At 35.2% G+C, this 115343-nt stretch carries 100 protein-coding genes, 4 tRNA genes and 1 pseudogene (2 of these 105 only partly in view); 51 read left to right on the forward strand and 54 right to left on the reverse strand.

The features are described from left to right. The 18 genes from ACMDB5_RS04820 to aspS all read right to left on the reverse strand — a co-directional run. Positions 1-147, reverse strand: partial view of a Y-family DNA polymerase gene (locus tag ACMDB5_RS04820; RefSeq protein WP_413999884.1) — the 5' portion only. It extends 1128 nt beyond the left edge of the window; only the first 147 of its 1275 coding nucleotides appear in the window; its start codon is at positions 145-147; its stop codon lies off the left edge, out of view. 186 nt (positions 148-333) lie between these two features. Continuing rightward, positions 334-1050 (reverse strand): DsbA family protein, encoded by a 717-nt coding sequence (locus tag ACMDB5_RS04825; protein WP_413999885.1) that lies wholly within the window; start codon positions 1048-1050, stop codon positions 334-336. Between the two features lie 194 nt (positions 1051-1244). After that, positions 1245-2615, reverse strand: a complete 1371-nt coding sequence (locus ACMDB5_RS04830; RefSeq protein ID WP_413999886.1) for an NADH-quinone oxidoreductase subunit N — start codon at positions 2613-2615, stop codon at positions 1245-1247. Between the two features lie 12 nt (positions 2616-2627). Further along, positions 2628-4070 (reverse strand): complex I subunit 4 family protein, encoded by a 1443-nt coding sequence (locus ACMDB5_RS04835; RefSeq protein ID WP_413999887.1) that lies wholly within the window; start codon positions 4068-4070, stop codon positions 2628-2630. Between the two features lie 9 nt (positions 4071-4079). Then, positions 4080-5963, reverse strand: coding sequence for an NADH-quinone oxidoreductase subunit L (gene nuoL, locus ACMDB5_RS04840; protein ID WP_413999888.1), 1884 nt, complete (start codon positions 5961-5963; stop codon positions 4080-4082). Positions 5964-5969: 6 nt separating this feature from the next. Beyond that, a complete protein-coding gene (gene nuoK, locus ACMDB5_RS04845; RefSeq protein WP_074723985.1) occupies positions 5970-6290 on the reverse strand; it encodes an NADH-quinone oxidoreductase subunit NuoK in 321 nt (106 codons plus the stop codon). Position 6291: 1 nt separating this feature from the next. Further along, on the reverse strand, positions 6292-6804 hold the full coding sequence (locus tag ACMDB5_RS04850; RefSeq protein WP_413999889.1) for an NADH-quinone oxidoreductase subunit J: 513 nt from the start codon (positions 6802-6804) through the stop codon (positions 6292-6294). After that, positions 6804-7349 carry a NuoI/complex I 23 kDa subunit family protein gene (locus ACMDB5_RS04855; protein WP_413999890.1) on the reverse strand — a complete coding sequence of 182 codons (546 nt, stop codon included), beginning with the start codon at positions 7347-7349 and terminating at the stop codon, positions 6804-6806. The genes ACMDB5_RS04850 and ACMDB5_RS04855 overlap by 1 nt, the downstream gene beginning before the upstream one ends. 134 nt (positions 7350-7483) lie before the next feature. Beyond that, positions 7484-8536, reverse strand: coding sequence for an NADH-quinone oxidoreductase subunit NuoH (gene nuoH, locus ACMDB5_RS04860; RefSeq protein ID WP_413999891.1), 1053 nt, complete (start codon positions 8534-8536; stop codon positions 7484-7486). Between the two features lie 3 nt (positions 8537-8539). Continuing rightward, positions 8540-9583, reverse strand: coding sequence for a 2Fe-2S iron-sulfur cluster-binding protein (locus ACMDB5_RS04865; RefSeq protein ID WP_413999892.1), 1044 nt, complete (start codon positions 9581-9583; stop codon positions 8540-8542). A gap of 60 nt (positions 9584-9643) precedes the next feature. Continuing rightward, positions 9644-11011 (reverse strand): NADH-quinone oxidoreductase subunit NuoF, encoded by a 1368-nt coding sequence (gene nuoF, locus ACMDB5_RS04870; RefSeq protein WP_413999893.1) that lies wholly within the window; start codon positions 11009-11011, stop codon positions 9644-9646. A 1-nt stretch (position 11012) separates the two neighbouring features. Continuing rightward, positions 11013-11543, reverse strand: coding sequence for an NADH-quinone oxidoreductase subunit NuoE (gene nuoE, locus ACMDB5_RS04875; protein ID WP_413999894.1), 531 nt, complete (start codon positions 11541-11543; stop codon positions 11013-11015). A gap of 3 nt (positions 11544-11546) precedes the next feature. Continuing rightward, complete coding sequence (locus tag ACMDB5_RS04880) at positions 11547-12785, reverse strand: NADH-quinone oxidoreductase subunit D (protein WP_413999895.1); 1239 nt, start codon at positions 12783-12785, stop codon at positions 11547-11549. 32 nt (positions 12786-12817) lie between these two features. Beyond that, positions 12818-13339 carry an NADH-quinone oxidoreductase subunit C gene (locus tag ACMDB5_RS04885; protein WP_413999896.1) on the reverse strand — a complete coding sequence of 174 codons (522 nt, stop codon included), beginning with the start codon at positions 13337-13339 and terminating at the stop codon, positions 12818-12820. Between the two features lie 4 nt (positions 13340-13343). Next, the gene (locus tag ACMDB5_RS04890) at positions 13344-13892 is read right to left on the reverse strand and encodes an NADH-quinone oxidoreductase subunit B (RefSeq protein ID WP_413999897.1); all 549 of its coding nucleotides are present in this window, start codon (positions 13890-13892) and stop codon (positions 13344-13346) included. Between the two features lie 72 nt (positions 13893-13964). Further along, positions 13965-14330 (reverse strand): NADH-quinone oxidoreductase subunit A, encoded by a 366-nt coding sequence (locus tag ACMDB5_RS04895; protein ID WP_413999898.1) that lies wholly within the window; start codon positions 14328-14330, stop codon positions 13965-13967. Positions 14331-14571: 241 nt separating this feature from the next. Beyond that, entirely contained in the window at positions 14572-14766 is a 195-nt protein-coding gene (locus ACMDB5_RS04900; RefSeq protein ID WP_007137066.1) for a cold-shock protein, read from the reverse strand. Positions 14767-14877: 111 nt separating this feature from the next. Then, entirely contained in the window at positions 14878-16629 is a 1752-nt protein-coding gene (aspS, locus tag ACMDB5_RS04905; RefSeq protein ID WP_413999899.1) for an aspartate--tRNA ligase, read from the reverse strand. A 147-nt stretch (positions 16630-16776) separates the two neighbouring features. On the opposite strand from aspS, the gene ACMDB5_RS04910 reads away from it, so the two are divergent. Both ACMDB5_RS04910 and ACMDB5_RS04915 read left to right on the forward strand, forming a co-directional pair. Next, complete coding sequence (locus tag ACMDB5_RS04910; RefSeq protein ID WP_413999900.1) at positions 16777-17781, forward strand: TlpA family protein disulfide reductase; 1005 nt, start codon at positions 16777-16779, stop codon at positions 17779-17781. Between the two features lie 208 nt (positions 17782-17989). Continuing rightward, entirely contained in the window at positions 17990-18988 is a 999-nt protein-coding gene (locus ACMDB5_RS04915) for a GntR family transcriptional regulator (protein WP_413999901.1), read from the forward strand. 55 nt (positions 18989-19043) lie between these two features. On the opposite strand, the gene ACMDB5_RS04920 is transcribed toward ACMDB5_RS04915, so the two are convergent. From ACMDB5_RS04920 to ACMDB5_RS04940, 5 genes are read right to left on the reverse strand one after another with little or no spacing between them, the layout of a single operon-like run. Then, positions 19044-22214: an efflux RND transporter permease subunit gene (locus tag ACMDB5_RS04920; protein WP_413999902.1), complete on the reverse strand. Its 3171-nt coding sequence runs from the start codon at positions 22212-22214 to the stop codon at positions 19044-19046. A 27-nt stretch (positions 22215-22241) separates the two neighbouring features. After that, positions 22242-23303, reverse strand: coding sequence for an efflux RND transporter periplasmic adaptor subunit (locus tag ACMDB5_RS04925; RefSeq protein ID WP_413999903.1), 1062 nt, complete (start codon positions 23301-23303; stop codon positions 22242-22244). Between the two features lie 18 nt (positions 23304-23321). Then, positions 23322-24659, reverse strand: a complete 1338-nt coding sequence (locus tag ACMDB5_RS04930) for a TolC family protein (RefSeq protein WP_413999904.1) — start codon at positions 24657-24659, stop codon at positions 23322-23324. 3 nt (positions 24660-24662) lie between these two features. Beyond that, positions 24663-25259 carry a TetR/AcrR family transcriptional regulator gene (locus ACMDB5_RS04935; RefSeq protein WP_413999905.1) on the reverse strand — a complete coding sequence of 199 codons (597 nt, stop codon included), beginning with the start codon at positions 25257-25259 and terminating at the stop codon, positions 24663-24665. 22 nt (positions 25260-25281) lie between these two features. Continuing rightward, positions 25282-25803 (reverse strand): YceI family protein, encoded by a 522-nt coding sequence (locus tag ACMDB5_RS04940; RefSeq protein WP_413999906.1) that lies wholly within the window; start codon positions 25801-25803, stop codon positions 25282-25284. A gap of 190 nt (positions 25804-25993) precedes the next feature. On the opposite strand from ACMDB5_RS04940, the gene ACMDB5_RS04945 reads away from it, so the two are divergent. Together ACMDB5_RS04945 and ACMDB5_RS04950 are read left to right on the forward strand one after the other, a co-directional pair. Further along, positions 25994-26968, forward strand: a complete 975-nt coding sequence (locus ACMDB5_RS04945; protein ID WP_413999907.1) for a polyprenyl synthetase family protein — start codon at positions 25994-25996, stop codon at positions 26966-26968. Positions 26969-27067: 99 nt separating this feature from the next. Further along, positions 27068-27421, forward strand: a complete 354-nt coding sequence (locus tag ACMDB5_RS04950; RefSeq protein WP_413999908.1) for a hypothetical protein — start codon at positions 27068-27070, stop codon at positions 27419-27421. A 66-nt stretch (positions 27422-27487) separates the two neighbouring features. On the opposite strand, the gene ACMDB5_RS04955 is transcribed toward ACMDB5_RS04950, so the two are convergent. Further along, a complete protein-coding gene (locus ACMDB5_RS04955; RefSeq protein ID WP_413999909.1) occupies positions 27488-28030 on the reverse strand; it encodes a hypothetical protein in 543 nt (180 codons plus the stop codon). A gap of 117 nt (positions 28031-28147) precedes the next feature. On the opposite strand from ACMDB5_RS04955, the gene ACMDB5_RS04960 reads away from it, so the two are divergent. Both ACMDB5_RS04960 and odhB read left to right on the forward strand, forming a co-directional pair. Continuing rightward, on the forward strand, positions 28148-30925 hold the full coding sequence (locus tag ACMDB5_RS04960) for a 2-oxoglutarate dehydrogenase E1 component (RefSeq protein ID WP_413999910.1): 2778 nt from the start codon (positions 28148-28150) through the stop codon (positions 30923-30925). 96 nt (positions 30926-31021) lie between these two features. Beyond that, a complete protein-coding gene (odhB, locus tag ACMDB5_RS04965) occupies positions 31022-32242 on the forward strand; it encodes a 2-oxoglutarate dehydrogenase complex dihydrolipoyllysine-residue succinyltransferase (protein ID WP_413999911.1) in 1221 nt (406 codons plus the stop codon). Between the two features lie 57 nt (positions 32243-32299). Here odhB and ACMDB5_RS04970 read toward each other — a convergent pair whose 3' ends face one another. Further along, complete coding sequence (locus ACMDB5_RS04970; protein ID WP_413999912.1) at positions 32300-32740, reverse strand: retropepsin-like aspartic protease; 441 nt, start codon at positions 32738-32740, stop codon at positions 32300-32302. A gap of 195 nt (positions 32741-32935) precedes the next feature. Between ACMDB5_RS04970 and ACMDB5_RS04975 the strand changes: the two genes are divergently transcribed. The 6 genes from ACMDB5_RS04975 (at position 32936) to ACMDB5_RS05000 (ending at position 37486) form a co-directional block, all read left to right on the forward strand. After that, positions 32936-33703: a TatD family hydrolase gene (locus ACMDB5_RS04975; protein ID WP_413999913.1), complete on the forward strand. Its 768-nt coding sequence runs from the start codon at positions 32936-32938 to the stop codon at positions 33701-33703. A gap of 60 nt (positions 33704-33763) precedes the next feature. Next, positions 33764-34906, forward strand: a complete 1143-nt coding sequence (locus ACMDB5_RS04980; RefSeq protein WP_413999914.1) for a 1-acyl-sn-glycerol-3-phosphate acyltransferase — start codon at positions 33764-33766, stop codon at positions 34904-34906. Further along, complete coding sequence (locus ACMDB5_RS04985; RefSeq protein WP_413999915.1) at positions 34890-35918, forward strand: asparaginase; 1029 nt, start codon at positions 34890-34892, stop codon at positions 35916-35918. The genes ACMDB5_RS04980 and ACMDB5_RS04985 overlap by 17 nt, the downstream gene beginning before the upstream one ends. Positions 35919-35979: 61 nt before the next feature. After that, positions 35980-36066 (forward strand) — tRNA-Ser (locus ACMDB5_RS04990). Positions 36067-36371: 305 nt separating this feature from the next. Continuing rightward, the gene (locus ACMDB5_RS04995; RefSeq protein ID WP_413999916.1) at positions 36372-36500 is read left to right on the forward strand and encodes a hypothetical protein; all 129 of its coding nucleotides are present in this window, start codon (positions 36372-36374) and stop codon (positions 36498-36500) included. 233 nt (positions 36501-36733) lie between these two features. Beyond that, a complete protein-coding gene (locus ACMDB5_RS05000; RefSeq protein WP_413999917.1) occupies positions 36734-37486 on the forward strand; it encodes a porin family protein in 753 nt (250 codons plus the stop codon). Here the strand turns inward: ACMDB5_RS05000 and ACMDB5_RS05005 are convergent. Beyond that, on the reverse strand, positions 37481-38086 hold the full coding sequence (locus ACMDB5_RS05005) for a hypothetical protein (RefSeq protein ID WP_413999918.1): 606 nt from the start codon (positions 38084-38086) through the stop codon (positions 37481-37483). The genes ACMDB5_RS05000 and ACMDB5_RS05005 overlap by 6 nt on opposite strands. A 250-nt stretch (positions 38087-38336) precedes the next feature. Here ACMDB5_RS05005 and ACMDB5_RS05010 point away from each other — a divergent pair, with 250 nt between their 5' ends. The 6 genes from ACMDB5_RS05010 (at position 38337) to ACMDB5_RS05035 (ending at position 47563) form a co-directional block, all read left to right on the forward strand. Beyond that, positions 38337-40781: a bifunctional UDP-N-acetylmuramoyl-tripeptide:D-alanyl-D-alanine ligase/alanine racemase gene (locus ACMDB5_RS05010; protein ID WP_413999919.1), complete on the forward strand. Its 2445-nt coding sequence runs from the start codon at positions 38337-38339 to the stop codon at positions 40779-40781. Between the two features lie 87 nt (positions 40782-40868). Next, positions 40869-41282: a large conductance mechanosensitive channel protein MscL gene (gene mscL / locus ACMDB5_RS05015; RefSeq protein WP_413999920.1), complete on the forward strand. Its 414-nt coding sequence runs from the start codon at positions 40869-40871 to the stop codon at positions 41280-41282. Between the two features lie 161 nt (positions 41283-41443). Continuing rightward, positions 41444-42433: an aspartate-semialdehyde dehydrogenase gene (locus tag ACMDB5_RS05020; RefSeq protein ID WP_413999921.1), complete on the forward strand. Its 990-nt coding sequence runs from the start codon at positions 41444-41446 to the stop codon at positions 42431-42433. A gap of 100 nt (positions 42434-42533) precedes the next feature. Further along, positions 42534-42884: a hypothetical protein gene (locus ACMDB5_RS05025; protein ID WP_413999922.1), complete on the forward strand. Its 351-nt coding sequence runs from the start codon at positions 42534-42536 to the stop codon at positions 42882-42884. Positions 42885-43109: 225 nt separating this feature from the next. Next, positions 43110-45350, forward strand: coding sequence for a TonB-dependent receptor (locus ACMDB5_RS05030; RefSeq protein WP_413999923.1), 2241 nt, complete (start codon positions 43110-43112; stop codon positions 45348-45350). A gap of 101 nt (positions 45351-45451) precedes the next feature. Beyond that, positions 45452-47563: a prolyl oligopeptidase family serine peptidase gene (locus ACMDB5_RS05035; protein WP_413999924.1), complete on the forward strand. Its 2112-nt coding sequence runs from the start codon at positions 45452-45454 to the stop codon at positions 47561-47563. Between the two features lie 177 nt (positions 47564-47740). On the opposite strand, the gene ACMDB5_RS05040 is transcribed toward ACMDB5_RS05035, so the two are convergent. Further along, positions 47741-49327, reverse strand: coding sequence for a L,D-transpeptidase family protein (locus ACMDB5_RS05040; RefSeq protein WP_413999925.1), 1587 nt, complete (start codon positions 49325-49327; stop codon positions 47741-47743). 59 nt (positions 49328-49386) lie between these two features. After that, positions 49387-50994 carry a L,D-transpeptidase family protein gene (locus ACMDB5_RS05045; RefSeq protein WP_413999926.1) on the reverse strand — a complete coding sequence of 536 codons (1608 nt, stop codon included), beginning with the start codon at positions 50992-50994 and terminating at the stop codon, positions 49387-49389. 183 nt (positions 50995-51177) lie between these two features. Between ACMDB5_RS05045 and ACMDB5_RS05050 the strand changes: the two genes are divergently transcribed. The 4 genes from ACMDB5_RS05050 (at position 51178) to ACMDB5_RS05065 (ending at position 53470) form a co-directional block, all read left to right on the forward strand. Then, complete coding sequence (locus ACMDB5_RS05050; RefSeq protein ID WP_413999927.1) at positions 51178-51684, forward strand: nuclear transport factor 2 family protein; 507 nt, start codon at positions 51178-51180, stop codon at positions 51682-51684. Between the two features lie 72 nt (positions 51685-51756). After that, entirely contained in the window at positions 51757-52434 is a 678-nt protein-coding gene (trmB, locus tag ACMDB5_RS05055) for a tRNA (guanosine(46)-N7)-methyltransferase TrmB (protein ID WP_413999928.1), read from the forward strand. Between the two features lie 47 nt (positions 52435-52481). Beyond that, a complete protein-coding gene (locus ACMDB5_RS05060) occupies positions 52482-53117 on the forward strand; it encodes a LysE family transporter (RefSeq protein WP_413999929.1) in 636 nt (211 codons plus the stop codon). Between the two features lie 23 nt (positions 53118-53140). Continuing rightward, positions 53141-53470 (forward strand): MGMT family protein, encoded by a 330-nt coding sequence (locus ACMDB5_RS05065; RefSeq protein WP_413999930.1) that lies wholly within the window; start codon positions 53141-53143, stop codon positions 53468-53470. 26 nt (positions 53471-53496) lie between these two features. Here ACMDB5_RS05065 and ACMDB5_RS05070 read toward each other — a convergent pair whose 3' ends face one another. Further along, positions 53497-54825 (reverse strand): sensor histidine kinase, encoded by a 1329-nt coding sequence (locus ACMDB5_RS05070; protein WP_413999931.1) that lies wholly within the window; start codon positions 54823-54825, stop codon positions 53497-53499. Further along, positions 54818-56167, reverse strand: a complete 1350-nt coding sequence (locus ACMDB5_RS05075) for a sigma-54-dependent transcriptional regulator (RefSeq protein WP_414000361.1) — start codon at positions 56165-56167, stop codon at positions 54818-54820. Before ACMDB5_RS05075 ends, ACMDB5_RS05070 begins: the two co-directional genes overlap by 8 nt. 156 nt (positions 56168-56323) lie before the next feature. Here ACMDB5_RS05075 and ACMDB5_RS05080 point away from each other — a divergent pair, with 156 nt between their 5' ends. The 7 genes from ACMDB5_RS05080 (at position 56324) to ACMDB5_RS05110 (ending at position 63766) form a co-directional block, all read left to right on the forward strand. After that, entirely contained in the window at positions 56324-57562 is a 1239-nt protein-coding gene (locus ACMDB5_RS05080; RefSeq protein ID WP_413999932.1) for an efflux RND transporter periplasmic adaptor subunit, read from the forward strand. A gap of 53 nt (positions 57563-57615) precedes the next feature. Beyond that, positions 57616-58323 (forward strand): ABC transporter ATP-binding protein, encoded by a 708-nt coding sequence (locus tag ACMDB5_RS05085; RefSeq protein ID WP_413999933.1) that lies wholly within the window; start codon positions 57616-57618, stop codon positions 58321-58323. A gap of 18 nt (positions 58324-58341) precedes the next feature. Then, entirely contained in the window at positions 58342-59094 is a 753-nt protein-coding gene (locus ACMDB5_RS05090; protein ID WP_413999934.1) for a head GIN domain-containing protein, read from the forward strand. Between the two features lie 4 nt (positions 59095-59098). Further along, a complete protein-coding gene (locus ACMDB5_RS05095; RefSeq protein ID WP_413999935.1) occupies positions 59099-61516 on the forward strand; it encodes an ABC transporter permease in 2418 nt (805 codons plus the stop codon). 229 nt (positions 61517-61745) lie between these two features. Then, positions 61746-62885, forward strand: a complete 1140-nt coding sequence (locus ACMDB5_RS05100; protein WP_413999936.1) for a P-loop NTPase — start codon at positions 61746-61748, stop codon at positions 62883-62885. A 94-nt stretch (positions 62886-62979) separates the two neighbouring features. After that, positions 62980-63219, forward strand: a complete 240-nt coding sequence (locus ACMDB5_RS05105; RefSeq protein WP_413999937.1) for a NifU family protein — start codon at positions 62980-62982, stop codon at positions 63217-63219. A gap of 229 nt (positions 63220-63448) precedes the next feature. Beyond that, the gene (locus ACMDB5_RS05110) at positions 63449-63766 is read left to right on the forward strand and encodes a ferredoxin (protein WP_413999938.1); all 318 of its coding nucleotides are present in this window, start codon (positions 63449-63451) and stop codon (positions 63764-63766) included. A 30-nt stretch (positions 63767-63796) separates the two neighbouring features. On the opposite strand, the gene ACMDB5_RS05115 is transcribed toward ACMDB5_RS05110, so the two are convergent. The 5 genes from ACMDB5_RS05115 to ACMDB5_RS05135 all read right to left on the reverse strand — a co-directional run bounded on the left by ACMDB5_RS05115 (position 63797) and on the right by ACMDB5_RS05135 (position 67966). Next, positions 63797-64582, reverse strand: coding sequence for a DUF3050 domain-containing protein (locus ACMDB5_RS05115; protein WP_413999939.1), 786 nt, complete (start codon positions 64580-64582; stop codon positions 63797-63799). A gap of 90 nt (positions 64583-64672) precedes the next feature. After that, positions 64673-65851, reverse strand: coding sequence for an acyl-CoA dehydrogenase family protein (locus tag ACMDB5_RS05120; protein WP_413999940.1), 1179 nt, complete (start codon positions 65849-65851; stop codon positions 64673-64675). A 250-nt stretch (positions 65852-66101) separates the two neighbouring features. Further along, the gene (locus tag ACMDB5_RS05125; protein ID WP_413999941.1) at positions 66102-66809 is read right to left on the reverse strand and encodes a tRNA1(Val) (adenine(37)-N6)-methyltransferase; all 708 of its coding nucleotides are present in this window, start codon (positions 66807-66809) and stop codon (positions 66102-66104) included. A 76-nt stretch (positions 66810-66885) separates the two neighbouring features. Next, complete coding sequence (gene rimM / locus ACMDB5_RS05130; RefSeq protein WP_413999942.1) at positions 66886-67410, reverse strand: ribosome maturation factor RimM; 525 nt, start codon at positions 67408-67410, stop codon at positions 66886-66888. A gap of 13 nt (positions 67411-67423) precedes the next feature. Further along, the gene (locus tag ACMDB5_RS05135) at positions 67424-67966 is read right to left on the reverse strand and encodes a 30S ribosomal protein S16 (protein WP_413999943.1); all 543 of its coding nucleotides are present in this window, start codon (positions 67964-67966) and stop codon (positions 67424-67426) included. A gap of 300 nt (positions 67967-68266) precedes the next feature. Here ACMDB5_RS05135 and ACMDB5_RS05140 point away from each other — a divergent pair, with 300 nt between their 5' ends. Both ACMDB5_RS05140 and ACMDB5_RS05145 read left to right on the forward strand, forming a co-directional pair. Beyond that, complete coding sequence (locus ACMDB5_RS05140; RefSeq protein WP_413999944.1) at positions 68267-68494, forward strand: DUF6252 family protein; 228 nt, start codon at positions 68267-68269, stop codon at positions 68492-68494. A 212-nt stretch (positions 68495-68706) separates the two neighbouring features. Further along, on the forward strand, positions 68707-69060 hold the full coding sequence (locus ACMDB5_RS05145) for an RNA recognition motif domain-containing protein (RefSeq protein WP_413999945.1): 354 nt from the start codon (positions 68707-68709) through the stop codon (positions 69058-69060). A 142-nt stretch (positions 69061-69202) separates the two neighbouring features. Here the strand turns inward: ACMDB5_RS05145 and leuB are convergent, their stop codons facing one another. From leuB to leuC, 4 genes are all read right to left on the reverse strand, one after another. Continuing rightward, complete coding sequence (gene leuB / locus ACMDB5_RS05150; RefSeq protein ID WP_413999946.1) at positions 69203-70264, reverse strand: 3-isopropylmalate dehydrogenase; 1062 nt, start codon at positions 70262-70264, stop codon at positions 69203-69205. A gap of 29 nt (positions 70265-70293) precedes the next feature. After that, positions 70294-71817: an alpha-isopropylmalate synthase regulatory domain-containing protein gene (locus ACMDB5_RS05155; protein ID WP_413999947.1), complete on the reverse strand. Its 1524-nt coding sequence runs from the start codon at positions 71815-71817 to the stop codon at positions 70294-70296. 138 nt (positions 71818-71955) lie between these two features. Next, positions 71956-72552: a 3-isopropylmalate dehydratase small subunit gene (gene leuD, locus ACMDB5_RS05160; RefSeq protein ID WP_413999948.1), complete on the reverse strand. Its 597-nt coding sequence runs from the start codon at positions 72550-72552 to the stop codon at positions 71956-71958. 148 nt (positions 72553-72700) lie between these two features. After that, positions 72701-74095: a 3-isopropylmalate dehydratase large subunit gene (gene leuC, locus ACMDB5_RS05165; RefSeq protein WP_413999949.1), complete on the reverse strand. Its 1395-nt coding sequence runs from the start codon at positions 74093-74095 to the stop codon at positions 72701-72703. Positions 74096-74741: 646 nt separating this feature from the next. Between leuC and dnaE the strand changes: the two genes are divergently transcribed. The 7 genes from dnaE to ACMDB5_RS05200 all read left to right on the forward strand — a co-directional run bounded on the left by dnaE (position 74742) and on the right by ACMDB5_RS05200 (position 85039). Beyond that, a complete protein-coding gene (dnaE, locus tag ACMDB5_RS05170; protein ID WP_413999950.1) occupies positions 74742-79277 on the forward strand; it encodes a DNA polymerase III subunit alpha in 4536 nt (1511 codons plus the stop codon). 170 nt (positions 79278-79447) lie between these two features. Further along, on the forward strand, positions 79448-80359 hold the full coding sequence (locus ACMDB5_RS05175) for an outer membrane beta-barrel protein (RefSeq protein WP_413999951.1): 912 nt from the start codon (positions 79448-79450) through the stop codon (positions 80357-80359). 276 nt (positions 80360-80635) lie between these two features. Beyond that, positions 80636-80953, forward strand: a complete 318-nt coding sequence (gene trxA, locus ACMDB5_RS05180) for a thioredoxin (protein ID WP_413999952.1) — start codon at positions 80636-80638, stop codon at positions 80951-80953. An 82-nt stretch (positions 80954-81035) separates the two neighbouring features. Then, a complete protein-coding gene (locus ACMDB5_RS05185) occupies positions 81036-83606 on the forward strand; it encodes a M1 family metallopeptidase (RefSeq protein WP_413999953.1) in 2571 nt (856 codons plus the stop codon). Further along, positions 83603-84544 (forward strand): DUF58 domain-containing protein, encoded by a 942-nt coding sequence (locus tag ACMDB5_RS05190; RefSeq protein ID WP_413999954.1) that lies wholly within the window; start codon positions 83603-83605, stop codon positions 84542-84544. The genes ACMDB5_RS05185 and ACMDB5_RS05190 overlap by 4 nt, the downstream gene beginning before the upstream one ends. An 86-nt stretch (positions 84545-84630) precedes the next feature. Beyond that, positions 84631-84704 (forward strand) — tRNA-Asp (locus tag ACMDB5_RS05195). A 261-nt stretch (positions 84705-84965) separates the two neighbouring features. After that, a tRNA-Asp gene (locus ACMDB5_RS05200) sits at positions 84966-85039 on the forward strand. Between the two features lie 60 nt (positions 85040-85099). Here the strand turns inward: ACMDB5_RS05200 and ACMDB5_RS05205 are convergent. Further along, positions 85100-85600: a DUF456 domain-containing protein gene (locus ACMDB5_RS05205; protein WP_413999955.1), complete on the reverse strand. Its 501-nt coding sequence runs from the start codon at positions 85598-85600 to the stop codon at positions 85100-85102. A gap of 114 nt (positions 85601-85714) precedes the next feature. On the opposite strand from ACMDB5_RS05205, the gene ACMDB5_RS05210 reads away from it, so the two are divergent. Next, positions 85715-86191 (forward strand): hypothetical protein, encoded by a 477-nt coding sequence (locus ACMDB5_RS05210; RefSeq protein WP_413999956.1) that lies wholly within the window; start codon positions 85715-85717, stop codon positions 86189-86191. A gap of 142 nt (positions 86192-86333) precedes the next feature. Here ACMDB5_RS05210 and ACMDB5_RS05215 read toward each other — a convergent pair whose 3' ends face one another. Next, complete coding sequence (locus ACMDB5_RS05215; RefSeq protein WP_413999957.1) at positions 86334-87431, reverse strand: glycosyltransferase family 2 protein; 1098 nt, start codon at positions 87429-87431, stop codon at positions 86334-86336. Beyond that, on the reverse strand, positions 87428-88372 hold the full coding sequence (locus ACMDB5_RS05220) for a hypothetical protein (RefSeq protein WP_413999958.1): 945 nt from the start codon (positions 88370-88372) through the stop codon (positions 87428-87430). Before ACMDB5_RS05220 ends, ACMDB5_RS05215 begins: the two co-directional genes overlap by 4 nt. A gap of 23 nt (positions 88373-88395) precedes the next feature. Here ACMDB5_RS05220 and ruvC point away from each other — a divergent pair, with 23 nt between their 5' ends. From ruvC to ACMDB5_RS05255, 7 genes and pseudogenes are all read left to right on the forward strand, one after another. Then, complete coding sequence (gene ruvC / locus ACMDB5_RS05225) at positions 88396-88950, forward strand: crossover junction endodeoxyribonuclease RuvC (RefSeq protein WP_413999959.1); 555 nt, start codon at positions 88396-88398, stop codon at positions 88948-88950. 106 nt (positions 88951-89056) lie between these two features. Next, positions 89057-89308 (forward strand): annotated as a pseudogene (locus ACMDB5_RS05230) (four helix bundle protein); the annotation flags it as partial. An 82-nt stretch (positions 89309-89390) separates the two neighbouring features. Further along, positions 89391-90524: a radical SAM family heme chaperone HemW gene (gene hemW, locus ACMDB5_RS05235; protein WP_413999960.1), complete on the forward strand. Its 1134-nt coding sequence runs from the start codon at positions 89391-89393 to the stop codon at positions 90522-90524. Between the two features lie 89 nt (positions 90525-90613). Continuing rightward, complete coding sequence (locus ACMDB5_RS05240; RefSeq protein WP_413999961.1) at positions 90614-91378, forward strand: cyclase family protein; 765 nt, start codon at positions 90614-90616, stop codon at positions 91376-91378. Then, entirely contained in the window at positions 91372-91773 is a 402-nt protein-coding gene (locus ACMDB5_RS05245; RefSeq protein WP_413999962.1) for a GNAT family N-acetyltransferase, read from the forward strand. Before ACMDB5_RS05240 ends, ACMDB5_RS05245 begins: the two co-directional genes overlap by 7 nt. After that, entirely contained in the window at positions 91770-92135 is a 366-nt protein-coding gene (locus tag ACMDB5_RS05250; RefSeq protein ID WP_413999963.1) for an MmcQ/YjbR family DNA-binding protein, read from the forward strand. Before ACMDB5_RS05245 ends, ACMDB5_RS05250 begins: the two co-directional genes overlap by 4 nt. 70 nt (positions 92136-92205) lie before the next feature. After that, positions 92206-92916 (forward strand): PH domain-containing protein, encoded by a 711-nt coding sequence (locus tag ACMDB5_RS05255; protein ID WP_413999964.1) that lies wholly within the window; start codon positions 92206-92208, stop codon positions 92914-92916. Between the two features lie 82 nt (positions 92917-92998). Here the strand turns inward: ACMDB5_RS05255 and ACMDB5_RS05260 are convergent, their stop codons facing one another. Together ACMDB5_RS05260 and ACMDB5_RS05265 are read right to left on the reverse strand one after the other, a co-directional pair. Continuing rightward, complete coding sequence (locus ACMDB5_RS05260) at positions 92999-94399, reverse strand: hypothetical protein (protein WP_413999965.1); 1401 nt, start codon at positions 94397-94399, stop codon at positions 92999-93001. 18 nt (positions 94400-94417) lie between these two features. After that, the gene (locus tag ACMDB5_RS05265; RefSeq protein ID WP_413999966.1) at positions 94418-96673 is read right to left on the reverse strand and encodes a TonB-dependent receptor plug domain-containing protein; all 2256 of its coding nucleotides are present in this window, start codon (positions 96671-96673) and stop codon (positions 94418-94420) included. Between the two features lie 140 nt (positions 96674-96813). On the opposite strand from ACMDB5_RS05265, the gene ACMDB5_RS05270 reads away from it, so the two are divergent. Both ACMDB5_RS05270 and ACMDB5_RS05275 read left to right on the forward strand, forming a co-directional pair. After that, on the forward strand, positions 96814-97872 hold the full coding sequence (locus ACMDB5_RS05270; protein ID WP_413999967.1) for a helix-turn-helix domain-containing protein: 1059 nt from the start codon (positions 96814-96816) through the stop codon (positions 97870-97872). Between the two features lie 269 nt (positions 97873-98141). Then, positions 98142-100442 (forward strand): aminotransferase class III-fold pyridoxal phosphate-dependent enzyme, encoded by a 2301-nt coding sequence (locus ACMDB5_RS05275; RefSeq protein ID WP_413999968.1) that lies wholly within the window; start codon positions 98142-98144, stop codon positions 100440-100442. A 151-nt stretch (positions 100443-100593) separates the two neighbouring features. Here the strand turns inward: ACMDB5_RS05275 and ACMDB5_RS05280 are convergent, their stop codons facing one another. The 3 genes from ACMDB5_RS05280 to ACMDB5_RS05290 form a co-directional block, all read right to left on the reverse strand. Continuing rightward, the gene (locus ACMDB5_RS05280; RefSeq protein ID WP_413999969.1) at positions 100594-101694 is read right to left on the reverse strand and encodes a DUF4407 domain-containing protein; all 1101 of its coding nucleotides are present in this window, start codon (positions 101692-101694) and stop codon (positions 100594-100596) included. Positions 101695-101845: 151 nt separating this feature from the next. Continuing rightward, positions 101846-103447, reverse strand: coding sequence for a phosphoenolpyruvate carboxykinase (ATP) (gene pckA, locus ACMDB5_RS05285; protein ID WP_413999970.1), 1602 nt, complete (start codon positions 103445-103447; stop codon positions 101846-101848). Positions 103448-103525: 78 nt separating this feature from the next. After that, on the reverse strand, positions 103526-103912 hold the full coding sequence (locus ACMDB5_RS05290; protein ID WP_413999971.1) for a DUF423 domain-containing protein: 387 nt from the start codon (positions 103910-103912) through the stop codon (positions 103526-103528). A 154-nt stretch (positions 103913-104066) separates the two neighbouring features. Here ACMDB5_RS05290 and ACMDB5_RS05295 point away from each other — a divergent pair, with 154 nt between their 5' ends. Beyond that, positions 104067-105437 (forward strand): saccharopine dehydrogenase family protein, encoded by a 1371-nt coding sequence (locus ACMDB5_RS05295; protein WP_413999972.1) that lies wholly within the window; start codon positions 104067-104069, stop codon positions 105435-105437. Between the two features lie 60 nt (positions 105438-105497). On the opposite strand, the gene ACMDB5_RS05300 is transcribed toward ACMDB5_RS05295, so the two are convergent. The 6 genes from ACMDB5_RS05300 to ACMDB5_RS05325 all read right to left on the reverse strand — a co-directional run bounded on the left by ACMDB5_RS05300 (position 105498) and on the right by ACMDB5_RS05325 (position 111284). Next, complete coding sequence (locus tag ACMDB5_RS05300) at positions 105498-106964, reverse strand: M56 family metallopeptidase (RefSeq protein WP_413999973.1); 1467 nt, start codon at positions 106962-106964, stop codon at positions 105498-105500. Beyond that, positions 106961-107335: a BlaI/MecI/CopY family transcriptional regulator gene (locus ACMDB5_RS05305; protein WP_413999974.1), complete on the reverse strand. Its 375-nt coding sequence runs from the start codon at positions 107333-107335 to the stop codon at positions 106961-106963. Before ACMDB5_RS05305 ends, ACMDB5_RS05300 begins: the two co-directional genes overlap by 4 nt. Before the next feature lie 9 nt (positions 107336-107344). Then, complete coding sequence (locus ACMDB5_RS05310) at positions 107345-107770, reverse strand: hypothetical protein (RefSeq protein ID WP_413999975.1); 426 nt, start codon at positions 107768-107770, stop codon at positions 107345-107347. Positions 107771-108112: 342 nt separating this feature from the next. Further along, positions 108113-109180, reverse strand: coding sequence for an energy transducer TonB (locus ACMDB5_RS05315; protein WP_413999976.1), 1068 nt, complete (start codon positions 109178-109180; stop codon positions 108113-108115). Then, entirely contained in the window at positions 109177-109701 is a 525-nt protein-coding gene (locus ACMDB5_RS05320) for an RNA polymerase sigma factor (RefSeq protein ID WP_413999977.1), read from the reverse strand. The genes ACMDB5_RS05315 and ACMDB5_RS05320 overlap by 4 nt, the downstream gene beginning before the upstream one ends. Before the next feature lie 194 nt (positions 109702-109895). Continuing rightward, a complete protein-coding gene (locus ACMDB5_RS05325) occupies positions 109896-111284 on the reverse strand; it encodes a dipeptidase (RefSeq protein WP_413999978.1) in 1389 nt (462 codons plus the stop codon). 111 nt (positions 111285-111395) lie between these two features. Here ACMDB5_RS05325 and ACMDB5_RS05330 point away from each other — a divergent pair. After that, positions 111396-111477 (forward strand) — tRNA-Leu (locus tag ACMDB5_RS05330). Positions 111478-111554: 77 nt separating this feature from the next. Here ACMDB5_RS05330 and ACMDB5_RS05335 read toward each other — a convergent pair. After that, on the reverse strand, positions 111555-113321 hold the full coding sequence (locus tag ACMDB5_RS05335) for a DUF885 domain-containing protein (RefSeq protein ID WP_413999979.1): 1767 nt from the start codon (positions 113319-113321) through the stop codon (positions 111555-111557). Between the two features lie 207 nt (positions 113322-113528). Here ACMDB5_RS05335 and ACMDB5_RS05340 point away from each other — a divergent pair, with 207 nt between their 5' ends. Continuing rightward, positions 113529-115343, forward strand: partial view of a M3 family metallopeptidase gene (locus tag ACMDB5_RS05340; protein WP_413999980.1) — the 5' portion only. Its footprint extends 333 nt past the window's final position; 1815 of the gene's 2148 nt are visible here — the first part of the coding sequence; the start codon lies at positions 113529-113531; its stop codon lies off the right edge, out of view.

The raw sequence follows: 115343 nt of genomic DNA on the forward strand, positions 1-115343 counted from the left end.
AATTCCAACGGCTTTGGCTTCTTCACTTCTTGAAATTACGCAACCATCATTATTGGATAAGATGGCAACGGCTTTTGCGTTGAATTCCGGTTGGAAAACACGTTCGCAAGAGGCATAAAAATTATTGCAATCGACTAAAGCATACATAGTACAAAATTACTCAATAAGCTTTTATGGTTTTTGGAATAATAGCTGTTTTTTGGAATTGTTGATAAGTAGTTTTTTGTGGAGCAAGTTTAGAATTAGGATCTGTTTTTATTTGTTGAAGAAAAAAAATCCCTTTGACGAAGTTTCAAATTTTGTCAAAGGGATATTATAAAAAGTTTTTTTGTTTTAATTACAACCATTAATGTCACAACTACCTTCTGTAGGAGTGTTCAATAAGGTTATTTTTGAATCAAATTGTCCTTCTTCCCATACTTTTTCTAGAGTTTTTACAAAAGTTTCAACATGTTGAGCGCCAGAAACAGCATATTTATTGTCTAAAACAAAAAATGGTACGCCTTGAACACCTATGTTTTGTGCCATTGCAATGTCTTGTTTTACGTTTGCCGCATAAGCATCGGATTGTAATACTTTATCGACGGCAGTAGCTTCAAGTCCAGCTTGGATTCCTAGTTGTTTTAAGGTTTCGTAATCGTCTATGTTTTTTCCTTCAGTTAAATAAGCTTTAAACAATAGTTCTTTTAGTTCATTTCCCAAGTGATTTTCTTTGGCCAAATGCAACAAACGATGTGCATTAAAAGAATTGGCCATAATGGCTTTTTCAAAATGAAAATCCAAGCCTGAGTTTTTGGCATTTTGGGTCATGTTGTCCATCATTTCTTGTGCCCATTCTTTGTCTTTTCCATATTTTTCTGCCAGATGTTCCGTAAGATTCTCGTCTTTTGAAGCAATAAAATTAGGGTCCAATTGAAAACTCTTCCATTCAATTTCAACGGCATCTGCGTGTTCAAATTGTGTTAATGCGGTTTCGATTCTCCTTTTTCCTATATAGCAATACGGACACATGATATCGGACCAGATTTGTACTTTTAATTTATTTTCCATCTTTATATATTTTTGATAAGATTTCTTTATTTGTATATACAAATGTAATAAAAAGCTTTTAGAATAGGTTTTGGTTTATGTTTTTATTGGGAATTTAAATTTGCGGTTTTGTAATAGATCTAATAAAAAAACCATCAAGTCCCGATTGCTATCGGGACTTGATGGTTTTTTGTATTTTATGAAACAGTGGTTTTTTATGCCAATAAATCCAATACGAATGATGGAAATAAACCAAGGGCGATATTTAGAACAATAGCTATAACGGCAACTGCATAAATAGTAATTGGAGTCCCAGCTCTTTCTTCGTTTGGCTCTTTGGTATACATTGCCAGAATCAGTTTAAAGTAGTATCCTACGCTTATAATAGAATTGATTACAGCAACGATCACTAAAGCGATATAACCTGCCTGAATCGTTTGATTGAATAAAAATAATTTGGCAAAGAAACCCGAAAAAATTGGAATACCTGCCATAGACAACAAACCAGCAGTTAGTATTGCTGCCAATAGCGGGTTGGTTTTTCCTAATCCGTGGAAATTGGTGATATCTTCATTTTCGGTGTTTTTGCAAACATATAGAATCACGCTAAAAACGGCGATTCCTGCCAATGCATAAGCCGAAGTGTAATATAATAATGTTCCAGCGGCATTTGTAGTGCTTAGCAATGTCATTAACATAAAACCGGCATGCGAAATCCCTGAGAAAGCCAACATACGTTTCACATTCACTTGGCGTAATGCCATGATATTACCTACCGTCATAGAAGCCATAGAAATAATGACAATGACTAATTGGAAAGAAGGCGAAAGATCGGCATTCATTACAGTCAGCAATTTGAATAAAGTAGCGATGGCCACAACTTTTGCCAAAGTACTCATCAAAGCAGTCGTCAATGATGGTGAACCTTGATAAACATCCGGAGCCCAAAAGTGGAAAGGAACAGCGGCGATTTTGAAAAACATTCCAATGGCAACTAAAATAATTCCAATTGGGAACCAAACTGGCAATTCCGCAGAACGGGATAATTCACTGATTTCAGTAACATCAAAGCTTCCCATGGCTCCGTATATTAAACAGATACCAAACAAAATAATTCCAGAGGCAAAAGATCCCATTAGGAAGTATTTTAGTCCCGCTTCGTTACTTTTTATGCTTAGTCTGTTGCTTGACGCCAAAACGTATAATGCAATAGATAAAATTTCGATCCCTAAGAAGAACATTGCTAAGTTTCCAAAAGAAACCATGGCAACTGCTCCAGCCAATAAAAATATTTTTATGGCAATGAAATCAGATATTTTCCCGGGTTGATTTTCATAAAACTTATGGCTCAAAGTAACCAAGAAAATCGTTAATATGATAAACAATGCAGAGAATGTTGTAGAAAATTTACTCACAATAATCATATTGTTGTAGTAGGCTGCAGGAGAATTAAATTCGGATATATTCAATCCAAGCACGGCCAATAATCCAATAACTGTTACTGGAATAATCGCTTTTCTGGCATCGAAAATTTCAAATAAAAGGCATAAAACACCTAATCCTATTATAGCTATTAATGTATTCATTTTTTTATTTGACTAGTTAATTCTATTAATATGAGTTAAAATATTTTCCAAACTTGGTGTGATTAAGTCTGTTATTGGTTTTGGATACATTCCAAAGAAGAAAAGAACGGCAACAATAAGTACCAAAGTGATTCCTTCTTTAGCTGTGATATCTGCAAATGATTTTATGTTGGTTTCGCCAAGCATTACTTGTTGGTACATTTTCAACATGTAATAAGCGCCTAAGATAATGGTTGTTCCTCCTAAAAAGGCAAACCATATATTGATTAGAGAAAGGCCATACAATACGGTAAACTCTCCAACAAAGTTAAAAGTGGTAGGAAGAGATACAGAAGCTAAGACCAAAATCAAAAATAATGAGGCGAATTTTGGTGATTGGCTACGAATACCACCCATATCGGCAATAGTTCTGGTTTCATATCTTCTGAAAATGATTTCAGCAATGAAAAACAATCCAACAATTACAAAACCGTGCGCGATCATTTGTAAAACCGCACCACGTAATCCGTCAATGGTAAGTGTATAGGTTCCTGCGGCAATTAGTCCAACGTGGGCTAATGAAGAGTAAGCCAGTAATTTTTTCAAATCTTTTTGTCTCAAGGCTACAATTGAACCGTAGATTACTCCGGCAATTCCAAGACTGATGAAGATTGTCATGTATTCTTTTGCCGCTAGCGGAGCAATAGGCAGTTGCCAACGGATAACGCTGTACAATCCCATTTTTAACATAATTCCTGAAAGAAGCATTGTTCCCGCAGTAGGTGCTTTTTGGTAAACGCTGGCTTGCCAAGTATGAAAAGGAATAAGTGGAATTTTGATAGCATAGGCCAAGAAAAAAGCCAGGAAGATCCATAATTGCTCAGTCGCCGATAAATTTAATTTGTATAAATCTTCTAATAAAAAGCTTCCTGCTTGTTGGTACAAATAAACAAAAGCAACAAGCATGAATAAAGATCCTGCAAGGGTATAGATAAAGAATTTTACCACAGCTTTTTTGCGTTCCTCGGTATCACCATTACCCCAAATCAAAGCAATGAAGTAAATAGGAATTAATGACAATTCCCAGAAAATGTAATATAAAAGACCATCAGCTGCCAAGAAAGTTCCCGCCATGGCAAAAGCCATAAACAAGATCAGACTATAGAAGGCTTTAGAATTTTTATAGTCATTTCCAAAGGATGAAAATATGATTATTGGAGTCAAAGCCGTTGTCAGCAATAGCATGGCTATAGATAAACCGTCTGCTTTTAAAGCAAATGCAATATTAGGTTGGTTAATCCATTGGCTTATAAAGCTAATGTTTTCTCCAGCATTAAAATGGTTTAACAATACTATAGAACATCCTAAAGCAGATAGTCCAAAGAATAAAGCCACTTTTGAAGCCAGTTTGTCACCGGCAAGATAAGTTGCAAATGCACCAACAAAAAGTATTATTAATAGTAGTGATACGTTCATGGTATAAAATTATTGAGCTAAAAATAAATAGGTTACAATGGCGCAAAGCCCTAAAACAAAAGCAAAAAGATAAAAACCGATACTTCCGCTTTGTAATTTTCTTCCTTGAAACGCTATTTCGTTGGTTACTTTTCCTAATCCGAAAACCGCAGAGGACAAAGTAGTTTCTACATTATCTCTAAAAAATCTTGACAGGCTGTTTGTTGATTTTACAAATAAATAGTCATAGATTTCATCTACATAATATTTGTTGTAAAGTACTTTTGCAAAACCAGTAATTTGAGAATCTTCAGTAGGAACTTGGTTTTGTTTGATGTATTTTGCATAAGCAATTGCGATTCCTATTATTCCGCCAATTACAGCAACTGCCATCAATGCATATTCGGTTGTTCCAAAATGATGTGCCTCGTTTGCTGTTTTTGTAAATAAAGGAGCAAGATAGCCATTTAACCAGCTGTTGGTTGGTAAACTAATCAATCCACCTATTGTAGCTAAGATTGCCAAAACAATTAAAGGGAAAGTAATCAAAGAAGGACTTTCGTGTAAATGACTCTTTTGTTCGGCTGTGCCTCTAAATTCTTTGAAGAAAGTAAGATATAATAATCGGAACATATAGAATGCCGTCATAAGCGAAGCCAATGAAGCAATAAACCATAATACTTTGTTGTGTTCAAAAGCGACTAACAAGATTTCATCTTTCGAGAAAAATCCTGAGAATGGAGGGATTCCTGAAATTGCTAATGAAGAGATTAAGAAAGTGATAAAGGTAATTCCCATTACTTTTTTCAATCCACCCATTTTACGCATGTCTTGTTCCCCGTGCAAAGCATGAATAACCGAACCAGAACCCAAGAACAAACAAGCTTTGAAGAATGCATGTGTGATTACGTGGAAAACGGCTACTTCATAAGCACCTAAACCTAAAGCCAAGAACATTAATCCCAGTTGTGAAACGGTTGAATAAGCCAATACTTTTTTGATGTCGGTTTGTACCAATGCAATTGTTGCGGCTACCAAAGCAGTAACTGAACCCACAATGGCGATGATGTTTTGAACATCTGGAGCTAGATCAAATAAGAAATTTAATCTTGTGATCATAAAAATACCTGCGGTAACCATTGTTGCAGCGTGTATCAATGCCGAAACCGGTGTTGGACCCGCCATTGCATCCGGCAACCATGTATATAATGGAATTTGTGCTGATTTTCCACAAGCGCCAATAAATAAAGCAAAAGCTGCTGCCGAGATCCAGTACATGTTTAAATCTGTAGCACCTGCGATAGCTGTTTTTAAACTAGCATAATCTAAAGTCGAGAATAAAGAACCGATGATGAATATTCCGATCAACAATCCTAAATCCCCAATTCTATTCATGATAAAAGCTTTTTTAGCCGCATCATTGAAATCTTGGTTTTTATGCCAAAACCCGATAAGTAGGTAAGAACAAAGTCCAACGCCTTCCCATCCGATGAATAATACCAATAAGTTGCTTCCAATTACCAAAGCAATCATGAAGAAGATAAACAAATTCAAATAAGCAAAAAACTTGTGCATGTTCTCGTCATCATGCATGTAGCTGATGGAGTATAGGTGAATCAATGAACCAATCCCGGTTACAAAAAGCAACCATAAAATTGACAATTGATCTAAAAGAAAACCAAAATCTACCTTGAAATTACTGATTTGGATCCAATCAAATAATTGAATGCTGATTGGTTGTTGAGTTTGATTTATTTGAAGAAAAAAGAAAATACTAACTACAAAAGAAACCACAACAGCAAATGTTCCGATTATCCCGGAAGCCGACTTTCCGATATTTTTCCCAAAGAAAATATTAAATAAAAATCCTAAAAAAGGAGCTAATAATAAGAGTAAAGCTAAATTCGTATTCATTATAGTTTATCCTTTTAAGTTTTTTAAATTATTGATATCAATCGAACCTAAATTTCTAAATATCGAAACTAGAATAGCCAGACCTACGGCAACCTCGGCAGCAGCTACAGCCATTGAGAAAAACACGAAAATTTGCCCTTGTGCATCTTGGTGATAGGTAGAGAATGCAACAAACAAAAGATTGACTGCATTTAACATAATTTCGATTGACATAAATACGATGATAGCATTTCGTCTGTATAAAACTCCAAAAACCCCAATACAAAAAAGTATCGTAGAAAGGAAAATATAGTTTTCGATGCCTATTTCATTTAAAATATTATTCATGTTATTTCTCTTTTTTTTCTTTTTTAGACAATAGAACTGTTCCTATCATTGCCACTAAAAGCAGAATAGATGCAAATTCAAAAGGTACCATATATTCGTTCAACAGCACATGACCCAAAACTTTTATAGATTGGTAATCTTCTCCTGTGGATAGATATTCGCCAATAATTGGTTTAGAGTTGATGAAAACTAGAATTAAAACCACGCAAATCAAACAAAAAGAGACAATAGCTCCTAGTCGAGTAATTCTAGGTTTGTGTACTTCGTTTTCCTTGTTTAGGTTCATCAACATGATGGTAAACAAAAACAAAATCATAATTGCTCCCGAGTATACAATAATATGAACAATTGCCAAGAACTGGGAATTCAATAATAAGTAATGACCTGCAATTGAGAAAAAGCAAATTACAAGATAAAGAGCACTGTGAATTGGGTTTCTGCTAAAGATCGACAAAAAGGCCGTTGACAAAGTGATGGCAGCTAAAACACAAAATATAATAAGTATCGTTGACATTAGTTAGCGTTTTTAAGTTGAGCATTTTTCATTGCGATATCCAAAGGCATAACTAATCTGTCTTTTCCAAAAATAAAATCTTCTCTATCATAACTAGAAGGAACCAAGACTTTTGAAGTGGTTAAATAAATAGCGTCTTTAGGACAAGCTTCTTCACATAGTCCGCAGAAAATACAACGCAACATATTAATTTCGTATATAGAAGCGTATTTTTCCTCACGGTATAGCATTTTTTCCTCAGGTTTACGTTCAGCCGCTTTCATTGTAATGGCTTCGGCAGGACAAGACAATGCACATAAACCACAAGCAGTACAGTTTTCTCTACCTAATTCATCACGTTTCAATTGGTGTTGACCTCTATAAACAGGACTCATTTCACGAACCTGTTCAGGATATTGAATGGTAACTTTTCTGGAGAATAAATGTTTTAATGTTATCATCAAACCTTTGACAATCGCAACAAGGTACATTCTTTCCCAAAAGCTCATCTCTTTATTAGAGACTAGCTTTTTTCTTCCCGATAAGGATATGCTTTCTATTGACATTTTTTTTATTTTTATTTTTAGCTAATCCTGCTATTCGTTTCAATCTTTTATCCTGAACTTGTTTCAGGATCCTGAAACAAGTTCAGGATAAAAGGATTTCCACTGCTATCAGGGCTAGAGCTAATCTGTTCTAATTAAAATCCTAAGAATACAGCTATTTCAGCTCTCAAAATTACGATTCCGGTAATAATGATATTGATGATTGATAACGGAATTAAAATTCTCCATCCTAAATGCATCAATTGGTCGTATCTAAATCTTGGAATTGTCCATCTTACCCACATATAGAAGAAAATGAACCCACATATTTTTACAAATAATACGACAATTCCTATTAGGTTGGCAATATTTACTCCCCAGTTTTCTACTGCCCAACTCATTCCAGGATAATTGTATCCTCCAAAGAATAAAATAGCAAGAATAGCAGATGAAATAAACATGTTTGCATATTCAGCAAATAAATAGAATCCCATTTTCATCGATGAATATTCCAAATGGTATCCTCCAATTAATTCGGTTTCACATTCCGCTAAATCAAACGGCGTTCTGTTGGTCTCTGCAAAGGCACAAACCAAGAAAATCAAGAAAGAAAGAGGTTGGTAAAACACATTCCAGTTCATTCCTGATTGTTGCAATGAAATTTCTCTAAGACTTAAGGTACCGGTCATCATTAATAAGGCTATTAATGAAAGTCCCATCGCTACTTCGTATGAAATCATTTGCGAAGCGGCACGTACCGCTCCCATCAATGAGAATTTATTGTTAGATGCCCATCCACCAATCATGATTCCGTAAACACCTATTGATAGGATTCCAATAATGTATAACAAGGCAATATCAATGTCAGTGGCTTGTAAGATGATATCTCTGCCAAAAAGATGAAATTTATCTCCCCAAGGAATAACGGCACTGGTCATCAAAGCCGTACTCATGGCAATTGCAGGACCTACGAAAAATAAAAATCGATTAGGAGTATCTGGCTCAAATTCTTCTTTAGAGAATAATTTTAACCCATCGGCAAGTGGTTGTAAAACACCTCCTTTTCCGGCTCTGTTTGGACCGATACGGTCTTGAATCCATGCAGCAACTTTTCTTTCAGCAAGAGTAGAATACATTGCCATAAGCATCGTAATGGCAAAAACTACTAGTATGATTATACTTTTTTCTATAATGATTGTACTATCCATTTCTTAAAGATTACCATGTTTAAAATCGTCTCCTTCTTCTTTCTTCAATGGGATAGCAGACATACTTATTTTCTTGCGGTCTTGCTCTCTTCCTTTAAGAATTCCTTCTTCGGTAGCTATATGAACTGTTTCTAGTTCTTGAGTATAATTGTTTTGGTTGATAACCGAATCTTTATCAAATTCTCTTGGTCCTTCAATAACCCAATGGGAAGGGTCTTTGTGGTCAAAACGACAACCATTACAGATGAATTCTTCCACTTCATGGTAGATATCTTTTCTTCCGGTAACTCTTTGTATTTCGTCACCAAACATCCAAAGTGTTGTTTTTCCACAACATTTGTCACAATCTCTGTGTGCATCGAAAGGCTTGTTGAACCAAACTCTGGATTTGAAACGGAAGGTTTTGTCGGTCAATGCACCTACAGGGCAAACATCGATCATGTTTCCAGAAAATTCATTGTCGATTGCTTTAGAAATACAAGTCGAAATATTAGAATGATCTCCTCTGTCCATTACACCGTGTACACGATTGTCTGTCAATTGATCGGCAACTTGTACGCATCGTTGGCATAAAATACAACGATTCATATGCAATTGAATATTTGGACCAATATCTTCTGGTTCAAAAGTTCTTTTTTCTTCTATGAAACGGCTTTTTGCTTTACCATGTTCAAAACTTAAATCCTGTAAATCACATTCACCAGCTTGGTCACAAATAGGACAGTCTAGTGGGTGGTTGATCAATAAAAATTCAGTTACTGATTCTCTGGCTTCTTTTACTCTGTCAGAAGATTTGCTGTTTACTTCCATGCCGTCCATACATCCTGTTACACAAGAAGCCATTAGTTTTGGCATTGGTCTTGGATCTGCTTCACTTCCTTTGGCAACTTCCACTAAACAGCAACGGCATTTTCCGCCGCTACCTTTTAATTTAGAATAGTAGCACATCGCTGGTGGAACGGATTCCCCGCCTATCATACGTGCTGCTTGCAGAATGGTTGTCCCTGGTTCTACTTCAATCGCTTGACCGTCTATTGTTACTTTCATTTTATTTATGCCTTAATGTCAAATGTTTTACAACGTTTAACTTTTTAACTTTCGACTAAATTATACTATTACTTTAGAAACTAAATGCTTTACTTTTTCAAAAGGTTCCGCAACAAAATGGTCTCTGTTTTTTATTCTTTCTGGGAAACGAACATGGTATTCAAATTCGTCTCTAAAATGACGGATAGCTGCTGCTACTGGCCATGAAGCCGCATCACCTAATGGGCAGATAGTGTTTCCTTCAATTTTACTCTGAATACTCCAAAGCAAATCGATATCTTCTTCACGACCTTGTCCGTTTTCGATACGCCACAATACTTTTTCTAACCAACCCGTACCTTCACGACATGGAGTACATTGTCCGCAACTTTCGTGGTGGTAAAAACGGGCAAAATTCCAAGTATTACGTACAATACAAGCTGTATCATCGTAAACTATAAAACCTCCCGAACCTAACATCGATCCTGTTGCAAATCCACCGTCGCTCAAAGATTCGTAAGACATCAAACGGTCTTCTCCGTTAGCGGTTTTGTATATTAAATCAGCAGGTAAAATTGGCACTGATGATCCTCCTGGCACTAATGCTTTCAAGGGTCTGTCAGAACTCATTCCGCCTAAATATTCATCTGAATTCATGAATTCGTAAACACTTAAACCTAATTCGATTTCATAAACTCCTGGGTTTTTGATATTTCCTGAAGCCGAAATTAATTTGGTTCCCGTAGATCTTCCGATTCCGATTTTTGCATAATCATCTCCAGAATTATTAATAATCCACGGCACTGTAGCAATAGTTTCTACATTGTTAACCACAGTAGGATTTGCCCAAAGTCCAGAAACCGCAGGGAATGGCGGTTTGATACGAGGGTTTCCTCTTTTTCCTTCCAATGATTCAATAAGTGCGGTTTCTTCACCACAGATGTAAGCACCGGCACCACAATGAACATAAAGTTCTAAATCGTATCCTGTACCTAGTATGTTTTTTCCTAACCAACCCGCAGCTTTTGCTTCGGCAATGGCTCTTTCCAGAATTTTATAAACCCACATATATTCTCCACGAATGTAGATATAAGAAAGGTTTGCACCCAATGCAAAACTCGAAGTAATCATTCCTTCAATCAATAAATGAGGAATAAATTCCATCAAATAGCGATCTTTAAATGTTCCCGGTTCAGATTCATCGGCATTACAAACTAAATGTCTTGGTTTTCCTGATTTTTTATCAATAAAACTCCATTTCATTCCGGCAGGGAATCCAGCACCACCACGACCACGAAGTCCTGATGTTTTAACTTGCTCAACAACTTCGTCAGGAGTCATTGTTTTCATCGCTTTTTCTACCGAAGCATAACCACCGTTTTGGCGATATACTTCATAGGTTTTGATTCCAGGAATGTTTATTTTGTCTAATAATATTTTTTTTGACATCTTATTTATCGTGTAATATTATTTTATTATCTCGGCAATCAGCAATTAACTGATCGATTTTTTCTTTGGTAAGATGCTCTTTGTAAAAATCACCCAATTGCATCATTGGGGCATAGCCACAAGCTCCTAAGCATTCTACTCCTTTTACTTCAAAAAGACCGTCTGGAGTTGTTTCTCCAATTTTTACACCTAGTTTTTCGCAGGTATAGTCCATCAAATCTTCGGTTCCGTTTAGGCAACATGGCGAAGTTTGACAAAATTCAAACATATATTTCCCGACAGGTTTTTGATTGTACATGGAATAAAAGGAAACCACTTCATAAACTTCAATAGGCAATATCTGAAGAATTTCGGCTACTTTGTCCATCAATTCAACACTCATCCAATTATCGTGAGCGTCCTGAACTTCATGCAAAACCGGCAATAAAGCCGATTTTCTTTTGTCTGCGGGATAATGACTTATCAATTCATTGATGCGGTTCATCAATGTATCAGTCATGTTTATTTCTTGTTTGTAATGGGTACATTTCATAATTTATGCGTCTAATTCTCCAGCAATTACGTTTAAACTTGACAATATAACAATAGCGTCAGATAACAATGATCCTTTTATCATTTCAGGGTAAGCTTGGTAATAAATAAAACAAGGTCTTCTAAAATGGAGTCTGTAAGGAGTACGGCTTCCGTCAGTTACTAAGTAAAAACCAAGTTCACCGTTACCGCCTTCTACTGCGTGATATATTTCTGCAACTGGAACAGGAACTTCTCCCATTACAATTTTGAAATGATATATTAAAGATTCCATGCTGGTGTAAACATCTTCTTTTGGAGGCAAATAGTAATCAGGAACTTCAGCGTGATATTCATTTCCTTCCGGCATTTTGTCCAATGCTTGGCGAATGATTTTCAAACTTTCCCAAACTTCGGCATTACGTACGCAAAAACGATCGTAAGTATCACCTGATTTTCCAACAGGAATTATAAAATCAAAATCTTCGTATGAGCTGTATGGATGTGCTACACGCACATCATAATCAACGCCTGACGCACGCAAGTTTGGTCCTGTAAATCCGTAAGACATTGCTTGTTCAGCAGATATTGGTCCAACGTCTACCGTTCTGTCAATAAAAATTCTATTTCTTTCGAATAAATTTTCAAATTCTTTCCAAGCTGCTGGAAATTCCTCTAAAAAAAGATCTAATTTTCTAAATGCTTCTGGTGACCAGTCTCTTTCGAAACCACCAATTCTTCCCATATTCGTTGTTAAACGAGCTCCACAAATTTCTTCGTAGATTTCATATATTTTTTCTCTGAATTGAAAAACGTATAGGAAACCGGTATAAGCACCCGTATCTACACCTAGAATAGAGTTACAGATAATGTGATCTGCTATTCTGGCCAATTCCATCACAATAACCCTTAAATATTGGGCACGTTTTGGTACTTCAATATCCAATAATTTTTCTAAAGTCATCCACCATCCCATATTGTTGATAGGAGAGGAGCAATAGTTCATTCGGTCTGTAAGTGGAGTAATTTGGTAAAAAGGACGATTTTCAGCGATCTTTTCAAAAGCACGGTGGATGTAACCAATGGTTGGTTCCGCTTCTAAAATTCGTTCCCCATCCATCAACAAGATATTTTGAAAAATACCATGTGTAGCTGGGTGAGTAGGACCTAAATTCAGGATAGATAGCTCGCTTCCATCTTCATTTAGCTTCTCTTTTATTATTTTAGCATATCGATGCTCTGGTGGTAATAATAGTTCTGACATTTATAGAATGTGAAAAATTATAGAATGTGTTTTTAGCAATTGTCTATTGTTCTACCGAAAAAACGGTCATCTTTATCGGTTCTTCCGCCATCTTCCATAGGGAACTCTTTACGCATTGGGAAAGAGATCATTTCATCCATGTTCAGGATGCGTTTCAATTGTGGATGACCTATAAAATCTACACCGTAAAAATCAAACGTTTCTCTTTCCATCCAATTCGAACTCAAGAAAATATTTGATATTGTTTTTATTTCTGGTTTTTCACCATTAATATAGGTTTTGATTTTTATACGTTTGTTTTCGTACCAATTGTGTAAATGATAAACAATTGCAAACTGTTTGTCAACTTCATTATCAGGATAATGAATTCCACATAAATCAGTTAAAAAGTGAAAACGTAATATAGGGTCGTTTTTCAAGAATAGAATTACGGCTTTGTTTTTATCAGCCTCAATTTCAAAGGAAAAAATATCTTTTTGCTGTTGAAAATTGAAAACGCTTTCGCCAAAGGTTTCCGTTAATTTATCTTGAATATCTGTATTTTCTAATGCCATCTCGTTATTTGATATTATAAGAAGCCAATAATTCTTGGTACTCAGGAGAACTTCTTCTTCTTACAGATTCAGTCTTAACTAATTCTTGTAATTTCATTACTCCGTCTACGATTTGCTCAGGTCTTGGCGGACATCCAGGAACGTAAACATCAACTGGTATTACTTTGTCAATTCCTTGAAGAACAGAATAAGTATCAAAAATTCCACCTGAAGTGGCGCAAGCGCCTACGGCAATAACCCAACGAGGCTCAGACATTTGTTCGTATACTTGACGTAAAATAGGTGCCATTTTTTTAGAAATGGTCCCCATTACCATAAGCATATCTGCTTGACGAGGAGAGAAACTCACACGCTCAGAACCAAATCGTGCTAAATCGTAATGTGAGGCCATCGTTGCCATAAATTCAATACCGCAACATGAGGTTGCAAAAGGTAATGGCCAAAGTGAATTGGCACGAGCTAAACCTACAACATCATTTAGTTTTGTTGCAAAGAATCCTTCGCCAACAACACCTTCTGGCGGCTCAACCATTTTTATATCTGAATTACTCATTTGTATTGTTATTTTGAATTTTGAATTGTAAATTTTGAATGTTCAAATAATTTATAATTTAAAATAAATTTATTATTCCCACTCTAAAGCCTTCTTTTTGATGATGTAGAAGAAGCCAACCAATAGCAAAGACATAAAAATCACCATTTTGACCATGCCTTCCATACCTAATTCTTTAAAATTAACAGCCCAAGGATAAAGAAAGATTACCTCAATATCAAACAAAACGAATAGTATTGCAACAAGGAAATATTTTACAGAAAAAGGGATGCGTGCATTTCCTACGGATTCGATACCACACTCAAAGTTTTTTTCTTTAATTTTTGAAGATCTTTTAGGACCTAATTTTCCAGAAACAATGATTGTTCCTACGACAAATCCAACAGCTAATAAAAACTGTATTAAAATAGGGATATAATTTAATTGATCAGATTGCATAATTATCTTTTTTAGCACTAAAACAAGCCACAAAGATAGGTTTCAAGGAATTAAAACACAAGTCTAATCAAGAAATTAGTTGTTGTCAAAATAGGATTACTTCTTAATTTTTAATGATTATAAATAAGAAATTTTATTTTGGGTTTTCTTATAAGAATTTTCGTTGTGGACAAAAAAAAACGTTCCGAAATGAATCGGAACGTTTTAAACATTCGTAGGCAAAAAAAAATATTTTTTATGCTTAGATAACTGCTACTTTCGCAGCAACTTTTCCTTTTCTTCCTTCTTCTTCTTCATAGCTAACTCTGTCACCTTCGCGTAATTCTTCCGCGTTGATTCCTGATGCATGAACAAAAATGTCTTTTCCTGTTTCTTCGTCTGTAATGAATCCGTAACCTTTAGATTCATTGAAAAATTTAACTGTACCTGTACGCATTGTAGTAGTAATAATAATTTATAATGAGGCAAATGTAATCTTTAATATAATACGAACGCTAAAATTATAATATTTTTTTGCAAAAATATTGATATTCAGTGTTTTCAGCCTTTAAAGTGTGTCTAGTTTTATGTGTAACTCTTTTAACTGAGATGCGTCAATTGTTGAAGGTGCATCGATCATAACATCTCTTCCTGAATTGTTTTTTGGGAATGCAATAAAGTCACGAATGGTTTCTTGCCCGCCTAAAATAGCTACTAATCGATCTAGTCCAAATGCTAATCCACCGTGCGGCGGCGCTCCAAATTGGAAGGCATCCATCAAGAATCCGAATTGTGCTTTGGCTTCTTCTTCTGTAAATCCTAAATATTTGAACATCAGTTGTTGGGTTGCTTTGTCGTGGATACGAATAGAACCTCCTCCAATTTCATTTCCGTTCAAAACCATATCATAAGCATTGGCACGAACTTTCCCCGGATCGGTTTCTAGTAAGTGTATGTCTTCTGGTTTTGGAGAAGTGAAAGGATGGTGCATGGCGTGGTAACGACCACTTTCTTCGTCAAATTCCAATAATGGGAAGTCAACAACCCAAAGTGGAGCAAATTCAGCTGGTTTTCTCAATCCTAAACGACTAGCTAATTCCATACGAAGTGCCGAAAGTTGTGTGCGTGTTTTATCGGCTGGACCAGAAAGTACAAAAATCATATCGCCAGGTTTTGCTCCTGTAATTTTTGCCCATTGTCCTAAATCGTCTTGGTCGTAAAATTTATCTACAGATGATTTGTAAGTTCCATCGTCATTGCATTTTGCATACACCATTCCAGATGCACCAACTTGCGGACGCTTAACCCAGTCAATCAATCCGTCAATTTCTTTACGAGTATAATTTCCTGCTTCTGGAACTGCAATACCAACAACTAATTCGGCAGCATTAAATACAGGGAATTCTTTATGTTGTGCAAATTCGTTCAATTCGCCAAATTCCATTCCGAAACGGATGTCTGGTTTGTCGTTTCCGTATGTTTTCATTGCATAGTCGTAGGTAATTCTTGGGAATTTATCTACATCAATGCCTTTAATTTCTTTCAATAAATGTCTTGTCAATCCTTCAAAAACATTCAAAATGTCTTCTTGTTCAACAAATGCCATTTCGCAGTCAATTTGAGTAAACTCAGGCTGACGGTCTGCACGTAAATCTTCGTCACGGAAACATTTTACGATTTGGAAATATTTATCCATTCCGCCAACCATTAATAATTGTTTGAAAGTTTGTGGTGATTGTGGTAAAGCATAAAATTGTCCTTCGTTCATACGACTTGGTACAACGAAATCTCTCGCTCCTTCTGGAGTCGATTTGATTAAATAAGGAGTTTCAACTTCACAGAAATCTAAATCAGATAAATATTTACGAACTTCCATTGCCACTTTGTGACGGAAAAGTAAACTGTTTTTTACCGGATTACGACGAATATCTAAATAACGATATTTCATTCGGATGTCTTCTCCACCGTCAGTTTCGTCTTCAATGGTAAACGGAGGTGTTAAAGCTGCGTTTAGGATAGTTAATTCTGTAACTAAAATTTCGATTTCACCGGTTGGAATATTTTTGTTTTTGGCTTCACGCTCAATAACAGTTCCTTTTACCTGAATTACAAATTCTCTACCCAGCGTTTTTGCTAGTTCAAAAACAGTTTTATCGGTACGACTTTCGTCGAAAATAAGTTGTGTAATTCCGTAGCGGTCGCGTAAATCAACCCAATTCATAAATCCTTTATCGCGTGATTTTTGAACCCAACCCGCTAGTGTAACTTCGGTATTAATATTTGTGGCGTTCAATTCGCCACAATTATGACTTCTATACATGATCAAAATTTTAAGCTACAAAAGTAGCTACAAAAATTAAATTAATCCCGAAAACGGACAAACTTCAATAAATTAATTTTTTGTTAATTTTTATTTTCACGTCAGATTATTAATTTAGTTTTGATTAACATTAAAAACTTAAACTCTATGAGAAAATTACTTTTTATCGCATTAGCATTTGTTAGTGCCATTAGTGCGATAGGACAAACCAAAGCGACTTTAACTTTTAAAGCCGAAATTGCCAACAGAAATACTGATGCCATTAGTTTTCTGAATAGAAATGATGGTAAGGAAATTAAAAAGATTTTAGTTGGAAAAGATGGAGTTTTTAAAGATTCTTTCGCTATTGAGGAAGGTTTTTATATGTTATTTGATGGGAAAGAATATACTCAATTGTTTCTTAAAAACGGTTATGATTTAAAACTTAAAATGGATGCTCAGAAATTTGATGAATCAATTGTCTATGCGGGAAAAGGAGCTTTAGAGAATAATCTATTGGCACAAAATGCAATTGAAGAAGCAAAGTATGACTATGATACGCTTTTAGCTTCAACCGAAGAAGGTTTTGCAAAGCTTATCGCTGAGAAAAAAACAGCTGATTTGTTAAAATTAGAGAATGCAAAATTAGATCCTAATTTTGTGGCTTTGCGAAAAAAGAGTATTGATAATTCTTTGGCTGGATTGGCTAAGTATCATCAAGAAGGTTTGAAAACAAATAAAATGAATGGTTCTCTTTCTCCATCTTTTGATTACGATAATTACAAAGGTGGAAAAACGAAATTAGAAGATTTTAGAGGGAAATATGTTTATATTGATATGTGGGCAACTTGGTGTGGTCCTTGTCGTAACGAAATTCCTTTTTTGAAGAAATTAGAAGAAAAATACCATCAAAAAAACATTGTGTTCGTTAGTATTTCTATCGATCAATTGAAAGATGTTGAAAAATGGAAAAAATTTGTTAAAGAGAAAGAATTAGGCGGAGTTCAGCTTTTTGCTGATAATGACTGGAATTCACAATTTGTTAAAGACTATAATATCGGTGGAATTCCTAGATTTATTTTGATAGATCCAAACGGAAAAATTGTCAAAGCCGATGCGCCTAGACCTTCTAGCGCAAGTATTGAAGCAGAGTTTGATGCTCTTTTGAATTAGAATATTTTTTTAAAAGACAGGAAACACCAATGTGAAAGCATTGGTGTTTTTTTGTGATATATTCAAAAGTGATTTCTTTGTTGCAAAATACGATTTGTGCTTTTTTTTAATATTATTTATATATAATGTGAAATTTTAAACCAATTTTTTTTTAAAATATACCAGTACCTACCAGTTTTTTGTAACTTGCCCAAAAAAACATCGGTTCATGAAAATTATTTCAATCCAAAATAATCTCGGTTTACCTAAATACAGGCAAATAGTTTTATCAATTGAAAAAGCAATTGAAAAAGGAATTTTAATAAAAGGAGAGCGACTTCCATCAATAAACAAAGTATGTTTAGAGTTCTCATTGTCGCGTGATACCGTTTTGCAAGCTTACGAAGAATTAAAAAAAAGAGGTATAATCTATGCTATTCTGGGCAAGGGTTATTACATAAAGAGTACAGAGGTAACGATAAAACAAAAAATATTTTTATTGTTTGACGAATTGAATATTTTTAAGGAAGATATCTATAATTCGTTTTTGAAAAGTATTGGTGATGATGTTCAGGTTGATATTTTCTTTCATCATTTCAATAATGAAATGTTTCGAAAGCTGATCAATGAAAGTAATGGGAATTATACTAAATATATAATAATGCCTACTAATTTAACGGGAGCGGCATTAGCAATAAAAGCTTTGCCACCCAAAGAGGTATTTATACTGGATCAAACTAATCCTGACTTGAAATCGTATCCGGCGGTTTATCAAAATCACCGAAAAGATATTTATGATGCTTTATTGAAGGGAAAATCGAGGCTGGATAAATTCAAAAAACTAATCATTATTTTTCCGGGATTTAGAGAACCTCTAGGAATGAAAGAAGGTTTTGAAAATTTCTGTAAGGATTTTTCTTTTGAGTATGAGGTAATCACAAAGTTTGCTAATCGCGAAATTGAAGTTGGCGAAACGTATGTTATTCCAAATGACCGAGATTTAGTAGCGGTTATCGAAAAGTCAAAAGTGCAGAACTTGAAGTTGGGGACTGACTATGGTATTGTTTCTTATAATGAAACTGCCTTGAAAAAAGTGGTAGAAAACGGTATTACGACCATTTCGACGGATTTTGAGGCTATGGGGGAAATTTTGGCACAAATGGTTTTAAAAGGAAAAAAAGAACAAATAGAAAACAAGTGTTCTTTGATTATTAGGAATTCTTTGTAAATAAAAAACCCTGTTCAATTTAATGAACAGGGTTTTTTGCTTAATTTTTTAATTCTTAAACACTATGTTTTGGTGTAAAACCATCATCGCTTAATTCTTGGTGAACATAATTTTCAACCATTAATCCTTCATAATCTACTTTTTCATCTTTTCCAAAACGTTTAAGGATACTTTCGAAGATCGCGTAAACTACTGGTACGATAATTAAAGTAAGGAATAACGATGAAATCAATCCTCCAATAATTACCCAAGCCAATCCGTTGTTCATTTCGGCTGCAGCTCCTTTTGCTAGAGCAATTGGCACCATACCAAATACCATCGCAATTGTCGTCATCAAAATAGGTCGAAGACGGGCGTGGTTTGCCTGGATTAATGCATTATAAGTGCTTTCTCCAGCGTCTTTTCGGTGGTTCGCAAAATCGACTAGCAAAATCGCATTCTTACATACCAGACCAATTAACATAATGATACCTAGGATGGTAAAGATGTTTAATGAATTGTTTGTTAAGGCTAAAGCAATTAAGGCTCCGATAAACGATAGCGGAATGGAGAACAATACCACAAACGGCATCACAAAGCTGTTGTAAAGCGCTACCATCACTAAGTAAACTAAGATAATCGCAGCTAACATCGCAACTCCCAAGGTTCCAAAACCTTCGGTTTGGTTTTCCATATCACCACCCCAAACATAATTTACACCAGCTGGACGTTCCATTTTTGAGAATACCGCTTCCCAATCGGCAGCTACAGTACCTGTTGGGCGACCTACAGTTTGTGCTTCAATCGTTACGGCAGTACTTTTATCTCTTCTTTCTAGCATACTTGGTCCTGAACTTTCTGTAATAGCAGCAAATTGACCTAATTTGATTTGTTGTCCTGCATTGTTGATGAAGATAATTTCTTTTACATCGTTTATGTTCGAGCGATTGAATTCATCGTAACGAATGTTGATATCGTATTCGTATTCTCCTGCACGGAATTTCCCATCAGTGTTTCCGCTAAAAGCAGTTTGCATAGTCATACCAACAGTTTGTAATGATAATCCTAAAGCAGCCATTTTATCACGGTCTACCTGAACTTTAATCTCAGGATTTCCTGCTTCTGAAGTTAATTTCACTCCTGAAGAACCACTGATTTTACGTAACTCAGTTGCCGCTTTTTCAGCAAATCCCATAACGTCGTCTAGGTTAGATCCCGTAACAGTTAATGAAATTGGTGCTTTTTCAGCTCCCATTAATCCCATTGGAACGGTTTTAATTTTTGCACCTACTAATACGTTTTCTAATTGCTTTTTAATTCTAGCAGCATAAACGAATGAGTTGTCTTCACGTTGGTCTTTTTCTACTAATTTAACATGAATCTCAGACTTATAAGCAGTAGATTGAGAAGCTCCCATTCCTTCACTTGTCTGTCCAACCGTAGTAATCATGTCTACGATAGATTTGTCTTTACGCAAATAGTTTTCTGCTTTTTGCGTCATAAAGTTAGTTTGTTCAATTGAAGCATCTTTTGGCAATTCAATTTGAACTAAGAATTCTCCTTTATCCGTTTTTGCGAAGAATTCCCCTCCAATAAATCCGCCGCCAACTAATGCAAACGAACCAAAAAAGGCAACTAGAATAATAGCTAAAGTTGTTTTCTTATATTTCAATGACCATTTTAAAATATCGGTCACTTTGTGAGTGAAAATATCCAATCCTTGTTCGAAACCTAAAATAATTCTTCCAAATAATGTTTTGTTTGTAACATGTTCCAGTTTACCATATCTTGAGAATAACCATGGTACGATTGTAAACGAAGCTAACAATGATAATAAGGTAGCAATAATTACGGTAACACAGAACTGTGTAATAATGTTAGAAACCAATCCGGTACTCATTGCGATAGGTAAAAATACTACCACAATAACTAAGGTAATCGCTACTACGGTAAATCCAATTTCAGAAGCACCATCATAGGCTGCACGTACTTTGTTTTTACCCATTTCCATGTGGCGGTGAATGTTTTCTAATACCACAATGGCATCATCCACAAGAATACCAACCACTAACGAAAGACCTAATAAACTCATTAAGTTTAAGGTATAGCCCATTAATGAAATTCCGATGAAAGTAGCAATTAACGATACCGGAATAGAAACCATTACGATTAACGCATTACGGAAACTGTGTAGGAAAAACAACATTACAAAGGCTACCAGTAAAATAGCGATGAATAAATCGTGTATTACCGCATCAGCAGCAGCTAGTGTAAATAAACTTGAATCGTTGGCAACGCTTAATTTTAAACCGCTTTTTGCATAATCTTTTTCAATTTGAGCAATCTTTAAATTCGTTTGCTTACTTACTTCTACAGCATTCGCATCTGATTGTTTTACAATTTGAAGAATGATAGAGCTTTCTTGATTAATACGAGAAATTTTGTCTACTTCTTTTTGTGAATCTTGTACATCAGCGATATCAGACAAACGAATTTGAATTCCATTTGCAGATGAAATAACTAAGTTACGTAATTCCTGAACATCTTTGTATTTTCCTGATAAACGAATCAGTGTACTGTTTGCTCTTGTTTTGATGTTTCCTGTTGGGAAATCAAGATTAGAAGATAGAACGGCTTGTTGCACTTCAGGAACAGAAAGCCCGTATCCCTTTAATTTATCAGCATCTAGGCTTACTTGAATTTCTCTCTCTTGTCCACCCACAAGGTTTACTTGGGCCACTCCTTTTACACGGGATAAAATAGGTTGAATTTTTTTGTCCAAAAGGTCATAAAATTCGGTTTCATCCATTTTAGCTGTTGCACCAATAGTCATAATTGGCAAATCACTCAAAGAGAATTTGCTCAATGAGGGCGGATCAACATCTTCAGGTAAATCTTTTAGAACGGCGTTGATTTTTCGTTGGGCATCGTTAAGTGAGTAATCGGCGTCGGCATCGGCAGTAAGTGTTATCATTACTACAGATAAACTTTCGTACGACTTTGATTCAATTTTCTTAACGTTTTCTAATGTAGAAACGGCGTCTTCTAATTTTTTGGTTACGGTATTTTCAACCTCACCAGGAGAAGCTCCAGGATATACGGTAGCTATTGTTACTACGTTAATCTCAAATTTTGGGATTAATTCGTAACTTAATTGATTGTAACTGAACAGACCTCCTAGTGTTAGTATGATAAATAACACTATTATGATGGAAGGTCGTTTTATGGATATATCGACTAATTTCATAGTTAATTTTTATATTTTATGTTGTAATTATTTAACTACGTTAACTTTAGCAGTGTCAGTTAGGTTGATTTGTCCGCTAATAACAACAATATCTCCGTTATCTAAACCGTCTAAAACTTCTACTCTATCACCAAAAATACGCCCGGCAACAATTTTTTTCAATGTAGCGATACTGTCTTTTACCACAAAAATCTGGTTGCTGCTCACGCTTCCTACGAAAGCGCTTCTTGAAACAGTTTTAATTGCACCTTGATTGCTTTTTGCAGCTGAAAAAGTGGCTGTTCCGTACATTCCGGCTTTAATCTCATTATTTGGATTGTTTGCGATTTCAATTTCGATTGGGAAATTTAATGAAGCATCTGCTTTTGGAGCGATGAACGTAATTTTTCCGCTGAAATCTTTATCAGGATACACACTTGCTTTTACGTTTACAGTAGATCCTATTTTCAAATTAGCAATTTGACTTTCACTTACGGTTACTTTCAATTTTAATTTAGAAACATTCACTAATTCGAATAATTGAGTTCCTGCACTAACAACAGAACCTGGCTCGATGAATTTTTTATTTACAATTCCATTGATAGATGATTTGATCGTAGCATCTCCTATAGCTATTTTAGCTTGTTGCATTCTCGCCTTTGCGTTAGATAAGTTTAATTTGGCGTTGTCTACTTGTTGTTTAGTAACACCACCAGTTAGGTACGCATTTTCAAAACGTTGCAAATCGGCCAATGCCGTTTGATAGCCTGCATTTGTATTTTGAACATCTACATTTAATTTATCTCCTTTGATAATTGCCAAAGTTTGTCCAATTCTAACAGTACTTCCTTCTTCAACTAATACACTAGAAACTCTACCGGCATTTTCTGCTGAAAAATTCAATTCTTGTGATGGGATAAAATTTCCGTTTGCTACAAAGTTTAAATCTACATCTTCTGTTGTCACGGTATCGATACGTACCGATACGGCGCTATTTTTTTCGGCTACAATAGCAGTCTCAGCAGCATTTTTCTTTTTGTTATTTATTAATGTAAATACTGATAAGCCAACGAGAGCAAGTCCAATTACGATATATGTTATTTTTTTCATTTTAATGTGTAGAGTTATTTATTTGATTAAGTTTTTAAGTTCTCCTTTTGATTTGATTAATTGAATTTCTGCTAGTTTGTAATCTAATATTGCAGAGGTATAATTGTTTTGTGCTTCTGTCAATGAGTTTTCCGCATCTAATAAATCCGTTAAAGAAGCCAGTCCTTGCAAGTAATTGTTTCTAGTGTTTTCTAATACTTCTTTAGCTAACTGTGCATTCTCTTTTTGATTGTTAATAGTGATTAAACTATTGTCAATCTGAGTTTTTGCATTAGCGAAAGCCAAATCAAGACCTAATTTTGTATCGTCGATGTCTTCTTTTATGGTTCTTAAATCAATGTCGGCTTGTCTTACTTTGGCACGAGTTCCAAATCCAGTAAAAATGGGCACTTTTAAATTCAAACCAATTGAAGAGAAATCAGACCAATACACACCGTCGGCTGGTTTTGCGCCAAGGGGCATTTTTGGGCCCTGACCAATGTAATTGTATCCTGCACTCAATGATAATGTTGGGTAATAGCTAGCTTCAACAGCCTTTTTTTGATAACTCAAAAGTTGTTCTTGTTTTTTCAAAAGCAAATATTCTGTTCTGTTTGCTGTATTTGGAATTTCTGATAACGACTGGGGACTTACTTCAAATGCAGTTTGTGGAATCTCAATTTGAGTTTCTATTGGCATTCCCATGTAAAATTTCAATGCGTTTTCTTGAATTTGTACTGCATTCAAAACTTGTTGACGTTGAGTATTGATGTTTGAAATCTTTACTAAAATTCGATCCAAATCAATTTTTTTAGCTAAACCATTATCAAATTGACCTTTAATGATGTCTCTTACTTTAGTTGTGTTTTTATACGTACTGTCAATAACTGTAAGCTTTTGTCTTTGCACATAAACCTGATAGTAATTATTTGACACACGCTCAATTACTTGCTCTTCCGTTAATTGTTCGTTTATTTGGTAAAACTCTCTAGTTGATTTTGCCGCTTTCAAACCGGTAAAAACCGTTTGGTCGAATAGCGCTTGTGTCAAAGAAACACCTGCTACTGAACTCCACTTTTGACCAAAAGCAGCCTGAATAGTTGTACCTGGAGCACCAAATCCTGCGCCATCAATAACAGTGGTTTGTATTACAGGGTTGTAAGTTAAGCTACCATTGGCAGAAATTTGTGGTAAGGCTCTAGAGCGTACTTCCTGAATTTGGTATTCACTGTTCTCTACTTTCAGTTTTGCTTTTTTAGCATCAGCTTTGTTTTCTAAAGCGAAGTTGATGGCCTCTTTTAGCGTAAGCGATTTGACTTCTTGCGCATTAGTGGCAAGTGCAAATGTTAGGGTTAATAATATGATGATTTTCTTCATTGTTTATGTAATTGGATTAAGTAAGTTTTTTTCTAATTCGGCAATTCCCTTTTCGGTAGCCATTGCTCTGGTGTGGTATTCTAATGCACCATATTCAAGGTTATATGCTTCTCTTTCTGAATGTGTGTTTTCGTTAATGCTGAAAATTAAGTAATAATAAAACTTTACATAGGCGTCAATATCTAATGCTTCTCTGTATAAACCTTGTGTAATTCCTTTTTCGATGTTCAGTCTAAAACAATATTCACATTCTTCAACTTGAAACTTTAAGGCACTTTTGTAAACTTCGGGATAATGTTTTTTTAGTTGATAAATGGGTGATGTTTCGGATGATTTAAACATGTCGTCAAACATGCGTCTGATTTGAAAGTTTTCTTCAATGGCATTGTAGTTTTTTGAGGTTACTTCCTCTATAAGTTGGCGTACCTCTTTGTGAATGATTTGAACACTTTCCTCGACTAATAATTCTTTATTGGCAAAATATTTATAAATCGTTTTTTTAGAAATGCACATTTCACCTGCAATATCATCCATTGTAATACTTTTGAAACCCAGTTTCAAAAACATGTCCTTTGCTTGTGATATTATTTTTTCTTTCATTTTATTGAATTATTTTTTCTATTTAAGCACTGAATTCTAAATTAGCAACAAGTTTAATGTCTTGCCCCATTGCTAAACCACCTGATTGATTGTATGAATTTAATGTTAGGCCAAAATCTTTACGATTTATGCTTCCGGTTATCTCAAAAGCCGCTTTTGTGCTTCCGTTATAGGTTTCAATTCCTATTAGCTCTGCATCAAGCTCTACCACTTTAGTGATATTTTTGACAGTCAAATTTCCTTTTAAAAAGTTGATGTTCTTATTTACTTTTTGAAATGAAATAGATTTGAAACTGATAATTGGATACTCGTTTGTGTCAAAAAAATCATTTAATTTCAAATGAGAATCGACCTGATCTAATTTTGTATCCTTATTGTTTATGTCTAGATCAAATGTAATGCTGGCATTTTGCAGTTCATTATTTTGAATATCTAAGTAGCCGTCAAATTTGTTTTTTGTTCCGGCTAAGTAGGCAATTATGGAATGTCTAATTTTAATTAGAGCATCCGATTGGCTTGAATCAATTGTCCATTTTGTTGTCATAATTAATTAGAATTATTTATTTGATTTCACGTTAAAGTAAAAAGTAATGTTAAATTTTCGACTGCAAATGTAGTGTGGAAACTTTGGAAACAGAAATAGTTTCCAAAGTATTTGCTTTTTTTTAACATTTGATTTAGCAACCTAGTTTGTAATCAGGAGTGAATGCTGTAAATTAGCCGAAAATTATTTTATGCACGTCATTAGTCAGTATCGGGATTTTTTCTTAACTTATTTAGGGAATCAGTCAATCAATAAAGAACCTAGGAATTTATATGAACCTATTGAATATATAGTAGGTTTAGGAGGAAAACGAATGAGGCCCATTTTAACCTTGATGGCTTCGGAGGTTTTTAATACTGATTATAAAAAAGCACTTCCTGCGGCTATGGCTGTAGAGGTTTTTCATAATTTTTCATTAGTTCATGACGATATTATGGATGATGCTCCTTTGCGTCGCGGAAACGAAACCGTGCATGAAAAATGGGATCTCAATACAGGAATTTTGTCTGGTGATGCCATGCTTATTCTGGCTTATCAGTATTTTGAACAATATGAGCCGATTATTTTTAGAAACTTGGCAAAACTGTTTAGCAAAACAGCGCTCGAAGTTTGTGAAGGCCAGCAATGGGATGTTGATTTTGAAGGCCGAAAAGATGTTACAATCCCTGAATACCTCAAGATGATTGAGTATAAAACTGCTGTTCTTGTTGCTGCAGCGATGAAAATGGGAGCTATAGTTGCCGAAGCTTCTGAGGAAAATGCCAATTTAATTTATGAATTCGGACTCAATTTAGGCTTGGCTTTTCAGTTGCAAGATGATTTTCTTGATGCGTTTGGTAATCCGGAAACCTTCGGGAAACAGGTAGGTGGTGATATTATCGAAAATAAAAAGACTTATTTATATTTAAAGGCATTAGAATTTTCAACAAAAGAAGATGCACAGCAACTGATGCATTTGTTTTCGGTGCAACTTGCAGATAATTCTGAAAAAATTAGTGCTGTAAAAGAAATTTTTAATCGTTCAGGAGCTTCAAAAGCAACCCAAGAAGCTATACAGGAATATACCTTTAAAGCTTTTGATACACTTGTAAAAATGAATATTGAAGAAGAAAAGAAAGCGATATTAAGAGCTTTCGGTGAAGCTTTAATGGGAAGAAAAGTTTAGATCTGAGATTTTTGATTACTGAAGTTCTATTCAGTTAGAAAGCATTTCAAAATCAAACAATCAAAAGCGTCATTTTATAAATCCAAAATCAAAATTCCCATGTATGTAGCTCCAATAAATATTGATTTGCTGTTTTCGGAAGCCGAAAAAGAGACTTTGTATATCAAATTGATAGAGCAACTAAACAAAGATTTTAATCTGGCTAACGAAGGAGTTGATTTTCCGTTGAGCATCTCCCCGGAGGAATTGAAAATTCAATTACACGAAAAAATTTACAGACTCATTCAGTACAAATTTGCGGAGTATCTCAATTTGCTGTATATCATTGATGTTTCCGAGGAACAAATAAAGCAACTGGATGGTTCAGATTTGGTTATTCTAGCAGAAGAGGTTTCTTTTTTGATTCTAAAAAGAGAATGGCAAAAAGTGTGGTTTAGAAATAAATACCGTTAAAAGTTATAAGTAGTTAGAAATAGTTTTTAAAAAAAAACTTACAAACCCATAACTCTTAACCCTTTTTTAAAAATAAAACCTTACAAAAGGCATGAATGCGCTGCCGTAAATGTTGTTGGTGTCATTCAATACATTGTAACGAGCGCCCATAGTGACATTTCCGGTTCGGTAACCAGCGCCAAGAAATAGACCAGTATTCCAGTAATCTTGTGAGTTGCTGTTCGAGCCGTTAAGGTTTACATTTACTCTTAATTCTTCTAATTCTGCCGAAAGTTGTATTTCCTGAATAGGATTGAATAGGGCTATTAAGCTTCCTCCGTACAAATTAGAAGCGTAATAATTGCGTTGTTTTATATAGGTGTATTGCGCGCCAAGTCCTAAAGCTACGTATTCATTAAAATTGTAAATAGCACTTGGTGCTATAGAAATATTGGTATAGCCGGTACCGAGACTTAAACCAACTCCTCCTCCAAACTGTACATTTCTCCAAAACTCATTTCTGGAATTTGACATATTTTGTTGTTGTTGGGCTAACAGATTATTAGAAATTAATGAAATAATGACAAGCAGAATTAATTTTGAAACAGAAAAAAAGCTATTCTTTCTCATGTGAATTTAAATTTTTGAACAATTTAACATTTAAATGTAAGTAAAAGTAAATATAAATTTAGGGGATTATTGTACTTTTGTCAAACTATTTTAACAAAAAGTATATTCACTGATATTATGGATAGGTTTTCATTTTTAAACGCAGCACATACAGAGTTTTTTGCACAATTATACGATCAATATTTAGAAAATCCAGATAGCGTAGAGCCAAGCTGGAGAAGTTTCTTTCAGGGCTTTGACTTTGGGATGGCTACTTATAATGATGAAAATCCAGCGACTTACATCGCAAATGTTGCTGCTGGAGCTATAGAATGTGCACCCATTTCTGAAAAACTTCAAAAAGAATTTAACGTATTAAAACTGATTGACGGCTACCGTTCTCGAGGTCATTTATTTACAAAAACAAATCCAGTTCGCGATCGTAGAACATCTAATCCTACTTTGGATATTGAAAATTTCGGACTTTCGAGTTCAGATTTAAATACCGTTTTTGATGCAGCTAAGATTATAGGTAAAGCGCCTTGTTCGCTTTCGGATATCATCAAACACCTTGATACTATTTACTGTCAGCACATTGGTGTCGAGTACATGTATATCAGGAATCCAGGCGTTATTAAATGGATTCAAGATAAACTAGGTGTAAATGATAATTTGCCTAATTTCTCCAAAGAGGAGAAAAAATCAATTTTAAATAAATTGAATGAGGCAGTTTCTTTTGAGAATTTCTTGCATACAAAATACGTAGGTCAAAAACGTTTTTCTCTAGAAGGAGGGGAAACAATTATTCCCGCATTGGATGCTTTGATCGAAAAAGCAGCCGAAAAAGGAGTAGAGCAATTCGTTATGGGAATGGCACATCGTGGTCGTTTGAACGTTTTGGCAAACATATTTGGTAAATCTACTCAGGATATTTTTGGGGAGTTTGATGGTAAAGATTACGATCAAGAATATTTTGACGGAGACGTGAAATACCATTTAGGTTTAACAGCTGATAAAGTAACAGCTTCAGGAAAAAAAATAAACATTAATTTAGCACCAAATCCTTCGCATCTGGAAACTGTAGGTGCAGTAATTGAAGGAATTACCAGGGCAAAACAAGATAAATATTTTCCGGATGATTTTTCCAAAGTATTGCCAATTGCCGTTCACGGTGATGCTGCAATTGCAGGACAAGGCATTTTGTATGAAATCATTCAAATGGCACAACTTGACGGTTACAAGACAGGTGGTACCATTCATATTGTAATTAATAATCAAGTAGGATTTACGACAAATTATACTGATGCCCGTTCTTCCAAATATTGTACGGATGTTGCTAAAGTAACTCTTTCTCCAGTATTGCACGTCAATGCTGATGATGCAGAAGCAGTGGTACATGCCATAGAATTTGCTTTGGATTATAGAATGGAATTTGGGCGAGATGTATTTATTGATTTATTAGGATATAGAAAATACGGGCATAACGAAGGAGACGAACCTCGTTTTACACAGCCGGTATTATATAAACTTATTGCAAAACATAAAAATCCTAGAGATATTTATGCAGAGAAATTATTGTCAGAAAGCGTTATAGATGCTACTTATGTAAATGGATTAGAGAAAGAGTATAAATCTAATCTAGAGATAAATCTTGAAGCTTCACGCAAAAAAGATTTGACAATTATTACTCCATTTATGAAAAATGAATGGAAAGGTTTTGAGCAGGTTTCTGATACTCAAATGTTGCAAAAGGTTGATACTTCTTATTCTAAAGAGGGATTAACTCAGGTGGCAAATGCCGTTTGTAACTTGCCTTTGGATAAAAAATTCATCAAAAAGACAGAAAAATTAATAAATGACCGAAAAACCATGTTCTTTGAAAACAATCAATTAGATTGGGGAATGGGGGAACATTTAGCGTATGGCTCTTTATTGCAGGAAGGTTATGATGTTCGTATTTCTGGTCAGGATGTGGAACGTGGAACTTTCTCTCACCGTCATGCTGTAGTTAAGGTAGAAGACTCTGAGGAAGAAGTTACATTAATAGATAATTTAGAGGGAGCAAAAGGGAAATTTAATATTTTTAATTCTTTTTTATCAGAATATGGTGTTTTAGGTTTTGATTATGGTTACGCTTTGGCTAATCCTAATGCATTGACCATTTGGGAAGCACAGTTTGGAGATTTCTCTAATGGAGCCCAAATTATGATCGACCAATACATCTCTTGTGGCGAAGACAAATGGAACAACCAAAACGGAATTGTTTTGCTGTTACCTCACGGATACGAAGGACAAGGAGCAGAGCACTCTTCAGCAAGAATGGAAAGGTATTTACAACTTTGCGCCAGACATAATATGTATGTTGCTGATTGTACAACGCCAGCGAATTTCTTTCACTTGTTGAGAAGACAAATGAAAACGACTTTCCGTAAACCGCTTATTGTGTTTACACCAAAGAGTTTGTTGCGCGATCCAAGATGTGTTTCTCCAATAGAAGATTTTGCAAACGGAAGCTTCCAAGAAACGATTGACGATACAACGGTAAATAAAGCAGATGTGAAAACATTGGTTTTCTGTACTGGAAAATTCTATTACGACATAACTGCCGAAAGAGAAAATAACGGACGTAAAGATGTAGCCGTTGTGAGAATAGAGCAATTATTTCCATTGCCAGTAGAGCAATTGAAAGCAATTATAGCTCAATATCCAAACGCAGATGATTATGTTTGGGCACAAGAAGAACCAAAAAACATGGGAGCATATAGTTTCATGTTGATGAATTTCAACTTGGTAAAATGGAGATTGGCTTCTCTAAAAGCATATGCGGCACCGGCTTCAGGAAGTTATACCAGAGCAAAACGTCGTCATGCCGATGCTATCAGAATGGTTTTTGACAAGGATTTATTCAACTGTTAGAAAGATTTCTTCGAGCAATAAATAAGAACAGAACAAGCAGTAGTTGTTTTTAAAACAATTCAAAATATAAAATTCATAATTTAAAAATTATACAAGATGATTTTAGAAATGAAAGTCCCATCACCTGGGGAATCTATAAAAGAAGTTGAAATTGCAACTTGGTTAGTAAAAGACGGAGATTATGTAGAGAAAGACCAAGCAATCGCTGAGGTTGATTCTGATAAAGCAACATTGGAATTGCCAGCTGAAGCTAGTGGGATTATCACATTGAAAGCAGAAGAAGGTGACGCAGTAGCGGTAGGGGCAGTAGTTTGTTTAATTGATACTGCGGCAGCTAAACCATCGGGTTCAGCACCTGCACCAGCAGCAGCTCCAGTGGCTGAAGCTCCAAAAGCAGCAGCAGTTGCGGCTCCGGTAGCAGCTCCAGCAGCAACTTATGCTTCAGGAACTCCATCTCCGGCAGCAAGAAAAATATTAGACGAAAAAAATATAGCGCCTGCTACTATCACAGGAACAGGAAAAGACGGAAGAATCACTAAAGATGATGCCGTAAATGCAGTGCCGTCAATGGGAACTCCTACAGGAGGATCTAGAGGAACGGAGCGTACAAAACTATCTATGTTGCGTCGTAAAGTAGCAGAAAGATTGGTTGCTGCCAAAAACGAAACGGCTATGTTAACTACTTTCAACGAAGTAAACATGACGCCTATCAATTTGATTCGTAACGAATACAAAGATGCTTTCAAAGCAAAACATGGTGGAATTGGTCTTGGATATATGTCTTTCTTTACAAAAGCAGTTACAAGAGCGTTAAAATTGTATCCGGATGTGAATTCTATGATGGACGGTGATTATAAGATTGCTTACGATTTCTGTGATATCTCTATCGCTGTTTCTGGGCCAAAAGGACTGATGGTTCCTGTAGTTCGTAACGCAGAGAATTTAACTTTCCGTGGTGTTGAAGCTGATATCAAAAGATTGGCTCTTAGAGCGCGTGACGGTCAAATTACAGTTGACGATATGACAGGAGGAACTTTTACAATCACTAATGGTGGTGTTTTTGGAAGTATGTTATCTACTCCTATTATTAACCCTCCTCAGTCTGGAATCCTTGGAATGCACAACATTATCGAGCGTCCAATTGCCGTAAACGGAAAAGTGGAAATTCACCCAATGATGTATGTAGCACTTTCTTATGACCATAGAATTATTGATGGTCGTGAGTCAGTTGGTTTCTTGGTAGCTGTTAAAGAAGCTCTTGAAAATCCAATGGAATTATTGTTAGATAACAATCCTAAAAAAGCATTAGAATTGTAAAAATCATTTCTAATTATAAAAAAATCCCATTTGACAATATTTGTTAAATGGGATTTTTTATTTGAGCAAATATAAATAATTATTGTAATAATCTACAATCGCCTTTCCTTTCATTAAGACATCGGCACCTATGATACCGTGAACCGGTTTTGCCTTGTGTTGTGTTAATGCCTCATTGACATGGGACAAATCAAAAATTACGAGATCAAATGAGTGGTCTTTCCAATTGCCTAATTGTAGTTGGTTCTTGGTTGCCATTTGTGTAAACATTCCCGTTGCTCCTGCTCCGGAAGCTTTGGTTTTTGATTTTTTGGCTTCCACCAAAAATAATTCAACGCTTTCAAATCCGATGCAGCTACTAGAAGCGCCAGTATCTAAGATGAAATTTCCTATAACGCCATTTATTTTGGCCTTTATCAGTAGATGTTGGGTTTTTGTAATTTTAAATTTTATTTTTTTGTAATTCTCTTTTTTAAGGATCTCGTGTAGGTTTTTCATATGCAGACATTTGTTGCTTTTTATCGGTCATATGCAATATGCCAGTTTGAAGTATATCTTCATTCCAGTTTGTGTTTTTCGGAAACATGGCTATTTCATAAATCAAATAAAGGGTACTCAAATGTAATCTAAAAATCCAAGAATCTAAAAATTGACCAATCAAAATAGTAACTTTGCAGCTTTCAAATAAAACAAATGATTATTACCGATACCCATACCCATCTTTATAGCGAAGAATTTGATCAAGATCGTGATGAGATGATACAACGCGCTATAAATGCAGGCGTTTCAAGATTTTTTATTCCCGCGATAGATTCCACTTGTACGGAAAGTATGTATGAATTAGAGAAAAATTATCCTGAGAATGTTTTCTTGATGATGGGATTGCATCCTACTTATGTAAAAGATAATTATCTGGACGAATTACAACATGTAGAAGAGGAATTAGCCAAAAGGAAATTCTATGCCATTGGTGAAATTGGAATTGATTTATATTGGGATAAAACCCATTTGAAGGAACAGCAAATCGCTTTTAGAAAACAAATACAATTGGCTAAAAAATACAAATTGCCCATTGTAATCCATTGTCGTGAAGCCTTCGATGAAATATTCGAAATTTTGGAGGAAGAAAAGGGAGCTGATTTGTTTGGGATTTTTCATTGTTTTACCGGAACCTATGACCAGGCTTTAAAAGCGATTTCCTATAATATGAAATTGGGAATTGGCGGTGTTGTGACTTTCAAAAACGGAAAAATAGACCAGTTTTTGAATCAAATTGATTTGAGACACATTGTTTTAGAAACCGATTCGCCTTATTTGGCTCCAATCCCTTTTCGAGGGAAAAGAAATGAAAGTAGCTATTTGATAAATGTTGTCGATAAATTGGCTCATATTTATGAGGTTTCGGCCGAAGAAATAGCAACTATAACAACTGAAAATTCAAAGATTATTTTTAGTATTTAATATAGAATTCACAAAAAATTGATATTTTTTTTGTTCATTTGCCCACCTAAAATAACCAAAATGCAAAAATTTGACGCTATTCGGCCATTTTATGATTCCGAAATTAATGACGCTATTCACAATGTGATTGATCATCCTATGATGAAGGCATTGATGAATTTCACTTTTCCTGATGCGGCTGATGAAGTATGGAAAGAGCAACTTAGTAGAACCCAGTCCATTCGTGATTTTCAATGTAATTTTATCTACCATACTATAAATAATGTTCTTAAAAGAAGTTCTGATGGATTGACTACTTCTGGCTTTGAAAAGCTAGAGAAAAATGAGTCCTATTTATTTGTGTCAAATCACAGAGATATTGTTTTGGATACTACCTTGTTGAACGTTGCCTTATTCGAACATGGAATGGTAATGACAGCTTCGGCAATTGGTGATAATTTGGTAAAAAAGGATTTCCTGAACATCTTGGCGAAGATGAATCGCAACTTTTTGGTGCAACGTGGTTTGACACCACGTGAGATGTTACAAAGTTCGAAAACCTTATCAGAATATATTGGTCATTTATTGCAGCATGAAAATAGATCTGTTTGGATTGCACAACGTGAGGGAAGAACCAAAGACGGAAATGATACTACCAATCCTGGGGTTTTGAAGATGCTTGGAATGGGTTCTGATGAAAAGAATCTGATGGATTATTTCAAAAAGATAAAAGTGGTTCCTGTTTCTATTTCGTATGAATATGATCCAACGGATGTTTTGAAAATTCCACAATTGTTGGCCGAAGCCAATAATGAAGTATATATCAAAGAGAAAAATGAGGATTTCATGACACTTCTTAGTGGTGTTATGGGGCAAAAGAAAAGAATTCACATCCACATAGGCGATGTTCTCGATAAGGAAATTGATACCATCAAGGAAGAATTTGATAATTCTAACAAGCAAATTCAGGCATTGGCGCAAGTGATCGATGATTCTATATTGAGTAACTATAAATTATGGCCTACAAATTATATTGCTTACGACATTTTAAATAAAACCGAAGCTCACGCTTCTCTTTATACCGCAAACGAAAAATCGCTTTTTGAGCGTAGATTAGATATGCGAATTGATGCTGATAACCCTATTGCGTTGCAGGGGTTGCTGGATATGTATGCCAATCCCGTTGTTAATAAATTGAAGTATGTAGATGAACTCAAAAGCTAAAATACTTTTAATATATACTGGCGGAACCATCGGGATGCGCAAGGATTTTGATACAGGAGCTCTAAAAGCATTTAATTTTAGTAAATTATTGCAGCGAATTCCTGAATTGAAACAGTTGGATTGTGAAATAGAAACTTTTTCATTTAAAAATCCGATTGATTCCTCTAATATGAATCCCCAAAAATGGGGAGAGATAGCCTCTATTATTGAAGCTAATTATTCAAAATTTGATGGTTTTGTCGTGCTTCATGGATCAGATACAATGTCTTATTCAGCTTCGGCAATGAGTTTCATGTTGGAGAATTTAGCAAAACCAGTTGTTTTTACGGGCTCGCAGTTGCCAATAGGGGATTTACGTACAGATGCCAAGGAAAATTTGATTACAGCCATTCAGATTGCTTCATTGCAAAATAATGGAAAACCGGTTATTACCGAAGTCTGTCTTTATTTTGAATATAAATTGTATCGAGGCAATAGGACTACCAAAATAAATGCGGAACATTTTAAAGCTTTTACCTCCCCGAATTATCCTGCATTAGTTGAGTCTGGCGTGCATTTGAATATGAGATCTGAATTATTTTTGTCTAAAAATGAAGGTAAGGAATTGATAGTTCATAAAGATTTAGACAATAATGTAGTGATTGTTAAAATGTTTCCCGGGATGAGTGAAGTAGTCTTGTCGGCTATTTTTGACATTCCGAATCTTAAAGGAATTGTGCTTGAAACCTATGGTTCTGGAAACGCACCTAACGAAGATTGGTTTTTGAATTTATTGGTTAAAGCCATAAATAAAGGATTGCATATCATTAATGTTACCCAATGTTCAGGTGGAAGTGTAAATATGGGGCAGTATGAAACCAGCACTTCTATGAAGGAAATAGGAGTAATATCAGGAAAAGACATTACAACAGAAGCGGCTATTACAAAATTGATGTATCTGTTGAGTTTAGATATACCTCAAAATGAGTTCAAAACAGCATTTGAAACTCCTTTACGCGGTGAAATAATATAATATTAGATTTTACTTTTGTAAGTCACTTTTTTTTGTGTTCTTTGCAAACCAAAATAAAAATAGAGAGGTGTCCGAGTGGTTGAAGGAGCTAGCCTGGAAAGCTAGTATGTGGGTAACTGCATCGTGGGTTCGAATCCCATCCTCTCTGCAAGAATTTTAATCCGCTAAATAGCTTTAGCGGATTTTTTTATGGATAAATGTTTCGTTTCGTTTTTTTTTTTGGTTTTTTAATTTGCAAAGAGTGAAATCTGTTTTGAATTTGAATATTTTTTAAAACATTGAACGAAGTATTTTTGTAATATAAATACTATTTATTTTTTAAAAACACGCTTTTTGTCGATTATATTTGCTGTTTTCTGATAAAAAGATCTATTTTGGGTTTGTTTCTATGTGTTGGTAAGAATACGATACAGATAAAAGGAAGAAATAATTTCGAATTTAAAAAATTAAGAAATGAAAATAGAAAGCAGAAAAAAAGAAGTGTTTTTGTATTTAGGTGCCTTTTTTGTTACTACGGTGAGCTTATCGCTAGGATTTTTAATAATTATGTTTTTGATCATTTCTTCTGGAATGGGAATGTAAAATTTTCTTTCGGAAGATAAATAGTTGGTTTTCTCTTTCTGCTTTTCGGAATCAAATTCAATCATGCTTTGATTCTAGTTTATAAAAAGGTTTAAATGACTAGCCAAAAATCCATACTAAAAATTGTTTTAGTATGGATTTTTGTTTTAATTCATGAAATACAGTTGTTTTTGAGATTTATAGGTATAATGAATCTGTCAAAATCCTATATTTGTATGGTAAAAGAGGTATAAATGAATATGGTAAAGACTAATATGAATCAGTCATTGAACAAAAGTATTGCTTTGCAATTATTTTTTAGTTGCTTCCTTTTAGCGTCTGTTTCGCCTGTTTTTTCGCAGGAAATCCCCAAAAATCAAGAAATTAAGGCGGTGAAAATTGATTCTCTATATCGTGAAGATCAGTTTTATTTTGGATTCACCTATAACACTTTACAGCAACAACCTGATGGTTTAAAACAAAGTAAATTTTCAACAGGAATTTCTGCTGGTTTTCTTAGGGATATGCCTATAAATAAAGATAGGACTATAGCGATTGCTTCAGGAATTGGTTTTTCGTATGATAATTATGTACAAAATCTTGCTATTTCAAAAATTGGGGAGTCTTCATCCTATTCAATTATACAATCCAGTACCGCATTTAGCAAAAATAAGTTTAGTCAGCTTTTAGTTGATGTGCCGATTGAATTTAGGTGGAGAACATCAACTTATGAGAGTTATAAATTTTGGAGAGTTTATGGAGGGGTTAAATTTAGTTACTTGCTCCATGATAGATCTATTTATACTGATGCGCAAAATAAGATTATAGTTTCCGGGAATAAAGATTTTAATAAGTTTTTATATGGAGCTTATGTATCGGCGGGTTACAATACCATAAATGTATATGTCTATTATGGATTAAATCCCATTTTTAAAACTGCCGAAGTAAATGGTGAGAAGATAGACATGAAAGCGCTCAAAATAGGAGTTATTTTCTATATCCTATAACCATAAGTACATTAGCAACATTTGTGGGATACTCCCCAAAAGAAGACCAAAAATTAATTCTTTTATTGTATGTGCTTTCATTTCTATACGAGAGGAAGCTACCAGGCCATTCATGAGGATGAAGAAGGCAATTGTATAGATGTCTTGAGTTTGATAATGCAAACTTAACCCAAAGACAAATAGCGTTAAAGCGCTTATGCCTATCATATGAAGACTGACTTTTGTCTTGACAAATAACAGTATTAAAGCAATCATTGTACTTAATAAGGTTCCCAAAAAGAAAAAATGCAATTCGGGATAACGAGTTATGGAAATGCTTTTTCGGACCAAAAAAATAATCAAAAAACATTGTATTACTAATGGAATTTTGCGCTCCGATAATCCAGGAACCATAATTGAACTGATCTTTCCGGTATAACGCAAGAGAAAAAAAAACAGAATTGGTATGAGTATAGTGATTATAATAACCTGAAATAAGACAAAATATTTTTCTTGATTTGCAAAATAGGAACTGTTTGCAAAAAGATATAAAAGCGTAGCATAAACAGAGATGAATATGGGATGAAAGATGTAGGAAAATAAAGGAAGTATTTTTTTCAAAATTCGTGGCATCGGTTAGTCAAACAAATATAGGGAATTATGTAAAAAGCCATAGGATAAAGCCGTTTTTATCAATTGATTTTATTATTTCAAATTATAAGGTTTCAATGAGTGCGTTTTGAAAAGAAGTGTTATTTTTGAATAAGTTTGAGGTGAAAAGGAACATGATATTTAATTCTGACTATGAAATTGAATTGTTGTCTTTCATTTCAAAATTCGTTTAAATTAGTAAAATTACGTTCCCAAATTGATGAGCCTACTTGTAAAAAATATTATTCCTGTTCTAGATGCTAAATATTTTGGAATTGATCCAGAAGCTATAATAGATGCTGTTTCTATTGATAGCCGTTCGTTGCAAAACGGTACGCATACTTTGTTTTTTGCGGTGGTTGGTCCAAATAATGATGCCCATGTTTTTATTGATGATTTAATAACAATTGGGGTTCATAATTTTGTGGTTACTCATATACCGGAGAAATGCTCAGATCGGGCTAATTTTCTGGTTGTAGAAGATACTTTGGATGCTTTACAACAATTTGCGGCCTATCACCGTAGTCTTTTTGATTTTCCTGTTATTGGTTTGACCGGTAGTAATGGCAAAACAATAGTAAAGGAATGGCTCAATTTCTTGTTAAGTCCTGATTTTAATGTAATTCGAAGTCCCAAGAGTTATAACTCGCAGGTAGGCGTTCCTTTATCGGTCATTGGTATAAACGAGAAACATAATTTAGGGATTTTCGAAGCAGGTATTTCAACCATTTCTGAAATGGAGAAATTAGAAAAAGTCATTAAACCTACAATAGGAATCCTGACAAATATCGGTTCTTCGCATGACGAAGGATTTGAGAATTTGGAAGAAAAAATAAAAGAAAAATTGTTTCTTTTCAAGAATACTGCTGTTCTGATTTATCAAAAAAACGTTCTTGTCGATAAATATGTAAGTCCGAAAACAAAAGCGTTCAGCTGGAGTTTTATCGATGAATCGGTTGATGTTTTTGTTTTCAAAAAGGAAGTTGAAAATAAAAACACTAAGCTTTACTATAGATATAAGGGCAATTCTTATGGATTCGAAATTCCATTTCAGGATGAGGCTTCTATAGAAAATGCGATTTCCTGTTTAATGGCTATGTTGTATTTTGACTATGATACCGCTACAATTCAGTCCAGAATGGCGTTGTTATTTCCGGTGGAGATGAGATTGAAGGTGAAAAACGGCATCAATAATTGCACGTTGATAGATGATAGTTATAGTTCTGATTTTCAATCCTTAAAAATTGCGTTGGATTTCCTTGAAAGCCAAAAACAATACCAGAAGAAAACGGTTATTTTATCCGATATTTTTCAAAGCGGATTGTCTAATGAAGAATTGTATTTCAAAGTTTCAAAATTGATTGTGTCTAATAATATAAACAGAGTCATCGGAATTGGAGAAACCATATCGGCATTCAAGGATAAGTTTGCCAATTGTGTAACTTTCAAAAACACAGCTGAATTTATTTCTAATTTCGAAAATCTAGATTTCGCAAATGAAACTATTTTGATAAAGGGTGCTCGGTCTTTTCAATTTGAGGAAATTGTTTATTTATTGGAGGAGAAAACCCATGAAACCGTTCTTGAAATTAATTTGAATGCAATCAGTTATAACCTCAATTTTTTTAAATCAAAACTCAAGCCTAATGTAAAGCTTATGGTTATGGTTAAGGCTTTTGGGTATGGTAGCGGAGGATTGGAGATTGCCAAATTGCTCGAACATCATAAAATAGATTATTTGGGAGTGGCATTTGCCGATGAAGGGATTTCTTTGAGAAACGGAGGGATTCAATTGCCTATTATGGTACTTAATCCCGAGAATACGAGTTTTTCGGCCATTATACAGCATCAATTGGAGCCGGAAATTTATAGTCTAAAAGGACTTCATGCTTTTTTGAAGATAGCAAAACATAAAAATCTAAAAAATTTCCCTATCCATATTAAACTCGATACAGGAATGCATCGTTTGGGATTTGAGAAAAATGGTATTGACGAATTGATAGCCACCTTAAAGGGAGAGAATGCAATCCAAATACGAAGTATTCTCTCGCATATGGCCACAAGTGATGATTTGAAACATCATGATTTTGCGGTTTCGCAAATTGAATTATTTGATAAACTGTCATCAAGGATTATAAATGAATTGGGGATAAATCCTATTCGTCATATTTTGAATACCTCCGGAATCAGTAATTTTCCGGACTCGCAATTTGATATGGTTCGTTTAGGTATTGGGATTTATGGCGTTTCTAATGATGCCACAGAGCAAAAATATTTGGAAAATGTAGGAACATTAAAATCGGTTATTTCCCAAATAAGATCGATTCCCGTGGGAGAAAGTGTAGGCTACGGCCGAAGATTCGTTGCCGAAAGACCAACAATAGTAGCTACAATTCCGATAGGATATGCGGACGGAATTTCTAGAGCATGGGGAAATTGTGTTGGATTTGTTACGATAAAAGACAAGAAGGCAACTGTTTTGGGGAGTGTCTGCATGGATATGATGATGGTTGATGTTACCGAAATTAATTGCGTTGAAGGTGATCCTGTGATTATTTTTGGCGAAAGCCCAACGGTTTCAGATATTGCCAAAAAACTAAATACAATACCTTATGAAATTCTTACCAGTATTTCTCAACGGGTAAAACGAGTTTTTTATCGATAATATCCTGTTAATTGATTTTTAAGTGTTGTAAATGTTAAAAATTGATTAACTTAGATTTTCTAAAAGTTTAATTTAAAAATAAAATATATGGGATTTTTCAGCGATTTTAAAGCGTCTTTGATGAAAGGTGATGTGTTGAGTTTGGCTACTGCGGTTGTTATTGGTGCCGCATTTGGGAAAATTGTTGGCTCAGCGGTTGATGATGTCATTATGCCAATTGTCGGTTTGATAACAGGCGGGATTGATTTTACACAAAAATTTATCACTTTAGATGGGAATAGTTATGAGACTTTGGCAGTTGCAAAAAAAGCAGGAGCCGCTGTTATTACTTACGGGAATTTGGTGCAAGCCATCATTAATTTCGTTATCATATCTTTTTTCATCTTTGTTGTTTTGAGAGCTGCTGAAAAAGCAAGAAGAAAAGAGGCTGTTGCTGCTGCTCCAGCTGGACCAACTCAAGAAGAGCTACTTACTCAAATTAGAGACTTACTGAAAAAATAAACCGCTACATTATATGTTCAATTAAACCATCCGCAATACGGATGGTTTTTCTTTTTTGTTGTATTTGTAACATTTTGTTATTTTTTGTTAACGCGCTTGTTTTCGTTTCGATATTACTTACTTTTGCAATTCAAAATACGAATTCAATAATAAAATATACTATGAGAATAGCAGTTGTAGGCGCTACTGGAATGGTTGGCGAAGTAATGTTAAGAGTATTGGCGGAAAGAAATTTTCCTGTAACAGAATTTATTCCGGTTGCTTCTGAAAGATCAGTAGGGAAGCAAATAGAATACAACGGAAAAAAATACACAGTTGTAGGTTTGCAAACTGCGGTTGATATGAAGGCTGATATTGCTTTGTTTTCAGCAGGTGGAGATACTTCATTAGAATGGGCTCCAAAATTTGCAGCGGCAGGAACAACTGTTATTGATAATTCATCGGCTTGGAGAATGGATCCGACAAAAAAATTGATTGTACCAGAAATCAATGCTAGTGAATTAACAAAAGAAGATAAGATTATTGCCAATCCAAACTGTTCTACAATTCAGATGGTTTTGGTTTTAGCTCCATTGCATAAAAAATACAATATCAAACGTGTTATTGTTTCTACTTACCAATCTATTACCGGAACGGGCGTGAAAGCGGTAGAACAATTAGAAAATGAATATGCAGGTATTCAAGGCGAAATGGCTTACAAATACCCAATTCATAGAAATGCGATTCCACAATGTGATTCTTTTGAGGATAACGGATACACAAAAGAAGAGATGAAACTCGTTCGCGAAACCAAAAAAATCTTAAGTGACAATTCTATTGCTGTTACTGCTACGGCAGTGCGTGTGCCTATTGTTGGTGGTCATAGTGAAGCGGTAAACGTGGAGTTTTCTAATGATTTTGAAGTTGCTGAGGTTCAAAATATTTTGCATCATACCGATGGAGTTGTGGTACAGGACAATAATGATACTTATACTTATCCAATGCCAATGTATGCGCAAGGAAAAGACGATGTTTTTGTAGGTAGAATTCGTCGTGACGAAAGCCAGCCAAATACATTAAACATGTGGATTGTGGCTGATAATTTAAGAAAAGGCGCCGCTACAAATACAGTTCAGATTGCCGAATATCTTATTAAAGCTAATTTGGTATAAGCTGTTAATTAGCCAATAATTTAAGCCATCTGTTAAACAAATTTTATATTTTGTGAAACAGATGGTTTTTTTATTTGGGGTTTTCTTACTTTTGCAGCAAATGAAAAAGAAACAGCTCATAATAAGTCTTTCATTGTCGATGATAGTATTGTTCTCAATACTGTTTCAGTCGTTGCATGTATATGAGCATTTTGTAAAGCAGTTTTCTGAAGAAGTATGTCATCACAAATACAATGGCACTCAAGCAGAGATAACACATCAGCATCATAATCTTGATCATTGTAACGTATGCCATTTTACTTTTGGAGCTTATATTAGTCCGGAAGTTTTTGTTTATAAACTCAATTCAAATTTCAAACAAGTTCCCTATTTCTTTAAAATCGGAAAAGCAATTATTTCTTTTTCCGGGAGTTTGTATTCGCATCGAGGGCCTCCTTTTTTTAATATCTAAAAATTCTCCGGATCTCTTTCAGGAGATTTTAAATCAAGCAGTCTGCGTTGATTTTAAGATTATTAAAAAGATATTTTCTTATAATTTGATACTAAATTTTAGTCCTAAGCGGGATGTAAAGTCACATACATATTGATGACTGTGCCTTTGTATTTTGCCTGATGGTATTTGCTTTAGAAGAATTATTTAAGAAGATATATTCCTTATAACAATACAATCATTTTAATGAAAAAATTTATAATTGCCCTAATATTAGGGTTTTCGGCGATGCTTCAAGCTCAAAATAAAGTATCGGGAACGGTTACAGATAGTTCTAATAATCCTATAGCCGGCGTTTCAATTTATGCTGCTGAACTGCACAAAGGAACAACAACTGATGCCAAGGGAAAATATACTTTAGAAAATCTTCCCAATGGAAGTTTAAATTTGAACTTTGTATTTGTTGGTTTTTCAAATCAGAATAAAACGATAAAAACCCTTCAAAAAGAAAATACATTAGATATAATTCTCGAAGAAACCCTGTTTCAAATGGACGAGGTTATCGTTTCTACGGCTTTCAATAAAATACAATCGCAAAATGTAATGAAAGTCGAACATGAAAAAATGGAAGATTTACAACGAAAAGGAACGGCAACTTTAATTGATGGGTTAGCAACTATTCCCGGGGTTTCTCAGGTTTCAACAGGAACATCCATTGGGAAACCCGTTATTAGAGGCTTAAGCGGTAATCGCGTATTAGTTTACTCACAAGGAGTCCGAATAGAGAACCAACAGTTTGGAGAAGAACACGGTTTAGGTTTGAATGACTCGGGTATTGAAAGTGTTGAGGTCATAAAAGGGCCTGCTTCTTTGCTGTATGGTTCTGATGCTTTGGGCGGTGTTTTGTATTTTAATCCAGAAAAATTTGCCAATGCAAATACTTTTCAAGCAAATGTTAGCCAAAAATATTTCAGTAATACTCTAGGAAGCAATTCTTCTTTAGGCTTAAAAACATCGACTGAAAACTGGAAATTCTTGGCTCGTGGTAGTTACAATACCCACTCTGATTATAGAATTTCAGGAGGAGATCGAGTAACCAATACGCGTTATAATGAAACTGATTTCAAAACAGGAATTGGCTATAATAATGCAAAATTTTCAACTGTACTAAGGTACAATTATAACAAATTGGACTTAGGGATTCCCGAAGAGGGAATTGCGGAGCAAACTTCGAGCAAGAATACGGAATTTCCAAGACAAGGCGTATCAAATCACTTACTGAGTTTAAATAATATCGTTTATTTTGGAAGATCTAAATTAGATGTTGATTTGGGGTATATTTCTAATAATCGAAAAGAGTTTGAAGAAAGTAATGATCCTTCTTTAGACATGGTTTTAAACACGTTCAACTACAATGCAAAATACCATTTGCCACAATTTGGAAGGTTTGAAACTATTTTCGGAGTGCAAGGAATGCATCAAACCAATACCAATTCTGGCGAAGAATATTTAATTCCAGATGCTACTACCAATGATTTTGGTGCTTTTGGAATGGTAAATTACGAATGGAAATCTAATGCAATTCAGGCTGGTTTTCGTTTTGATAGCCGTAATATCAATTCGTTAGCTCATGAGGCAGAAGCTCATGATGATCACGACGGTCATGACCACGAGCATCACGGTGGAGATTTTGACGCGCTAAACAGATCATTCAATAGTTTTAATGCCTCATTAGGGTATAAAACAAATTTGGCCGAACCGTTGACTATGCGTGTGAATGTTGCTACTGGTTTTAGAGCTCCAAATTTAGCAGAGTTAACTTCTAATGGGGTACACCACGGAACCAATCGTTATGAAATAGGTAATTCTGATTTAAAAACGGAACAAAATCTTCAAACGGATCTAAATTTAGAATACAACAATAGTCATTTTGAGTTTTTTGTAAATGGATTTTATAACCATATCAACAATTACATCTACACTTCTCCTGCGGGAACTCAAATTGATAATAATGATGTTTTTGATTACGTTCAGAATAATGCCAAATTATACGGTGGTGAAATAGGATTGCATTTGCACCCGCATCCTTTAGATTGGTTGCATTATGAAACCAGTTTTGAAACCGTTACCGGAAAGAAACAAGATGGGGATTATTTGCCTTTGATTCCGGCTAACAATTGGAACAATACGATCAGAACCGAATTTAAGATCAAAAACTGGTTCGAAGAAGGCTTTGCTGCATTGAGCGTGAATACTACTTTTAATCAAAATAATGTGAGTGGTTTTGAAACGCGTTCTAATGGATATACCTTAGTAAATCTTGGTTTTGGGGGAAAAGTAAAATTAGGTAAAACAGCTTTTGATGTTAATATCAACGGAAATAACTTGTTTGACAAAAGTTATATTGCACACCTTTCCAGATTAAAAACAGATGGGATTCCTAACATAGGCAGAAATGTTGTCTTAGGAATCAACTTCAATTTATAAAATTTAATGGTCTTTTCATCCCGATTGGCTCTCTTCTTTGGGGAGAGCTTGGGGATGCGGACTATTTTTCTATTTTTGTATTAACCTTTAAAATTATTTAAATGAAAAAACTAATTCTTGCAATGGCAGTTACTTCAACATTAAGTTCGATTGGACAAAATTCCATTCGTTATCCTCAAACAAAAAAAGGAGAAACTGTTGATGTGTATTTTGGCACAAAAGTAAATGATCCATACCGTTGGCTAGAAGACGATAGATCTGCTGAAACGGCAGCCTGGGTAAAAGCTGAAAATGAAGTGACTTATGATTATTTAGCTAAAATTCCATTTAGAAATCAGTTAAAAGAAAGACTGGAAAAACTATGGAATTACGAGAAAATAGGCGCTCCTTCGATTGAAGGGAAGTATACTTATTATTCTAAAAATAACGGATTGCAAAATCAATCGGTTTTATATAGAAAAAATGCTGCTGGTAAAGAAGAAGTTTTTCTAGATCCAAATACTTTTTCTAAAGACGGTACTACCTCTTTAGGTGGTTTGAGTTTTTCTAAAGATGGTTCAAAAATAGCTTATGCCATTTCTGAAGGCGGAAGCGACTGGAGAAAAGTAATCATTATGGATGCTTTATCTAAAAAAGTAATTGAAGATACTTTGATAGATGTAAAATTCAGCGGATTGTCTTGGAAAGGAAATGAAGGTTTTTACTATTCTAGCTATGAGAAACCAAAAGGAAGTGAATTGTCTGCAAAGACAGATCAACATAAATTGTATTTCCACAAACTGGGGACTTCTCAAAAAGCTGACAAAGTAATATTTGGTGCAGATCAAAAAAGAAGATACGTTGGCGGTTATGTAACCGAAGACGATAATTATTTAGTGATTACGGCTGCTAATTCTACTTATGGGAACGAACTTTATATCAAAGATTTAAAGAAACCAAATAGCTCAATTGTTACTATAGTTGATAATTTTAATAGCAGCAATTCTATTATCGAAAACGAAGGTGGAAAGTTGTTTATCGAAACCGATTTAAATGCACCTAATACACGTGTGGTTACCGTAGATGTAAATAATCCAAAACCAGCAAACTGGAAAAATTTTATTGCAGAGACTGAGAATGTATTGTCTCCTTCTACTGGTGGAGGTTATATCTTTGCCAATTATATGAAAGATGCCGTTTCGGTGGTGAAACAATACGATTACAGCGGGAAATTGCTTCGCGAGATTAAATTACCGGGATTAGGTACAGCTGGTGGTTTTGGAGGAAAGAAAAAAGATAAGACTTTGTATTATTCTTTTACTAATTACATTACTCCGGGAACTATTTATTCATTCGAGCCTAAAGCAGGGAAGTCTGCTGTGTACGAAAAACCAAAAGTAGATTTCAAAAGTGATGAATACGAATCAAACCAAGTGTTTTATACTTCAAAAGACGGGACAAAAGTACCGATGATGATTACCCACAAAAAAGGATTAAAATTAGACGGGAAAAACCCAACTATCCTTTACGGTTACGGAGGATTTAATTCGAGTTTGACACCAGGTTTCAGTATTGCCAATGCCGTTTGGATGGAAAACGGTGGCGTTTATGCTGTTCCAAACTTGCGTGGTGGTGGAGAATACGGAAAAAAATGGCATGATGCGGGAACTAAAATGCAAAAACAAAATGTATTTGACGATTTCATCGCAGCAGCCGAGTATTTGATTGCTCAAAAATATACTACTCCTGATTTTCTTGCCATTCGTGGTGGGTCTAATGGTGGTTTGCTAGTAGGAGCTACTATGACTCAACGTCCTGAATTAATGAAAGTGGCTTTACCGGCTGTAGGTGTGATGGATATGTTGCGTTACCATACATTTACCGCAGGAGCAGGATGGGCTTATGATTATGGAACGGCTCAGGACAGCAAAGAAATGTTCGAGTACATCAAAGGTTATTCTCCAGTACACAATGTTAAAAAAGGAACACATTATCCAGCAACAATGGTAACTACAGGTGACCATGACGATAGAGTAGTACCAGCGCACAGTTTTAAATTTGCGGCTGAGTTACAGGAAAAACAAGCAGGTACAAATCCTGTTTTAATCCGTATCGATGTAAAAGCAGGTCATGGTGCAGGAAAATCTGTGGCAGCAAACATTCAAGAAAATGTAGATATTCAAGCTTTTACTTTGTATAATATGGGTATTACAACATTGCCAAAAGTAAAATAATAAGGCAATGAAGGAGCTGTTTCCTGCTGTACACTGTATCTTTTTATTTTTAAATAAAAAATAAAAAGGATGCCGTTTCCATCAGGGCTAGGACATCCCAATTTAATGATAAGAAAACGCCAATCGAGAGATTGGCGTTTTTTATTAGGATGAATTTGGAAATAAGATCTATATAAATTAATCCGAAAGCAACATTTCAGATAGTCTAATATCATGTCCATAAATGTCTTCATAAAAATTGACTGTTCCATCGCGATCTACCCAAGCCGTAAAATAGCCTATGTAAACAGGAATTTTGGTTTTTAGGTTATATGTTTTTTCAACACCTCCGATCATGGCTGAATCTATTTTCTCTAGAGTCCAATTCTTGTCATTTTTCAAAATAGCGATTGCTAAATCTCTGGCGCGAGCCACCCTAATACAACCGTGGCTAAATGCTCTACGATCTTCATTAAACAGGTTTTTGGCCGGAGTGTCATGCATGTAAATAGTATGGGAATTTGGGAAAACAAATTTTACCAAGCCCAACGAATTTTGTGGTCCGGGTCGCTGTCGCACTCGATTTTCAACCCATTCCATATCATTTTTTGCTAGATAATTACTGTTTTTTGCTATAGCAGGCAAAATTTCTTTTCTTAAAATACTCGGGGGCACGTTCCAATACGGACTGAATATTATTTGGTTTAAGTCGCCGTTAAAAACCGCTGTTTTATTCATCGTTTTTCCTACAACCACTTTGGAAACTAATTCAGGTTTACTATCTATGAAATAAGTGAGTGTAAAAGAAGGAATGTTTACTGTGATATATTGTTTTTTTTGGGTCAAACTAGGAGGTATCCATCGGCAGCGTTCCATATTGGCCATAATGGTTTTAATGCGCTCGTTAACCGGAATATTCATGTCTTTGAGGTGTTTAGGCAACAAGATAGAATCGGTTTTGAAAGTATTTCGTTTTTTGTATTTCAAAACACCGGCTAATAATTCATCATCAAACAATTTTTTCCCGGAATCGCTATTCAAATCTCCGGTTATAAAAAGCCGTTTTCTAATTTGAAGAATCACATTGGCAGTATCCTTCAGTTTAAGGGATTTTATGTTTTTTGGAAAAACAATAGGACTCCAGCCGCCTTTTTTTTCAATGTCCCGATAGTTTTTTAGTGCATTTTTCAATAAATAATATTGACCTAAAAGGCCTTTTTCTTGTTGGTTGATCAAACTTGGATCTTGGAGTAAGGAATCTAGCCGATTGACATAGGATTGTTTTTTTCGAGGTAAAAACCAATCTAATTCGGTTGTTTTTGCAACATCCAAGCCTTTAAATACTCTATCAGCGTAAAAAAAATATAAAGAAGACAGCAATAGTTCTGTATCTAGGTTGGGTTTTTTGATGTTGTTCGAATTTTGAAAAAGGCTTCTCATTTTATCATTGTAAGGAACATCAATTTGCAAGCCCTCCTGATCTAAGTTGTTGATTTTGTCATATAGTAATTTTGCAAACTCATTCAAGCCTTTATGATCGAACCATAAGTATTGATAATTGTGTTTTCGGTAAAGTTTTATTACCTCAGGTTTTAGGTATTTTAGTTTTGGGTATTTAGAAAAGAAGGGAGCAATTAAAGTACTATCAAATGGGATTTCCTGAAAGGAAGGGATTCTCTGGTAAGTAAGCGAAATAGTTTTAAATTCAAGGTTGCTAGCCTTTATTTCATAAGAATTGGCTACTAAAAAAAAGATAAAAATTAGTGTGACAAGTTTAGTTTTCATGTCAATAAATTTATGATTGATAAAAATATAAAGGCAGTCAATTTTAAAAAAGACGCAAGCTATTTTGAGTCTTCAAATAATATGGAAGCCAATCGGTCATCTCTTTCGTATAAATCGTTGTAAAAATTAATTTCTCCCGAATCATTTACCCAAGCCGTTAAATAGTAAATATAAATTGGGATTTTGTTCTTCAGGATATAAGTGGTTTCCTTTTCTCCTTTCATGGCTTCATTTATGCGATCTACTGACCAGTTGGGATCGTCTTTCAAAATCAGGATTGCCAGTTCTTTGGCTTTTTGCATATTAATACAGCCGTGACTAAAGGCACGATAATCAAATTCGAAAAAGTTTTTATAAGGCGTGTCATGCAAATAGATGTCATTTGAATTTGGAAACATGAATTTTACCAATCCCATTGGGTTTTTAAGTCCCGGCCTTTGTACGAGTTTTCCATTTTTCCATTCCATTTCATGAGATTCGAGATAGTTTTTATCTTGAAAAAGGGCGGTTTTTATCTCATTTTCAATGATGCTCGTTGGGACAATCCAATAAGGGCTAAATACGATTGAACTTATCAAGCCGTTAAAAACGACGGTTTCGGTCATATTCTTACCAACTAAAAGACTCGATTCGAGTTCTTTTTTACCGTTTTTAAAATAAATTAACTTGAATGCAGGAATGTTTATGATGATGTATTCTGGTTTCTTAGATAATTCGGGGTCAATCCATCTACAGCGTTCCATGTTTACTATAATAGTACTGATATATTTTTTGATTGGTGTATTCATTCGTTGTAGTTGCCAGGTCGAAAGGAGACCATTTGTTTTGTAGCCATTCCTTTTTTTGAAGTTAATAACACCAGATTCTAACTCTTTATCAAATACGTTACTTTTAGAATCCTGTTTTAAATCTCCCAATATGGCAAGGCGATGTCTAATTTGCCCAATGGTTTTTGAGCTGTCACTGGGTTTGTAATAGGCTATCGAAGGATCAAATTCTATGGGACTCCAGTCCTCATTCTTTTCTATAGCTCTGTATTTTTTTAAAACTTCACGTAACTTATAATATTGCCCAAAAAGTTGTTTCTCATTTTTGTTTAACAAATCAGGATTAGCTAATAATGAATCTAATAAGGTTTCGTAAGAAATATTTTTTCGAGGCAAAAGCCATCCTATTTGGTTTGTTTTTTCAGGGTCAATTCCTTGAAAAACTTTCTTGATATAAAATACATACATGGTAGATAATAGCATTTCAGTATCGGTTTTTGAAAGTTTCTCTGCAGAATTAGTGTTGAATATTTCATCAATTTTTGATCTATAGGCTAAGTCTGATTCTAGGCCTTCTTCTTCCAGAAGATTTACTTTAGAGTAGAGTAAATTGGAAAACTCAATGAGTCCTTTTTCGTCATACCAAATCGAATTGTATCCTCTTTTTTTATAGATGGCATTAACATCTGGCTGATATTTATCTAAATTAGGGTGTTTTTTAAAAAAATCATTTAGGACCGTTTTGTCAAGGGGGATTATGGATTTTTTAAAAATAGATTCCCGAAGATTTTTGACAAAGTAAATCGCCTTAACCATCAGGTCATCGTTTCTAAAATGGTAGGCAGTGACAACTGAAAAACCAAATAAAAGAACTACTATGGATAAAAAGAACTTTTTCATAGCGCAATTATTTAATAAAGGTAAAAAAATATATTCTTTGCAAAAAGTTAATTACGACCGTGTTAACACTTTAATTACTTGATAAATAAGACTTTGTGTTGTTGAGGTTTGTGCGGAAATAAAGTTCTTACAATAAATTATTTGAAAGAAAAGTTTTTATATTTTTAACCAAATTCTTTTATTATGAAAAAAATTATTGTCCTCTTATTTATCGTTTTGGTTTCCTGTACATCAACTAAAAAAGCTGTTGTTTCGGATCGGGATCAAATTAATGTGGTACTCGATTCTTGGCACAAAGCTGCTGCCGAAGCAAAATATGAGGACTATTTCAATTTAATGACCGAAGATGCTGTTTTTATTGGGACTGATGCAGCCGAAAACTGGAATAAAACCGCTTTTCAAGCTTATGCGAAACCTCATTTTGATAAAGGGAAAGCCTGGAGCTTTACCGCTTTAGAGCGTCATATTTATTTTGATAAGACAGGGAAAACAGCTTGGTTTGATGAGTTGTTGAATACTCAGATGAAAATTTGCAGAGGTTCTGGAGTACTGGTAAAAATAGGGAAGGATTGGAAAATAAAACATTATGTTCTGTCGATGACGATTCCAAATGAAAACAGTAAGGAAGTAATAAAAATTAAAGCTCCTATTGAAGAAGCCTTGATGAAAGAACTGAAAACTAAAAGATAATTATTCTTTTTTCACGGTTGAATCCTTCGGTCTTATATATTTCCTTAATTTTGCCGAAATATATGTAAAAGCGTGGGAAGTAAAAATAAATTAAAAAGATTCAAGGAAAACGAAACATTCAATAACGTTTTTCAACCAACAAGAGAAGAAGTAGTAGGCGATTTGTTTCCTTTAAGGGGGAAATGGAACTCTGATTTCTTTAAGAACGACAATCCATTAGTCTTAGAATTGGGTTGTGGTAAAGGAGAATATTCTGTAGGTTTAGCCGAAAGATATCCCAATAAAAACTTTGTGGGAATCGATATTAAAGGTGCTCGTTTTTGGCGTGGTGCTAAGACCGCTGTTGAAACTGGTTTGCATAACGTAGCTTTTATTCGAACTCAAATCGAATTGATTAATCATATTTTTGCCGAAAATGAAGTGGATGAGATCTGGATTACTTTTCCGGATCCGCAAATAAAATACAAGAGAACAAAACACAGAATGACCAATTCGGAGTTTTTACAATTGTATAAAAAAATTCTCAAGAAAGACGGAGTCGTAAATCTAAAAACCGACAGCGAATTCATGCACGGTTATACCTTAGGATTGCTTCATGGCGAAGGACATGAGGTGCTGTATGCCAACCATAACGTTTACAAAAATGAAGGTAGTCCAGAGGAAGTGACCGCTTTTCAGACATTCTACGAAAAACAATATTTGGAAGTTAACAAGGCAATTACGTATATTCGATTTAAAATCAAAGAATAGTAGTTCATTAAAAACGGATTCTTTTTTTAAAACTTTAATCTTAGTAAATGAATTTTATGACCACCTTTTTTTTAGGATTCCTAACTGCCTTCATAGGAATTATGCCTCCGGGTTTGATTAATATGACGGCTGCCAAGGTGAATTTAAAAGAAGGTTTGCGAAATGCATTATGGTTTATATTGGGGGCGGTAATCGTTATCTTTTTTCAAGCCTATATTGCTATATTGTTTGCTCGCGTTATAAATATTCGTCCAGACATCATTATCTTATTGCGCGAAGTGGGCTTCGCTATATTTGGCGCTTTGACAATTTATTTTTTATGGATAGCCAAAAAACCAAAAATTAAGAAAGCAAAAATCAAGCAGAGTAGTAAAAAGAAACGGTTTTTTCTGGGAATGTTGCTCTCAGCACTCAATTTTTTTCCTATTCCTTATTATGTTTTTGTAAGTATTACTTTGTCTAGTTACCGACTTTTTGGATTTGATACGGCCTCAATTTTTACTTTTGTCAGCGGAGTAGTGTTGGGATCCTCTCTCGTTTTTTATTTCTATATTACTTTTTTTAAGAAAATAGAAAGCAAAGCAGATCATTTGTTGCGAAACATGAATACAATTATTGGTTGTATAACTGGATTGGTGTCGATGATTACCTTGTTTAATATCGTCAAGTTTTATTGGTATTGATTTAATTTTTTGGTTTTAGAAATATGTCAAACGATAATTTTTTCGAAAGAGTATATGCCATTGCACGGCAAATTCCTTACGGAAGAGTAACATCGTATGGAGCAATTGCAAAGGCTTTGGGGACAGCTCGTTCAGCAAGAATGGTAGGTTGGGCTATGAATGCCTCGCATAATATGGAGGATGTTCCCGCGCATCGGGTAGTGAATAGAAAAGGACTTCTTACCGGAAAATTTCATTTTGACGGTACAAACCTCATGCAACAATTATTGGAAAGCGAGGGAATTGAAGTGGTCGATAATCAAATAGTTGATTTCGAGAAGCATTTTTGGCAGCCGGAAGGTAGCGAATTTTAAGCGGTTCTTATTTTAAATTTCAAAAGTTATACCATTAAACAAATTACAAAATTTGTTTTTTCTCCTTCGGTTTGACAACTCAGATAACCGCCATGTGCTTCAATAATGTTTTTGGAAAGGGTAAGGCCAATTCCCGCGCCATCTTTTCTGGTGGTGAAAAAAGGCAAGAATATTTTATTTTTAATTTCGGGTTCAATTCCTTTTCCGGTGTCAGAAATGGTTATAAATAAACGATTGTTATTGGTTAAAGTGGATAAGAAAATCTTTTTTTCTTGTTTTTCTTTTAGTGCAAAAATACTATTGGTAATCAGATTGATGATAACCTGTTCCATTTGATTTTTGTCGATATTGATAGTTTTAAAAGCATCAATCTCATTTATGATTTCGATGTTTTCAGATTTTAAAATGGGTGACATGATTTTGAGACAATCTTCAAAAAGCAAATTAATGGAGGTTGTTTTCTTGTTTGGAGAAGGTAGTGTTGTTAGTTTGCGATAATTCTCGACAAAAAATTGTAAATGATCACTTCTGTTTATAATTGTGGAAATACTGTTTTTAATGTCGTCTAAATCCTCTTCGCCTAAATGGTCTTGGTCAACAATTTCCAATAAGTTTTGTGAAAGCGATCGAATAGGGGTTAAGGAGTTCATTAATTCATGGGAAATGATTTTCATCAAACTGATCCAGGCTTCTTTTTCTTTTTTATCAATAACGCGTTGTATACTGTCTAATAAAACAATGTAATATTCTCTGTTGAATGATTCTGTCTGTGAGGTTTGCAGTATAAAAGTTTGTGTGTCTTGTTGCTCGATTTTAATGTTTATGGCTGTTTTTAATTCGCTGAAGCCCGTATTCTCTATTTCCTGACAAAGTGAGGGTAGGTAGTTTTTGAGATATTCCCAGTTGCTTACTTTTGGGACGCTGAAAAGGGATGAAAAACAATCATTCATTATAAAAATGGTCCAGTTTTCCTTTTCTTTTTCTAAAATCAAAACCGCTGTATCCATATCATTTAAAATGGATCGATAAATTAATTCTTTCGATGTCTGATCGTGTTGTTTTTCTTTTAGGGTGTCATATAAAAGGTGCAGATTTTTATAATCGTCATTTTTGTAAGCCGAAGGGAAATTCGTGGAAAAGTCATTTTGTAGTATTGAAAGGATAGTTTTGTCGTAAACAAGCAACTTGTTCCTGATAGAAAAATACATTTCGGTACAAGCCAAAATGGCAAATGCAAAAATCAGGGCTGCATTGTATATAAATCCTCTTTCAAATAAAAAAAAGGAGAATGCGAGTAAAAAAAATACAAGGATAAATCTTGCAAATAACGTATTGTAAAATTTCCAGTTATTCATTGTTTTTCATGTCATATTTTTCAAGTTTCCTATATAAAGCAGCCCTGGATAAACCTAATTCTTCGGCTGTTTTGCTGATGTTTCTGTTGTTTTTGAAAAGTGACTTTTCAATGGCTTTTTTTTCAATTTCAGATAAGGAATTTTCCTCGTCGGTCTGAAAATCGTCAAAATCCAGAATGTCTAAATCGGTTACAGAAATAGTATCGTTTTCCGATATAATTAATGCTCTTTCAATTTTGTTTTCTAATTCTCGGATGTTTCCTTTCCAAGGATAACGCTCTAAATATTCTCCAACATTCTTTTCAAAAATGACCTTGTCCTGGCCGTATTTTTCACCAATTTGTTTCAAAATAAAATTAGCCATCGGTACAATATCGCTTTTTTGTTCCCTTAAAGCCGGCAGATTTATTTCCATTGTATTGATGCGATAAAACAAGTCTTCACGGAAATTTTTGTTTTTAACGTCGGCTTTAATGTCGCAGTTCGTGGCCGATATAATCCTAACATTTAATGGTCTCGGTTTGCTTTCGCCTAATCGGGTTACTTTTTTTGTTTGCAAGACATGCAATAGTTTTGATTGTAAGTGCAAGGGGATGTTTCCTATTTCATCCAGAAAAATAGTTCCGTTATTGGCGGTTTCAAATCTTCCGGCGGTGTCTGTTTTGGCATCGGTAAAAGCGCCTTTTGAATATCCAAAAAGTTCACTTTCAAATAAATTTTCACTTAATGAGCCTAAGTCTACATGAACAAAAGTTTCATCTCTTCGTTCTGAATTTTGATGGATGTGTTCTGCAAAAACAAATTTACCTGTCCCGTTTTCTCCTAAAATAAGCACATTGGCATCTGTTTTTGCCACTTTTTCAGCAAGAATGTAGGCTTGTTTTGTTTTTTGGGAAGTGCCAACGAAATATTCTTTTTTGTCTTGTTTTAAAATTGTGTTTTTGGAAAGCTTTCGACTCTCATCAACTGCTTTGTGTATCGTAGCCAATAATTTATCATTGTCCCAAGGCTTCAGGATATAATCAAAGGCGCCAATTTTCATTCCTTCGACGGCAGTTTCTATTTTGCTGAAAGCGGTCATTAAAAGCACAATTGTTTTTGGCGACAAAGTTTTTATTTCTTTGAGCCAATGAATGCCTTCCCGGCCATCTTCAAAACCGATGCGGTAATTCATATCCAATAAAACAACGTCAATCTGGTTTTCGGCAAGAATTGAAATGATTTTCTTGGGATTATTTGCGGTGAAAATTTCGTCAAAATGTTTTTTTAAAATCATTTTTGCCGAAAAGAGAATTTCGTCCTGATCGTCAACGACTAGTATTTTGGCTTGTTTTTTTCGCATCATTATTTTTTCGTTCACTTTTGAACAGTGTACTGTTCGTTTCCGAACATTGTTTTTGAAGTGTTTTTTATAACTGCCTTGATAGTCATTGTTTTACAAAATGTAATTTTTTTGGCACAATATTACATATTGATAATCAGCAAATTATTAGTAAAAATGGATAAGGTAATTCTTCGTAAAAATAAAAAAATTAAGCATTTATCAATAGGGTTTTTTGTTTTTTTGATTTTGGGAGCGGTTGTTTATGCTTCGGTTTCAAAAAAAAGAAGTCTGAATGTGAAAGCAGATGAACTTTTGGTAAAAAAAGTGACTCAGGACTTTTTTGAGGATTTTATTGTCTTTCAGGCTAAAGTTGAACCTTTAAAAATTATGTTGGTGAATATTGTCGAAGGCGGTTCTGTTAAAGAAATTTTTGTCGAGAATGGCGCTATGGTTACTAAGGGACAGTCGTTAGCAAGAATGTACAATCCAAATACGGAACTGAATTATCTTACACAAGAAACGGCGATCATTGAGCAAATCAATAATTTGAATATTGGGAAATTAAATATCAGGAATCAGGAATTAAATCTGGCCAAAGATTTGGTTTTGATTGAACATGACTACAATGACGCCAAAAGGCTGTTTGATATGAATATACGATTGTATGAAAAAGGGATTATTTCTAGAAACGAGTGGAATTCGACAAAGGAAAGTTTTCGTTTTCAGGAAGAGCGAAGAAGTAATATAAAATTTAGTATTAATAAAGAAAAGCAAACCAATCAATTGCAGATTTCGCAAATTAACCGTTCGATAGAAACAATGGAAAAGAGTTTGGATATTCTGAGAAACAATAAGGAGAATTTTCTCATTACGGCACCAGTTTCCGGAAGATTGACTTCATTTGAGCCTGTTTTGGGTAAAACTTACCAAGCAGGGGAAAGTATCGGAAAGATAGATTCTCGTCAAGGTTACAAATTAGTGGCTCTAGTAGATGAGTTTTATTTGGAAAAAATCCGTGAAGGTTTGAAAGGGCAAATTGAATACAAAGGAAGAATTCTAGGAGTCTCAGTTATAAAAGTAATTCCGGAAGTTAAAAGCGGCCGTTTTCAAGTGGAGTTGTTTTTTGATTCCAAAGAAAATCTGGCATTGCAAGACGGATTGAGTTTTGGGGTAAAGCTTATCTTGTCCGAAAAAAATAAGATTTTAGTTATCCCAAAAGGAAGTTTCAATCAAGAAGCCTTAGGAAAGTGGATATTTGTCGTCAAAGGAAACAAAGCCGAGAGAAGAACCATTAAATTGGGCAGGGAAAATCCGGTTTATTATGAGGTGCTGGAAGGATTGAAACAAGGCGAGAAAGTGATTACGTCGTCTTATGTCGACTATAAAGAGGTGGAGGAATTGAATATAGAATGATTGTTAATCAAAAATCACTAAAAAATATTAGGAAACATAAATAATTTAAAACTATGATTACAATACAAAACCTAACCAAAATTTTCAGAACAGAAGAGGTAGAAACTTCGGCTTTAAGCGGTATCAATCTGCAAATCAACGAAGGGGATTTTCTTTCCATTATGGGGCCTTCGGGTTGCGGAAAATCAACCTTACTCAACATTGTCGGACTATTGGATAGCGCATCAGATGGAAGTTATAAGTTGTTGAATCAAGAAATGATTGGACTAAAAGAAAAAGGTCGTTCAGAGGTTCGTAAAGAAAATATTGGATTTATTTTCCAGAATTTTAATCTTATCGACGAGCTTTCGGTTTATGACAATATCGAATTACCGCTGATTTACAATAATGTGAAGGCATCTGATCGAAAATTGAAAGTGGAGGCAATTGCCGAAAAATTAAACATTTCACACCGATTGAAACATTATCCCCAACAGCTTTCCGGAGGTCAACAACAGCGTGTGGCTGTGGCAAGAGCCTTGATAAACGACCCCAAAATTATTCTGGCCGATGAGCCAACAGGAAATTTGGACAGTAAAAACGGGAATGAAGTGATGGAATTGTTGACTGATTTGCATGCTAAAGGAGCTACCATATTGATGGTAACGCATTCGGATTATGATGCTTCATTCTCTCAAAGAACCATTCACATGAGGGACGGAATCGTTTTCTCGGAAAAAAGCAATCAGAGGAATGTAGATGTTTTTGCGGATGTTAAATAACCATTAGATATATAAAATATGATACGATTAGTTTTAGTTATTACGACTTATTTAGTTACGATGATTTGTCAAGGACAAGTATCCGAAACAAGAAAATTGGATGGTTTTTCAGGAATCGAAGTGCAAACCGGAATTGAATTGATTTTTACTCAAAAGAATTCACAATCTATAAAAGTAGAAACAGACGATGCCGAAAAAATGCAAAAGATTAAAACTGTAGTGAATGCAGGGATCCTTAAGGTTTTTGTAAAAAGTAATAAAGATAAAAGTGGGACGAATCGTTTTAAGGTTCTAAAAGTGTATGTTTCTCAAAAAGATATTAATTCTTTCGGCGCCGGCTCAGGAGGCTCAATAAAAATTATTGGAGAGGTAAATACTGATAAAATGCTTCTCAATTTAAATTCGGGTTCTTCTTTTTCTGGAAAAATACAATCAAAAATTATTGATTTAAAGCTAAGTTCAGGATCTCGTTTTGATGGAAATATTGTGACAAATACTTTTAATGGCGATTTTGGTAGCGGGTCAAGTACGAGACTCGTTGGGAAATCAAAACAGGCATTGATAAATATAAATAGCGGCGCGAGTTGTGATGCTCAAAATTTTTCTGTGGATGATGTTGTTGTACAGGCAAACAGTGCCGCATCAATTAGCATAACGGCAAACCAGTCTCTAAAAGCCAATGCGTCCTCGGCATCCAAAATACATTATTATGGTTCGCCGGAAAAAGTAGAGATAAAGAATCATTCGTCGGCTAAGATTGTAAAGAAATAATAGTATGATAGTAAATTGGCTAAAAATATTTATATACCATTTGAGACAAAACAAATTGTTTTCGTTTCTAAATGTTTTGGGATTGAGCATTGGGATTGCGGGACTGATTTTTGGGACCCTGTATTGGAATGATGAACAAAGTTATAACGATTGGAATCCTGAAAAAGAGAACGTTTATCAGGTATTGGTTGAATTGAGCGATATGCCAGTTTGGTCGGATTGTTCTTTATTTCTAAAACCTATTTTAGATAAAGATTCCAATGTGGAAGCTATAATGTATGCTGATAGTTGGTATCAAAAGGATAAAATTATCTATAATGGAAAGAAAATTTTAGAAGATAAAATCATCAATGTTGAGAGCAATTTCTTTTCATTTTTTCCTTTCAAAATAATTAAAGGAGATGCAGCTTCTGCTTTAAAAGACGACACGAGTATTGCTATTTCTGTTGATACAGCTAAAAGAGTTTTTGGTGATGAAAACCCCATCGGAAAACAAATAAAATGTCTTAACCAAATGTTTGTTGTTCGTGCCGTATATCATATTCCAGGGAATTCATCAATTTCTCCAAACGTCATAATCAATAAAATGAAGGAATTGACAACAGCAAATGTGACGAATCCATTTGTTTTAAAATTATTGTTTAAAATTAAAGATTCCTCAAAAATTGAGCATACGAGAAAGAGCCTCGAAAAATATTATAACGACGATTTTATTAATAAAATAGCTAAACTTGAGGGTTTTACTCCCGAGGAAATGGCCAAAAAAATAGGGCATTTTACAGTTGTCGTGGAGCCACTTTCAAAAGCCAGATTACATTCCATCACAGACGGTTATCCGGAAGGCAGAGGTAACTATCAATTTTTGTTAATCATGATGAGTTTGTCAGTTTTGATTCTCATTTTGTCGGTTGTTAATTATATCAATTTAGCAACTGCCAATGCTATAAAACGAGCCAAAGAAGTGGGTGTACGCAAAATTGTAGGGGCTTCCAAAGGGAATATTATTAGACAATTTATTTTTGAAACCATTTTAACGAGCTTTTTTTCGATTTTACTGGCATTGGTAATTGTAGAGCTCACTTTGCCTTATTACAACAACTTTTTAGATAAAAAGCTAGTGCTTTTAGGGAGTTTGTTTTATGCGCAACTGATTTTGATTTTTATAATTATTGTTTTGGTTGCAGGAATATTTCCAGCGGTTTACGTGTCTAATTTTGAAGCTTTAAAAGTATTAAAAGGGAATTTTGGAAGAAGTAAAAATGGGATATGGCTTCGTAACGGAATGCTTATTTTTCAATTTGCAATAGCCTCATTTTTCATAATCGGCTCCTATATCGTATATGAGCAAGTTAGGTACTTGAATAATAAAGATCTGGGTTTTAAAGGAGATCAGGTAGTTGCTGTGTCATTAAATTTTCCATCATCGGATTATGAAGTAGAAAATGTTGGACAAAATATTTACAATAAATACACCACCATAAAACAAGAATTAAGCAAAATTAAAGGAGTTGAACAAATTTCAACTGGTCTTGTCTCTTTTGATGGTTCTGATAATTCGATAGCACCTATTTTATATAACGATGAACTCTTTAAAGAAAGGAGTATTGCTTTAGACTTTGGCATGTTTAAAATGCTGAATATAAAAATAACAGAAGGTAGGGATTTTGATAGGAAACTAGCTTCAGATACGATTAATTCAGTGATAATAAACGAAACAGCTCTGAAATTAATGAATATTAAAGATCCGCTTGGAAAAGAAATTCGAATTAACAATCAAAAATTAAAAATTATTGGTGTCGTTAATGATTTCAACTTATTAAGTCCCGAAGAAAAAGTGCCTCCTGTAGTATTTTGTCATCTTAAAACTATAAATAGGGCAGGAAATATTGATAAAGTTTTTATAAAACTAAACGCTGATAATATGGAAAATACTATTGCAGATATTGAAAAATTATGGGCAACGGTTGATTCCGAATATCCGTTTAAATATGATTTTGTAGATAAAGAATATGCCAGAACTTATGAGGCATACGTAAAGCAAAAGAATCTTTTTTCATTGTTAAATGCAGTCGTAATTTTGATAGCCCTTTTCGGATTATTCGCCTTGGCTTCTTACTCGATACAAAGGCGTATGAAGGAAATTGCTATTCGAAAAACCCTTGGAGCAGAAACGAATGTTTTATTGAAGGAATTATCCAAACAATATATTTTGTATTGTATCATCGGTTTTTTAATTGCCTTATTTCCTGTTTATTATTTACTCAATAAATGGCTGGAAAACTTTGCCTACCGGATTTCCATTTCCTTTGTGCCTTTCCTTATTGGGTTTCTTATTTTAATGCTGTTGACTTTGATTGTTGTTTTGTCCAAGGCCTATCAAGCGACAAAGGTGGATGTTTTGAAATATTTAAAATACGAATAAGTGTTTTTTAAAGTGAAATTTAACCTGATGGGTCTTGGTCTCCGTCAGGTTTTTTTTGTGTTTTATAAAGAGCTAATTTTTTAATAATTCCGATTAATTCTAGTGGTAATAAATCCTATCCAAATCCTTTATAATAAGAACTTAATCTGTTATCTTTGCAATCTAAAATTAGTTTAAATAAGGATAGCAATAGGACAATAGCCGCTATCTGAAAAACATCATACTTATAATGAAATTAGATAGAAAAGATATTTTAAAAGCTTTAGAAACGATTACTATAGCTGGAGAAGGAAAAAACATGGTGGAGAGTGGAGCAGTTGCTAATGTGATAACTTTTGGAGAAGAAGTAGTTGTCGATTTAGTGTTACACACACCGGCGATGCACATCAAGAAACGTGCAGAAGACGACATCAAAAAAACAATTCACGATTTGGTTTCTCCTGATGCCAAAGTTAAAGTGAATATAAAAGTAGAAGCCGCTGTGGCTGAAAATCCAAATCAAATTAAAGGAAAAGCTATTCCTGGTATAAAAAACATCATCGCCGTTGCTTCTGGAAAAGGAGGAGTGGGGAAATCTACCGTTACGGCAAATCTAGCGGTAACTTTGGCTAAAATGGGCTTTAGTGTTGGTGTTCTTGATGCCGATATTTATGGGCCATCTATGCCAATCATGTTTGATGTAGAGAATGAAAAGCCGATTTCGGTTACCGTTGACGGAAAATCTAAAATGAAACCGGTAGAAAGCTACGAAGTAAAAATGCTGTCTATAGGATTTTTTACAGCGCCAAGCCAAGCAGTAATCTGGAGAGGGCCAATGGCTTCTAAAGCTTTGAACCAAATGATTTTTGATGCTGATTGGGGTGAGCTGGATTTCATGCTAATAGATTTGCCTCCAGGAACCGGAGACATCCATTTGTCAATCATGCAGTCGTTGCCGGTTACAGGTGCAGTTGTAGTAAGTACGCCACAAGCAGTTGCTTTGGCTGATGCCAAAAAAGGAGTTTCTATGTTCCTTTCTGATGCAATAAATGTTCCTGTTTTGGGAATTATTGAAAACATGGCTTATTTTACGCCTGAAGAATTGCCAAACAATAAATATTATATCTTCGGGCAGGAGGGTGCTAAGAATCTTGCAGAAGATTTAGATGTTCCGTTCCTTGGCGAAGTGCCAATCGTACAATCTATTCGCGAAGCGGGTGATTATGGACGTCCGGCTGCTATGCAAACAGGTTCGGTAATTGAAACTGTTTTTGAAAAAATAACACGTAATGTAGTAGCAGAAACAGTAAGAAGAAATGAAAGTTTGCCTGCTAGCGAAGCCATAAAAATAACGACTATGGCGGGTTGTTCAGCGGTTAAGAAAAATTAGAAAATTAGAAATGTGCCAATTAGAAAATTAACTAATTGAAAGGCTACAAACATTATCTGATTATCACATTATCGAAATTATCACATTAAAAGATATGACAACAGAAGAATTAACAAGTGAAGTTCAAAAAGCACTCGAAGAAATTAGACCTTTTTTAATTTCTGATGGGGGCGATATCACGCTTATTTCCATTGAAGAAGGTAAACATGTAAAGGTACGACTTGAAGGAGCTTGCACCAGTTGTAGTGTTAATCAAATGACACTTAGAGCTGGGGTGGAAACTACAATCAAAAAGTTTGCTCCACAAATTGAAACTGTTGTAAATATCTTGTAAATACTTATGGCGTGACCATTTTAATAAAAAAGGCTTCTTGTCTTTGTGGCTATTGGCCTTTTTTATTAAAATCGTCGGGCTATCCGCGTTACTTCGGTAACTTGCTGCTATCCCTCACGCAAGCAAAAATCAATAGTAAAGGCAATTCAAAAAAGAATAATTGTAAAACAGGGTATTTAGGGATTAGAACTCTACGTTGTGCCTAGTATGCTGAAAACTGAAAACTGAAATGGACGTATTAATAAAAATAAAAGATAGAGAAGGAGTGGTGCATGAATTGCAAGCTCCTACGGATATGGCAATGAATATCATGGAGTTGTGTAAAGCATATGAACTTCCTGTAGAAGGGACTTGTGGCGGAATGGCTATGTGTGCTTCTTGTCAGTGTTATGTTCTTAATGACGTAGCGCTACCCGAAATGGGCGAAGACGAAGAAGCAATGCTTTCAGAGGCATTTTACGTAAAATCCAATAGTCGTTTGGGATGTCAAATTCCAATCACCGAAGATCTTGAGGGCTTAGAATTAGAATTGGCTCCAGAAAATTAAATAAAAAAGTCCCGATATCGGGACTTTTTTTTATATTGTTGTTAAATGGCCTTCCATGATGTGTTCTTCAATAGCGTCCCAAAGCAGTATGCGTTTTTCTAGTGCCAATACCGATATTTCTTCAACTTCTCTCCATTTTTTGGCATCGTCTTCACATAATTCATTAATCATTTGCATTGCCATCGGACCGTGTTCGTCGGCATCTAATTCGATATGTCTTTCAAAGTAATAGATTAGTTTTCTTAAATCGGTATCTGGGAAATTTGCCTGAAAGTTTTTTAATATTTCTGTAAACATACTCGGAATCAAATCTTCTCTGCCAAAGGTAAAAGCCGCTGCAATTTCGTGTGGTTTACCTTGTTCAATAACCCTGAATGTAAAATCTAAAAAGGCTTTGATGTTAGGGTGCAGATTGCTTGTTTTTATTGCTACGAATATATTTTGTAGGGAATGTACTTCTGATAAAAAATGCTCTATTTCTGAGGTGTTGGCTCCACAATCTTTCATCGCTTCAATGTACATTTCGTAATGACTTTGGCGACGACCGTCAAGTGTCAAATCGGATTCTTCGGCGAGTACTATTTCATTTATCAAATACCTGGTTTCTGGATTGCTGGTGGCAAACCATGGAGTTGTGGTGCAGGTTAATTTGGTTTGTAAGGCTTTTAATAAAGACATGAAATCCCAAACTGCAAATACATGACTTTCTAAAAAACATCGTAAGTCTTCGATGGTTTTTACTTTTTTATAAAGCGGGTGAAGCAGTAATGCCTTTTTTTGTGGTTCAATAGTGTTGTTTATATTCTGAATAGTCATCTTATTTTTTTATGGTAAATATAAAAAAGCTTCTTGTAGGCAAGAAGCTTTTAGGATCAATTTTATAAATACTTTAATAGTTTGTTTATACTATTTAAAAGCAGGTATTCCGGTAATGTCCATTCCTGTAATCAATAAATGGATGTCATGTGTTCCTTCATAGGTAATTACGGATTCTAGATTCATCATATGACGCATAATCGAATATTCGCCAGTAATGCCCATTCCGCCCAGAATTTGTCTTGCTTCGCGAGCAATGTGAATCGCCATGTCTACATTATTTCTTTTAGCCATCGAGATTTGAGCCGTAGTAGCGCGGCCTTCATTTCTTAAAACTCCCAATCTCCAGGTCAATAATTGTGCTTTGGTGATTTCGGTGATCATTTCGGCTAGTTTCTTTTGCTGTAATTGAGTTCCTGCAATAGGTTTGTCAAACTGGATTCTTTCTTTTGCATAACGTAGCGCAGTGTCGTAGCAATCCATTGCCGCACCAATTGCTCCCCAAGCAATGCCGTAGCGAGCAGAATCTAAACATCCTAATGGTGCTCCTAGTCCGGATTTGTTAGGTAGTAAATTTGCTTTTGGGACTTTTACATTATCAAATATAAGCTCTCCAGTTGCTGAAGCACGAAGTGACCATTTGTTGTGTGTTTCTGGAGTGCTAAAGCCTTCCATTCCACGTTCAACGATAAGTCCGTGAATTCTTCCTTCTTCATTTTTTGCCCAAACAATAGCGATATCTGCAAAAGGGGCATTTGAAATCCACATTTTGGCACCGTTCAATAAATAATGGTCTCCCATGTCTTTAAAGTTGGTGATCATGCTTCCAGGGTCAGAACCGTGATCGGGTTCTGTTAATCCAAAACAACCGATGAATTCTCCAGTGGCTAGTTTGGGTAAATATTTCATTCTTTGTTCTTCATTTCCGTATTTCCAGATAGGATACATTACTAAGGAAGATTGTACCGATGAGGTAGAACGAACGCCAGAATCTCCGCGTTCTATTTCTTGCATGATTAGTCCGTATGATATTTGGTCTAATCCGGCACCGCCATATTCTTCTGGTATATAAGGTCCAAAACCACCAATTTCTCCCAAACCTTTTATGATTTGCTTTGGGAATTCGGCTTTTTGTGCACATTCTTCAATGATAGGTGAGACTTCTTTTTTTACCCAAGCACGAGCAGAATCACGTACTAATTTATGTTCTTCTGTTAATAAATCGTCAAGGTTATAGTAATCTGGAGCTTGAAATAAATCTGGTTTCATATGTGGTTATTTATAGTTTTTGATTTATAACTCTAATTTGCAAGTTGTGTTTTCTACCTGCTAATTGAGTAATTTCTTTGTTTTTATAGAAACAAATTTACATAAAGAAATGTAACAAAACCACTTTAAAATGTTATGAATGTAAAATAGTTCGGCTAAATAAGAAAATTAACTTCGGGTTTCTTGTTTAGAGTCTTGTTGGGATTAATGATCTAATAAATAGCTAGGAAGAATTGCTGTTTATTTAAAACTACATCTTTAAATAAAAATCTTTAGTCAATTCAATGTATTCGGCAGTGTAAATATGTCTAGCAGTTTCGATGATCAATTCATCGATTGGGAAATCGGAAATTTCATTGCGGCTAAAAGCCAATAGGCTACGCTTGATTTCAGTTGTTGGTGTTCCTTTTACTCGGGTGATTTTTGTTGGGTGCAATTCGTATTCCTTGGCAAGAGCCAGAAATTTATCTTCTTCTTTGAAGGGGATAATTACAGAAAAAACACCGTTTTCCGAAAGTAATAAAGCCGCTGCTTCGATTAAATCCTCAAAAGGCATAGCGTCTTGAAAACGAGCTAAATCTCTTTGATTGCATTCGGTTTTGTAGTCTTCAGAATAAAATGGGGGATTCGAAACAATCAAATCATATTCGTCTTCTGGTTCTTCGACAAATTCGTCTAAGCCAGCATGAAAACAGAATAAACGATCGCTCCAAGAGGAGTTCTCAAAATTATCCACGGCTTGTTCGTAAGCTTCTTCGTCGATTTCCAATGCATCAATTTGTTCGGCATGACTGCGTTGTGCTAACATCAAGGCGATGATTCCGGTTCCGGCGCCTATGTCTAAAATGCTGAATGGATTGTTCTCAATAGGTGTCCAGGCTCCAAGTAAAACGCCATCAGTTCCAATTTTCATGGCACAGCGATCTTGTTGAACTGTAAATTGTTTGAATGAAAACATTATTGATTTTGGATTTACAAATTTGGATTTCAAATTTCTAAAATGGACAAATTAACAAATAACCGAATAACCTTTCCTAATGATACATCTCAATAAGACCTTCCGGTAAATTCATGATAACTTTTTTGTTTTCACGGTCAATTTTGACAAGGAAATGGTCAATCATTGGAATGAGAATTTCCACGCCGTTGTTGAGAACTTCAAAAAGAGGTTGGGCTGTGGTGTCATTGATAGATTGGATTTCTCCAACGAATCCAAGGCGTTTATCTTCTATTTCAAAACCAATTACTTCGTGAAAATAGAATTTGTTACCGCTAAGTTTGGGTAACATTTTTAGAGGAAGATAAAGGTCGTTGCCAATTAAAGCGTCGGCTTCTTCTTCGGTATTGACATCTTCAAAACGGATTCTGAGAAAGTCGTTTTTGTGTAGTGAGCTACTTTCAATAAAAAAAGGAACCAAGTGTTTGTTGCATTCAACAAACACTGATTCCAAGTTTTCGTATAACTCAGGTTCGTCCGTGTCTAAATAGGCAAGAACTTCTCCTTTGAAACTAAATTTTTTGGCGATTTTGCCTAAATAGAAACATTCTTCTTTACGCATCTTCGCTTCTAAATTATGCTTGAGTTTCTTCGTTGTTTTCTTCTGCAGCAGGAGTTTCTTCAACTTCTTCAACAGCTGGAGTTGCAGCAGCAATAGCGTCAGCCTCAGCTTGAGCTGCAGCAGCCAAACGTTTAGCGTTTACTTCTTGTTCTGCTTTGAATGCTTTAGCTTTAACATCAGCTTGTGCTTTAGTTAAACCATCTTTTTTAGCATCAACTTTACCAGTTTTAGCTTCTAACCAAGTAGCTAATTTTGCATCAGCTTGCTCTTGAGTTAAAGCTCCTTTACGGATACCTCCATCAAGGTGGTGTTTCAATAAAGCTCCTTTGTAAGAAAGAATTGCTTTAGCAGTATCAGTTGGTTGAGCACCATTGTGTAACCATTTCACTGCGCTATCAAGGTTTAAGTCGATAGTTGCTGGGTTTGTGTTTGGATTGTAAGTGCCGATTTTTTCTAAGTATTTACCGTCTCTTTTTGAGCGTGCATCTGCAGCTACAACCCAGTAAAAAGGTTTTCCTTTTTTACCGTGTCTTTGTAATCTAATTTTTACTGACATAATCGTGTGATTAAATTTTGAGGTACTCGACCTCGATTAATTAAGGTTGCAAAGATATACTATTTATTTTAATATGCCAATAGGCTGTTATTATAATGAATAAGAAAGTTTTAGGGTTTTTTAGTCTGCGATTTTTTTGTTTGAAATATCTTTTTTTGCTATAGAAATATGTTTTTTGTAAAAGAAGTGTTTGTGAAAAAACATCTTGTGTTATTTTTGAGTTGTCTTTTTTGATTTCCTGCCAAGAAGATGTCAGGTTTGTTAATCCTTCTTTGAGAGCAATTGAATCAAAAGTCTTAATTGGGTCTTTATAGGGCTTTGGTTATTGAAGCTTATTTATTAGGAGCTAGTACATCTAAAATGGCAACCTATGTTTTTTCGGATGCCAGCGGTACGATTACCTTTTCTACAGGGATTAATATCGGCAATGGTCAGATAGTGATAACAGAGTACGATGCGGTAAATAATGCCGTTTCAGGTACTTTTAAATTTAATGCCGAGAATATTGACAATAAATTCATTGGCTAGAGCTGTTTTAAACTTTAAGCATAGAGTGTTTTATAAATTTCCTGTTATTGTAGCTGGTCTGATATATTAAATCAGTATAAATTGCTGAATTGCTTCAAATTGAAGTATTCGTGTTTGGATTTTATTTTATAATAAAAACATAAATTATCTAATTTATAGTGGATTAGATAAAAAATAGAGTACATTTGTTTCATTATTATAAATAAGTACATATGAACATTTTTGTTGGAAGTCTTCCATTCAGTATTGAGGAAGCAGATTTAAGAGAGTCTTTCGAGGCTTACGGAGCAGTTGATTCAGTTAAAATTATCACGGATAAATTTACAGGAAGAAGTAAAGGATTTGGTTTTGTTGAGATGCCAAATGATGATGACGCTCAAAAAGCAATTGACGAATTGAACGGAGCTACTGTTCAAGGACGTGCAATTGTAGTAAACAAATCTGAGCCTAAACCAGAAGGTGAAAGAAGAAGTTTTAACAACAACCGTAGTGGAGATTCACGCGGAGGTTACGGAAACAACCGTGGTGGAGACAACCGTGGTGGTGGAGACAGAGGAAGATATTAATATTTTTTTCAATCATATAAAAAAGGGTGTCAATGCAAATTGACACCCTTTTTGTTTGGTTGTGTTTAGTAGAAATGTACTGGTAGAGACCGCACAGCCGTAGAGACGTCGCAGTGCGTCTCTACGGTACAAATTAATCAAATTATAGGTTAGCAACCAACCAGTCTCCAACTTCGCTGGTTTTATAGGCTTTGCTTCCTTTTGCAGCCAAATCTTCGGTTACAATTCCTTGTTCTAATGATTTGTTTACAACTGCTCTTATCGCTTCGGCTTCTTCTTTTAATCCGAAAGCATCTTCGAACATCATCGCCGCGGATAATATGGTTGCTAATGGATTGGCAATATTCAGTCCGGTTGCTTGCGGATACGATCCGTGAATTGGTTCGTACAACGAAGTGTGTTCTCCTACGGATGCGGAAGGCATTAGTCCCATAGATCCAGAAATTACAGAAGCTTCATCGGTCAAAATATCACCAAATAAATTTTCGGTAATTAAAACATCATATGAGTTTGGCCATTGTACCAATCGCATCGCAACTGCATCTACAAATTCGTAGCTTACGCTAACTTCTGGATAGTCTTTTTCCATAGCTTGTACGGTTTCTCTCCATAGGCGAGAAGTCTCTAAAACGTTGGCTTTATCTACGCAACATAATCTTTTGCTGCGTGTCATTGCCAATTCGAAACCTTTTTTTGCTAAACGTTGTACTTCGACTCTGGTGTAAACGCAGTTGTCGAAAGCGGTTTCTCCGCCGTCTCTTCTTCCTTTTTCTCCAAAATAAATTCCGCCGGTTAATTCTCTAAGGAAAACTAAATCGGTTCCTTCGATACGCTCTCTTTTTAATGGAGAATTGTCAATCAAAGAAGGGAAAGTAAAGGTTGGACGCACATTGGCAAATAAACCTAATTTTTTGCGCATCAATAATAAACCTTGTTCTGGTCTTACGGGTGCAGATGGATCGTTGTCGTATTTTGGGTGACCGATGGCTCCAAATAAAACGGCATCTGCCTTCATGCATATTTCATGTGTTTCATCAGGATAAGGAACTCCAACAGCATCAATAGCACAAGCGCCGGTTAATGCCGGTGTCCAGTTGATTTCATGATTGAATTTTTTTGCAATAGCATCCGAAACCTTAACAGCTTCATTGATTACTTCGGGTCCAATTCCGTCTCCTGCTAAAAGGGCAATAGTATATTTCATTATATGTTTTTTGTGTTGTTTTTTAAGAATTAGTTCGTTACTACATTTAACATTTTTTGAGTTGCTATGATCGCAGCAACTGTTTGGTCAGAATCCAGTCCTCTAGTTTTGAATTCTTTTCCGTTGTTTGTCCATGTGATTATGGTTTCGCATAGAGCATCTGAACTACTCCCGGGAGGAATCCGGACAGCATAATCAATTAGTCGAGGCAATTCGAGTTCCTTGCTTTTATATATTTTTGCCAAAGCATTCATAAAAGCATCAAACTGACCATCACCCTGTGCGTGTTCTTCAATGGTTTCTCCGTCTATTTTTAAGGAAAGAGTAGTGGAAGGGCGCATTCCTTTGGCATGCGATAATATATAAGATTCAACGATTATTTTTTCTTGATAAGTCTGGCTGTCCAAAACATCAGAAATAATATAGGGCAAATCTTCTTTGGTAACAGTTTCTTTTTTGTCTCCTAATTCGATGATTCTTTGAGTAACTAATTTTAAGTCTTCGGGATTCAATTGCAATCCTAATTCCTGAAGGTTTTTTTCGATATTGGCTTTTCCGGAAGTTTTTCCTAAAGCATATTTTCTTTTTCTGCCAAAACGCTCCGGAAGCAAGTCATTAAAATACAAATTGTTTTTATTGTCTCCATCGGCATGAATACCGGCAGTTTGCGTAAAAACATTGTCACCTACAATTGGTTTGTTGGCTGGAATTCTATAACCCGTAAAAGTTTCTACCAATTTACTGACAGAGTACAATGAAGATTCTTTTACATTGATTTCTATATCTGGCATGAAATCATTGATTACGGCAACGGTGCTTTCAAGTGGGGCGTTTCCGGCGCGTTCTCCCATTCCGTTCACCGTTACGTGAAGACCCTTGATACCTGATTTTAAGGCCTCCATGACATTGGCTATGCTTAAATCATAGTCGTTGTGTGCGTGAAAATCGAAATGTGTATTCGGATATCTGGCCGTAATTTTCGAGATGAATTCAAAGGTTTCCGAAGGAATAAGAACCCCTAAAGTATCGGGCAATAATATTCTTTTAACGGGCTGTTTGGTCAAAAAATCCAAATATTGGAAAACATATTCGGGCGAATTGCGCATTCCATTACTCCAATCTTCCAAGTAAACATTGGTCTCGATATTGTTTGCTGTTGCCAATGCTATGGCTTGTGCAATTTCGGTAAAATGTTGTTCGGGCGTTTTTTTTAATTGATGTGTCAAATGATTCAGAGATCCCTTGGTCAATAAATTCTGGACTTTCGCTCCGGTTTCTTTCATCCATTCGATAGAAAGTCCGCCGTCAACAAAAGTCAAAACTTCGATTCGGTTGCTATAGCTTTTTTTTTCAGCCCAAGACATGATGCCTTTTACTCCCTGAAATTCGCCTTCACTGACTCTTGCAGAAGCAATTTCGATTCTGTCAATATTTAATTCTTCCAGCAATAATTGTGCAATGGTCAGTTTTTCTGCAGCAGAAAAGGATACACCGGAGGTTTGTTCCCCATCGCGGAGCGTTGTATCCATTATTTCAATTTTTCTTTTTTCCATTTTAAATTTGATGCTAATGCGATTTTGACTTTAACAATGTTCTGCAATCTTAATATTTGTGTTTTTGGTAATAGTAAATACAGTTACTAAGCTCATCAATAAAGATGAAGCTTGAGTAACTGTATTTATTTGTTGTTTTTAGTAAGGTAGTTTGTCAGCAAATGCTACAATTTCTTCTTTAATGTTTTGCAGATAATCAATATCGTCAAAACCATTCAGCATATTATTCTTCTTGTAGCCGTTGATGTCAAAAGATTCTTGTTGGCCTGTAGCCAATAAAGTAATAGTTTGTGCTTCTAGGTTGATTTCCAATTTTGTTTTTGGATCGGCTTCGATGGCGCTGAAAATTGCATCGGCAAATTCAGGACTTACCTGAACCGGTAAAACTCCGATATTTAAGCAATTTCCTTTGAAAATATCCGCAAAGAAACTCGAAACTACAGCGCGGAATCCGTAATCATAAACCGCCCAGGCTGCGTGTTCTCTGGAAGAACCTGAACCGAAATTTTTCCCGCCCACTAATATTTTTCCAGAATATGTCGAATCGTTTAAAACGAAATCGGCTTTTGGAGAATCGTCTCCATTGTATCTCCAGTCGCGGAAAAGGTTGTCGCCAAAACCAACACGTTCTGTTGCTTTCAAGAAACGCGCAGGAATAATTTGATCGGTATCTACATTTTCTATCGGTAACGGCACTGCGCTACTGCTAAGGATGTTAAATTTATCGTATGCCATTTTTTTTTGCTTTAGGTTGTAGGCTTTAGGCCTTAGGCTTTCCCTACAGTTGTATTATAATTAATTTGCTTTAGGCTGTAAGCCTTTTCTAGAGTCTTTTTTAAAATCGTCACATGCTTAAAGCCTATTGCTTAAAGCGTAAAGCTTTTTAGAACAAGTCTCTTGGATCGGTTAATACTCCGGTTACGGCAGCTGCAGCAGCCATTATTGGACTTGCCAACAAAGTTCTCGATCCGGGACCTTGACGACCTTCGAAATTTCTGTTCGAGGTACTCACCGCGTATTTACCGGCAGGAACCTTGTCATCGTTCATTGCTAAACAAGCCGAACATCCCGGCTGACGCAATACAAAGCCAGCTTCGGTAAGAATGTCTAATAGTCCTTCTTCTTTAATTTGTGCTTCAACAACATGAGAACCCGGAACTAGCCAAGCCGTTACATTATCGGCTTTTTGTCGCCCTTTCACAATTTCTGTAAAGGCTCTGAAATCTTCAATTCTACCATTAGTACAACTTCCCAAGAATACAAAATCGATTGGTTTTCCAATCATGACATCGTTTTCTTCGAAGCCCATATAGGCCAAAGATTTTTTATAGGTTTCCTCGCCACCTTCCACTTGGTTTGCATTTGGAATGTTTTTGGAGATTCCAATTCCCATTCCAGGATTGGTTCCATAAGTAATCATTGGTTCGATATCTTCGGCATTGATATTTAATTCAGCATCGAATATTGCGTCTTCATCCGTTTTTAAGGTTTTCCAATAAGCAACCGCTTTATCCCAAGCTTCGCCTTTAGGAGCGTATAATCTTCCTTCAAGAAAATCAAAAGTTTTTTGATCCGGAGCGATCATTCCGCCACGAGCACCCATTTCGATACTTAAATTACAAACGGTCATACGGCCTTCCATAGACATTTCTTCGAATACATTTCCGGCATATTCAGCAAAATAGCCCGTCCCTCCAGAAGTTGTCAATTGAGCAATAATATAAAGAGCAACATCTTTTGGGCCTACACCTTTACTCAACTTGCCATTTACGTTGATACGCATTTTCTTTGGCTTGGGCTGCATGATGCATTGTGTGGATAAAACCATCTCTACTTCAGAAGTACCAATTCCGAAAGCAATGGCTCCAAAAGCACCGTGAGTAGAAGTATGCGAATCTCCGCAAACAATCGTTGCTCCAGGCAAAGTAATTCCGTTTTCAGGTCCTACGACGTGAACAATTCCATTTTTTTGATGACCTAGTCCCCAGTGCGAAATACCGTATTCGGCAGCGTTATCTTCTAGAGCTTTAAGCTGATTGGCAGACAAAGCATCTTCAACGGGTAAATGTTGGTTTATGGTTGGTGTATTGTGATCGGCTGTGGCAAAAGTGCGTTCTGGGTATAAAACGGAAACGCCTCTTGATTTTAAACCTAAAAAAGCTACAGGACTAGTAACTTCATGGATGAAATGACGGTCAATAAAAAACACATCTGGTCCATCTTCAATTTTACGCACAACATGCGAATCCCATACTTTGTCGAATAATGTAGTACTCATTTTAACTATTTTTTTAAAAGTGTATTTCTTCTTTTTGCTACTAAACTATTTTGAATGAAGCTTTAGTAATGAAGCAAATTTATAAAATAGGTTAAAGGTGCAAATTTCGATTATTCATTATATACGATGCCCAACGCTGTTTTTACGAAAGCTTAGTGTTTAATTTTGTTTGAGGATAATTTTACAAACTCGTTCAGTTTTGGTTTTGATTCCCTTTTGTTTTTCGTTTGAGATTAAAGTTGTGCTTTTTTATAGGATTGCTTATTGTGTTGTAAAATGCTTTTAAATCGGCTTTATTTTAAAAATAATTTAATAAAAAACGCTTTTTAAGTGGTAATTTACAATGATTGTTGTTTTTGGTTTTTTTTGAAGGGTTGCCTTTGATGACTTTTTAAACAATAAAAAGGAAGCTTTTTGTTTTGGTAGTCGACTAGTTTTTTTTGCAAAATACTACGACATCCAAAAAAAGGAGAGTCTTGCTAATTTGCAGATTTTATGATTTATTTTTAAAATTTTGAAAGAAAAATAAAACAATGTTAAGTTATTTTTTTGTTGATAACTTGCCTTAGTTCTTTGTTTAAAAAAAACTAAATTTGAAATTCAATTTTTGTAAATACTTGGTCTTTTAAACCATTCACATTCAGTTATGTACTTAATATTCGATACCGAAACTACAGGATTACCTAAGCGTTGGGATGCGCCGATAACCGATACGAACAACTGGCCGCGTTGTATTCAGATTGCGTGGCAGTTGCATGACGACATGGGGAAACTCATCGAGCATCAGGATTATCTGGTAAGGCCGGACGGCTTTAATATACCTTATGATGCCGAAAGAATTCACGGTATTTCTACCGAATTGGCGCAAGCCGAAGGGATCTCTTTGGCTGAAGTTTTGGAGAAATTCAATGTCGCACTTGGTAAAGCCAAATTTATTGTGGGGCAAAACTTGGGTTTTGATGTCAATATTATGGGTTGCGAGTTTCATCGTCTGGGGGTGGAGAGTCTGATGGCTACCATTCCGGTTTTGGACACTTGTACCGAAGTTACGGCTTCTTTATTGCAGTTGCCCGGCGGTCGTGGCGGAAAATTCAAATTGCCAACTTTAACGGAATTACATAGTTATTTATTTAACAAACCTTTTGCCGAAGCGCACAACGCGACTGCCGATGTCGAAGCAACTACGCGTTGTTTCTTGGAGTTAATCAGAAGAGAAAATTTCACAAAAGAACAGTTGGATGTTCCGGCTTCTTATTTTCAAGATTTCCAGTCTAAGAATCCAGCAGAGATCCAACTTATTGGATTAAAACATATCAATTTAAAAGCGGCTTCTGAAGAAATAAGCAAACAGCTTCGAAAAAAGGAGCAAGGTCATAGTCAAACCACTATTTCTGAATCGGACAAACAAGGTTTAAACGAAGCTAAGTTTGCACATTTGCATAATCATACACAGTTTTCGGTACTGCAATCCACTATTGGAATTGCGCCTTTGGTTGCTGTTACGGCTAAGAATGGTTTTCCTGCCGTTGCGATGACCGATACTGGGAACATGATGGGAGCTTTCCATTTTGTGAATGCGGTTATGAATCATAATAAGGCTGCCAAAGCTAGAATTACAGCTGCAATTGAAAACGGAGAAGAACCAACAGAAACAGAAATTAAACCTATTGTAGGTTGCGAATTTAATATTTGCGATAACCATCTTGATAAATCCAAGAAAGATAACGGTTATCAAGTGGTTTTGTTAGCCAAAAATAAGAAAGGCTACCATAATTTAGCTAAAATGGCATCGATAGCTTACGTTAGCGGATTTTATTATGTGCCTAGAATTGACAAAACTATTGTAGAAAAGTACAAGGAGGACATCATGGTTTTGTCCGGGAATTTATATGGAGAAATTTCCAGTAAAATCTTAAATCTTGGTGAAAATCAAGCCGAGGAAGCCTTGGTTTGGTGGAAAGCGCAATTTGGAGCCGATTTCTATCTGGAAATTATGCGACATAATCAAGAAGATGAAAACCGTGTCAATAAAACCTTGATTGAGTTTGCTCAAAAGCATCAAGTAAAGTTGATTGCTACCAATAATACCTATTACCTAAATAAAGAAGACGCCAATGCCCACGATATTTTATTGTGTGTAAAAGACGGAGAGAAACAGGCTACACCAATTGGTCGTGGTCGTGGCTATCGTTATGGATTGCCTAATCAGGAATATTATTATAAATCAGGAGAAGAGATGAAAAAGCTCTTTGCTGATTTACCGGACGCCATTATCAATATTCAGGAAATTGTAGATAAGGTCGAAATTTACTCGCTTTATCGAGATGTATTGCTTCCTAAATATGATATCCCCGAGGAGTTTGTTGTTGTTGAAGACGAAGCTGATGGCGGAGTAAGAGGTGAAAATAAATATCTGCGTCACCTTACAATGACAGGTGCGAAAAAAAGATATGGTGAGATTACGCCAAGTATTCAAGAACGACTAGATTTTGAATTATTGACTATTTCCAATTCCGGATATCCGGGTTATTTCTTGATTGTACAGGATTTCATTGCCAAAGCTCGGGAAATGGATGTTTCCGTTGGGCCAGGACGTGGTTCCGCTGCGGGTTCTGCGGTGGCTTATTGTTTGTGGATTACCAACATTGACCCAATTAAATACGATTTGCTTTTTGAGCGTTTCTTGAATCCGGATCGTGTTTCCATGCCCGATATCGATATTGACTTTGATGATGAAGGCCGTGGTCGTGTAATGGATTATGTAATTAATAAATATGGAGCCAATCAAGTAGCACAAATTATTACTTACGGTAAAATGGCAACCAAATCGGCGATTCGTGATACGGCTCGTGTACTGGATTTGCCGTTGTTTGAGGCGGACAGAATTGCGAAACTGATTCCTGCAATGATGCCATCTAAATGGAATTTGGCGCGTTTTATTTCTGAAAAAGAGGAAGATGTTAAAAAAGCGTTGCGTTCGGATGAATTTGATAATGTTAAAGAGCTTATCGCTATTGCAAATGAAGACGATTTAGCGGGAGAAACCATCCAACAGGCAAAAATATTGGAAGGTTCGATGCGAAATACTGGTATTCACGCCTGCGGGGTGATTATTACGCCTTCGGATATTACCAATTTCGTACCAGTAACAACGGCCAAAGATTCTGATTTATATGTAACCCAGTTTGATAACTCGGTTGCCGAAAGTGCCGGATTACTGAAAATGGACTTCTTGGGTCTGAAGACCCTGACATTGATTAAAGATACCGTTAAGTTGGTTAAATATAGAACGGGGATTCAATTGGATCCGGATACTTTTCCTATTGATGACGTTAAAACCTATGAACTGTTCCAGCGAGGGGAGACCGTGGGGATTTTCCAATACGAGTCACCCGGTATGCAAAAATACATGAAGGACCTGAAGCCTACGGTTTTTGGGGATTTGATTGCGATGAATGCCTTGTATCGTCCGGGACCTTTGGAATATATTCCTTCTTTTGTTCGAAGAAAAAACGGAGAAGAACCAATTGTTTATGATCTTGATGCCTGCGAAGAATATCTTGGAGAAACCTATGGAATTACGGTATATCAAGAGCAGGTGATGCTTTTGTCGCAATCCTTGGCTGATTTTACAAAGGGTGAAGCCGACGTTTTGCGTAAGGCGATGGGTAAGAAACAGAAAGATGTATTGGATAAAATGAAACCTAAGTTTGTAGAACAGGCTGCAACCAAAGGGCATGATCCAAAAGTCTTGGAGAAAATTTGGAAGGACTGGGAAGCTTTTGCGAGTTATGCGTTCAACAAATCGCACTCTACCTGTTATGCTTGGATTGCTTATCAAACGGCTTATTTAAAAGCGCATTATCCTGCCGAATATATGGCGGCGGTGCTTTCGAATAATATGAATGATATCAAGCAGGTTTCTTTCTTTATGGAAGAATGCAAGCGAATGGGATTGCAGGTTTTGGGGCCTGATGTCAATGAATCCTTTTATAAATTTACCGTAAATGATGATTATGCTGTTCGTTTTGGAATGGGAGCGATAAAAGGAGTAGGGTCTGGAGCGGTGGCAACTATTGTGGATTGCAGGAAAGACGGAAGATACAAATCGATTTTTGATTTAGCCAAACGTATTGATTTACGTGCTGCCAATAAAAAAGCGATCGAAAACTTGGCTTTGGCCGGAGGTTTTGATTCGTTCGGGAATACAACAAGAGCTCAATATTTTCATGATGATGGCGACGGAATTACCTTTTATGAAAAGGCGATTCGTTACGGGGCAAAATTTCAAGAAAATGAAAACTCGTCTCAGGTAAGTTTGTTTGGAGAAGCCAGCGAAGTGCAAATTGCCGAACCGATTGTACCGCCTTGCGAGGATTGGAGCACGATGGAAAAATTGGCCAAGGAGAAAGAAGTTGTTGGGATTTACATCTCTGGGCATCCGCTGGATGATTTCAAATTTGAAATGAAGTATTTCTGTAATTCTAAATTGGAAATGCTCAAAAACATGGAGCTTTACGTTGGTAAAAATTTAGCTTTTGGTGGAATTGTATCTAATGTGCAAAGGAGAACCGCGAAAAACGGAAAAGAATGGGCGATTTTTAATTTAGAAGGTTTTGATGAAAGTTTTGAATTTAAAATTTTTGGAGAAGAGTATTTAAATTTCCACCGATACTTGCTTCCTAATAATTTTGTTTATTTCAAAATTCTGATAAAAGATGGATGGGTTAATAAGGATACCGGTAAAAAATCGGAACCAAGAATGCAATTTGTCGATGCAAAGCAATTACAGGATGTGTTGGATGTTTTTGCAAAAAAAATAATTCTGCTTTTGAATATAACAGATTTACAGACAGAGTTTATTCATAAGTTGAGTCGTCTTTTTCAGGAGAATAAAGGAGATAATCAGGTTGCTTTTGAAGTCATGGAATTGGAAAAAGTTAGGAGAATTGTGCAGGCGACACCAGTAGTTATTGAAAATGATGAGGAAGCTTTTGCTGAGGAAATTGATGATGTAGAAACTTCAGAATCTGAGGAAACTGATACGGTTGAGGTTACTGAGATAGAAGAGATAAAAGTGGTAACTAAGTTGTCTATGCCGAGTAGAAAATTGAAAATTAAAATTTCAAATGAGTTGCTGTTGGAATTGGAAAAAATGCAGATTAATTTTAAATTAAATTAATTTTGCTAAGTTAATGTTATTTAGCTTTTCAAATGTTAATTTTTTATCGTAAACAGTTGATTTTTATATGCATGCATATTAATTGTTTTTTGTGTTCATATTTATTTTGAAAATGCCCAAGAGCTGTTGTCGAAATTATTTATGTTTGTTGTAAAACAAAAAACAATATTATGAAAAAGAACCTATTTTTATTAGGATTTATGGCTTGCTCTTTGACTATGATGGGGCAAACTGAAAAAAAAGAAAGCTGGTATTTTAAATTGGGCGGATCTTATTTTATGCAAACTGCAGCTACTGAATTTCCAACTGTAGGAGGTAATGCAGCGTTAAGCAAGGTTTATGTAGGAGGAAAATTAGTTTCTGAAGAAAGTGTTACAGGATCTTTTGGAGAAGGTTTTAGAACCGGAATAACTGCAGGTTACCGTTTCAATGCCCGTTTAGGAGTTGAAATGGGTGTTAATTATTACAATAGTACTGATAAAACAATGGCGCAAACAACCACAGATAATATTTTTATTTCAGGTGGTAAACCAGTTTATAATTTTAAATCAGTAGGGCAAATTACTGCTTTTGATTTGGCTCCGGCATTGGTTTTGTTTTTAGGTGAACACAAAGGTTTTGAGCCTTATACTAAAGTAGGAGTTTTAGTGCCTATTCACGGCGACTTAGAGATAACTTCGGATGCGATTGCTCCTACAGGTGTTGCAAGCCCTGCAACGGTAGCTATACACAGTGTTGATAAAGTTAAACCAAACCCAACTGTTGGGTTTATGTCTGCTTTGGGAACATCATATAGATTAGGTAAGAAAATTTCAGCTTTTGCTGAATTAGAATACCGTAATTTTACTGTGCATGGTAAAACTAAAGAGACTACGGAATACACAATGAATGGACAAAATGCTTTAGCTGGTAGAACCCAAGCGCAAATACATACAAATTATGTGAATCGTTTGGATGTAAATTCAAATAACGCTGCATTGAATCCAAATGGATTAGACAATAGTAAACCAATGGATGAGCTAAGTTCTTATGTAGGAATTAGTGGTTTAGGTTTGACTTTAGGTTTGAAATACAGTCTATAATACAATATTTTTAAAAAATATATATTTTGAGGGGTTGTCGTTTGGCAGCCTCTTTTTTTTGTTTAAACATTTTCAATGATACTAAAGAGTTGTTATTGCTCGCGTGAATGGCCGGCAAGAATTCTGAAATTCCAACAAATATATTTTGATAACTATTGACAATGTATTTATAGTCAAAACTAATTTGTGAATAGTGTTTGATTTGTTTTTAATTTCTAAATTTGTAGCCAAGTTTTGAATGCGATCAAGACTTTTAAACTTTAAATAAAAATAAATATGGCATTAGCAATAACAGATGCTACTTTTGATGAAGTAGTTTTGAAATCAGACAAACCAGTAATGGTAGATTTTTGGGCAGCATGGTGTGGACCTTGTAGAATGGTTGGACCAATCATTGATGAATTGAGTAATGAATACGAAGGAAAAGTTGTAATTGGAAAGGTTGATGTTGATGCAAACCAAGAATTTGCTGCAAAGTACGGAGTGAGAAATATTCCAACTGTGTTGGTTTTTCATAACGGAGAAGTTGTTGGTAAGCAAGTAGGAGTAGCTCCAAAGCAAACTTATGCAGATAGTTTAGACGCTTTGTTGTAATCAGTAGATTATAATTTATATAGAAAGGTTTGGCGAAAGTCAAGCCTTTTCTTATTTTTAGCCAACATTAATCTTTGTTATAATGAAAATCAGTTCGTGTTTTTTGTGTTTTGTTTTGGTGATTTATTCGTGTCAGTCCGTTAAGAAAACCAATTTGTTATCGGAAAATGGAATTTCTAAAGAATTAGCTGTTTATCGCAAAAGCCAAGTTTCGGATGTGTCTTATGAATTGTCATTTGATATTCCTAAAGAAAAAGAAAGTCCTATTTTGTCTCAACTAGCTTTAAAAGTAAAAATCAGTAATACTCGTGAGCCTTTGTATTTGGATTTTAATGAAAAGAAGCAAAATCTAAAAACAGCCGTTGTAAATGGGAAGAATATTGCCATTTTGCATGAAAAAGAGCATCTGATTATACCTAAAGAATATTTAATTAAAGGACAAAATACTGTTGAAATTGATTTTATCGCGGGGGATTTGTCCTTAAATAGGAACGATGATTTTTTATATACATTATTGGTTCCTGATAGAGCCAGTACGTTGTTTCCTTGTTTTGATCAACCCGATATTAAAGCCACTTATACACTTTCTATAACGGCACCTAAGAATTGGTCAGTTTTGGCGGGAGCGTCAGTAAGTAAAAAAACGGAGCAAGGAGATTTTACGAAATACCAGTTCGAAGAATCAGATAAGATGAGTACTTATTTGTTTTCTTTTGTGGCGGGAGAATTTAAGAGCATCTCTCAAGACTTGAATGGTTTTCCGATGACCCTTTTGTATAGGGAGAATAATCCTGAAAAATTGAATGAGAGTTTGAGTACTATTTTTAGTTTGCACCGTCAGGCTATCTCTTATTTAGAAAAATATACCCAATATCCATTCCCGTTCAAGAAAATGGATTTCGCTACGATTCCGGTGTTTCAATATGGTGGAATGGAACATGTAGGCGCTATTCAATATAGAGAGTCAAAGTTATTTTTAGATAATAGCGCAACCAATAGCGAAAAATTGAGCAGAGGCAAATTAATTGCACATGAAACTTCGCACATGTGGTTTGGCGATTTGGTGACCATGAAATGGTTTAATGATGTCTGGATGAAGGAAGTGTTTGCTAATTTTATGGCAGATAAAATAATGAATCCGGCTTTTCCGGATATCAATCATAATCTGCAGTTTCTCACCACTCATTACCCAAGTGCATATGAAGAAGATCGTACTAAAGGAACGCATCCTATTCGTCAGAATTTAGCTAATCTTAAAAATGCAGGTTCTCTTTATGGAAACATAATTTACAATAAGGCGCCCATTATGATGCGACAATTAGAAGCAACTATGGGAAAAGAAACGTTTCAGAAGGGAATTCAAAAATACATTCAGAAATATGCATATTCAAATGCAGATTGGGAAAATCTAGTTGAAATTTTAGACAAGGAAACGCCTTCTAATATCAAAAAATGGAGCGATGTTTGGGTAAATCAGCCGGGAAGAGCTTTGTTTAGCGATCAAATTCAATACGATGCTAACGGTACTATAAAGAGTTATGTGATTCAGCAACGGGCTGAGGATTCTTCTCAAAATGTTTGGCCTCAAATTTTTGAAATTGGTTTGGTTTATCCTGAATCTACTAAAGTGATAAAGGTAAATGTCAATGATCAAATTATAGAGGTAAAGGAAGCTGTTGGTTTGCAAAAACCTATTTCTATCATTTATAATTACAACGGATACGGATACGGAGTGTTCCCGATAGATATTAATAATCTAGATAAAATTTCGGAAATCAAGGACGAAGTAGCGCGTGCTTACAGCTATATTAATCTTTATGAGAATACATTGATAGGTAAAATTACTCCTGTAAAAGCTTTTGATAGCTGTTTAAAAGGGGTTAATGTTGAACAGAATGAGTTAATCGTAAGTTTATTGTCTAGTCAATTGAGCTCTTTGTTTTGGGGATTTTTTACCGAAAAACAACAGCTTCGTAGTCAGGACGAATTAGAAAAAATGCTATATAGCAGATTGCAGGAAAATTTGCCTTCCAATGTCAAAAAAAAGTTATTTGGTTTGTTTGAAGACATAGCATATTCTGGAACTGCTAAGGAAAAGTTATATCAAATTTGGAACAAGGAGATTTCAATTGCGAATTTGAAATTTAACGAAGACGATTATATAACTATGGCTATGAATTTGGCTATTTATAAACATGAAAAATCGGATGAAATACTTAAGGAAACCAGAGATTTAATCGGAAATTCGGATAAACGAAAACGTTTCGATTTTTTACTTCCTTCATTATCGAATGATGAGGCGGTTAGGGATGCTTTTATGGAATCATTAAAACAGGAAAAAAACAGGGAAAAAGAATCATGGGTGCAGTTGGCTTTGGCTAATATTCATCATCCGTTACGTCAGGAAAGCTCGAAGAAGTATTTAAAAGAATGTCTGGATTTGATCGAAGAGGTGCAGCTCACGGGAGATATTTTCTTTCCCAAGGGATGGTTGGTTAATAGCGTTGGGAAATATTCTTCTTCGGATGCTTTTAATATAGTTGCTGATTTTTTAAAAGAAAACCCTAAATTCAGTCCAATTTTAAAGAGAAAATTATTGCAGGCTACTGATAATTTGTCGCGCGCCCAAGAAATTAAAAAAGACACAGAATGAAAATCGAATCGCAAATAGAAAAAATTTCCAGTTTTCAGCACCTTGAATTGTTGGCAAATCAAGTGGTTGAGGGTTTTATTTCCGGGATGCATAAAAGTCCTTTTCATGGTTTTTCAGCTGAATTTGCGGAGCACAAAGTGTATAATGCAGGCGAAAGTACCCGGCACATTGATTGGAAGCTATTTGCCAAAACGGATCGTTTGTTTACCAAGCGTTTTGAAGAGGAAACGAATTTGCGCTGCCATATCATTATAGATAATTCTTCCTCGATGCATTATCCTAAATTAAAAGGAGATCAGAATTTTTTTGAAAATAAGATTGGTTTTTCGGTTTTGGCTTCGGCGGTTTTAATGAATCTTTTAAAGAAACAGCGGGATGCAATAGGCTTGAGTGTCTTTTCGGATACTTATGAGTACTATGCGCCCGAAAAGGGTAGTGATCGGCATCATAGAATGGTGCTCAATGCGCTCGAAAATCTTTTGGAGAAACCAAAAAAGAGCAAAAGCACAGATACGGTTGCTTTTTTGCATCAAATAGCCGAAAAAATGCATCGTCGCTCGATGATTATCTTGTTTACGGATATGTTTCAATCCAGTTCGGAATCAACCAAGGGAGAAGAAGCTTTGTTTAATGCCTTGCAACATTTGAAACGAAATAAGCACAAAGTGGTCTTGTTTCATGTGGTGGATAATAAAACGGAGCTGAATTTTGACTTTGATAACGCTCCCAGGAAGTTTATTGATGTGGAAACAGGGGAGGAAGTTTCTGTTTTTGCTGATAATGTAAAGCAGGAATACGAAAAACAAACCCAATCTTACTTTAAAAGACTTGCGTTGAGCTGTGCTCAGAACAGAATTAAGTACGTTCCTGTGAGTGTTAGTGAAAATTTCGAAAAAATAATTTTGACATACTTGGCTGAGAAACAAAACTTTGGATAATGAGGGGCGATTTAATGAAATATTTTTTATAAAAACGCTTGTGTAAACGGAAATCTATCGTATCTTTGCCACCGCAATAAAGCAGAGGTTTGGTAGTTCAGTTGGTTAGAATACATGCCTGTCACGCATGGGGTCGCGGGTTCGAGTCCCGTCCAGACCGCTAATATTGGGGAAGCCTTTCGTAACAGAAAGGCTTTTTTGCCCCCATAAAGTATCTAAAGCTAGTTGTGTTGTTTGGTTAGCCTTTGTAAGCTAACCCGGTTTAGTAGTTAGACCAATGAAAAGCTTTTCGCCTCGGCGAACGGCTTTTTTGATTTTAAAGAGTCAGTATTTTCCTTAGTGAAATTTTATGGTAAATTTTTTTATTTTTCCCGTGTTTAAACGGAAATCTATTGTATCTTTGCCACCGCAATAAAGCAGAGGTTTGGTAGTTCAGTTGGTTAGAATACATGCCTGTCACGCATGGGGTCGCGGGTTCGAGTCCCGTCCAGACCGCTAATATTGGGGAAAGCCTTTCGTAACTGAAAGGCTTTTTTATTTTATATAATTTGTAAGTTAAAATATAGCTGATCGATATTGCCAAACGATTGCTAAAAACAATCCTAAGTACATCATGCAAACTACAAACTTCATAAAGCTTGACGCCAGAAAGCCTGCAAATGAACCTACGGCTGCCTTTAAAGCTCTATTGTGGTTTTTAGAATCATAAAGAAGTTCTCCTAGAAAGGCACCAACAAAAGGACCGATGATAAATCCGAAAGGAATAGGAGTTAAGATTCCAACAATCAAACCGATATTAGTTCCCCAAATACCATAAGAACTTCCGCCAAATTTTTTAGTGCCTTTGGCAGGAATCACATAATCTAGCACGGAAATTACAATAGTAATCAATAAAGTTATTCCTAAAATCCAATAATTTGCAGGAACAGCATTCGTGAAATAAAGTACTGCTAACCCAATCCAACTAATACTTGGCCCAGGTAAAACAGGTAAGAAACTTCCAAAAACACCTACAATAACACAAAGAAAACCAAGGATCAATAGTAGCGTATCCATAAATTAATTTTTAGTAATTTTGAAAAATAAAAATAACCATTATTTACTTTCTAAGTATCACACAAATAATAATCGTATTTTTATAAATCATTAGTCCAATTCAAAAACAAAACATTGAAGCACTATTACTTATTTTTAGCATTCTTACTCTTTAATTCCTGTAAGCACTTCGAAAAGAAAGTGCCTTCGGAAAAGGAATTGTTGCAAAAAGAGTTGAAAGCCATCAATTGGAAAGAAGTAGACGAGTATCCATCATTTGCAGATTGCGATAAATTAGGAAATAAGTCCCAGCGCCAGCAATGTTTTTTTGAGTATTTAGCTCAATTAATCCAAGAAAAACTCAGTGTAGATACGCTTTCGATTCTCTATCCTGAATTGGATACTATAGAGGTCAAGGTGACTATTTTTCCCAATGCTAAAATGAAATTTGAACCGCAGTTTCCAAAAGATTCTGTTGCCTACGATACCATTAAAATCGATAGTATTCTTCAAGAACGCTTGGTTGATTTTCCAAAAGTAAATCCTGCCATCAAACGCGGAATTCCGGTAAAAACCCAATTCATTCTTCCGGTAATCATAAAAGTGGAGTAGTTTTTTGAAGCTTTTTCCTGCTGTTCACTATATTTTTTGTACCAAACCCTGGTACAAAAAGATGCCGTTTCTATCAGGGCTAGGGCTTTAGTATAAAACAAGACATATCGTAATTCAACATCTAAAATCGTTAATCAACAATCTAAAATTTCCTCCCTTTCCATTCGTATTTTCCGAACAAGGAATACACCGCAACGCTCACGCTAAAAACCGGGTACGACAAACTGCTCAAAATTAAATAGCGCATTCTTTTTTTGTTCAAAAAATGATTCGTTTTGTATAGCAAAACAGAGTCAATAGTAAACTTTAACAAGTATAACAAAAGGATATTCAACAACGGAAACAAACCCACAACCCATAACCCACAACCCATAATCATACTAAAATTTCCTCCAAAAACTACCAATCCTAAAAGCTTTCCAAAACTACTTTGATACGAACGTGTTTTCGATGCCCAACGTACCCTTTGGTAAAACAAGGATTTCCAGTCATCCAAAGGTTTTGTCGTTACAATAGTATTCTTGGATTTTAAATAATGCACTTTTTCTGGAAAGCGAGCAATCGCTTTTTGCAACAGGAAAACATCGTCGCCACTCGCAATTTTGTCGTTTCCGTCGAAACCGTTCAGTTCTTCAAACAGTGATTTGGTGTAGGCAAAGTTGGCGCCATTACACATAAAGCCTTTTTTCAAACCAAAACTACCAATGGTGGCGCCCTGTAAACTTGCCAAATCCAATTGCTGAAAATGATGTAAAAAGGAATTTTCGCAATCATAGGTTACAGCGCTGGCAATCATAGAAACATCCTGCACTTGAATGTAATTGTCTAATGTTAATAACCAGTCTTCATTGACCAAGCAATCCGCATCAGTGGTGATAATCCAGTCTGAAGTGACAAATTGCATTGCCGTTGTGATGGCGTCTTTTTTGGGTGAATTCGAAACACGATTATTTTTGACGATTCTAACTGAAAACTGAAAGCTGAAAACTGAAAACTGTTCTTCCGAATCATCATCGACCAGAATAACCTCAAACAATTCCTTCGGGTAATTTAATTTCGAAAAACTGACCAAAAGCAAAGGCAAATTCTCTGCTTCGTTTCGAAACGGAACAATAATGGTGAATTTTGTTTTTGGCTTTAAGCCAATCGGTTCGTAGGATTTGATTCGTGTAAAACCATAAATAAGAAAAACAATTGCTAAGCAATAGGAGAAAATGAGAATGTACAAGACATAAATCATTTGGTTGTTTTAGTTTTAAAATTCAACACATAATAACTACCGATAATTACCGGTAAAACCACGTTCAGAAACCACATAAGAGTCGAAATAAAGATGACAATCCATTCGTTTACGCCCAAAATGCCGAAGAAATAAACCGCCACACTGCCTTTTACGGCAAAATCCAAAAACTGAAAAGTAGGCAAAGAAGAAGCCAGAAAATAAACGCTTGTGATTGCTGCCATAAGTGTTAAATAAGGTAAATCAACATCAAAAGCCAGAAACAAAAAATAATATTGATGCGAAAAAACGAGATAACGACATATTGCCAAAAAGATATTTTTCTGATGAATAGCTTTCGGGATCTCGTTAATCTTGTGAATCAGTTTCTCTATGGAATAGCCTTTGATTGCTATTTTTTTGACAGAAAATAAAACAGTGAATACTACGATCAAAATCCCAAAAAGAATAGCGACCGTTTTAGTTGTGATGACATTGTAGTTGGCGTTAAAATACAATAAGCCAAATATCCCGATAATAACGGTTAATACCATTTGGATTCCGTTGCAAATCAGGTTTAGGAATATGATTTTTTTGGTTTCCGATTTTTCAAAAAACAATGCTTTTCCAGCATATTCACCCACGCCATTTGGAGTGAATAATCCGGCAGTCAATGCGGCAAGTACTTGTTTGGTTGCATCACCGAGAGAAATTTTTTGAACGACCTGAACTAAATTTTGCCATTTTAAGATTTCGAAAAAACGATTCAAAACGCTCAATAATAAAATGAATCCAATTCCTGTAACGGACTGGTTTTTATTGAATAAAACAATAAATTTTTGCCAATCGAGTTTGTCGTTGTTGGCCAGTTGATTGTAAATAAAATAGAATGCGCCGCCCACGATCAAAAGTTTGATTATAAGAACGAGGAATTGTTTAGCTTTGTGGGATATTGAAATCATGCTTGCAAAATAACAAATTTAAATTGGCAAACGAACGCATCATATTAGGAATTGACCCGGGGACCACCATTATGGGATTTGGGTTGATAAAAGTAATCAACAAAAAAATGGAATTTATTCAACTCAACGAATTACAGTTGAATAAAATGGACGACCATTACATGAAATTAAAACGCATTTTCGAGCGTACCATTGAGTTGATCGATACGCACCACCCAGATGAAATTGCCATTGAAGCGCCTTTTTTTGGCAAAAATGTGCAATCGATGCTAAAGTTAGGAAGGGCACAAGGCGTGGCAATGGCGGCGGGACTTTCGAGAGATATTCCGATAACCGAATACGAACCCAAAAAGATAAAAATGGCCATTACCGGAAACGGAAACGCAAGCAAAGAACAAGTTGCCAAAATGCTGCAACAACTTTTAGGCTTGAAAGAATTACCCAAAAACCTCGATTCAACCGATGGATTGGCGGCGGCGGTTTGTCATTTTTTCAATTCCGGGAAAGTGGTTGGAGCTAAAAGTTATAGCGGTTGGGACGCTTTTGTGAAACAGAATGAAGAGAGAGTCAAGAAGTGATCAGTTTTTGAGTGTTCAGTATAGAAAAATAGTGTTCAATGATTAGTTTTATGGAGGTCACCACTAACTGTGAATTTATAGTGATCAGATAAAAAAATAGATAAATATGACTTTTCAAGATTTATTAGCTTATAAAAAATCATTTTCATTAGCGATGAAAATTTTTGAAATAACAAAATCATTTCCAAAAGAGGAAACCTATTCATTGACGGATCAAATTCGCCGATCCTCTAGGAGTGTTCCAGTTACAATTGCTGAAGCATATCGTAAAAGGGTCTATCCAAAGCATTTTTACAGTAAATTGACTGATTCTGACGGAGAAAATTCGGAGACTCAGGTTTGGTTGGAGTTTGCATTATCAAATCCTGACCACTGATCACTTTCTACTTAACTGAAGACTCCGCTAAGACTGATTACTAAAAAACTGAACACTGAATACTATGTCAGGAATCTACATCCATATCCCTTTTTGCAAGCAGGCATGTCATTACTGCGATTTTCATTTTTCGACTTCAATGAAGAAGGCAGCCGAAATGGTTTTGGCTTTGGCCAAAGAAATCCAAATGCGTAAAATCGAGTCTGAAAACGAAGTGATTGAAACTATTTATTTCGGCGGAGGAACTCCAAGCGTGCTGACTTCGGAAGAGATTAATTTTCTGATCGAAGAAGTGTACAAAAATTACAAAGTTGCAGAAAATCCTGAAATAACTTTAGAGGCTAATCCGGATGATTTGTCCGAAGAACGAATAATCGAATTGTCAAAAAGTAAAATCAACCGATTGAGCATCGGGATTCAGTCGTTTTTTGAGGACGATTTGAAAATGATGAACCGCGCGCACAATTCGGCGGAAGCCAAAAAATGTCTCGAATTTGTCACTCAATATTTCGATAATATTTCCCTCGATTTGATTTATGGAATTCCTGGAATGAGCAACGAAAAGTGGAAACAGAATATCGAAACGGCTTTGTCTTTCGGAATTCCACATATTTCGAGTTATGCTTTGACGGTGGAGCCCAAAACAGCTTTGAATAAACTCATCCAAACTGGAAAAATAGCGGCGCCAAAAGACGAACTGGCGCAGGAGCATTTCATGATTTTGGTTGAAACCTTAGAAGCCAATGGATTTATACATTACGAATTGTCGAATTTTGGAAAGAAAAATTATTTTTCCAAAAACAATTCAGCCTATTGGTTAGGGAAAAAATACATCGGAATTGGGCCTTCGGCACACAGTTACAATGGGATTTCCAGAAGCTGGAATGTTTCGAACAATCCAATTTATTTGAAATCCATTCAGGAGGATAAATTGCCAAACGAAACCGAAATTTTATCTGTGGCGGATCGCTACAACGAATATATTATGACGGGATTGCGAACGATTTGGGGAGTTTGCCTTCAGCGAATTGAGGAAGAATTTGGCAAAGCGTATTTGGATTACCTCAACAAACAGACCAAGAAGTTTTTGGACGATGATTTGCTTTTTATTGAAAGCGGTATTTTAAAACCAACCTCAAAAGGAAAGTTTTTGACCGATGGTATTGCGTCTGATCTTTTTTGGGTAAATTTGGAATAATCTAACCATTAGGTTCGCAAAGAAGACACGATGTCGATGAAGCTTTGCGAACTTTGCGTAAAACTTTGTGCCCTTTGCGGTTAAAAAACATGAAAACATCAATCAAACATAAAAATTTGACCATTGAAGCGGATTTATCAAAACCTATTGATATCTCGATTCCGTTGATGAATACAGAAGAAAATCCGATTGCCTGGTATATTGAAAAACCAGAGATAAACCCAGTGGTTTTTGGCGATTGGATTGGGAGCGTACAGCAAGGTGCCTCAACAAATTTCAATAATATTTTTTTCAACCCGCACGGACACGGGACGCATACCGAATGTGTCGGACATATTACGCGCGAATTTTACAGTGTCAATCAATCGTTGAAAAAGTTTTTCTTTTTGGCGGAGTTGATTTCGATTCAACCGGAATCGCAGGGAGACGATTTGGTGATTACCAAAAATCAGATTGAAAAAGCTTTAAATGATAAAGTTTCAGAGGCTATAATTATTCGAACGTTACCTAATACAAACGACAAATTATCCAAAAAATATTCCAATACAAATCCGCCTTATCTGGAGGAAGCTGCGGCACGTTTTATTTGCGAAAGCGGAATCGAGCATTTGTTGATTGATTTGCCGAGTGTGGATAGAGAACATGACGAGGGGAAATTATTGGCACACAAAGCTTTTTGGAATGTGAAAGATGTTACAAATTTGAATACCGATGCACGATTGGAAGCCACTATTACCGAAATGATTTTTGTATCGAATGAAGTTCCAGATGGGAGTTATTTGTTGAATTTGCAAATCGCTTCGTTCGAGAATGATGCTTCACCGAGCAAACCAATTTTATATAAAATATGGTAACTGTTTCTACCGATAAAAATAAACTCGACATTCCCTTTATCCAATACTTTTTGAAGGATATTTATTGGGCAGCAGGTCGAACCATCGATGAAGTGCAAACTACGATAGATCATTCATTTTGTTTTGGGATTTATCTCGATGACAAACAAATTGGGTTTGCAAGAGTGATTACTGATTATGTGGTTTTTGCCTATTTGATGGATGTGTTTATTACGGAAGAACATCGCGGGAAAGGATATTCGTCGATTTTAATTGAAAAAATGATGACCGAACCCAAACTTAAAGAGATTAAAATTTGGCGACTGGCGACTTCGGATGCCCATTTTTTGTATCGAAAATTTGGTTTTAACGAATTGGCCAATCCTGAAAAATTAATGGAAAAAATTATCAAATGAATCTAGAAACCTATTACGAATATTGCCTTTCTAAAAAAGGAGTAACGGAGCATTTTCCGTTTGATGAAGATACGCTCGTTTTTAAAGTGGGCGCAAAAATGTTTGCATTGTCTTCTTTGGATAAATGGGAAAAAGGGCAGCCAGCTGTTAATTTGAAGTGCGATCCGGATCGTTCTGCCGAATTGCGCGCAGAATACGACGACATCAATGCGGGTTTTCATATGAGTAAAATGCATTGGAATACGGTAAGTATAAATAGAGATGTTCCTGATGGACTGATCCAAAAATTGATCGATCATTCCTATGATTTGGTTTTCAAAAGTTTAACAAAGAAATTACAAAATGAAATTCAGGAATTATAAAATTAGGTATTACTTTTGTGATGCAATTTGAATACAAATAATAAATTACTGAAATAAATTCAGCATAAAAATGAAGGAACAATTTAAGAAGTTTTTAAACGAAGAACAAGACCCTAAAGCCATTGAAAAAATCACTTCAAAGTTGAATGATTTATTGATGAAAAATGAGGAAATAGGTTATATTGCTGTACAGAAAAAGCCAGCCATTACCGTTTTACCGGACAGTATCGTATTGACAAACAAACGTATTATTATTTGTCAGCCTAAAAATTTGGGGCTTTCGATGGATTTTACAGATTTTACTTGGGATCAAATCGAAGGCACTTTTGTAAAAGAAAATATATTGGGATCCGAGTTTTCGTTTTCGACTAAAACCGATATGGTGGTTTCTATTGATTATATCCCGAAAATTCAAGCCAGAAAGATTTTTACCTATGCCAAAGAGCAATTGGATATTCTGAAAAATGGTACTGTTTTAAATGCAACGATTATCGAAGAAACTTCAGTTGATTCAACGGATGAATTTGAGATTGTTGAAGAAATGGAAACAGAAGAAGTAACTAGTTTTGCCGAGATAATGCCGGTTACTCCACCAGTTTTTAATATGGAAAGAGAAAATTTTAATGCTCCAACTGAATCTTCCAAAGATAATGGATTAAGCGGATTGTCTCAAGATGAGCTTTTTGAAAAATTACAGAATTACAAAAAACTATTAGACAATGGTTTGATTTTACAAGGAGAATATGATGCTTTCAAAAAAGAGATTTTGAGTTTGATGTAATTGAAAATCAATTTTTTTTAATACAAAACCCCGATAAATTCTAAATTTATCGGGGTTTGTTTTTTAACATAATTTAGGAGGATTAATAAGCTCCTAAGAAGAAACTACCAGAAGCGGCTTTTAATTTAGCTCCTTTTTTGATTTCTTTGGTTTTACTATTTACAATATAAATATTACCATCTTTTCCTGCAGGAGTTAATGGAAGATATACATTATCTCCAATAACACCAATGTTTTGAAACTGACCTAATGTTGTTGATAAAGCCGCATCAGTTTCAATATCTGTTGCTAATTTAGTAGCAGATTTATCATTTAGATTTATCAATGCTACATAGCCACCAGCATTATTGCTTCTTGTGTATAATACTATACCAATACCGTCTTTAATATATGTCCAAGCTCTTATACCAGCATCATTGATACCAAGAGCCGTATTCAAATTAAATTCATAAGTGTTGTCATAATCATTTGTTGATTTACTAATTCGTAATATCTGATGACCACTTCCCATACTGGTTGCAGCTTGATAAATATTTCCATCCGTACCTACATACTGTGTCATCGTACGATACGAAAGGTTATCTGTTATGGCTTTTGTAGATGTAATTATTTTAGGATTTTTCAAAGAAGGATAGTCTACCACATAGGTAAGAGTACCTAAGTCTCTTGCTAAAGTAGATAATTCCCAACCTGATATAGCACCAGTAGTTGTATTTGTAGTAACTGTACCATTTATATCATGTCTTCTAATACCCAATCCAATAAATAATTTGTCTTTAGCCTGATTTAATACAGGAACATCGGCTCTCCAAACATGATAACCTTTTGCCTCTAATTCAGTTCCAAGATTAATATCGATATTACCTGTATTTGTAATAGCTGTATTATTTAAGTCTATGTTTGCAATCTTTATTTTACCTTTAGGATGTCTCCATACATAATTTGGAGCGCTTCCTGTATAAGGATCTAATGCTTCGCCAAAAGAGACACCAACACCAATACCTTCTGCTGCTTTAACCCAACGAGGTGATGTTCCTAGAATAACAGAAGTATTCAGTTCATAACCTACTTCTTCATATTTTCCTTCTCCAGACACAGCGTATTTGTTGAATACACCACCTTCTGTTCCTGTATATTGGATGTTATATAAAAATTTGCCATCAGCAGAAGCTTGTACACGAGCAGTACGACTGGATTTTAATGCAAATCCTGTAACATATTTTTCTCCTTCCATTTTAAAAAGGTCTACTACATAATCTGGATTAGAGGCATTCTCCGGAGTAATAGCGTAAGCACGGGATCCTCCATTTCCTGCAGTTCCTGCAGCATCAGGAAAAGATCCTGTTAAAGTTATCCAACGCGTACCGTCTGCTACAGGTGGATTATTTTCTGAATCGTTGTTGTCGTCATTGCTACAGCTTCCTAATGTTAGCGCTGTAATTACTGTGCTGAATAATGCTATTCTAAACAGATTTTTTTTCATGATATTGATTTAATTTGATTATAAAAATTTACTAAATGTGTAATTCAATTTGAAATAGATTCCTCTACCTGGTTTTTGGATTTGAAAATTATCATAGACTTCGGCATTAAACATATTTTTTACATCTAAACTGGCTACTAATTTCTTAGAAGGAAAACGGTAACTCATTCCTAAATCATGTGAGAACTGGGTGGGCGTCATCGAATATTTCGGCTGGCCTCTTACGGTATAATATTCGCCTACATATCCTGCATTATAATAAGTGCTGAATATCGATTTCTTCTGAAAAAGATCATTAAAACTATACTGTATATTCGCATTCATGGTAAAAAAAGGCTCGTTGGCTACCTGATGGCCATAATATTTATTTGCTTTACCATTGCTGTCTAACTCACTTTTATCTAGATTGTTGAATTTTGAAATATTAAAAGAAGTATTTAATCGGTTGTTATAAACGTAAATAATTTCAGCTTCGAAGCCTTTTGCTTGTGTCTTTTCAAGATTTACATACCTTGATGTTTGTATATCAGCACCCGATTCGTCTTTGATCTCTGTTACATCCACAGTTTGCAGTGTAATTTTATTAAAACCGTTACGCCAGAAAGCATTTGCATAAAACGATATTTTGTGTTTGCCTAAATCTGATGGATTCCAGCGAAAGCCTAAATTGTAATTGATGTATTTTTCTGGCTGCAATTGAAGATTATTTAGAACATTCTGTTCAGGAGCTCCAAATAATTGGACTTCAGTGGGCATTATGTATGAGTTTTCTGTAGAACCAATAATAAATAGATTAGAAGTCACATTATAAGACACAGTAGCTCCGTAACCAAAATTACTATCAGTGTTACTATTGTGCTCTTCTACAATCGAATTTACTCCATCTGTTGTTACAATTTTTTTACGCGTGTCATTGGTACTATTAATGGTGTGCTTTCCTAAAATATTGGTCTTTAGTCTTCTATTAAAAGTTTCGGCTTCATAATTCATAGAAATAATATTCTTATAAATATGACTTTTGGTAGCTAAATCTTTGGCTGCAGGATTTAATAAATCTTCATCTTTTCTATTCGTTGCTTCGATTTTATGATTCAATGAAACGCGATGTTCATTAGTAATCATATACCCCAAATTGGTGCGCGCGTTAAGGATTTTTCTATCGGTGTTTGTTATTACTTTTTTACCTTGTTGTCCTCCGTCCTTTGTCCGCAAATGGACTATTTCGTCATTTTCAATAACTTCTCTAATTTTACCATCCCAATTGTAAGCATAACCAACCGTATCTTGTAAGTAAGTACTACGTTCGCTTCGAACTGCATTAATACTTAAAGCCAAATCTTTTGTTAGAAAATTTTTCTTATTGTAGTTCAGTATAAATGCGTGCGCTTCCGTTTCATTAAACCGACCTACATAAGGTACCGCCATTGTTATTCCGTGGGGAATCTCTGTATAATTACTGGATCCATTGTATCCAATAAAAAATTGATCAGCCCATTTGGTATCGGTAAAACCAACTTCAAAACGGCCAGCTATATTTTTATAAGTATTGTTGAATCGTTTTGCTTTATAGTTTCGGGTAATTTGCTGGTACACATTTACATAAGTAGATGAGTGCCCCCAAGTCTCAAAACTATTGTCTGTGTAGGTATAAGAACCGGAACCTCTAAATGAAAGTCCTGTTTTTTTATCACGATAAGTTACACCAAGATCTGATTGAAAAGTATTGAATGATCCATAAGAAATAGCGGCGGTAGCATTGTTTTGAGACACATCTTTTTTCAATACTACATTGATGGCGCCACCTACATAATCACCTGTTAGATGAGAGGGCAAGATGCCTTTGTAAACTTCTATACGCTCAATCATGGACGGAGGTATGTTATTCAGATTGAAAGATTGACCGTAGGTGGATATTTCTATTCCATCAAGAAATATTCCGATAGTGCTTCCAGACATCCCATTCAAGTTATACTCTACATTAGAGCCTATTCCTCCATTCTGTCTTACACGTACGCCAACTGATCTGTCTAGTAATTCATTGGTTGTCAGATTTCTTAAAGAAGCTTCTTTGGTTTCTATAATCGCAACAGCAAAGCCAGAAGCTTCTACTTTTTGTTTTTTTGATTTTCCTTTGATTTCGACATTTTCTAGAGCCTCGACTTTTGTATCTGCGCTTGTTTTTTCAATTCTATTGTCTTTCGTTTTATTTTTTTGAGCAATTGCAGGGATTGAAATTAAAATGAATAGAAATATGAAAAGGTATTTATTGAGCATAGTTTCTGATTAAAATTTTTTTAACACAAATTTGTTTTTATTTAGACTTATTATAAATAGATTTGCTGCAAAAGTACTATCTAGTTCTGAAGACAGTTAGGGAAAAGCGGATTATTATTTTCTAAAAGCGGATTATTATTTTGAAATTTACAGCAGAGATTTTAGGGCAAGAAGAACCAATTATTAGTATAGGTTCCAGTCATGTTTACAGTAAAAAGAGTCATTTTTCAGTAAAAAAAATAGGCTTAAAGAAGAAAGAAAATCAAGGATTTTCGACAAAAGTTCTTATCTCTGAGGGTGTTTTTATTCTTGATACTCAAATGTGTTTTTCAACGCCACAAAACTTCAAAATTCAAATAATAGGAGATACGGTAGTAATGAATTTTATTTCTTCCAAAAGTGCAGTAGTTATTGGTGAAAATAGTGGAAGAAAAAAAGATACCGCACAAAATAAGCACAATATACTTTTCGCATCTAACTATAGTGCCATGTTTAAAATACCTGCTTTCGAGCAAATGAATTGTTTAACGATACTGCTATCTCTTGATTATTACAGTGAATTGATTCAGGAAAACTGGGGTATTCATGATGACTTTTCTAAGAATATTACATTGAAGAAATCGACTTATTTAACTTCAAAATACGGTTCATTAAATTCACCCATTTTATGGGTTATTCAGGAGATTAAAAATTGCAACTACGAAGGGGCTATACAAAAAATGTACTTTGAAGCTAAAATAAAAGAACTTTTAATTTTACAATTAGAAGCCTTACTGAAAAAACCGCAAGTAGCGGTTTCTATAGCTGGAACAGAGTATGCAAAACTTCAGGAAGCCAAATTAATTTTAGAAGCCAATTTTACAAATGCACCTACACTTGCAGAGCTTTCGAGAAGAATATCTCTGAATGAATTTAAGCTTAAAAAAGGGTTTAAAGAATGCTTTGAGATTACTGTAAAAGGCTATGTAACCAAACTCCGAATGGAATATGCTAAAAAATTAATTAAGAAAGAAACTTCAAATGTAAGTGAGGTTGCCGAGAAATGCGGCTATAAAGATGTGTCTCATTTTTCGGCGGCGTTTAAATTATTTTATGGATTTACACCTATAAGTTTTAGAAAAAATCATTTGACTGCTAAACTTTCATTTTTGTGTTTTGAAATTTTGGATGTTTTTTCGGTGGATATTTTTTTTGTTTAAAAAAGCAAGATTGTATTAGTCGCTGATTCAACGGATAACTTTGAAAAGTTGAAAAATTATAAAAAACTCTTAGATATTGGACTGATTTTACAGGGAGAATATGATAATTTTAAGAAAGAGATTTTGAGCTATATGTAATAAAAAATGAATTAAATTTGGGCAGTCTTTTGAGATTGTCTTTTTTTTGCTTTATTAGAAACAGAAATAATTTCCCAAATGCACTGATTCTTAAGCACTGATTCAAATCGCCCAATTAAACTAAACAGACTATGATATTTACCGAATCCTTTATAATTAACCTCATCCAAGAACAATATAAACTGGATGTGACTTGCAAAATATTGAACGGATATGACGAGCTCAACTTTTTATTAACCGATTCATCTGATAAAAAATATATTTTTAAAATAGCGACCGAAGAGCACAATCCGTATTTTCTTGATGCGCAGGTGCAAATGTTGAAATTGCTTTCGAAAAGTGATTTGGCAGAAAAATTCCAACACTATATTACCAACGAAAGTAAAGAGGAAATAGGACAAATGACCATCGAGGAAACAAAATACTATTTCCGATTGCTTAGTTACTTGGAAGGGGATTTTTGGGTGAACCAAAAAGAGAAATCTCCTGTCTTAGCCCGAAATTTGGGACAGTTTTTGGGTGAAATGGATTTCCTTTTGAAAGATTTCAAACATCCAGCGGCAAACCGCCATTACGACTGGGATATCAAAAACGCCTTAGATTCCAGAAAAAATTTGCATTGTATAAAATCGCATGAAAACAGACGTTTGGTTTCCTATTTCTTGTTGCAATTTGAAACAGAAGTAACGCCAAATATTTCGTCACTAAGAACCGCTACGATTCATAACGATGCCAACGATTATAATGTCTTGGTAAATGGAGATATGATTACCGGTTTGATCGATTTTGGAGATATGGTTCACACTTCACTGATAAACAATTTAGCCATCGCCTGTGCTTATGCAATGCTCGACAGCGAAAAGCCGCTTGAAGTTGCATCCGAAATCGTAAAAGGCTATCATGAAAAAATGGCTTTAACCGAGTTGGAAGTTTCTTTGTTGTATTATCTGATCGGAGGGAGGCTAAGTATTAGTCTGTGTCAATCGGCGTATAATTATTCATTGGATAGTACCAATGAACATCATTTCATCACCGAAAAACCGGCCTTGAAATTACTGCACCAACTTATCCGAATCAATCCTTTAAAAGCACATAATGAATTTAGACTTGCTTGTGGATTCTCAACTTTGATAAATCCTAATGACACGCACGAAACAATCCTAAAAGAAAGACAGCAATATATTGGGAAAAACCTCAGTATCAGTTATGCTAAAAAAGTAAAAATAGACAAAGGTGCCCTGCAATATCTTTATGACGATCAAGGAAACACTTTCCTTGATTGCGTAAATAACGTGAGTCATGTTGGGCATTGTCATCCTACGGTTGTGAAAGCAATGCAAAAGCAGATTGCCACATTAAATACCAACACGCGTTACCTGAACGACAACATGATTGAATACGCCAAAAAATTGACCGCCACGCTTCCTAAAGAATTAACAGTTTGTTATTTTACCAATTCCGGAAGTGAAGCTAATGATCTTGCGATTCGAATGAGCCGTCATTTCACCAAACAAAAAGATGTGATTGTTCTGGATCATGCCTATCACGGTACTTCGACTACGGCTATCGAAATGAGTCCGTATAAATTTGACGGGAAAGGCGGTTTTGGAAAAATGCCTTATATACACAAGGCGCAAAATCCGGATATGTACCGCGGTGAATTCAAGTATGACGATATGAAAGCCGGAGAAAAATATGCCGAAGACGTTTCCCGTATCATCACCGCATTGGAAACCGAATCCAAAAAACCGGCCGCTTTTATCTGCGAAACCTTATTAGGTGTTGGAGGACAAATTGCATTGCCGTCTAATTATTTGAAAGAGGTTTATTCTAAAGTAAGAAACGCGGGTGGAATTTGCATTGCCGATGAAGTCCAGGTTGGATTTGGTCGTGTGGGCGAGAAATTCTGGGGTTTCGAATTGCAGGATGTTGTGCCGGATATTGTGGTATTGGGCAAGCCGATAGGAAATGGACATCCGTTGGCGGCGGTGGTTACCACCCAAGAAATTGCCGATGCTTTTAATAATGGTATGGAATACTTCAACACCTTTGGAGGAAATCCGGTGTCTATGGCAACGGGCTTGGCGGTTTTGAATGTAATAGAAGAAGAAGAATTACAGAAAAATGCACTTGAAGTTGGGAATTATTTATTGCAAAGATTAGCGGAATTAAAACCAAAATACGACATCATTGGCGACGTTCGTGGCAACGGATTGTTTGTGGGAGTCGAATTGGTAAGAGATATAATTTCTCTGGAACCTGCCGTTCCTGAAATCGACCATATTGTCGAAAAAATGAAAGACCGTGGTTTCTTTATTAGCACTGACGGTCCTTTATATAATGTTTTGAAAATAAAACCTCCAATTATTTTCAGCAAAGAAAATGCGGATGAGTTTGTGGATAATCTGGATGCCGTTTTTGGGAGTTTTTAAATAATTGAAAAAGATCTGTACTGAAAAATCAATCAGAAAGTTGCAAATTATTAGTAGTTAGTTTTTGTGATTTAGGCAGAGAATTAGCTTGTTTGTGATGAATAATAATTTTGTAAATAAAAAGGCAGTGTAGTTTTACACTGCCTTTTTATTATAAGGTTTTCTTTTGCTTTTCTACAAAATTATGTGCTTGTAATTCCAGAAGCTCGGTTGCTTTTTTTCGCTGTAAATCATACAGATTTTTGTCCTGTGTTATATCTTGATACACTTTATCGTGCATAGTTGCGCTGGTTTTTACCAAAAGCTCTCTCTGGTATTTATCTTGAGTCAGCGTTGTTTTTAATGCGGTTTCTAAATCTTCCAATTTAAAGTCATATTCCCCTTTTGGCGAAAGTAATTTGGCGATAATTGGCGATGTCTCAATGGCTAAAAACAAAAGCATGATGAAGAACGAAGGAATCCAAGGCAATTTGTTCAAAGCGTTGATTCTTGCCATTAAACCATCAAAACCGTCAATGATAGGTTGGGTTTCGCTTACTTTTTTGTCCAAATCGGATTGAAGTAATTTAGTTTTGCTTTCTTTTTCGGCAATTTTTGCCAAGTTGTTTTTTCGAATGGTGTCGAGCTGAGCCGAAGCCAGATTGTGTTTGGCTATTTTTTCCTTAAAAACAGGTCCTTTTCCTAATTTCATCGTGCCTTTTGTTCCTTCAGCTTCGGTGATGTAGGTTTCATACAATGTATTTACCTCTTTTTCTTTCTTGGTAATATCCGATTTTAGACTGTCAATTTCGGCCTTGTTTTTGTCTAAATCCGATTTGAAATAATTGGCCACTTCTTTTTTGTTTTCGAGAGCCATTGCATTTTTTTCTTTCAGTAAAACGGTATTGATTTCCTTTTCGAAAATTTTAATTTCAAGTGGCTTAGATATTACGATGGCAATGATAACTGCCAAGATAATTCGGGGTGTAGCCTGAAGGAATTCGCTCGAAAAATGATCTCTTTTTCGAATCGTGGAAACGATAAATCGATCGAGATTGAAAATAAGCAACCCCCAAACGAGTCCAAAAAGTAAAGCGGGATAAACGCTGTCGAAAACGGTAAAGAGTGCATAAGCACTCGCGATAAAAGCCATAACGGCCGTAAAGAAAACCGTGGCGCCAATCCCGATGTATTTGGTTTGTTCGCCCTCGGAGCATCCTTCAAGGAGGTTTTTGTCAGCCCCTGAACAGAGGATAAAGAATTTTTTTAACATGATTGATGATTTTTGATTGATGATGCAAATTTAACACCAAAAAATCAATATTGCTGTAAAACTTTGATTTGTTTTTGATTAGAATGTTGTAGAACGAAAAAAGAGCTGTTCTTTTGGGAACAGCTCTCTCAATTATTGAATTATAATTAACTTATGCTTTAGGTGCGCCTGCCATAATTTCGGCATTGGCAAATTCTTCAAATTTCGCGAAATTACTTTGAAATTTCTGACCTAATTCAATCGCTTTTTTATCATATAAATCTTTGTCTTCCCAAGTATTTCTAGGGTCTAAGATTTCACTAGGGACATCAGGACAAGATTGTGGAATAGCAATTCCAAAAACTGCGTGGTCTTTGTATTCTACTGTGTCTAATTCTCCGTTTAAAGCGGCAGTAATCATCGCACGAGTATATTTTAGTTTCATTCTGCTTCCTGTTCCATAAGGTCCACCTGTCCATCCGGTGTTGATTAACCAAACTTTTACATTGGCATCTTTAGTCTTCTTGCTTAACATTTCAGCATATCTTGTAGGATGCAACGGCATGAACGGCGCTCCAAAACAAGCTGAAAAATTAGGTTGAGGTTCAGTGACACCAGCTTCTGTTCCTGCAACTTTTGCAGTATAACCAGAAATAAAGTGATAAGCTGCTTGACCTGGTGTAAGTCTTGAGATAGGAGGCAAAATACCATAAGCATCGGCCGTCAAGAAGAAAATATTTTTAGGGTTTTTTCCAATTGATCCCGGTTGAATATTGTCAATATGTTCAATTGGGTAACTTACACGAGTATTTTGGGTTATAGAAACATCGCTATAATCCACTTCATTTGTTCCTTCTTTGAAAACTACATTTTCTAAAATAGCTCCTTTTTTGATAGCTCTAAAGATATCTGGTTCGTTTTCTTCGGTAAGATTGATCACTTTTGCGTAGCATCCACCTTCAAAATTAAAAACGGTATTTTCATTAGTCCAACCATGTTCGTCATCTCCAATTAATTTTCTATTTGGATCGGCCGAAAGGGTCGTTTTTCCTGTTCCTGATAAACCAAAGAAAATAGCAGTGTCTCCTTCGTTTCCTACATTGGCACTGCAATGCATCGGTAGTGTATTTTTGTCAACAGGAAGGATGAAATTTAATGCCGAGAAAATTCCCTTTTTCATTTCTCCGGTATAACCTGTTCCGCCAATTAGAGCAATTTTTTTGGTAAAATCCAAAATAGCGAAATTGCTTTGACGTGTACCGTCAACGGCAGGATGGGCCATGAAACTTGGTACGCACAATACAGTCCAGTCATTTTTAAAGTTGGCTAGCTCTTCTTGCCCTGGTCTCAAAAACATATTGTAACAAAATAAATTTGCCCAAGCAGTTTCAGTTACCACGCGTACATTTAATCTGTAATTTGGATCAGCACATACATAAGAATCTCTTACAAAAATCTCTTTGTTTGATAAATAGGTAGTAACCTTATTGTACAAAGCATCAAAAGCTTTTGGTTCGAAAGGGATATTAACATTTCCCCACCAAACTTGATTTTCGGTTATGCTGTCTTTTACAATAAATCGATCTTGAGGGGAACGACCGGTATATTCTCCGGTATTAATAGCTAATGCTCCTGTCGAAGTTTCCATTCCTTGACCTGATGCTATCGTTATTTCGTGTAATTCGTTGGCTGATAATTGATAATGAATCTTTGCGTTTTCAATTCCTAAGTCTTCAAGCGAAATCGATTGCGTAAACGGTGTGTTATTATTCATAAAATTAATTATTGTATTGTTTAATTTATTGTGCAAAAATAGAAATTATATTTCAGATTTGTTTTGATTATCTTAGTTTTATGATTTTTTGTTAAAATAACTCAAAAATAAAGTTCCCCAAGCTAATATTAACAAGAGTCCGCCTATAGGAGTTACAAAACCGATTATTTTGAAGTCAAATGAAGTAAGGCTATTTGTAGCTAATAAATAAATTGAACCAGAAAACAAGAGAATTCCTGAAAGAGTCAGGAAATAGATTCTTTTCTTTGTTTTTTGCGGCATGTCCGTTAGCATTCCAATAAAAATTAAAAAAAACACATGATACATTTGATAGCGTACCCCAGTTTCAAAAGTAATCAGCTGTTCAGTATCTAGTACTTTTTTTAGAGCATGTGCTCCAAATGCACCCAAAATGATTGTTAACATTCCAATAAAAGCTGCGGCTGAAATTATTTTTCTGTCCATTTTTTAAGTATTTTTTTCCTTGTAAAAGTATTCCTTATCTGATAAATCTAAAAGGAATTAGATAAATACTTTAGGTTGTCCTTGTTTTTTTAACAGAATGTGTTTGTTGTAAATGTAACAATTATGTATGTTTGTGTTATATTTATACGAAATTATGAGAGTTATTTTAGTAATTGGGGCAGGAAGATCTGCATCTTCGTTGATACAGTATCTTTTGAACAAATCGATAGAGGAGGATTTGCATCTTGTTATTGGTGACTTGTCATTGGATTTGGCAAAAAAGAAAATAAACAAGCATCCGAATGCCACAGCAATGGCTTTGGATATTTTTGATGCCAATCAAAGAAAAGAAGCGATTCAAAAAGCCGATATTGTTATTTCGATGTTACCAGCACATTTGCATATTGAAGTTGCCAGAGATTGTGTGGCTTATAAAAAGAATATGGTTACGGCATCCTATATTAGTGATGAAATGCAGGAACTGGATGCGGTGGTAAAAGAAAACAATCTGATTTTTATGAATGAAATTGGTCTGGATCCTGGTATAGATCATATGAGTGCGATGAAAGTTATTGATAGTATTAGGGATAAAGGAGGGAAAATGCTTTTATTCGAATCCTTTTGTGGCGGACTTGTTGCTCCTGAATCGGATAACAACCTTTGGAACTATAAATTTACTTGGGCGCCTCGTAATGTGGTACTCGCCGGACAAGGTGGCTGTGCAAAGTTTATTCAAGAAGGAACTTATAAATACATACCTTATTGCAATTTGTTTAGAAGGACTGAATTTCTAGAAGTAGAAGGTTACGGAAGATTTGAGGCTTATTCTAATAGAGATTCCCTAAAATACAAAAACGTATATGGTTTAGATGATGTTCTTACCTTGTATAGAGGAACTATTCGCCGCGTAGGCTTTTCAAAAGCTTGGAATATGTTTGTCCAACTTGGAATGACAGATGATAGTTATGTCATGGAAGATTCCGAGAACATGAGTTACCGCCAATTTGTGAATTCGTTTTTGCCTTATCATCCAACGGATTCTGTTGAAATTAAAACCCGTTTGATTTTAAAAATCGATCAGGATGATATTATGTGGGATAAGTTGTTAGAATTGGATTTGTTCAATGATACTAAAATGGTCGGGCTTAGAAATGCCAGTCCGGCTCAAATATTAGAAAAAATATTAAGTGAGAGTTGGGCTCTTCAAGCGAATGACAAAGATATGATCGTGATGTATCATAAATTTGGTTACGAATTAGATGGGGTAAAGAAGCAAATCGATTCTAAAATGGTTTGTATAGGAGATGATCAAACGTATACCGCAATGGCTAAAACCGTTGGTTTGCCGGTTGCTATGGCGACTTTGCAAATACTGAACGGGAAAATAAAAACTCCCGGCGTGCAACTTCCTATCAAAAAAGAAGTCTATTTGCCTATTTTGAAAGAACTGGAAGAATATGGTGTTGTCTTTAAAGAACAATCGATGCCTTATTTGGGTTATAATCCCGATAAAATTTTTTGTTAGTGTTTTTTAACTTGTTGTTTGATAAATCCGCTCCGAAAGAAGCGGATTTTTTTTTGCTGTTTATATTTTAGATTGAATAGTGATGGGCACGCTGTACATTGTTCGAACGGCTTCACCATTGACTTTTCCAGGAGTCCATTTAGGGCATAATTTTAAGACTCTTACGGCTTCTTCTCCTGTTCCATAGCCAATGTCTCGAAGTATTTTAAAGTCGTTTAAACTGCCATCTACCTCAACAATGAAGGTTATATATATTTTTCCTTTTAAATTAGCTTCTGTTGGGGCTTTGTAGTTTAGAGCTATAAATTTGTAAAAGTTTTCAATTCCTCCAGGATATTCCGGTTTTTCCGTTATTCCGGCCGTATTATAGATTGCATCGCTGTCTTCTTTCTTTACTTTAATATTCTTTTTGTCATATAAGTCTACAATGAAAGTTTCAGGTCCTCCTTTTTCTAATACTTTGTCAATTTCTTTAGTTGTTAAGGGTTTGTTTTTGTCAAAAAGCAATGCAGGAACTATGTTTTTTTCTTTTGGAGTTAAATCTTTGTATTTTTTATTGGCTACAGTTTTTCCATTTTCATCTTTAATTTTAAAAGTGGTTTTGTCGTAATAATTTTTAAACAAACTTTCAGATTTTTTAGAAGTGGTCTGCTGTTTTTTATTGGTTTCTTGTGCTACGACTTTTGTACACAATGAAAATACTAATGCAGTCAATACCGGAATTAGTATCCCTTTTTTTAACAAAGCTGTTGCTGTTGATGTAGTTTTTGTCATCATAATTAATCGTTTTTTGGTTACTGAATAATTCAAATTACTGGCCAAGTAATAGGTTGGGTTCGCGTTTGCCTTGGAGATTAATAAATTTTGGTAAAACGGAACATTGTTATGCGATTTAACGACTTTCTCATCGGCAAGAAATTCGTGGTTTAGTTGGATGGCTTTTTTGTAAAAAATAAAAATGGGGTTGAACCAAAAGAGTGTTTTTACGGTCTCAATAAACAGAATGTCTAAAGTGTGCCTTTGGGTTACATGAATTAATTCATGGGTATATAATTCGGCTTCAATTTTTCTGCTATGGTAATCGGTTTCATTGATGAAAATATTGTTTAGGAAAGTATAGGGCAATGTTTTCTCTTCCAGTAAAACCAGTTTCGAATTTTTGTAGTTAATTTTTGTATTTGATTTGGCTCTGGAGCTTAATTTCAAAATGTTTCTGATAAACCGAATTAGCAGTATTGAAGTTATTAAACCATATATGCTCCAGATTGTCATTAACCAGTAATTGGTCGAATCTTCGACAATGGCTATTGTTTCTGCTTCCATTTTGATTGCATTTTGTGATGTGACAGGATTTGTGATTTCCTGAATCACTTCAATGGTTATGAATGGGATTGTGAATGAAAAAACAACAGCAAACAATAAGTAAAACCTGTTGAAATGATGCATTTTTTCTCTTTCCAAGGCTAAATGATAAACAGCAAGTAGCACGAATAAAGATGCGGTCGATTTGATTAAGAAGTCTGTCATTTTTTCTTTTTTTGAATGGCACGATCTACTATTTTTTTGAGTTCTTCTAGTTCTTTTTCAGTCAAATTGGTTTCTGTTGTAAAAAAAGAAGCGAATTGCGAGGCGGAATCGTTAAAAAAATTCTTTATCAATCCGTTGACGTGTTTGGAGAAATAAGCCGTTTTTTTGACCAACGGATAGTATTCTCTTGAATTTCCAAATTCAGTATAGGCTACAAAATTCTTGTCGATCATCCTCTTTAGTAAGGTGGCGACTGTAGTTGTTTTGGGTTTTGGCTCTGGGTAAGCTTCGAGTAAATCTTTCATGAAGGCTTTCTCTAGCTTCCAAAGGTGTTCCATTAGTTGTTCTTCGGAGTTGGTGAGTTGTTGCATTTTTTATTTTTATTTCAATTTTGTTTCAAAGACAAGCTTGCCTTTAGTATAATTTCGTTTCATTATTAGTTTGCCTTTGTCGTCATAGAAATTCCAGTTGCCGCTGTAAAACCAATGGGCGTATTTAGTACTGGTGTCTAATACGGTTTTTCCTTCCGATTGTATTTTTCCATTTTGGTGATAAAACCGGGTGAAAGAGGTGTTGCCTTTGTGTTTTTCTTTTTTGATTATTTTTCCGTCTAGATAGTAACGCCATTTTTTTATGGGATCGTCATTGCGGTATTTTCCGATGGATTTATAATGGGAGCTGTCCTGTGAATATTGTTCTATCCAAAGTCCTTCTCTTTTTTTGTTTATCTTTTGGTTGGTTAATTTGGATTTGCAGGAAAACAAACTCAAAATTGCGCAGCCAAGAATTATAATTAGTTTTTTCATTTGTTTTTGCTCTACAAAAAAGAATATTGCTCTACAAATGTAGAGATATATTTTTAAGAAGCAAATATATTTTGGATTATTTTGATTAATAAGGAGTTGTGTTTTTTTGCAGAACTGCGTTAGGGATAGTAGCGGCATCCTTTTGTTCCGATTTTTCGGAATAAAAGATAGAGCGGATAGCCCGACCGTAGGGAACGCCAAAAAAAAAATCCGCTCATTGCTGAACGGATTTGAAACTTTATTTATGCTGAAATTATTTTGAGAGTTCAACAAAATATTTGTAAAACAATGGAATCGCTGTCTAGTCCGAATCCCATTAATATTGTTTTGCTTTTTATTTTCTTATTTATTTGAAGCTTTTACATCTATTGCTAACGAATGAAGAACCCTTACTTTCTTTCCATTTTGTTCTCCGGCTTCCCAATTTGGACACTCTTTAAGTAATCGAATTGCTTCTTCTCCAGAGCCATAACCAATATCTCTGATTGCTTTGATATCTGTTAACGAACCATCTTTCTCAATAATAAAAGTTACGTATACTTTACCGCTTGGACAATCTTTAGGTGTTTTGTAATTTAGTGCTATAAATTCGAGAAGTTTTTCCTTTCCTCCAATAAATTCAGGTTTTACATTAATGCCCGCCATGTTGTAAATTAGGTTGTCTTCCTCTAAGTTACTCGTGGCTTGAATAGATATCGGAAGAGTATACTGTACTCTTACTATTTTTCCATCATGTTTTCCGGGTTTCCATTTCGGACTTTCTTTAAGTACTCGGACAGCTTCTTCCGCTGTGCCGAATCCAATGTGTTTTACTGTTTTAATATCAGTTAAAGATCCGTCTTTTTCTATAACGAAAGTTACTGTAATTCTTCCTCCGGGACATTGTTTAGGAGTTTTGAATCTTTTATTGATGAATAGATATAGTTTATTAATATCTCCAGGGAATTCAGGTTTTGCATCTACTTCATCGATAGAATAAATTTTGTCCTGAAAATTTGATGTTTCTAATGTTTTAAAATCCTCTTTTTTAGTAGTTTGATTTGTAATATGTTTATTGTTGGGCACTTCGTTTGTTGAGATTTTCTTTTTTAAATCTACAGTATTAGGAAGTGATTTTAATTGGATATTAGAGTCAGAAATAGGTAAAGATTTTTCTTTTTTTATAGAATCATTATTTAAGATTATTTTATTGGATTTTACTGAATTGTAATTGTTTAAATATAATGATGCGATTGATATTAAAGTAATTATTGGAAGAGCCATGGTGAAAAAAGTTTTTTTAAAGTTAGACTTGGGATTTGGTTCTGTTGTTAAATTATTTTGTATTTTTTTCCATAAGTCATCCGAAGGCATTTCGTTAAATGAATTGCTTCTTGATTTGAAAAAGTTATCTAAATCTTTATTTTTCATTTTCTATTTTTAAAATATACCTCTTTTAGTTTTTCTCGTGCATAATTTAATTGAGATTTTGATGTGCCATCTGAAATGTTTAATTTTTCAGCAATCTCTCGGTGTTTATATCCTTCTATGGCATATAAGTTGAAAATTACCCGAGCACTATCGGGAAGAATTTTTAACATTTTTTTGATGTCTTGATTTTCAATGTGGTTCTCAATTTCGTTTATAGAAGTTGTAATTATTTTATTGTACGCTGTGTCATCAAATTGCAAATTATTTTTTCTTAATTCCATTAAACAGCAATTGACAGTTATTTTTAGAATCCAACCTTCAAAACTTCCCTCATTTTTAAATTGATGACACTTTTGAAAGACGGTAAGAAATGAATTCATTGTAATTTCTTCGGCTAGTTCCCGGCTTTTCATATACCGCTTGCAAATGCCAAAAACTTTTGGCCCATAGGTTTTATAAACAAGATTTTGAGTAGTAATGTCTTGCTTTTGGCAGCCAATTAGTAATTCTTTTTCGGTCATTTATTGTTAATTCAGTGGTGGTTATGCAGCTAATTTCGGGTTGTTTAATTTGGTTATTTCTGCCTTATCTTTTTATTTTAATTAAAGACATTTATTATAAAGATGCATATTAATTAAAAAGGGTTGGAGTGTAAAAAAAAAATCCGTTTATTTTTATTAAATAAACGGATTTGGGAAAATTATTTTGAGAAAGTCTATTTGCTTAGCTCAACGAAATATTTGTAAAACAATGGGATTGTTTCGATTCCTTTCAGGTAATTGAATACACCAAAATGTTCGTTTGGAGAGTGGATGGCATCGCTGTCTAATCCGAATCCCATTAATATTGTTTTGCTTTTTAATTCTTTTTCGAATAATGCAACAATAGGAATACTTCCTCCTGAACGAACCGGAATAGCCGGTACGCCAAAGGTTTCTGTGTAAGCCATATTTGCCGCTTTGTAGCCAATGCTGTCTATAGGTGTTACATAACCTTGACCACCGTGATGCGGTTTTACTTTTACGGTAACGCCAGCGGGAGCAATGCTTGTGAAATGTTTGGCGAACAATTCGGTGATGTTCTCCCAATCTTGGTTTGGGACTAAACGCATCGAAATTTTGGCAAAAGCCTGACTTGCAATAACCGTTTTGGCTCCTTCGCCGGTATAGCCACCCCAGATTCCGTTTATGTCAAGCGTAGGACGAATTGAGTTTCTTTCGTTAGTAGTGTATCCTTTTTCACCATATACATCATTTAGATTTAATGCTTTTTTATAGTTTTCGAGGCTGAAAGGCGCTTTGGCCATTTCGGCTCTTTCTTCCAATGATAATTCTTCTACATTGTCATAGAATCCTGGAATGGTAATGTGATTGTTTTCGTCATGAAGCGAGGCAATCATTTTTGCCAAGATATTAATAGGGTTGGCAACTGCGCCGCCATAAAGTCCAGAATGCAAATCACGGTTAGGTCCCGTTACTTCAACTTCTACATAGCTTAAGCCGCGAAGTCCAGTTGTTATAGAAGGTTGTTGATTAGAAATCATTCCAGTGTCTGAAATCAAAATAACGTCGTTTTTCAGTTTCTCGACATTGTTCTCTACAAAGGTTTTTAGGTTTACACTACCCACTTCTTCTTCACCTTCAATCATGAATTTCACGTTACAAGGCAAGGTGTTGCTTTGGATCATGTATTCGAATGCCTTTACGTGCATGAACATTTGGCCTTTATCGTCGCAAGCGCCACGGGCAAATATGGCTCCTTCTGGATGAATTTCGGTAGTTTTGATTACTGGTTCAAATGGAGGAGAGGTCCATAATTCGATTGGATCAGCCGGTTGTACGTCATAATGGCCGTAAACAAGAACGGTTGGCAAGCTTGGGTCAATTATTTTTTCGCCATAAACGATAGGGTAGCCGGCAGTTTCGCAAATTTCGACTTTGTCGCAACCTGCTTTTTCCAGACTTTGTTTTACGGCTTCCGAGGTGTCGATAACATCTTGAGAGTAGGCTGTGTCTGCGCTTACGGATGGGATTTTTAATAATTCAATTAATTCGTTTAGGAAACGCTCCTTGTTTTCTTGTACGTATGACTTGATATTTTCCATGTATTGGCTAAATTTTTATAAAAATCAAAAGTACAAAAAAGAGAATAATAAATTTTTTAAAAAAAATGTTTGAATATTCGAACTTATGATTATCTTTGCACCCACAATTGCGCGGATATGGTGAAATTGGTAGACATGCCAGACTTAGGATCTGGTGCCGCAAGGCGTGTAGGTTCGAGTCCTATTATCCGCACAAAAAAAGCTTCTCAATCGAGAAGCTTTTTTTATTTGTAAATGTTTCGATAAATGCTTTGTTTATACTTCAATTTGTCATTTCGCTGTTTCAATCCAAGTATCTATTTTCTTTTCCAGTAAAGCTAATGGCATTACTCCGGATTCCAAAACTTTTTCATGGAATTTCTTGATGTCGAATTTAGAACCCATTTTGGTTTCCGCTTTTTTACGAAGCTCCATGATTTTCAATTGGCCAATTTTATAGGACAAGGCTTGTCCCGGAATAGCCATATATCGTTCTATTTCAGTAGTGATTCCCGCTTCGCTTTCGGCTTCATTTTCCATCGAATATTTGATTGCTTGCTCTCTTGTCCAGCCTTTGCTGTGTAATCCTGTGTCGACAACTAAACGAACGGCTCTGTGCATTTCGTTGCCTAACATGCCGAAATATTGGTAAGGGTCTTTGTATAAACCGAGTTCTTTACCTAGGCTTTCGCAATATAAAGCCCAACCTTCGCCATAAGCGCCAAACCAATTGAATTTTCTGAAATCAGGTAAGCTGGTGCTTTCTTGTTGTAATGAAATCTGAAAATGATGTCCGGGAATCGCTTCATGTAAAAATAAATCCTCGTCGCCATATATGTTGTATTCTTTAACGTCTGGTATTGGGACATAAAAAATACCTGGACGCGAACCGTCTGCAGTTCCTTGCATGTATTCGGCACTGGCGGTTTTTTCTCTGAAAGCTTCCGTTCTTCTGATTTCAAATTTTGTTTTGGGCTGTAGTGAGAATAATTTATCTACATTAGGTTTTATTATGGTGTAAATACGTTGGAAATTAGCAATCACTTCTTCCGGTTTCTTGAAAGGTTTTAGTTCTTTTCTATTTCTAACTTCGTCAAAAAACTCTAATAAAGTACCTTTAAAACCTACTTGGGTTTTAATTTTTTCCATTTCGGCATTCAATCGGGCGACTTCTTGTAAGCCTAATTTATGGATTTCTTCAGGAGTTTTACTCGTTGTGGTCCATTGCTTGACATAAGTGGCGTACAATTCCTTTCCAAAAGGCAGGCTTCCAATGCCGCTGGTTGATCTGGAAGCAGGAAGGTATTCGTTTTTAAGAAAATCTGCCATTTTCTTGTATTGTGGAATTAACTTTTGGTTGATTACGGCAGTGTATTTTGCTGTTAAATCTTTTTTTGTGGCTTCAGAAAAAGTGGCAGGCATTAATTTTATCGACGAATAAAAAAGGTTGTCTTCTATATTTGGCGTTGGCATTTCTGCAAATTGCGGAATCACTTTTGCAGTCAGTGCTTTGGGAATAACGATTCCTTGCGCAATTCCTTTTTTCATGTAAACCATTGCCGAATCAATCCAAATACTGTATTTGTCCATTCTTTTTAGGAAATTGGTGTAATCTTTTTCAGTTTTAAAAGGTTGAGCGCTGGTTCCGCCAGCAAATTGTCCCATTGTCAGATGGGTGCCCCAGAATTGATGAATCGGCATCAGATTCGTTGGTTGCTTTAATAAATCTTTACCAATTTCAACTTCCCATTTGATAATTTCATAGCTATTTTTCTCTTCTTCTGAAAGCTGTTTTTTATCGATAGAATCTAATGCGGTATCGTATTTGTCAAAAAATGCCAATTGGGCATTTCTGAAACTGTCAGTCATCTCAAGCTGTAATTGATCATTGTATTCATTCTGACCATTTTGGGTTGCACTCAAAGGGTCTAGTGCATTTTTATCGTCAAAATAGTTTTTCGTCAAGAGGTTAAAGTCTTTTTCCATGTCTTTCGATTTGCAGTTTACTAAAAGAAATAAAGCAGATAGTGTAATGAAAATGCGGGTTATTTTTCTCATAGAGTTTGGTTATTAAATAGTTATAGCTAATTTATTCAAAAAAAATGGATAACGAGTTAAATATGTTTTTATGCATATTTTTTTGTTTTCTGGAATTTGATTAGATAATTGCGCAAAATGTTCCTAAAATTTAGTTAACTAATTGTAGTATGTGTAGTATTTGGGTTGTTTTGTATAAATTTACTTTTTTTAATTAATTAAACTGAAATGAGAAAAAAAACCTTTTTTATTCTGTTAGTCATTGGCAATATGCTAACTATCGAAGCTCAAGAGAAAAAAGAAGAAACGGCAATGAATCCGTTTTTTCAGCCGTATAATACGCCTTTTAATGTGCCGCCTTTTGATAAAATTAAAAATGAGCATTTTAAGCCCGCTATTTTAGAAGGAATCAAAAAGCATGATGCAGAGATTAATGCAATCGCAAATGCAACTGATGCTCCAACTTTTGACAATACGATTCTTGCTATGGAAAATGCAGGGAAATTATTATCGAATGTAAATGTGGTTTTTTCGAATTTGAATTCGGCAAATACCAATAAAGAAATGCAGAATATCGCTAAAGAAGTAGCGCCAAATCTGTCGGCACATAGAGACAATATTTATTTGAACGATAAATTATTTGCAAGAGTAAAGGCGCTTTGGAATAAAAAAGAATCTTTGGGGTTGAACTTAGAGCAAGCTAAAATTCTTGATAATTCATATAAAGATTTCGTAAGAAGCGGAGCTAATTTGTCAAACACCGACAAGGAAACGTTAAGAAAAATCAATGGTGAACTTTCATTGGCAAGCTTGAAATACGGTCAGAATATATTGGCAGAAACCAATAAATACGAATTGGTTATCACAGATAAAAAAGATTTAGCAGGTTTGCCACAGGGATTGATTGATGCCGCGGCGGCTGATGCAAAAGCCAAAGGAAAAGAAGGAAAATGGGTTTTTACTCTTTCTAATTCAAGTGTGATGCCATTTTTGCAGTATAGTGCAAACAGAAAACTGCGTCAGGAAATTTGGAATGCTTATCAAACCAGAGCGAATCACGATGATGACTTTGATAACAAAGAAAGTGCTGTGAAATTGGCTAATTTGCGTGGTCAAAAAGCCCGTTTGTTAGGCTTTAAATCACATTCTAATTATGTTTTAGAAGAATCAATGGCTAAGACACCTGAGAATGTGAATAAACTTTTGAGTGATTTGTGGAAACCAGCTTTGGAAATTGCAAAGCAAGAAGCTGCTGATATTAAAAAAATGATGGCCAAGGACGGAATAAAAGGTGCAGTTCAGCCTTACGATTGGAGGTATTACACAGAAAAAATCAGAAAGGAACGTTTTGATTTAGACGAGGAAGAATTAAAGCCCTTCTTTAGTTTAGAGAATGTTAGAAGTGGCGTTTTTCAAGTAACGGAAAAGCTATATGGAATTAAATTCAAGGAATTGAACAATGTTCCAAAATACCATCAAGATGCATCTGTGTGGGAAGTGACCGAAGCTGACGGAAGTCATATTGGAATTATCTATATGGATTTTCATCCGCGTGAGTCTAAACGCGGCGGAGCTTGGATGACCTCATATAGAAGTCAGGAAACAGTTGATGGAAAGCGATTGGCGCCAGTAATTTCAATTGTTTGTAATTTTACTAAGCCATCGGCAACAGCTCCGGCATTGTTGACTTTTGACGAGGTGACTACTTTTTTCCATGAATTCGGTCATGCTTTGCATGGATTGTTATCTAATGTGACTTATAAGAGTCTTGCAGGAACAAGTGTTCCAAGAGATTTTGTTGAATTGCCTTCTCAAATTATGGAAAACTGGGCAGCAGAACCAGAAGTTTTAAAAATGTATGCTAAGCAGTATAAAACTGGCGAAGTTATTCCGGAAAGCTTAATCAATAAATTGAAAAAAGCGGGAACTTTTGACCAAGGTTTTACTACTACTGAATATCTTGCGGCTTCTTTACTTGATTTAGAATACCACTCGCAAACCAAAGATATTACTGTTGACGCAAATACTTTTGAAAAAACGGCA

The organism is Flavobacterium sp. W1B (assembly GCF_047344965.1).
Classification (GTDB): domain Bacteria; phylum Bacteroidota; class Bacteroidia; order Flavobacteriales; family Flavobacteriaceae; genus Flavobacterium.

Coding starts and splice junctions, on each gene's coding strand:
- ACMDB5_RS04825 (WP_413999885.1), bottom strand. CDS start 1,050: ATGGAAAATAAATTAAAAGTACAAATCTGGTCCGATATCATGTGTCCG.
- ACMDB5_RS04830 (WP_413999886.1), bottom strand. CDS start 2,615: ATGAATACATTAATAGCTATAATAGGATTAGGTGTTTTATGCCTTTTA.
- ACMDB5_RS04835 (WP_413999887.1), bottom strand. CDS start 4,070: ATGAACGTATCACTACTATTAATAATACTTTTTGTTGGTGCATTTGCA.
- nuoL (WP_413999888.1), bottom strand. CDS start 5,963: ATGAATACGAATTTAGCTTTACTCTTATTATTAGCTCCTTTTTTAGGA.
- nuoK (WP_074723985.1), bottom strand. CDS start 6,290: ATGAATAATATTTTAAATGAAATAGGCATCGAAAACTATATTTTCCTT.
- ACMDB5_RS04850 (WP_413999889.1), bottom strand. CDS start 6,804: ATGTCAACGATACTTATTATATTTTGTGTTTTAGCTGCCATCACTTTG.
- ACMDB5_RS04855 (WP_413999890.1), bottom strand. CDS start 7,349: ATGTCAATAGAAAGCATATCCTTATCGGGAAGAAAAAAGCTAGTCTCT.
- nuoH (WP_413999891.1), bottom strand. CDS start 8,536: ATGGATAGTACAATCATTATAGAAAAAAGTATAATCATACTAGTAGTT.
- ACMDB5_RS04865 (WP_413999892.1), bottom strand. CDS start 9,583: ATGAAAGTAACAATAGACGGTCAAGCGATTGAAGTAGAACCAGGGACA.
- nuoF (WP_413999893.1), bottom strand. CDS start 11,011: ATGTCAAAAAAAATATTATTAGACAAAATAAACATTCCTGGAATCAAA.
- nuoE (WP_413999894.1), bottom strand. CDS start 11,543: ATGAAATGTACCCATTACAAACAAGAAATAAACATGACTGATACATTG.
- ACMDB5_RS04880 (WP_413999895.1), bottom strand. CDS start 12,785: ATGTCAGAACTATTATTACCACCAGAGCATCGATATGCTAAAATAATA.
- ACMDB5_RS04885 (WP_413999896.1), bottom strand. CDS start 13,339: ATGGCATTAGAAAATACAGATATTCAAGATAAATTAACGGAAACCTTT.
- ACMDB5_RS04890 (WP_413999897.1), bottom strand. CDS start 13,892: ATGAGTAATTCAGATATAAAAATGGTTGAGCCGCCAGAAGGTGTTGTT.
- ACMDB5_RS04895 (WP_413999898.1), bottom strand. CDS start 14,330: ATGCAATCTGATCAATTAAATTATATCCCTATTTTAATACAGTTTTTA.
- ACMDB5_RS04900 (WP_007137066.1), bottom strand. CDS start 14,766: ATGCGTACAGGTACAGTTAAATTTTTCAATGAATCTAAAGGTTACGGA.
- aspS (WP_413999899.1), bottom strand. CDS start 16,629: ATGTATAGAAGTCATAATTGTGGCGAATTGAACGCCACAAATATTAAT.
- ACMDB5_RS04910 (WP_413999900.1), top strand. CDS start 16,777: ATGAGAAAATTACTTTTTATCGCATTAGCATTTGTTAGTGCCATTAGT.
- ACMDB5_RS04915 (WP_413999901.1), top strand. CDS start 17,990: ATGAAAATTATTTCAATCCAAAATAATCTCGGTTTACCTAAATACAGG.
- ACMDB5_RS04920 (WP_413999902.1), bottom strand. CDS start 22,214: ATGAAATTAGTCGATATATCCATAAAACGACCTTCCATCATAATAGTG.
- ACMDB5_RS04925 (WP_413999903.1), bottom strand. CDS start 23,303: ATGAAAAAAATAACATATATCGTAATTGGACTTGCTCTCGTTGGCTTA.
- ACMDB5_RS04930 (WP_413999904.1), bottom strand. CDS start 24,659: ATGAAGAAAATCATCATATTATTAACCCTAACATTTGCACTTGCCACT.
- ACMDB5_RS04935 (WP_413999905.1), bottom strand. CDS start 25,259: ATGAAAGAAAAAATAATATCACAAGCAAAGGACATGTTTTTGAAACTG.
- ACMDB5_RS04940 (WP_413999906.1), bottom strand. CDS start 25,803: ATGACAACAAAATGGACAATTGATTCAAGCCAATCGGATGCTCTAATT.
- ACMDB5_RS04945 (WP_413999907.1), top strand. CDS start 25,994: ATGCACGTCATTAGTCAGTATCGGGATTTTTTCTTAACTTATTTAGGG.
- ACMDB5_RS04950 (WP_413999908.1), top strand. CDS start 27,068: ATGTATGTAGCTCCAATAAATATTGATTTGCTGTTTTCGGAAGCCGAA.
- ACMDB5_RS04955 (WP_413999909.1), bottom strand. CDS start 28,030: ATGAGAAAGAATAGCTTTTTTTCTGTTTCAAAATTAATTCTGCTTGTC.
- ACMDB5_RS04960 (WP_413999910.1), top strand. CDS start 28,148: ATGGATAGGTTTTCATTTTTAAACGCAGCACATACAGAGTTTTTTGCA.
- odhB (WP_413999911.1), top strand. CDS start 31,022: ATGATTTTAGAAATGAAAGTCCCATCACCTGGGGAATCTATAAAAGAA.
- ACMDB5_RS04970 (WP_413999912.1), bottom strand. CDS start 32,740: ATGAAAAACCTACACGAGATCCTTAAAAAAGAGAATTACAAAAAAATA.
- ACMDB5_RS04975 (WP_413999913.1), top strand. CDS start 32,936: ATGATTATTACCGATACCCATACCCATCTTTATAGCGAAGAATTTGAT.
- ACMDB5_RS04980 (WP_413999914.1), top strand. CDS start 33,764: ATGCAAAAATTTGACGCTATTCGGCCATTTTATGATTCCGAAATTAAT.
- ACMDB5_RS04985 (WP_413999915.1), top strand. CDS start 34,890: ATGAACTCAAAAGCTAAAATACTTTTAATATATACTGGCGGAACCATC.
- ACMDB5_RS04995 (WP_413999916.1), top strand. CDS start 36,372: ATGAAAATAGAAAGCAGAAAAAAAGAAGTGTTTTTGTATTTAGGTGCC.
- ACMDB5_RS05000 (WP_413999917.1), top strand. CDS start 36,734: ATGAATATGGTAAAGACTAATATGAATCAGTCATTGAACAAAAGTATT.
- ACMDB5_RS05010 (WP_413999919.1), top strand. CDS start 38,337: ATGAGCCTACTTGTAAAAAATATTATTCCTGTTCTAGATGCTAAATAT.
- mscL (WP_413999920.1), top strand. CDS start 40,869: ATGGGATTTTTCAGCGATTTTAAAGCGTCTTTGATGAAAGGTGATGTG.
- ACMDB5_RS05020 (WP_413999921.1), top strand. CDS start 41,444: ATGAGAATAGCAGTTGTAGGCGCTACTGGAATGGTTGGCGAAGTAATG.
- ACMDB5_RS05025 (WP_413999922.1), top strand. CDS start 42,534: ATGAAAAAGAAACAGCTCATAATAAGTCTTTCATTGTCGATGATAGTA.
- ACMDB5_RS05030 (WP_413999923.1), top strand. CDS start 43,110: ATGAAAAAATTTATAATTGCCCTAATATTAGGGTTTTCGGCGATGCTT.
- ACMDB5_RS05035 (WP_413999924.1), top strand. CDS start 45,452: ATGAAAAAACTAATTCTTGCAATGGCAGTTACTTCAACATTAAGTTCG.
- ACMDB5_RS05040 (WP_413999925.1), bottom strand. CDS start 49,327: ATGAAAACTAAACTTGTCACACTAATTTTTATCTTTTTTTTAGTAGCC.
- ACMDB5_RS05045 (WP_413999926.1), bottom strand. CDS start 50,994: ATGAAAAAGTTCTTTTTATCCATAGTAGTTCTTTTATTTGGTTTTTCA.
- ACMDB5_RS05050 (WP_413999927.1), top strand. CDS start 51,178: ATGAAAAAAATTATTGTCCTCTTATTTATCGTTTTGGTTTCCTGTACA.
- ACMDB5_RS05060 (WP_413999929.1), top strand. CDS start 52,482: ATGAATTTTATGACCACCTTTTTTTTAGGATTCCTAACTGCCTTCATA.
- ACMDB5_RS05065 (WP_413999930.1), top strand. CDS start 53,141: ATGTCAAACGATAATTTTTTCGAAAGAGTATATGCCATTGCACGGCAA.
- ACMDB5_RS05070 (WP_413999931.1), bottom strand. CDS start 54,825: ATGAATAACTGGAAATTTTACAATACGTTATTTGCAAGATTTATCCTT.
- ACMDB5_RS05075 (WP_414000361.1), bottom strand. CDS start 56,167: ATGCGAAAAAAACAAGCCAAAATACTAGTCGTTGACGATCAGGACGAA.
- ACMDB5_RS05080 (WP_413999932.1), top strand. CDS start 56,324: ATGGATAAGGTAATTCTTCGTAAAAATAAAAAAATTAAGCATTTATCA.
- ACMDB5_RS05085 (WP_413999933.1), top strand. CDS start 57,616: ATGATTACAATACAAAACCTAACCAAAATTTTCAGAACAGAAGAGGTA.
- ACMDB5_RS05090 (WP_413999934.1), top strand. CDS start 58,342: ATGATACGATTAGTTTTAGTTATTACGACTTATTTAGTTACGATGATT.
- ACMDB5_RS05095 (WP_413999935.1), top strand. CDS start 59,099: ATGATAGTAAATTGGCTAAAAATATTTATATACCATTTGAGACAAAAC.
- ACMDB5_RS05100 (WP_413999936.1), top strand. CDS start 61,746: ATGAAATTAGATAGAAAAGATATTTTAAAAGCTTTAGAAACGATTACT.
- ACMDB5_RS05105 (WP_413999937.1), top strand. CDS start 62,980: ATGACAACAGAAGAATTAACAAGTGAAGTTCAAAAAGCACTCGAAGAA.
- ACMDB5_RS05110 (WP_413999938.1), top strand. CDS start 63,449: ATGGACGTATTAATAAAAATAAAAGATAGAGAAGGAGTGGTGCATGAA.
- ACMDB5_RS05115 (WP_413999939.1), bottom strand. CDS start 64,582: ATGACTATTCAGAATATAAACAACACTATTGAACCACAAAAAAAGGCA.
- ACMDB5_RS05120 (WP_413999940.1), bottom strand. CDS start 65,851: ATGAAACCAGATTTATTTCAAGCTCCAGATTACTATAACCTTGACGAT.
- ACMDB5_RS05125 (WP_413999941.1), bottom strand. CDS start 66,809: ATGTTTTCATTCAAACAATTTACAGTTCAACAAGATCGCTGTGCCATG.
- rimM (WP_413999942.1), bottom strand. CDS start 67,410: ATGCGTAAAGAAGAATGTTTCTATTTAGGCAAAATCGCCAAAAAATTT.
- ACMDB5_RS05135 (WP_413999943.1), bottom strand. CDS start 67,966: ATGTCAGTAAAAATTAGATTACAAAGACACGGTAAAAAAGGAAAACCT.
- ACMDB5_RS05145 (WP_413999945.1), top strand. CDS start 68,707: ATGAACATTTTTGTTGGAAGTCTTCCATTCAGTATTGAGGAAGCAGAT.
- leuB (WP_413999946.1), bottom strand. CDS start 70,264: ATGAAATATACTATTGCCCTTTTAGCAGGAGACGGAATTGGACCCGAA.
- ACMDB5_RS05155 (WP_413999947.1), bottom strand. CDS start 71,817: ATGGAAAAAAGAAAAATTGAAATAATGGATACAACGCTCCGCGATGGG.
- leuD (WP_413999948.1), bottom strand. CDS start 72,552: ATGGCATACGATAAATTTAACATCCTTAGCAGTAGCGCAGTGCCGTTA.
- leuC (WP_413999949.1), bottom strand. CDS start 74,095: ATGAGTACTACATTATTCGACAAAGTATGGGATTCGCATGTTGTGCGT.
- dnaE (WP_413999950.1), top strand. CDS start 74,742: ATGTACTTAATATTCGATACCGAAACTACAGGATTACCTAAGCGTTGG.
- ACMDB5_RS05175 (WP_413999951.1), top strand. CDS start 79,448: ATGAAAAAGAACCTATTTTTATTAGGATTTATGGCTTGCTCTTTGACT.
- trxA (WP_413999952.1), top strand. CDS start 80,636: ATGGCATTAGCAATAACAGATGCTACTTTTGATGAAGTAGTTTTGAAA.
- ACMDB5_RS05185 (WP_413999953.1), top strand. CDS start 81,036: ATGAAAATCAGTTCGTGTTTTTTGTGTTTTGTTTTGGTGATTTATTCG.
- ACMDB5_RS05190 (WP_413999954.1), top strand. CDS start 83,603: ATGAAAATCGAATCGCAAATAGAAAAAATTTCCAGTTTTCAGCACCTT.
- ACMDB5_RS05205 (WP_413999955.1), bottom strand. CDS start 85,600: ATGGATACGCTACTATTGATCCTTGGTTTTCTTTGTGTTATTGTAGGT.
- ACMDB5_RS05215 (WP_413999957.1), bottom strand. CDS start 87,431: ATGATTTATGTCTTGTACATTCTCATTTTCTCCTATTGCTTAGCAATT.
- ACMDB5_RS05220 (WP_413999958.1), bottom strand. CDS start 88,372: ATGATTTCAATATCCCACAAAGCTAAACAATTCCTCGTTCTTATAATC.
- hemW (WP_413999960.1), top strand. CDS start 89,391: ATGTCAGGAATCTACATCCATATCCCTTTTTGCAAGCAGGCATGTCAT.
- ACMDB5_RS05240 (WP_413999961.1), top strand. CDS start 90,614: ATGAAAACATCAATCAAACATAAAAATTTGACCATTGAAGCGGATTTA.
- ACMDB5_RS05245 (WP_413999962.1), top strand. CDS start 91,372: ATGGTAACTGTTTCTACCGATAAAAATAAACTCGACATTCCCTTTATC.
- ACMDB5_RS05250 (WP_413999963.1), top strand. CDS start 91,770: ATGAATCTAGAAACCTATTACGAATATTGCCTTTCTAAAAAAGGAGTA.
- ACMDB5_RS05255 (WP_413999964.1), top strand. CDS start 92,206: ATGAAGGAACAATTTAAGAAGTTTTTAAACGAAGAACAAGACCCTAAA.
- ACMDB5_RS05260 (WP_413999965.1), bottom strand. CDS start 94,399: ATGAAAAAAAATCTGTTTAGAATAGCATTATTCAGCACAGTAATTACA.
- ACMDB5_RS05265 (WP_413999966.1), bottom strand. CDS start 96,673: ATGCTCAATAAATACCTTTTCATATTTCTATTCATTTTAATTTCAATC.
- ACMDB5_RS05275 (WP_413999968.1), top strand. CDS start 98,142: ATGATATTTACCGAATCCTTTATAATTAACCTCATCCAAGAACAATAT.
- ACMDB5_RS05280 (WP_413999969.1), bottom strand. CDS start 101,694: ATGTTAAAAAAATTCTTTATCCTCTGTTCAGGGGCTGACAAAAACCTC.
- pckA (WP_413999970.1), bottom strand. CDS start 103,447: ATGAATAATAACACACCGTTTACGCAATCGATTTCGCTTGAAGACTTA.
- ACMDB5_RS05290 (WP_413999971.1), bottom strand. CDS start 103,912: ATGGACAGAAAAATAATTTCAGCCGCAGCTTTTATTGGAATGTTAACA.
- ACMDB5_RS05295 (WP_413999972.1), top strand. CDS start 104,067: ATGAGAGTTATTTTAGTAATTGGGGCAGGAAGATCTGCATCTTCGTTG.
- ACMDB5_RS05300 (WP_413999973.1), bottom strand. CDS start 106,964: ATGACAGACTTCTTAATCAAATCGACCGCATCTTTATTCGTGCTACTT.
- ACMDB5_RS05305 (WP_413999974.1), bottom strand. CDS start 107,335: ATGCAACAACTCACCAACTCCGAAGAACAACTAATGGAACACCTTTGG.
- ACMDB5_RS05310 (WP_413999975.1), bottom strand. CDS start 107,770: ATGAAAAAACTAATTATAATTCTTGGCTGCGCAATTTTGAGTTTGTTT.
- ACMDB5_RS05315 (WP_413999976.1), bottom strand. CDS start 109,180: ATGAAAAATAAAGATTTAGATAACTTTTTCAAATCAAGAAGCAATTCA.
- ACMDB5_RS05320 (WP_413999977.1), bottom strand. CDS start 109,701: ATGACCGAAAAAGAATTACTAATTGGCTGCCAAAAGCAAGACATTACT.
- ACMDB5_RS05325 (WP_413999978.1), bottom strand. CDS start 111,284: ATGGAAAATATCAAGTCATACGTACAAGAAAACAAGGAGCGTTTCCTA.
- ACMDB5_RS05335 (WP_413999979.1), bottom strand. CDS start 113,321: ATGAGAAAAATAACCCGCATTTTCATTACACTATCTGCTTTATTTCTT.